70 protein-coding genes, 3 tRNA genes, 1 pseudogene and 1 riboswitch are annotated in these 81,193 nt (G+C 62.0%); of the genes and pseudogenes, 19 read left to right on the top strand and 55 right to left on the bottom strand.

The annotated features are described in order from the left end of the window. Positions 1-41: 41 nt before the first annotated feature. Entirely contained in the window at positions 42-986 is a 945-nt protein-coding gene (locus RBH19_RS12690) for a DegV family protein (protein WP_306729228.1), read from the bottom strand. Positions 987-1,186: 200 nt separating this feature from the next. Here RBH19_RS12690 and RBH19_RS12695 point away from each other — a divergent pair, with 200 nt between their 5' ends. Together RBH19_RS12695 and RBH19_RS12700 are read left to right on the top strand one after the other, a co-directional pair. Beyond that, complete coding sequence (locus RBH19_RS12695; protein ID WP_306729229.1) at positions 1,187-2,665, top strand: hypothetical protein; 1,479 nt, start codon at positions 1,187-1,189, stop codon at positions 2,663-2,665. 70 nt (positions 2,666-2,735) lie between these two features. Next, on the top strand, positions 2,736-2,957 hold the full coding sequence (locus RBH19_RS12700; protein WP_306729230.1) for a lipopolysaccharide assembly protein LapA domain-containing protein: 222 nt from the start codon (positions 2,736-2,738) through the stop codon (positions 2,955-2,957). A gap of 97 nt (positions 2,958-3,054) precedes the next feature. Here the strand turns inward: RBH19_RS12700 and RBH19_RS12705 are convergent, their stop codons facing one another. The 29 genes from RBH19_RS12705 to aceB form a co-directional block, all read right to left on the bottom strand. Then, entirely contained in the window at positions 3,055-5,838 is a 2,784-nt protein-coding gene (locus RBH19_RS12705; RefSeq protein ID WP_306729231.1) for a M16 family metallopeptidase, read from the bottom strand. Positions 5,839-6,035: 197 nt separating this feature from the next. Next, positions 6,036-7,529 carry a cobyric acid synthase gene (locus tag RBH19_RS12710; RefSeq protein WP_306729232.1) on the bottom strand — a complete coding sequence of 498 codons (1,494 nt, stop codon included), beginning with the start codon at positions 7,527-7,529 and terminating at the stop codon, positions 6,036-6,038. After that, on the bottom strand, positions 7,526-8,869 hold the full coding sequence (locus tag RBH19_RS12715) for a cobyrinic acid a,c-diamide synthase CobB (protein ID WP_445353984.1): 1,344 nt from the start codon (positions 8,867-8,869) through the stop codon (positions 7,526-7,528). Before RBH19_RS12715 ends, RBH19_RS12710 begins: the two co-directional genes overlap by 4 nt. Before the next feature lie 43 nt (positions 8,870-8,912). Next, complete coding sequence (locus RBH19_RS12720) at positions 8,913-9,680, bottom strand: ABC transporter ATP-binding protein (protein ID WP_306729233.1); 768 nt, start codon at positions 9,678-9,680, stop codon at positions 8,913-8,915. Beyond that, a complete protein-coding gene (locus tag RBH19_RS12725) occupies positions 9,680-10,663 on the bottom strand; it encodes a FecCD family ABC transporter permease (RefSeq protein ID WP_306729296.1) in 984 nt (327 codons plus the stop codon). Before RBH19_RS12725 ends, RBH19_RS12720 begins: the two co-directional genes overlap by 1 nt. Before the next feature lie 31 nt (positions 10,664-10,694). Then, complete coding sequence (locus tag RBH19_RS12730; protein WP_306729234.1) at positions 10,695-11,591, bottom strand: cobalamin-binding protein; 897 nt, start codon at positions 11,589-11,591, stop codon at positions 10,695-10,697. A gap of 76 nt (positions 11,592-11,667) precedes the next feature. Continuing rightward, positions 11,668-13,533 (bottom strand): TonB-dependent receptor plug domain-containing protein, encoded by a 1,866-nt coding sequence (locus RBH19_RS12735; RefSeq protein WP_306729235.1) that lies wholly within the window; start codon positions 13,531-13,533, stop codon positions 11,668-11,670. A gap of 183 nt (positions 13,534-13,716) precedes the next feature. Next, positions 13,717-13,966: riboswitch (cobalamin riboswitch) on the bottom strand. Between the two features lie 26 nt (positions 13,967-13,992). After that, on the bottom strand, positions 13,993-16,191 hold the full coding sequence (locus RBH19_RS12740; protein WP_306729236.1) for a sensor domain-containing protein: 2,199 nt from the start codon (positions 16,189-16,191) through the stop codon (positions 13,993-13,995). A 305-nt stretch (positions 16,192-16,496) separates the two neighbouring features. Next, positions 16,497-17,387: a MaoC/PaaZ C-terminal domain-containing protein gene (locus RBH19_RS12745; protein WP_306729237.1), complete on the bottom strand. Its 891-nt coding sequence runs from the start codon at positions 17,385-17,387 to the stop codon at positions 16,497-16,499. 109 nt (positions 17,388-17,496) lie between these two features. Further along, on the bottom strand, positions 17,497-18,354 hold the full coding sequence (locus RBH19_RS12750; protein ID WP_306729238.1) for a DUF6279 family lipoprotein: 858 nt from the start codon (positions 18,352-18,354) through the stop codon (positions 17,497-17,499). 67 nt (positions 18,355-18,421) lie between these two features. Beyond that, positions 18,422-19,618: a c-type cytochrome biogenesis protein CcmI gene (ccmI, locus tag RBH19_RS12755; protein ID WP_306729239.1), complete on the bottom strand. Its 1,197-nt coding sequence runs from the start codon at positions 19,616-19,618 to the stop codon at positions 18,422-18,424. Then, positions 19,615-20,058 carry a cytochrome c-type biogenesis protein gene (locus RBH19_RS12760; protein WP_306729240.1) on the bottom strand — a complete coding sequence of 148 codons (444 nt, stop codon included), beginning with the start codon at positions 20,056-20,058 and terminating at the stop codon, positions 19,615-19,617. The genes ccmI and RBH19_RS12760 overlap by 4 nt, the downstream gene beginning before the upstream one ends. After that, positions 20,055-20,594, bottom strand: coding sequence for a DsbE family thiol:disulfide interchange protein (locus tag RBH19_RS12765; RefSeq protein WP_306729241.1), 540 nt, complete (start codon positions 20,592-20,594; stop codon positions 20,055-20,057). The genes RBH19_RS12760 and RBH19_RS12765 overlap by 4 nt, the downstream gene beginning before the upstream one ends. After that, positions 20,594-22,558, bottom strand: a complete 1,965-nt coding sequence (locus RBH19_RS12770; RefSeq protein ID WP_306729242.1) for a heme lyase CcmF/NrfE family subunit — start codon at positions 22,556-22,558, stop codon at positions 20,594-20,596. The genes RBH19_RS12765 and RBH19_RS12770 overlap by 1 nt, the downstream gene beginning before the upstream one ends. Then, positions 22,558-23,040, bottom strand: coding sequence for a cytochrome c maturation protein CcmE (gene ccmE, locus RBH19_RS12775; protein ID WP_306729243.1), 483 nt, complete (start codon positions 23,038-23,040; stop codon positions 22,558-22,560). Before ccmE ends, RBH19_RS12770 begins: the two co-directional genes overlap by 1 nt. After that, entirely contained in the window at positions 23,037-23,198 is a 162-nt protein-coding gene (gene ccmD / locus RBH19_RS12780; RefSeq protein ID WP_306729244.1) for a heme exporter protein CcmD, read from the bottom strand. The genes ccmE and ccmD overlap by 4 nt, the downstream gene beginning before the upstream one ends. Continuing rightward, positions 23,191-23,979, bottom strand: coding sequence for a heme ABC transporter permease (locus RBH19_RS12785; protein WP_306729245.1), 789 nt, complete (start codon positions 23,977-23,979; stop codon positions 23,191-23,193). The genes ccmD and RBH19_RS12785 overlap by 8 nt, the downstream gene beginning before the upstream one ends. A gap of 117 nt (positions 23,980-24,096) precedes the next feature. Further along, the gene (ccmB, locus tag RBH19_RS12790; protein ID WP_306729246.1) at positions 24,097-24,762 is read right to left on the bottom strand and encodes a heme exporter protein CcmB; all 666 of its coding nucleotides are present in this window, start codon (positions 24,760-24,762) and stop codon (positions 24,097-24,099) included. Beyond that, positions 24,759-25,433, bottom strand: coding sequence for a cytochrome c biogenesis heme-transporting ATPase CcmA (ccmA, locus tag RBH19_RS12795; protein WP_306729247.1), 675 nt, complete (start codon positions 25,431-25,433; stop codon positions 24,759-24,761). Before ccmA ends, ccmB begins: the two co-directional genes overlap by 4 nt. Before the next feature lie 51 nt (positions 25,434-25,484). Further along, positions 25,485-25,572, bottom strand: a tRNA-Leu gene (locus RBH19_RS12800). 40 nt (positions 25,573-25,612) lie between these two features. Continuing rightward, positions 25,613-25,686, bottom strand: a tRNA-Cys gene (locus tag RBH19_RS12805). A 439-nt stretch (positions 25,687-26,125) separates the two neighbouring features. Further along, positions 26,126-26,201, bottom strand: a tRNA-Gly gene (locus RBH19_RS12810). 85 nt (positions 26,202-26,286) lie between these two features. After that, the gene (gene pgsA, locus RBH19_RS12815) at positions 26,287-26,874 is read right to left on the bottom strand and encodes a CDP-diacylglycerol--glycerol-3-phosphate 3-phosphatidyltransferase (protein WP_306729248.1); all 588 of its coding nucleotides are present in this window, start codon (positions 26,872-26,874) and stop codon (positions 26,287-26,289) included. 6 nt (positions 26,875-26,880) lie between these two features. Further along, complete coding sequence (gene uvrC, locus RBH19_RS12820) at positions 26,881-28,707, bottom strand: excinuclease ABC subunit UvrC (RefSeq protein ID WP_306729249.1); 1,827 nt, start codon at positions 28,705-28,707, stop codon at positions 26,881-26,883. Between the two features lie 85 nt (positions 28,708-28,792). Continuing rightward, positions 28,793-29,443 carry a uracil-DNA glycosylase gene (locus RBH19_RS12825; protein WP_306729250.1) on the bottom strand — a complete coding sequence of 217 codons (651 nt, stop codon included), beginning with the start codon at positions 29,441-29,443 and terminating at the stop codon, positions 28,793-28,795. Positions 29,444-29,445: 2 nt separating this feature from the next. Continuing rightward, on the bottom strand, positions 29,446-30,111 hold the full coding sequence (gene uvrY / locus RBH19_RS12830) for a UvrY/SirA/GacA family response regulator transcription factor (RefSeq protein WP_306729251.1): 666 nt from the start codon (positions 30,109-30,111) through the stop codon (positions 29,446-29,448). Positions 30,112-30,205: 94 nt separating this feature from the next. Next, a complete protein-coding gene (icd, locus tag RBH19_RS12835; RefSeq protein WP_306729252.1) occupies positions 30,206-31,534 on the bottom strand; it encodes an NADP-dependent isocitrate dehydrogenase in 1,329 nt (442 codons plus the stop codon). Between the two features lie 203 nt (positions 31,535-31,737). Beyond that, positions 31,738-33,045, bottom strand: coding sequence for an isocitrate lyase (gene aceA, locus RBH19_RS12840; protein ID WP_306729253.1), 1,308 nt, complete (start codon positions 33,043-33,045; stop codon positions 31,738-31,740). Between the two features lie 4 nt (positions 33,046-33,049). After that, complete coding sequence (aceB, locus tag RBH19_RS12845) at positions 33,050-34,660, bottom strand: malate synthase A (RefSeq protein WP_306729254.1); 1,611 nt, start codon at positions 34,658-34,660, stop codon at positions 33,050-33,052. Positions 34,661-34,774: 114 nt separating this feature from the next. Here aceB and RBH19_RS12850 point away from each other — a divergent pair, with 114 nt between their 5' ends. Both RBH19_RS12850 and rssA read left to right on the top strand, forming a co-directional pair. Then, positions 34,775-35,719, top strand: a complete 945-nt coding sequence (locus RBH19_RS12850) for a LysR family transcriptional regulator (RefSeq protein ID WP_306729255.1) — start codon at positions 34,775-34,777, stop codon at positions 35,717-35,719. Further along, on the top strand, positions 35,716-36,684 hold the full coding sequence (gene rssA, locus RBH19_RS12855; protein ID WP_306729256.1) for a patatin-like phospholipase RssA: 969 nt from the start codon (positions 35,716-35,718) through the stop codon (positions 36,682-36,684). The genes RBH19_RS12850 and rssA overlap by 4 nt, the downstream gene beginning before the upstream one ends. A gap of 48 nt (positions 36,685-36,732) precedes the next feature. On the opposite strand, the gene RBH19_RS12860 is transcribed toward rssA, so the two are convergent. Beyond that, on the bottom strand, positions 36,733-38,103 hold the full coding sequence (locus tag RBH19_RS12860) for a class II 3-deoxy-7-phosphoheptulonate synthase (RefSeq protein WP_306729257.1): 1,371 nt from the start codon (positions 38,101-38,103) through the stop codon (positions 36,733-36,735). A gap of 205 nt (positions 38,104-38,308) precedes the next feature. On the opposite strand from RBH19_RS12860, the gene amaB reads away from it, so the two are divergent. Together amaB and RBH19_RS12870 are read left to right on the top strand one after the other, a co-directional pair. Beyond that, positions 38,309-39,850 (top strand): L-piperidine-6-carboxylate dehydrogenase, encoded by a 1,542-nt coding sequence (gene amaB, locus RBH19_RS12865; protein ID WP_306729258.1) that lies wholly within the window; start codon positions 38,309-38,311, stop codon positions 39,848-39,850. Between the two features lie 281 nt (positions 39,851-40,131). After that, complete coding sequence (locus tag RBH19_RS12870; protein ID WP_306729259.1) at positions 40,132-41,355, top strand: ATP-grasp domain-containing protein; 1,224 nt, start codon at positions 40,132-40,134, stop codon at positions 41,353-41,355. 188 nt (positions 41,356-41,543) lie between these two features. Here RBH19_RS12870 and RBH19_RS12875 read toward each other — a convergent pair whose 3' ends face one another. After that, the gene (locus RBH19_RS12875) at positions 41,544-42,056 is read right to left on the bottom strand and encodes an asparaginase domain-containing protein (protein WP_306729260.1); all 513 of its coding nucleotides are present in this window, start codon (positions 42,054-42,056) and stop codon (positions 41,544-41,546) included. Positions 42,057-42,096: 40 nt separating this feature from the next. Continuing rightward, positions 42,097-44,337, bottom strand: coding sequence for a patatin-like phospholipase family protein (locus RBH19_RS12880; protein ID WP_306729261.1), 2,241 nt, complete (start codon positions 44,335-44,337; stop codon positions 42,097-42,099). Positions 44,338-44,440: 103 nt separating this feature from the next. On the opposite strand from RBH19_RS12880, the gene RBH19_RS12885 reads away from it, so the two are divergent. The 3 genes and pseudogenes from RBH19_RS12885 to RBH19_RS12895 all read left to right on the top strand — a co-directional run. Continuing rightward, complete coding sequence (locus RBH19_RS12885) at positions 44,441-45,847, top strand: NfeD family protein (RefSeq protein WP_306729262.1); 1,407 nt, start codon at positions 44,441-44,443, stop codon at positions 45,845-45,847. A gap of 36 nt (positions 45,848-45,883) precedes the next feature. Further along, the gene (locus tag RBH19_RS12890) at positions 45,884-46,645 is read left to right on the top strand and encodes a slipin family protein (protein WP_306729263.1); all 762 of its coding nucleotides are present in this window, start codon (positions 45,884-45,886) and stop codon (positions 46,643-46,645) included. Between the two features lie 481 nt (positions 46,646-47,126). After that, positions 47,127-47,366 (top strand): annotated as a pseudogene (locus RBH19_RS12895) (slipin family protein); the annotation flags it as partial. Between the two features lie 864 nt (positions 47,367-48,230). On the opposite strand, the gene RBH19_RS12900 reads toward RBH19_RS12895, so the two are convergent. The 13 genes from RBH19_RS12900 to RBH19_RS12955 form a co-directional block, all read right to left on the bottom strand. Continuing rightward, a complete protein-coding gene (locus RBH19_RS12900) occupies positions 48,231-49,043 on the bottom strand; it encodes an ankyrin repeat domain-containing protein (RefSeq protein ID WP_306729264.1) in 813 nt (270 codons plus the stop codon). A gap of 3 nt (positions 49,044-49,046) precedes the next feature. Beyond that, positions 49,047-49,676, bottom strand: coding sequence for a Tle-like phospholipase domain-containing protein (locus tag RBH19_RS13655; protein ID WP_374728977.1), 630 nt, complete (start codon positions 49,674-49,676; stop codon positions 49,047-49,049). Positions 49,677-50,428: 752 nt separating this feature from the next. After that, positions 50,429-50,728: a type II toxin-antitoxin system RelE/ParE family toxin gene (locus RBH19_RS12905; protein WP_306729265.1), complete on the bottom strand. Its 300-nt coding sequence runs from the start codon at positions 50,726-50,728 to the stop codon at positions 50,429-50,431. After that, the gene (locus RBH19_RS12910; protein WP_306729266.1) at positions 50,725-50,910 is read right to left on the bottom strand and encodes a hypothetical protein; all 186 of its coding nucleotides are present in this window, start codon (positions 50,908-50,910) and stop codon (positions 50,725-50,727) included. The genes RBH19_RS12905 and RBH19_RS12910 overlap by 4 nt, the downstream gene beginning before the upstream one ends. A 10-nt stretch (positions 50,911-50,920) precedes the next feature. Beyond that, the gene (gene xerC / locus RBH19_RS12915) at positions 50,921-51,997 is read right to left on the bottom strand and encodes a site-specific tyrosine recombinase XerC (RefSeq protein WP_306729267.1); all 1,077 of its coding nucleotides are present in this window, start codon (positions 51,995-51,997) and stop codon (positions 50,921-50,923) included. Beyond that, the gene (locus tag RBH19_RS12920; protein ID WP_306729268.1) at positions 51,997-53,013 is read right to left on the bottom strand and encodes a hypothetical protein; all 1,017 of its coding nucleotides are present in this window, start codon (positions 53,011-53,013) and stop codon (positions 51,997-51,999) included. The genes xerC and RBH19_RS12920 overlap by 1 nt, the downstream gene beginning before the upstream one ends. A gap of 191 nt (positions 53,014-53,204) precedes the next feature. Continuing rightward, positions 53,205-54,140 (bottom strand): DegV family protein, encoded by a 936-nt coding sequence (locus RBH19_RS12925; RefSeq protein ID WP_306729269.1) that lies wholly within the window; start codon positions 54,138-54,140, stop codon positions 53,205-53,207. Between the two features lie 133 nt (positions 54,141-54,273). Next, positions 54,274-58,134, bottom strand: coding sequence for an ATP-dependent RNA helicase HrpA (gene hrpA / locus RBH19_RS12930; RefSeq protein WP_306729270.1), 3,861 nt, complete (start codon positions 58,132-58,134; stop codon positions 54,274-54,276). Positions 58,135-58,152: 18 nt separating this feature from the next. Further along, positions 58,153-59,016, bottom strand: coding sequence for a mechanosensitive ion channel family protein (locus RBH19_RS12935; RefSeq protein WP_306729271.1), 864 nt, complete (start codon positions 59,014-59,016; stop codon positions 58,153-58,155). 29 nt (positions 59,017-59,045) lie between these two features. Continuing rightward, a complete protein-coding gene (locus tag RBH19_RS12940) occupies positions 59,046-59,876 on the bottom strand; it encodes a DUF432 domain-containing protein (protein ID WP_306729272.1) in 831 nt (276 codons plus the stop codon). Continuing rightward, positions 59,873-60,676 (bottom strand): nucleoside triphosphate pyrophosphohydrolase, encoded by an 804-nt coding sequence (mazG, locus tag RBH19_RS12945; protein ID WP_306729273.1) that lies wholly within the window; start codon positions 60,674-60,676, stop codon positions 59,873-59,875. The genes RBH19_RS12940 and mazG overlap by 4 nt, the downstream gene beginning before the upstream one ends. A 7-nt stretch (positions 60,677-60,683) precedes the next feature. Then, complete coding sequence (locus RBH19_RS12950; protein WP_306729274.1) at positions 60,684-61,316, bottom strand: CoA pyrophosphatase; 633 nt, start codon at positions 61,314-61,316, stop codon at positions 60,684-60,686. A 1-nt stretch (position 61,317) separates the two neighbouring features. Continuing rightward, positions 61,318-62,706: a class II fumarate hydratase gene (locus RBH19_RS12955; RefSeq protein ID WP_306729275.1), complete on the bottom strand. Its 1,389-nt coding sequence runs from the start codon at positions 62,704-62,706 to the stop codon at positions 61,318-61,320. Between the two features lie 218 nt (positions 62,707-62,924). Between RBH19_RS12955 and purB the strand changes: the two genes are divergently transcribed. From purB to hflD, 7 genes are all read left to right on the top strand, one after another. Further along, positions 62,925-64,292, top strand: a complete 1,368-nt coding sequence (gene purB, locus RBH19_RS12960) for an adenylosuccinate lyase (protein WP_306729276.1) — start codon at positions 62,925-62,927, stop codon at positions 64,290-64,292. Between the two features lie 22 nt (positions 64,293-64,314). Then, positions 64,315-65,472, top strand: a complete 1,158-nt coding sequence (locus tag RBH19_RS12965; RefSeq protein ID WP_306729277.1) for a cupin domain-containing protein — start codon at positions 64,315-64,317, stop codon at positions 65,470-65,472. After that, on the top strand, positions 65,462-65,911 hold the full coding sequence (locus tag RBH19_RS12970) for a GNAT family N-acetyltransferase (RefSeq protein WP_306729278.1): 450 nt from the start codon (positions 65,462-65,464) through the stop codon (positions 65,909-65,911). The genes RBH19_RS12965 and RBH19_RS12970 overlap by 11 nt, the downstream gene beginning before the upstream one ends. Further along, positions 65,908-66,393, top strand: a complete 486-nt coding sequence (locus RBH19_RS12975; protein WP_306729279.1) for a DUF7931 domain-containing protein — start codon at positions 65,908-65,910, stop codon at positions 66,391-66,393. Before RBH19_RS12970 ends, RBH19_RS12975 begins: the two co-directional genes overlap by 4 nt. A gap of 233 nt (positions 66,394-66,626) precedes the next feature. Further along, the gene (locus RBH19_RS12980) at positions 66,627-67,085 is read left to right on the top strand and encodes an NUDIX hydrolase (protein WP_306729280.1); all 459 of its coding nucleotides are present in this window, start codon (positions 66,627-66,629) and stop codon (positions 67,083-67,085) included. A 70-nt stretch (positions 67,086-67,155) separates the two neighbouring features. Next, entirely contained in the window at positions 67,156-68,301 is a 1,146-nt protein-coding gene (gene mnmA, locus RBH19_RS12985; RefSeq protein ID WP_306729281.1) for a tRNA 2-thiouridine(34) synthase MnmA, read from the top strand. A 192-nt stretch (positions 68,302-68,493) separates the two neighbouring features. Further along, a complete protein-coding gene (gene hflD / locus RBH19_RS12990) occupies positions 68,494-69,123 on the top strand; it encodes a high frequency lysogenization protein HflD (protein ID WP_306729282.1) in 630 nt (209 codons plus the stop codon). A 39-nt stretch (positions 69,124-69,162) separates the two neighbouring features. Here the strand turns inward: hflD and RBH19_RS12995 are convergent, their stop codons facing one another. Together RBH19_RS12995 and RBH19_RS13000 are read right to left on the bottom strand one after the other, a co-directional pair. Continuing rightward, positions 69,163-69,663 carry a GNAT family N-acetyltransferase gene (locus tag RBH19_RS12995; protein ID WP_306729283.1) on the bottom strand — a complete coding sequence of 167 codons (501 nt, stop codon included), beginning with the start codon at positions 69,661-69,663 and terminating at the stop codon, positions 69,163-69,165. Positions 69,664-69,725: 62 nt separating this feature from the next. Further along, on the bottom strand, positions 69,726-70,091 hold the full coding sequence (locus RBH19_RS13000; RefSeq protein WP_306729284.1) for a DUF1622 domain-containing protein: 366 nt from the start codon (positions 70,089-70,091) through the stop codon (positions 69,726-69,728). A gap of 105 nt (positions 70,092-70,196) precedes the next feature. Here RBH19_RS13000 and RBH19_RS13005 point away from each other — a divergent pair, with 105 nt between their 5' ends. After that, positions 70,197-71,012 (top strand): DUF2189 domain-containing protein, encoded by an 816-nt coding sequence (locus RBH19_RS13005; protein WP_306729285.1) that lies wholly within the window; start codon positions 70,197-70,199, stop codon positions 71,010-71,012. A gap of 62 nt (positions 71,013-71,074) precedes the next feature. Here RBH19_RS13005 and yghU read toward each other — a convergent pair whose 3' ends face one another. Next, positions 71,075-71,947 (bottom strand): glutathione-dependent disulfide-bond oxidoreductase, encoded by an 873-nt coding sequence (gene yghU, locus RBH19_RS13010; RefSeq protein ID WP_306729286.1) that lies wholly within the window; start codon positions 71,945-71,947, stop codon positions 71,075-71,077. A 706-nt stretch (positions 71,948-72,653) separates the two neighbouring features. On the opposite strand from yghU, the gene katG reads away from it, so the two are divergent. Then, complete coding sequence (gene katG / locus RBH19_RS13015) at positions 72,654-74,885, top strand: catalase/peroxidase HPI (RefSeq protein WP_306729287.1); 2,232 nt, start codon at positions 72,654-72,656, stop codon at positions 74,883-74,885. Positions 74,886-74,964: 79 nt separating this feature from the next. Here the strand turns inward: katG and RBH19_RS13020 are convergent, their stop codons facing one another. Together RBH19_RS13020 and rnk are read right to left on the bottom strand one after the other, a co-directional pair. Then, on the bottom strand, positions 74,965-75,240 hold the full coding sequence (locus RBH19_RS13020; protein ID WP_306729288.1) for a hypothetical protein: 276 nt from the start codon (positions 75,238-75,240) through the stop codon (positions 74,965-74,967). 146 nt (positions 75,241-75,386) lie between these two features. After that, the gene (gene rnk / locus RBH19_RS13025; RefSeq protein WP_306729289.1) at positions 75,387-75,800 is read right to left on the bottom strand and encodes a nucleoside diphosphate kinase regulator; all 414 of its coding nucleotides are present in this window, start codon (positions 75,798-75,800) and stop codon (positions 75,387-75,389) included. Positions 75,801-76,174: 374 nt separating this feature from the next. Between rnk and RBH19_RS13030 the strand changes: the two genes are divergently transcribed. Next, positions 76,175-77,002 (top strand): MipA/OmpV family protein, encoded by an 828-nt coding sequence (locus RBH19_RS13030; protein ID WP_306729290.1) that lies wholly within the window; start codon positions 76,175-76,177, stop codon positions 77,000-77,002. A gap of 89 nt (positions 77,003-77,091) precedes the next feature. On the opposite strand, the gene RBH19_RS13035 is transcribed toward RBH19_RS13030, so the two are convergent. The 4 genes from RBH19_RS13035 to RBH19_RS13050 all read right to left on the bottom strand — a co-directional run bounded on the left by RBH19_RS13035 (position 77,092) and on the right by RBH19_RS13050 (position 80,026). After that, positions 77,092-78,057, bottom strand: a complete 966-nt coding sequence (locus RBH19_RS13035) for a calcium/sodium antiporter (RefSeq protein ID WP_306729291.1) — start codon at positions 78,055-78,057, stop codon at positions 77,092-77,094. A gap of 95 nt (positions 78,058-78,152) precedes the next feature. Beyond that, positions 78,153-78,455: a type II toxin-antitoxin system RelE/ParE family toxin gene (locus RBH19_RS13040; RefSeq protein WP_306729292.1), complete on the bottom strand. Its 303-nt coding sequence runs from the start codon at positions 78,453-78,455 to the stop codon at positions 78,153-78,155. Further along, entirely contained in the window at positions 78,452-78,733 is a 282-nt protein-coding gene (locus tag RBH19_RS13045; protein ID WP_306729293.1) for a type II toxin-antitoxin system Phd/YefM family antitoxin, read from the bottom strand. Before RBH19_RS13045 ends, RBH19_RS13040 begins: the two co-directional genes overlap by 4 nt. 165 nt (positions 78,734-78,898) lie before the next feature. Continuing rightward, complete coding sequence (locus RBH19_RS13050; protein WP_306729294.1) at positions 78,899-80,026, bottom strand: PDDEXK family nuclease; 1,128 nt, start codon at positions 80,024-80,026, stop codon at positions 78,899-78,901. Positions 80,027-81,193 lie beyond the last annotated feature (1,167 nt).

The following is an 81,193-nucleotide window of genomic DNA, read 5'->3' on the forward strand; positions in this document are numbered from 1 at the left end:
TCGCGTATAGAGGAATTCCCAGCCTGCTGAAGCCCTGCACCCTATTCGTCCTCTTCCTTGCCGGAGATGAAGGCCAGTGAGAATGAGCCTGGCCCCAGGTTGATGGCGGCCGTCGTGCTCATGATGGACAGCATGATGTCCACGCCGTGTTCATCACAGAACAGCTTGAAGTCCTTGTACATGGGCGTGTCCTGGATGATGCGCGGGTTGCCGGCGTAGCTCATGCAGACAATGTTGGTCTGCAGGCCGTGAAGGATCTCCTCCTTGGCGATGTTCATCATCTTCTGCACCGCGTTGTTGAAGCCGGATACCTTGTCCACGGCCGCGGTTTCGTTCTTGTAGCCGCGCAGAATGGGCTTGACGTCCAGCAGCTGGCCTACATGGTAGGCAAGGAAGCCCACGCTGCGATCGCCCTTCTTTCTGGCCCGGTTTCTGACGTAGTAGAGATCATCGGGCACCAGGAAGGCCTTCACGTCCTGTGTCAGGCTCTCGATTCGCGGCCGGAGTTCGTCAAAGGGCAGTTTTTCCTCGTAGGCCAGTCGACAGGCTTCATGGACCAGGACCGCTTCTCCGGTGAACATCGTCTTGCTGTCCAGCACCCTCAGGGCAAAGCTGCCGCCTATGCCGGCCTTTTCCCGCCGCTCCTTGTAGTCGTTGAGAATCTGGTAGGACGCCTTGGTGGCATTGTCGTAGGTCGGGCTGCGCGCACTGGAAACGGTGATGACAAGTACCCGGTCGTACTTCAGTGCCAGGTTGTCGAGAAAGAGATCCGTGATTTCCTGGACGCTCAGGGGTGCGGTTTCGGCATCCAGATCCTTGTCTTTCAGATAGCGGCGATAGAATGCGAGCGTTTCCTGGGGGTCCCGAGTGTCCTTCAGTCGTTCACTGCCGATATTGAGACTGATGGGCATCATCTCCAGGCCGTGCTTTTCGATGAATTTCTGCGGCAGGTCGCAGGCCGAGTCAATGACAATGCCGATTTTCATGGGAGGCGTCTCCAGAAATGCATTATGTAATGTGGATGGTGGTCGCCAGGGTGGCTTCCCGCATGGATTTCCCGTTTTGGCGATCCGGGCAGCTTCCTGTTGCTTTCTTCAAAAAGTAGCATATTGGCGACGAATCTGGTCGACCCCGATGTCCTGCTGTAGCCTTGATGCGAACCCGAATGCCAAGGATGTTCCGCTCAATGTCCATGCCACGTCTCTGCTCGCGTCTGTCGCTGCTTTTGCTGACACCACTTCTTGTGGTGGGTGGTTGTGCATCCCTGCCCGACCGCCTGGCGCTTGAGGAGGTGGAGGCGCGAAATTGCCTGGCCGCGTTTCGGGCCAGTGATGCCCTGATTGCCGAGCAGGCACGCTTCGATCAGGGCGCCCACCGGGTTCCGGCATTCCCTTGGCTGCGAAGCAGCCGTTTTCTTGCTTCCTTCAGCAATGAGCTGGGTGACGACCGCGAGAAGTGGGGGCAGTGGCTGACACTGCTGGCTGAAGAAGACCGTCAGGCGCGTCGGCATGAAATGGCCAATGCCACCGCCCTGCCCCATGACAGTGGTCAGCTGGATGCCTTGATGGGCGATCTGGCGGCCTGTGGCGAAACCCTGAACGAGGTGGTGATGGCGCGCAGGGACCTGCAGTCCGAGCTGCGTCAGGCGGTTCAGGTGCCAGATGATTACCGGACCGCCTGGCGCTGGCTGGGGGTGTATCCTGTGACGAGATGGTTCGTTCTGATCGGCGTCAATCGCCTTCATGCGGATCAGGAGGCGGCACTCTCCAGTGAGCATGAGCCCGCCGAGGCTGCCGAATGGTCCAGCTATCTGGCAAAGGACGGAAGGCGTTCAACGGCCAATGCCGCGGTGAACGCGCCCTTCTCCACTGACATACTGCGTATTCCACGGCCTTCCGCCGCAGAGGTTGAGGCGCTTTTTGCGCGGCATGCCCCGATCTGGCGCATTGAGGAGGCGAGTGAGTCGGATCGCATCGGTCGGGTGCGGCTCGCTTCGGATCGACACGCGCAGGTGGATACGGAGGAACCGGTGGAGTATCGGTTTCTCAGCTACACCCGCTTCGGCGACGAGATTCTCCTGCAGCTGAATTACATGGTCTGGTTGCCCGAGCGGCCCCGGGAAGGCGTTTTTGATCTGCTCGGTGGCTACATGGATGGTGCCATATGGCGTGTGAACCTGGATCTCGAGGGTCGCGTTGTTGCGGCTGAATCGCTTCATAATTGCGGATGCTATTACATGGTGTTTCCCGGTGAAGGGGCAGTCGCCACCCGGCAGGCACGAGGTGGCGAGCCGATCTTCGTCGGTCCGGCCCTGCCGAATCTGCGTGATGGTGAGCGCATCCGCCTCAGCCGCGAAGCGGGCAGTCATTATCTGATTGGCGTGGATCGGGCATCGCCGCAAGCCGACGTCATCATGCCGATCCGTGAGGCCGGGGAGCTGCGCAGTCTCTCCTCCGAGGGGCGGAGCGAGAGTCTTTATGCCCGGCACGGGCTGGTGCCCGAAACGGAGCGGCGCGAGCGCTGGCTGCTGTGGACGATGGGTGTGCCCTCGCCCGGCGCCATGCGCCAGCCAGGGCGCCACGCGATCGCCTTTGCGGGTCGGCGGCATTTCGATGCGCCGCGTCTGCTGGAAGAAAGCCTTCGCCCGCGTTCCCGGGAGGATTGAAGGCAGAAAGTGTTTCACGCTCATTAGGTTTCGAGAAAAAGCATGTAACGCCATGAAAAGGAGATTAAATATGACGGGTGCTCAGAAAGGAAAAGCGGTCATTGCAGCGGTTCTCGTGGCGCTTGTTATCGTGTTCGTGATCCAGAACCGGGAAACCGTTGGTGTGGAATTCCTGATCTGGACCTGGACCGCCTCAAGGGCGGTGGTTCTGTTCACGGTCTTCCTGGTCGGCGTACTGGCCGGGTGGCTGGCCCGTGGTGCGGCGATCAAGCGAAAGCGAAGCGGGCTTTGAAGCTTCCGCCGCTTCAGGGACGGGGCAGAATGAAGCGTATGAATGAAAAAGGGCGGGCCATTGGCCCGCCCTCTCCTTCTCTCGATGCCCGGGTGCTTCAGTCACCCATGGATTCGCCATCGTCGAAATCACCCGCGATGACGATGGTGAGTCGCTCCGGCTTCAGGTGGCGCCGCGCCGCCTGATTCAGGGTATCCACGTCCAGCTCGCGGATGGCCTGATCGAGTGCGGCCTCCCGCAGCATGTCACGTCCCACGGCCAGGTTGTTGTTGATGGTGCCGGCCAGTTCACGGTCATTGCCGCGGGATACTTCGCGGTTCTGCAGCCAACCCCGGCGTCCGGCTTCCAGTTCCTCTTCAGTGAAGCCCTCCTCGATCACCTTGTGCAGTTCCTCCCGAAGGGCGGCCAGCAACCGTTCCCGGTTCTCCGGTGCGTAGAAAGCGAAGGTCAGGAACTGTCCGGCGTCTTCATGGGAGCTGACAGACAGGTTGGAGCCCACCCCGTAACTGATCCCTTCCTGGTTGCGAATGCGTTCAGCCAGGCGTGAGCTCAGGAAGCCACCGCCGATCAGGTGGTTGGCCATGGCAACGGCCGGATAATCGTCGTGCTCGTCACTCAGCATTACCCGGTGCGCAGCGCCGAGAACCGCGTTGGCCCGATCCGGAGTGCGGATGACAATGGTCTTCCCTTCCGGGTCATGCTTCTCCTCCGGGATGCGCCGGTAGGCAACGTCTGCTTCCCAGTCACCGAAGAGGGATTCCATCTGTGCCAGAACGGCATCCGGATCGAAGCTTCCGATCAGTACCAGGGAGGCATCCCCCGCACCGTAGAAACGGTTGTGGAATTGCTTCAGGGCGGCAAGGTCAAGCGCTTCCACCGCGGCCAGCTCCTCTTCCAGACTGGCCGCGTACTGGGGATGGTCACTGTCCCGTGAACCCATCGCCTGACCCAGTACATTGAAGGCGCGCTGCTGTGGCTGGGTCATGGCATCTCGCAAGGCATTAATGCGGCTACGACGAAGCTCCCGAAATTCGCTTTCATCGAAGGCGGGCTGTTTCAGGATCTCGGCACCAAGCCCAAGCACATCGGTCAGCTTGTCCTGCTGAGTGTCGATGCTGGTTACCGCCCGATTGACACCGCCACTGACCGACAGGCTGGACTGCAGTTCATCCAGGCGATCCGAAATGCCTTGACGGTCTCGTTCACGGGTGCCGCGCATCAGCATGGCCGCGGTCATGTTGCCGGCAACGCGTTGGCCCCGAAGGCTGTCTTCGTCACCCATGCGCAGCACCAGAGTGCCAACCACTCGGTCACCCCGCGTCTGCTTCGGCAGCATTGAAACGCGCATGCCGTTGGACAGCTCAGCATGGACCAGACGAGCATGAACGTTTTCCGGCGTTGCCTCAAAGGCCTCACCGGCCACCCGCCCTTCTTCCGAGAATTCGTGCGCCGCCAGCATGGCGTTCAGATCCTCTATCTCGGGAATCTCGCTGCGTTTGGGGGAGGAGTCGGGAATGAAGCGGCCAATGGTGCGATTGTCACGACGAAGGTATTTTTCGGCCACGGCTTCGACATCATCCTTCGTGGTCTTGCCGAGACGATCCCGGTGCAGAAACAGCAGGCGCCAGTCGCCACTGGCCGACCATTCCGTGAGGCTGATGCCAAGGCGCTCGGAATCGTTCAGGGTGCCGGTCTCGAGAGCGCGCAGCCTGGAGCTTCGGGCGCGGGTGGCCTCTTCCTGGTCAATGCCGTCACGGGCCAGGTCATCCAGGGTCTCCCGGAAGATGCGCTCCACTTCGTCCAGATCCTGGTCGCTGGGCACCTCGGCAAATGCCAGCAGAACACCGGGTTCGCGCAGGCTGAAGGCAAAAGCCCCCACACTGGTGGCCAACTCGCTTTCCACCAGTGCCTTGTGCAGGCGGCCGGAAGGCTGGTTGCCGATCACATGGGCCAGCAGATCCAGCGCGGCAAAATCCGGGTGTGCACCGGCAGGCACATGGTAGCTGGCCATCAGGTACTGGCTGTCACCGGAACGGCGAACGGTAACCGTGCGTTCCCCGTCCTGGGTCGGTTCGCGGGTGTAGGTATCCCAAATCCGGAGTTCCTCGGCCCGGTCAGGGGCGGGAATGCGGCCAAAGCTGTCCTCGATCAGCGCCAGGGCCTGTTCACGTTCGAAATTCCCGGATACCACCACCATGGCATTGTCCGGCTGGTAATAGCGACGATAGAAATCCCAAAGACGCTCGATGGGCACATTCTCGATATCCGAGCGGGCACCGATGGTACTGCGCCCATAGCCGTGCCATTCGTGGGCGGCGGCGAGAGTCCGCTGCATGAGGACCCGGAAGGGGTTGTTCTCGCCGATTTCGAATTCGTTGCGGACCACGCTCATTTCCGAGGCCAGGTCCTCGCCGTCAAAGGTCGCGTTGACCATGCGATCCGCTTCCATGGACAGGGCCCATTCCAGGTTTTCCCGGCTGGCCGGGAAGGTCTGGAAATAGTTGGTGCGATCGAACCAGGTCGTGCCGTTGGCGCGTCCGCCCTTCTCGGAAATCTCGTTGCGGATATCCGGGTGCTTCTCGGTGCCGTAGAACAGCATGTGTTCCAGCAGATGGGCCATGCCGGTCTCGCCATAGCCTTCGTGACGGGAACCGACGAAATAGGTGGTGTTGACCATGATGGAGCTGCGGCTCTGGTCCGGAACCAGCAACACCTGCATGCCGTTCGGCAGGCGATACTCCTCGATGCCCTCCACGGTGCGTACATGTTCCGCCGTGGTGTCGGTGCCGGGGCGCGGCTCGCCCATGGCGCAGGCCGTAATAAGGGCGGCCAAAAGCAGAAGGGCCGGTGCGGCCCAGCGGCCGAGTGAAGTCCTCGTCATGTGTTTCCCCCCGCGGGTGTGAGCTTGAAGTGCATTAGTGTATTAAACCACCAGAATGAGTCAAGCAGAAACTCGCCGTTGCCGGTGGAACCGCCGCCTCATCAACTCACCATGTCTGGTCCGGGTCCTTGCCGCCGCTCGCGGACTGGCCGGGCTGGAAGCAGTGCATCCCCTGTCGGTGCAACCGCGGATGGACTTCAGCTTGCCGAGCGGGTGCCTGCCCGCCGTCCAAGGGTGGCCTGAAGCCAGCCCGTATCCAGATGCTGTTCGACGGCATCGGCGAGCCGGTCGAGTTCCCCATGTCGGTGCTGCCCGTAGTCCACCGCTTCTCCCGGCGCGGACAGTCCCAGCCGGCCCAGCAGCGATTCACAGGCCTCGGCTTCATCGAACAGGCCGTGCAGGTAGCAGCCCATCACCTGCCCGTCGTCGCTGACGGCGCCGTCGTTCCGTGATGCCAGTTCGATGAGCGGATTTTCCAGGGCCGGTCCCTCGCTGACCCCGTTGTGAATCTCGTAGCCACTGATCCGGACACCCTTCGGCAGCAGTCGGCCCTGGCAGCGATGCAGCTGTTTGCCCACCACCAGGCGGGTGCGCATGTCGAGCCATCCCAGCCCCGGTGTATCCCCGGGCCTGCCTTCCACCCCGTCGGGATCCGACACGCTGTGTCCAAGCATCTGAAAACCGCCACAAATACCAAATACACGGCCGCCGTAGCGCAGATGCCGTTCCAGCACGGACACCCAGCCGGAGGCGCGCAGCCAGTCAAGATCGCTGCGGGTATGCTTGCTGCCCGGCAGGATGATCACATCGGCGCCGTCCATGGCATCGGGATCTCGCAGGAATTGCAGGTCCACCCGCGGGTGCAGGCGCAGGGGATCAAAGTCATTGTGATTGCTAATGCGCGGCAGGGCCGGCACGACCACCCGCAGGGCATTGGAGCCGGCAGGCTCGCCGCCAGGGCCGATGCTGTCCTCGGCGTCCAGCACCAGCTTCTGCAGGTACGGCAAGGTGCCCACTACCGGGCGGGCCGTTCGCTTCTCCAGCCAGTCCAGTCCGTCCTCAAGCAGGGCCATGTCACCTCGGAAACGGTTGATGACAAAGCCACGAACCCGTTTTCTTTCGCTGTCGGACAGCAGCTCCAGGGTACCCACCAGCTGGGCGAATACCCCGCCCCGGTCGATGTCCCCCACCAGCAGCACCGGGCAGTCCGCGGCCTCGGCGAAGCCCATGTTGGCGATGTCGCCCTCGCGCAGATTGATCTCCGCCGGGCTGCCCGCGCCTTCCACGATGATCACTTCGTGACGGGCCGACAGTGCTTCCCAGGCGGCCATTACCGTGGCCCGGGCTTCGGCCTTGAAGGCGTGGTAATCCAGCGCGTTCATGTTGCCGTGCACACGACCCCGCAGAATCACCTGCGCCCCCACATCGGTCTGGGGTTTGAGCAGGACGGGGTTCATGTCGCTGTGGGGTTCCAGGCCGCAGGCCAGTGCCTGCAGGGCAGTGGATCGGCCGATCTCGCCCCCGTCGACGGTCACGGCGCTGTTCAGGGCCATGTTCTGTGGCTTGAAGGGCGCCACTGATATGCCCTGACGAGCCAGCCAGCGGCACAAGGCGGCCACCACGGTGCTCTTGCCCGCGTCCGAGGTGGTGCCCTGCACCATCAGGGTTCTGGCGCCGGGCCTGGCGCTCATGAGCCGGCGGGAAGCAGGGACTGGCCGCCCGACTGGAAGAGTGTGGCGGTGGCTTCGGGGCAGGACGGGAAGTAGCTGTGAAAATAGCTGGCGGTGAGGCCCCGGTCGAGAAAGACGCCCTCCCCCGCGCTGTCGAAGCGTTGCCGCCGGGTGCGGGCGACGGGTCTGGCCGGACTGTCCAGGCGGGAATGATGGAAGGTATGCCCGCGCAGTGTGCCGCGGCGAGTCTCCAGTGACTGGATCCCGAGCCCGGTCAGGCGTTCGCTCATGTGGCAGGCCCCCGGCAGCAGGCCGGCCATGGCATGCGCCATCCCGCCCTGATCATGCAGTGTCTCCATGCAGGCCATCATGCCGCCGCACTCGGCGAGGATCGGCCGGTCACCGGCGTGGTGCTGGCGCAGGGAATCCTGGAAACGCCGGGCCTGGCTGAGCGTGCCGGCATGCAGTTCGGGGTAACCGCCGGGCAGCCACAGGGCGTCGGCGTGCTCGGGGACCGCCTCGTCCTTCTGTGGCGAGAAAAATTCCAGTTCGGCGCCCATGGCCTGCAGCAGGTCCACATTGGCCGGATAGATGAAGGCAAAGGCCCGGTCGCGGGCAATGGCGATGCGGCGGCCGGCCAGGTGCTTCGGGACGTCGGCCGGGGCTTCGGCGGACAAGGTGACCCGCGCCGGCAGGCGTTCCAGCCCCGCTTTTTGCAGGACCTCGGCGGCGGCGTCCAGCTGCGCGTCCAGCTGATCGATTTCCTCCGCCTGCAGGATGCCCAGGTGGCGGTCCGGGATCGACAGGGCCGCATCCTGTGGCACGGCACCCAGCAGCTCCAGGCCCTCGCCCAGGCTTTCGGCCAGCATGTCGGCGTGGATCTGACCGGCCACCCGATTGGCAATCAGCTGGCGGATCTCCAGGTCCTTGCGGTAGCGGGCCAGGCCCAGGGCCACCGCGCCGAAGGTCTGGGCCATGCCGAAGGCATCAATCACGGGGATCGCGGGAATGCCGGCGAGCACCGCCAGTTCCGCGCTGGAGGGCTCACCGTCAAACAGGCCCATGGCCCCCTCCAGCAGGATCAGATCGGCCTCCCTGGCCGCCTCCGCCAGGCGCCAGCGACATTCCGCCTCCCCGGTCATCCAGGGATGCAGCTGGTAGACCGGATGACCGGAGGCCCTTTCCAGCACCATGGGATCGAGAAAATCCGGGCCGAACTTGAACACCCGCACCCGTCGTCCGGCGTTGCGATGCAGACGCGCCAGGGCGGCGGTGATCAGGGACTTGCCCTGGCCGGAGCCCGGCGCGGTGATCATGGCCGCCGCGACCGAGGCAGTGATCCGCTGGTTGGCTTTTGGCATGGTCCCCTTCCCTTTTCTCAGGCCGCGCTTCTCAACTCCGGCCTCAATCGACGGGCACAAAGACCGGGCGGCCATCCAGCTGCGTTACCCGGAGCGGCTGGCGATAGAGCCGTTCGAGCACATCGGGCAGCAGCATCTCCTCCGCCGGCCCCCAGCAGCACTGGCCATCGGGCATCATCAGCAGCAGGCGATCACACCAGCGGGCCGCCAGATTGATGTCGTGCAGGCACATGAACACGCCCCGGCCCTCGCGTGCCTGCTCGCGCATCAGGCGCATGATGGCCACCTGATGGTGCAGGTCCAGATGATTGGTCGGCTCGTCGGCCAGCCAGATGGCCGGAGACTGGCTCAGGGCCGTGGCGATCGCCAGGCGCTGCCGTTCACCGCCGGACAGGGTACTGACCAGACGCTGTTCCATGCCAGCCAGCTCCAGGCGATGCAGCGCCTCGCCGGCAATCCGCACATCCTCGGCGGTGTCCAGGTCCCAGGGCGAGAGATGGGGGTGGCGGCCGATCAGGGCGGTTTCCAGCACCGTGGCCGGAAAGCTGTCCTGATGATCCTGGAAGACAACGGCCAGGCGCTGGGCCACGGTCTTGCGCGGCAGCTGCCGGATGGGCTGCCCGTCCAGCGTCACCTCGCCCCGGCGCGGGGCTCGCAGACCGGCCAGGGTGTGCAGCAGCGTCGTCTTGCCGGCCCCGTTGGGCCCCAGCACGCCCCACACCTCCCCGCTCTCGATGGCGAATTCAAGCACGCCGCCATCCGCCCGGCCGGGGATGTCGATCAACAGATGCTGGCAGGCCAGGCGACTCATCAGCGGCTGCGATACAGCAGGTAGAGGAAGGTGGGCACGCCCAGCATGGCGGTGATCACGCCGACCGGAAGCTGTTCCGGCGCAATAAGAGTCCGCGCCAGGGTGTCGGCCAGTACCAGCAGGATGCCGCCCCCCAGGGCGGAGGCCGGCAGGATCAGCCGCTGGTCATTGCCCAGCACCAGGCGCAGCATGTGTGGCACGATCAGGCCGATGAAGCCGATGGTGCCAGCGGTGGTCACGGCCAACGCGGTCAGCAGGCTGGCAACGGCGTAGATTGTCCAGGTGAGTGGGCGCACGTTCACCCCCAGCGCTGCTGCCTGCATGGGTCCACGGGCCAGCACATTGAGGCTGCGGCCAAAGGGAACCATGAGGACACAGGCCACAATGACTGCAGTTAGCGCCGTCCAGGGTGCCCGGGCATAGGCCAGATCCCCCATCAGCCAGTACAACATGCCGGGCAGCCGTTCGGTGGGGCTGACGGCCAGCAGGAAGGCAATCAGGGCGCCCCAGCCGGCGGCCACCACCACGCCGGTCAGCAGCAGTCGGGTGGGCGTCCAGCTGCCGGTGCCATGGGCCAGGCCGAATACCACCACCACCGAAAGCATGGCCCCGGCAAAGGCCGAGCCGGACACCAGGGTCAGGCCAAGACCCGACAGCATGGCCAGCAAGGCGCCCACCGCGGCCCCGCCGGACAGGCCCAGCACATAGGGATCGGCCAGGGGGTTGCGCAGCAGCACCTGCATCAGGGCCCCGGCAATGCCCAGCAGGCCACCGGTGGCCAGGGCCGCCAGGGCCCGCGGCAGGCGCAGTTCCAGCACCAGGGTGCGATGCAGGCTGTCACCATCGCCGATCAGCACGGCCCAGAGCTCACCCGGCGCAATGCGCACGCTGCCAATGGCCACGGCCAGCAGCAGGGACAATCCGGCCGCCACGATCAGCAGCAGCAAGGGTGGCAGAATGCGTGCCAGATCACCGCGATGCATGGCAGCGGCCTCGCGCAGGGATGGGTTGGCGTCAGCGACGCTCACGGGCCTGCTCCAGTTTCTCGCACAGGCGTCGCATGCCGTCCACCATACGCGGTGTCGCCCGCTGAATCGACGAGGGCGGGATGAACAGCAAGTTGTCCTGTCGCACCGCCCGCAGGTCGCGGTAGCCACGCCAGGGTTCCAGCCAGCTCGGGTCGTCCTCCCCCATGCCGGCGGTCACGATCACTTCCGGGTCCCGGGCGAGGACCGACTCGCGATCCACCCGGGGCGTCAGGCGCGGCAGCTCGCCAAAGACATTCTTTCCCCCGCAGACCGCCGCCGCCTGGCTGATGAGGTGCTCATCGTTGACGGTCATCAGGGGGTCGTCCCAGATCTGGTAGAAGTAGCTGACGGTATCGGCCTCGCCATGACGTTGCCGCAAGGCCTCAATCTCGGCGAGAAATTCCGCGGCCACCTGTCGGGCCACGGTCTGGGTGCCGGCCAGTTGGCCGTAGCGCTCCAGGGTGTGGGCGATATCCTCGAAATCCCGCTCCTCACCCCAGTACACCGTCAGGCCCAGGGACTCCAGCCGTTCGACCTGCTCGCTGGGATTGCCGCTGATCCAGGCCAGCACCAGGTCCGGCCTCAGGGCCAGCAGGCGCTCCACATCCACCCGATTGTGGCTGCCAATGCGCCGGATCTCCCTGGCCGCTTCCGGGTAATCGCTGTAGCTGCTGGTGCCAACGATTTTCGATCCCGCGCCCGCCGCGAAGAGCAGTTCGGTGATGCCCGGAGAGAGGGAGACAATGCGCTCGGCCGGAGCATCGAGACAGACCAGGCGCTTGAGATCGTCCTGGACACAGAGCGCGGGGCTTTCCACGGACAGGCCGCGGGCCGGCAGCAGGCAAAGCAAGGCCGTTGCCGCAATGAGGAACACTCTGGTCATCGAATCAAGCCCTCCCAGGCCACGACAGGGTGCCTCCATGTCCGGAGGCACCCTGCTGCCTGTCATCCCGACGAAATCAGCGTCCGTAGGTCAGACTCAAATGAACGCTGCGGCCAGGTTGTTGGTAGTCGAAATCATTGAAACTGTCGCGCGCGGTGACGTAATCCCGGTCGAGGACATTGTCCAGCACCAGGCGGGCCGTCCAGGCATCGGCAAAGTGCCAGGCCGTGCGCAGATTGAGCAGGCCGAAGCCGGCCAGCCGGTCCTCTTCCTCGGCATCGTCAAAGCGGTGACCCTGGGCCACCAGGGTCGCCCCCAGGGACCAGTCTCCCAGGTTGCGGTCGACTTCCAGGCGTCCGCTGTCGCGGGCCCGCCGGCGAAGACGATTGCCGCTGTCCCGGTCAATGGCCTCTGAACGGGTAAGGGCACCGTAGAAGGTCCACTCCCCCACCTGCAGACCGCTGCCGAGTTCGAGCCCTGTAATGCGTGCCCGGGCCACATTCTGCGGCAGGAAGGCGCCGCCCGAGAAGATGGTCTCGATCAGGTTCTCCACCTGGGTCTGGTACAGGGCCGCGTCCCAGAAGTACCGATCACGGTGGGCGGACAGCCCCAGTTCCAGGGAGCGGGAATTTTCCGGCTCCAGATCCGGGTTGCCGAAGCCCGGGAAGTACAGCTCATTGAAGGTCGGCGCGCGGAAGCCTTCGCCCACGGAAAAACGCAGGCGCTGCCCGTTCTCGAAGCGATAGCTGGTCGCCAGGCTGCCGGTGGTCACGGTGCCATAGGACTGGTTGTCGTCCTGGCGAATGCCCACTTCCACGACGGCCGGATCCAGGTCCACCGTGCTTTGCAGGAAGGCGCCCACATTGCTGCGACTCTTTTCGTCGTAGTCGGTGGTGCCATCGATCTGATCGTACAGATAATCCAGGCCGATCACGTACTCGACACTGTCCGCCTGCACGATGTTCTGCCAGCGCGCGGACTGCCGGCGGCTGTCGAAGCGGCTGCCACCGAAGTCATCGAAGTTGTCGGCGGCATCCCGGCTTTCGCCGAGACTCAGGACGCTTTCCCAGGTCTCGCCCAGCGGCAGGGAAAGACGGGCGCCACTGGCCTGATGAACGAAGTCGGTGACGCCGCCGATGAACTCGGTGCGTCCCTCGGAGCGCAGACTGTGGACCGCCACCTGGTTGCCGTTATCAAAGTCGTGCTGAATGCGTGCCAGGCCGGAGGTATTGTGAAAGCCCTTCTTCTCGCCCCCCGGGCGCAGGGCGATCCCGTCGGTGTGGAAATGGCTGGCTCCCACCGTGTAGTGGGTGTTGCCGTGGCTGCCCGAGAGGCCGCCACCGTACTGGTGGGTGCCGAAGGAGCCACCGGAGACCTGCGCCCAGGGCCCACTGTCGGCCCGATCCGGGTCGGTAAAGACTTCGATCACACCACCGATGGCATCAGCACCATAGACCGTACTGCGCGGTCCGCGAACGATTTCGGCGCGGTCGATCATCTGTGGCGGCAGGAACTGCCAGGTGGCGCCACCCGTGGTGATGCTACCCATGCGAATCCCGTCCACCAGCAGAATGGACTGAACGTTGCTGGTACCGCGCAGGAAGACACTGGTGACCTTGCCGAAGGGGCCGTTGCTGACCACGTCGACGCCGGGCCGGCCTCGCAGGAGCTCGCTGAACTCCCGGGGCTGCTGGCGCTCAATGGTATCCCTGTCGACGACGGTGACCGAGGACAGGCTGTCGTCCAGGCGACGTTCGGTGCGGGTGGCCGTCACCACCACCGGGTTCAGGGGCAGGCTGTCGTCCAGCTCAGAGGTACCCAGGGCAATGCTGCTGTCACCGGCGTTGGCGCCGCTGTCGATGGCCTCTTCGGCCACTGCGTTTGTGGAAAAGGCAAGTGTCGCCGCCATGGTCATGGCGCCGATGAGATTGAATTCCTTCATGATTTCCCTCATTTGCCGTGCCCACCGCACGGTTTCATGCGAACGTGATGCACGCCGGAGGGAGATCGGGCGGAGAGATGGCTGGGCGAGAAGTCATCCGACCGGCCCGGCGCTGCCCTCCGCAGCGTGCGGCCAGGGATGTCATCACGCCGGTCGCTGCAGTGGGCAGCGACCAATGGGCGCAAGCATCCCGCGCGTCCAGGCCGGTCTACGGGCTCACGAGTGGAGTCTGTTGCTCCGCGGGTGGCCGCCTTCCCATGCCCGAAGGCACAGTGGCGTGTGGTCATCCGCTACCGGCTTGATGCCGGTCACTCATTCACCGTTGCGGGGGCAGCGTCGGAATGGGGCCATCCGCGAGGACGACCCGGCACCGACTTCCCGTTTAATCCCTTTCTCGGAAAGAGTCAGGGACACCTGGTGCGAGGCGGCAAAACTATCAGCAAGGGAGGGTTTCGTCAATCAGGGAAAGCCGTCGAGTGTGCCCAGGGCGCTGGACGACACCGGTCGGCTGAAATAAAAACCCTGTGCCTCCTCACAGCCCAGCTGAGACACGATGTGCAATTGCTCCTCGGTCTCGATGCCTTCGGCCACCACACGCAGATTCAGGTTGCGGGCCAGGTCGATCACGGATCGCACGATGGATTTGGCGTTGCCACTGTCATCGGCCAGGTCGGCAATGAAGGCCTGGTCGATCTTGAGGGTATCGATGGGCAGGTGACGCAGGTAATTGAGGGAAGAATAGCCGCTACCGAAGTCATCGATAGCGATCTGGACGCCCGGCAAGGCCTGCTTGATGGTCTTGAGAACTTCCGTGGCCTGGTGGATATTCTCCATCAGCATGGATTCAGTGATCTCCAGCTCCAGCGCAATGCCCGAGTCGCCATAGCCACTCTGGATGGTTCTTACCAGGGTCTCGATATGCTGCACTTCGTACAGATCCCGTGTCGACAGATTGACGGCCATGCGCAGGTCGGGTGACCTTGCCACTACACCGGCCATTTCCCGGGCGCATTGTTGCAGCACCCAGTGGCCGATGCGGCAGATCAGGTCTGACCGCTCCGCCAGGGGCAGGAACTCGCCGGGGCTGAGAACACCGCGCTCCGGATGCTGCCATCGCACCAGTGCTTCCAGGCCACAGATACGACCGGATTTCAGATCGATACGTGGCTGATAGTCCAGAAACAATTGATCCGCAGCGATAGCCTGCCCCAGCTCATAACGCAGATTCAGCGTTTCCCGTGCCCTTTCTGTCATGACCGGATCGAAGAAGGCAAAACGATTCTTTCCGGCGTGTTTTGCGGCATACATGGCCAGATCGGCATTGGGCAGCAGTTTTTCGGCATCCGTGTCATCATCCGGGTACAGGCAGATGCCGATACTGGGATGCGTGATGATGCTTTCCTCCTGAATGATGGCGGGTGCACTCACGGCGTGCAGAGCCCTTTCGGCCAGGGCAGCAGCGTCAGCGGCATCGTCGATCTGCATCAGGAGAACGAATTCGTCGCCACCCAGTCGCGCCACCGTATCCCCGGAACGCAGAATGCTCCTGAGCCGTTGGGCAACCTGGCACAGCAGCTGGTCCCCGGCGCTATGGCTCAGGGTGTCATTGACGAGCTTGAAATCGTCCAGATCCAGCAACATGACGGCCATCCTGCGGCCGAGTCGATCGCATTGCCGGGCCGATTGCGTGATCCGGTCCTGCAGCAACTGGCGATTGGGCAGATCGGTGAGCGGGTCATGATAGGCCAGATATCTGAGCTGTTCCGCCAGCCCCGCGGCTTCCTGGGCATTGGCAATGAGCTGACCCAGCAGGCGCAGATTGTCCCGCTGATCCTCGTTCCAGTATCGCTTGCTCCAGATGGCATCCAGCCCGAACAGGCCGGTCGGTTCTCCATTGCGAATCACGGGGACGATCACCAGGGACTTGATTCGCTGCCGTTTGTATTCCTCGCGTTCATGGGCAACGGAATCCGGCAATTCCTCCACGTCGGGAATGTGCGCCACTTCATGATTCAGGATACGCCGGATCAACCACGGAAAGGCATCAAAGGGAACATCCTGGAGGTTGTCGATCTCGGGGGCCACACCGTCGGCATACCATTCGTGGGTATTGCTGAAGGTCTCATTCTCGAGGTCAATCGAGAACAGATAGGTGCGCCCCGAATCGAAGAAATGGCCGATATCCCGAAGCAGGCCATTGATGACCTCGTCAACCTGATTCGGGTCGATGTTCACCAGGCGGGTCGAAATATCCAGAAGCAGCCGATCGAAGGCGATACGTTGCTGGATGTTCTGCTCCAGCTTCATTCGCTCGCTGATTTCGCGAACCGCGGCCACGAACAGCTTCTGCCCATCATGCACGATGGGCGTCAGGTTGATTTCGATTGGAAACTCTTGGCCGTCACGGCGTCGATGCCATGCCGTAAACACCCGGTTTCGCTCGCCACTGTCGACCAGAGTTTCCAGCAGCTGGCTCAGCTCCTCAGGGCTTCGGTAGGGGTTGAGCTCGGAGACACTCATGCCGCGAAGCTCATCGTGGCTGTAGCCGGTGTAACTCGTGGCGGCGGGGTTGGCCTCGATGATGTGCCCCTGCTCGTCATGGACATAGACGGCGTCCGGCACCCCCTCCAACAGACGGCGATAGAAATCGTCACTCATGTCCGGACCCCGGATCGTCCTGGCCGGATGTGGACGCCTTCCAGCCCCTGGCCATGTACTTTACCGGCATTCTGCTCCCCTTCTGTCCTGAAACCGGTTATCGCATGCCGCGGGGCTGGTCGGTAACCCGCTTCCAGCGCCAGACGATTTCCCCTGTCGCCTGGCTTTCCAGAGCGTAGTGTCCAGGACGCCCTGAAGCAATGTGGAGAGGTCCGAGCACTGGTCACGGCCCATCGGATTCTCGACGTTGGCCCGGGTTAACGGCGGATGCACAGGCCGTCCAGGTTCGCCGCACCCACTGCACATCAAAACGACTGTAATTGCCCCCACAAGGCGGGACGCCGGCGTTTGCGATCACGATCCACCTGGAACCAGTCACCATCGGGGCTGACATGCAGGCAGGTGGAACCGGGCCAGAACAGTGGGGCCGTGAACCAGGCCTCCAGTTGCCTGCCCGAGAAATCGCCACCCTGGGGGCGCAGTCGCTCGATCTCGCCCAGGGCTCGTGCCAGGGTCCACATGCCGTGCACGATCGGGCATTGGAAACCGAACAGGCGGGCCGACATGCTGCTCAGGTGAATCGGGTTCCAGTCGCCGGATACGCGGGCATAGCTGCGGCCCAGACCCGCGGGGCAGTCGATATCCAGTTCCAGGGCACCTTCCGGGGTCTCCGGTGTGTCCGGAGGCAGGCGGGCCATCTCGTCGCTGCCGGCGTCCACGCCACGGAACAGCAGGAGGCTCTCCCCTTCCCAGATAGCGATGCCGTCACTGTCCTGCCATTCCGTTTGCATGTAGAAGACCTGCCCACGCACATGCCCCGGCCCCGGGCGCAGGGTGGCAGAGAGGTTCATGCGCTCCTCCACGGGTCCCATGGGCCGGTGCCAGCGAACGGTCTGGCCCAGGTGGACCACGCCGAGGCTGCGCCCGGGCAGGCCGGGGGTGGAGAGCAGTTGCAGATGAAGCGGCATGGCCGCAATTTGCGGATAAAGCGCCGGAAAGTGCCCGGATGAAGGCAGCTGGCAGATACGCCGATAGGCTTCGACACGTTCCCGCTGGATTTCCACCGGCGCGTGGCAATGCAGCGGGTAGGCATCCGCTTCCAGCGCCCCGCCACGTGCCGGCATCAGTTCATTGCCCAGCAGACGCGCATAGGCCCTTGTCAGCGAGGCCGGTTGGCCCCGTTGTTCCCTGATCATTCCCTTCCCCAATTCAGTGATCCAGAAGCGCTTGTCTCATGATCCACGGATCATGGTCGATGGGTTCATCATACCAGTCGGTGAACCGGGAGGAAGGGGTTGATCACGGTCAATTGTTACGAAGCTGTTCGAGGTTGCGGGCGTAGCCGGTCAGCCGTTCAGCCAGCTTGTCACGCTGGCCCTGGTTCAGCGTCGGCAGCAGGTCGGCAAGGCAGGCAAGCGTTACCTGCTGACGTTCCTGTCTGGCCTGGCTGAGGGGTTCCGGCTGATCCCGGTAATGCAGCCACCAGCCCTCCAGGTAGTCATGGATCCGGTCCGCTGAATACCCGTCAGCGATCATTGCCAGCAGACGATTCTGGCGATCGATTTCCCATTCCAGCTGGGCGGCGGCCGTATCCGGCATGGCGTCCGCGCAGCGGGTTATCCGCGCTTTCTGCCCGGCAGTCAGGGAACCAAGGAGCGATTCAGCCCTTTCCAGGAAGCGCTCCCGGCGCTGTTCTTCCCAATCATCATGTGCACGCCGTGCCAGTTCTTCCCGGCTTTCCTTACGTCGCTTCTCGAAACGCTGTTCCAGTTGGGCCTGCTGGCCCCGATCCAGGTCGGCCAGCACATCGGACACCAGGGGGAGGAGATCCCGCGTCATGTCGCCAAGCAGGGTTTCGGTCGTGGCAAGGTGCCCGGCAATGGTTTCCCGCTCATGGTGACCGGACTCGAGGTCGCTGATGGCGGATTCCAGCAATGCCTGGATCTGGGGTACCCGGACTTCCCGGTGGAACTCCCGATAGGTCGCCAGTTCGTCACGAATCTGTCGTCGTTGCTGGCGATCCAGGTCGAGGTAATTGGCCGCCCAGCGGGCACCGAACCAGTCGGCGCGCTCGTAGACGAATTCGGCCCGGCTGCAGGCAAGAAGAAACAGGAAAATCAACAGCGTGGCGAATACGGGCCGAAGTTGACGAGACAGGCGCATGAACTTCCCTCCCCTGATCGGAGCCAATTGGCTTCTCGGGATGCGACCGTCTCCGGCCTGCCGGAGTTCAGAGGACTTCGTCGATCACGATGATGGCCGCGTCTTCCGAATGGGCTTCCACCCGAATGATCTCACGGCCCAGCAGGTCACCGTCGCGTGGCGTCGCCTCACCCGAACGGGAAACCCGGGCGATGATCTCGATCTGCTCATGGCCGCTGATCCGGTACCCATCCAGCATGGCGTTCTCGTCACCCAGGCGGAATTCCCCGGGCAGCGCCGAGATCGGCAGGCGTATGCCGGCCAGGGGTGGGCCGGCTGCCTCGTCGGCGGCGCGGGCAATGATGAAGACCACATCGTCCGGTGTCAGAGTCGCGGCCAGATCGTCACTGACCGACACCCGAACCATGACATGGGCAGAGGATTCCGCTTCCGTTCCGGGCCTGTCACCCAATGCGCGACGGGCCGCACTCAGGCGTTCCTCCACGATTTCTCGAAAGCCCGGGGGCGGGTCCTGTTCCAGCAGGCGTTGCCAATGATCACGGGCGCTCGCGTAATCGCGTTCCTCAAAAGCGATCAGGCCGCTGTACCAGAGGCCCTTTGGCTGAGCAGGCTCCAGCTCCAGAACCCGGCGAAATAGCGGAGCGGCTTCAGTCAGCATGCGGCCGGGGTCAGCCAGTGATACGGCTTCGGCGTAGTTGGCCAGGGCCCGGGCGTTATCGTCGCCGGCCAGATCGAGGGCCTGACGGTAGGCCTCGACAGCGGCTTCGTACTCCCCCAGCGCAAGCCGGGTTCGACCCAGCATCATCCAGCCTTCCAGGTCATCCGGGTGGCTTTGCAGACGCTGCTCCAGCTGATGAATCGCCTGCTCCATGTCCATGTCATCCATGCTCATGGGCTCACGCTCGATCGCCTCCCATTCGCCGACCTGGAGATAAATCGCCGCGGTAAGCAGCGGAATGACAATGGCAAGGACGATGGCGGAAACCGGTGTTCCAGTGGTCCTGGCCGGGCCGGACTCAACCTGTGCCTGACTGTTGCTGGCTTCACTTTCGATTTCCCGCCGCGACAGCTCGTAGGTCCGGTTGTCGATCTGCCCGTCTTCGAGTTCCTGTTCCAGCTCTTCCAGCTGTCGCTGGCGGGTCAGGGCAACCGCATCGACACCGGCCTGATCCACCGTTCCGCCCCGACGACGAATCAGGGGAGTGGCCACGAACAGCAGCGCGGCCACAACAAGCAGTGCACTGATTACGACAAAAGCGGTCATTCTCCATCCTCCAGCCGGGCTTCTTCTTCTGCTTCCAGGCGGGCGCGGCGGCGCAGGGTCACCACCAGCACGATGCCGCCAATGAAAAGCAGAACCAGCGGACCAAACCAGAGTGGCAAGGTATCGGCGCGCATGGGCGGGCGATAAAGTACGAAGTCACCGTAACGATCGGTCATATACTGCTTGATTTCCCGGTCACTGGCTCCGTCCAGCAGCATCTCGCGCACCCGGCCCCTGAGATCGCGGGCCAGCTCCGCGTTGGATTCGGCGATGTTCTCATTCTGGCAGACGAGGCAGCGCAGTTCCGACACCAGGCGCTGATAGCGGGCTTCCAGTGCCGGGTCTTCCAGAGACTGGTCGCCACTCACCGCCGGCAGGCCGGCGCTGAATACCGCCAGCAATGCCGCAAGCAGGACTGCGCACAGCGATGGCTTGATCATGGCGTCTTCGCCTCCTCCTGCAGTCCGCGAATCAGCGGCAGCAGGCGTCTGTCGATGTCGTCGTGGGTAATGGGCCCGATGTGCTTGTGCCGAATCCGGCCCTGGTGGTCGAGCACGAAGGTTTCCGGGGCACCATACACGCCCCAGTCAATGGAGACCTGTCCGTCCGAGTCAAAACCGCTGACCTCAAAGGGGTTGCCCACCCGGCTGAGCCAGCGGATGGCCGCTTCCCGGTCGTCACGCAGATTGAGACCCACGATGCGAACACCCTCCTCTTGCGCCAGGCGCATGAGTTCCTCGTGCTCCTCGTGACAGCCGGGGCACCAGGTGCCCCAGACATTGAAGAGCGTGACCTCGCCGACCAGATCCATGTCGGTGACCAGGCGTTCGGGCTCGTGCAGGGCGGGCAGCGTGAACTCAGGCGCTTCCCGGCCTAGCAGTGGCGACGGCACCTCGCCCGGATTCAGGGAAAGGCCACGCCAGAAAAACAGCACCAGCACAGACAGGACCAGCAGGGGAATGGCATAACGCCACATCAGCCTTCCACCTCCCCTTCATTCCGGCGACGACGCGGGCCGGATGCCAGGCGGTAGCGTCGATCGGCCACGGAAATCAGGCCGCCCATGGACATGACCAGGGCACCAAGCCAGATATAGCGCACCATCGGCTTGTACTGGACGCGGACACTCCAGTAGTCGTTGCCCAGATAGTCGCCCATGGCAATGTAGAGATCCCGCCGCAGGCGGGGATGCAGCGCCACCTGGGCCAGGGGATCCGGGCGGGCCCGATAAATGCGTTTTTCCGGGAACATCCGGGTCACTTCCCGGCCATTGCGGGTGACCGTGAAGCGAGCCTGGATGCTGTCCCAGTTCGGGCCTTCCAGATCGCGAATGCCGTCGAACTCGAAGCGATAGCCGGCCACCTCGTAACTGTCACCCGGCTGCATGCGCATGTCCCGTTCCACGGAGAAGGTGGAGACGGAGGCCACACCCAGGGTCATCAGGCCGACGCCGGCATGGGCGATGAGCATGCCCCAGATGGAAGCCGGCATGCCGCTCACGCCTTTCCAGCCCTTCTTGCGGAAGCGTGATACGGGTTCCACGAAGACCGAGAAAACCACCCACAGACCCAACACCATGGCCAGCAGAACCATGACACCCGTCGGCCCGCCCAGCAGCAGAGTTCCGGTGACACCGAGGACCACGGCGGCCGCCATTACCGGCCACATGCGATTGCCCAGTTCCCGGGCATCCGAACGCTTCCAGCGCGCGTAGGGGCCGAAGCCGAGGAAGAACAGCAGCGGCAGCATCAGGGGCACGAACACGGCATTGAAGTACGGCGGCCCCACGGAAATCTTGCCCAGACCCAGTGCGTCCAGGAACAGGGGGTAGAGCGTACCCAGCAGCACGGCGGCGGTGGCCACCACCAGCAGCAGGTTGTTCAGCAGCAGGAAGGTCTCGCGAGAGACCAGCCGGAAGCCGCCACCTGGCGGCATGTGCGGGGCACGCCAGGCGTACAGGGCCAGCGACCCGCCCACGGTCAGCGCCAGGAAGATCAGGATATAGACACCGCGTGTCGGGTCAGTGGCAAAGGCGTGGACGGAGACCAGCACGCCCGAGCGAACCAGGAAGGCCCCCAGCAGTGCCAGGGCAAAGGCCGAGATGGCCAGCAGCACCGTCCAGTTGCGGAAAGCGCCTCGTTTTTCGGTGACGGCCAGGGAGTGAATCAGGCCCGTTGCCACCAGCCACGGCATGAAGGAAGCGTTCTCCACCGGATCCCAGAACCACCAGCCGCCCCAGCCGAGCTCGTAATAGGCCCACCAGCTGCCCAATGCGATGCCGAGGGTCAGGCAGACCCAGGCCACCACGGCCCAGGGCCGGGTCCAGCGCGCCCAGGTGGTATTGGATTCCAGGCCGATCAGGGACGACACGGCAAAGGCAAAGGGAATGGCCAGTCCCAGATAGCCCAGATACAGCATGGGCGGGTGCAGGATCATGGCCGGATCCTGCAGGATGGGATTCAGGTCGCGACCCTGTTCCGGAATCGGAAACAGCCGCTCGAAGGGATTGGACGTCAGCAGGGTAAACAGGATGAAACCGGCACTGATGACGCCGAGAATGCCGATGGCCCGGCTGGTAAAGACCCGTGGCAGGTTGCGGCTGAACCAGACGGCCGCCACCGTCCACACCGCCATGAGCGTACACCACAGCAGCAGGCTGCCCTCATGAGCGCCCCAGACCGCGGTCAGGCGATAGATCAGTGGCAGATCCGTGTTGGAGTTGTTGGCCACATAGGCAATGGAAAAGTCATTGACCACGAAGGCCGTGGTCAGGGCCACATACGCCACGAAGGCGAACACCAGCTGCCCCAGTGCCATGCTGGGCAATGCCTGCATCCAGTCCAGCCGCTGGCGGGTCGCCCCGGCGATACCGAACCATGCCTGCGCCAGGCTGATCAGCAGAGCAAGGATCAGCGCGATCTGTCCGATTTCAGCAAGCATCAGTAATCGCCACCCTGGTATTCACCACCCTGCTCCCGTTCACGTTGACGGCGCTGCCATTCGGCTTCCCGCAGTGACTCCTTCACTTCCGGGGCCATGTAGTTTTCGTCGTGCTTGGCCAGGATCTGATCGGCAACGAAGACGCCCTGTTCATCGAAGCGGCCATGGGCAATGATGCCCTGCCCCTCGCGGAAGAGATTGGGCAGAATGCCGTCGTAGGCGATGGTGACGTACTCGAGCTCGTCGGTGACCTGGAACACCACGCCCAGTTCGCCCACTTCCCGTTGCACGGAACCGTCAACCACCAGGCCGCCGACGCGAATGCGGCGATCATCCAGCACAATGTCGCCGGAAGCGATCTGGGAGGGGCTGTAATAGAAGAGAATATTGTCCTGGAACGCCTTGAGACCCAGGGCCACGGCAAGGCTGCAGCCCGCAACGGCACCGAGAACCATGAGCATGCGTTTGCGACGAGGTGTCATCGCGAACCTCCTGCTGCGTGATAGCGACGTACATGCTGGAGCATCTGGCGGTGGCGGCGCCGGATCAGCAGGGCGGCCAGGGTCATGATGAAGGCCGTGAGCCCGAAGGAGCTCCAGACCCAGAGGGCGAAGCCATCCATGTACAGAAATTCAGACATCTATTTTACCTCCCTGGACTGCACGAGACGAGGGGCCGCCGGAAACCAGGTCGGCGACCCACGACGCCCGTTTTTCCCGCAGCAGCAATTCCGAACGCAGCTGCAGCAGAAGAAGCCAGAAGAAATACAGCTTGAAACCCACCGCCATGATCAACAGCGGAATCAGCATGGCGGTATCAATGGAGGGTGCGCCGAATTTGGCAATGGTGGCGGGCTGATGCAGGCTGTGCCACCAGTCCACCGAGAAATGAATGATGGGCACATTGATCACCCCCACCACGGCCAGAAGACCACTGGCTCGATCACCGCTGCGCTGATCCTGGAAGGCCCGGTTCAGGGCAATGAAGCCCAGGTACAGGAACAGCAGGATGAGCTGGGAAGTCAGGCGCGGATCCCAGGTCCACCAGGTACCCCACATGGGCTGTCCCCAGAGAGAGCCGGTGGCCAGTGACAGGAAGGTAAAAGCCGCTCCCAGGGGCGCCGCGGCCACCGCTACGGCAAAGGCCACCTTCATGCGCCAGATCAGACCCACGGCGCAGGCCACGGCCATCATGGTATAGACGAACAGGGACAGCCAGGCCGAGGGCACATGCACATAGATGATGCGAAAGCCGTCACCCTGCTCGTAATCCGGCGGCGCGAATGCCAGCCCCCACACCGTCGCCACGGCCAGAGCCGCCAGACCGAGGCCGCCCAGCCACGGTGCCATTGCCCCGGCAATGCGAAACACATGCGGTGGCGATCCCAGCTTGTGAAACCAGCGCCAGTTCTGTTTAGCCACGCTTCATTTTCTCCAACTTCAGCATTCATCCATCGAGGTCAGGGCCAGCGCACACAGAGCGTGACACAGACCCCGGCCGGCCGGTTTGATCCAGGTCACAAAGCGACTGCCCCTTATCTATTCAAGGCTGATGCGCAAGGCCGCGGCAATGGCGGCGGGCCCCAGGCTGATGGCCAGCAGCATCAGGCTGGCCAGTGCCCACAGGCCGGTGACGGCATCACCGTCCACGGCCTGAATCACCGAACGGCTTCCAAAGATCAGCACCGGGATCGTCAGCGGCAGCACCAGCAGGGCCAGCAGCGTACCGCCACCACGCAGGCTGACGGTCAATGCGGCTCCCAGAGCAGACAAGACAGTGAATACCGGGGTTCCCAGGAAAAGCACCAGCAGCAGCACCGGTACTGCCTCCCAGGGCAGATTCATCATCAGTGACAGCAAGGGGGCAAGCAGAATCAGGGGAATGGCGGTGACCAGCCAGTGGCCCAGCAGGCGGGCCAGGACGTTCAGACTCAGTGGCTCCGGGCTCAGGGCGGCCAGTTCCAGGCCACCGCCATGATAATCATCCCGAAACAGCCGCTCGGCGCCCAGCAGAGAGGCCAGTAGTGCCGCCACCCAGATCACGCCCGGCCCCACTGCCAGTAACAATTCCGGCCGGGGTTCCAGGCCCAGAACAAAGAGCATGCCCACCAGGATGAAGAACATCAGGGGGGTGGCCAGGTCCGCCCCGCGGCGCACGGCCAGGAGAAGCTCCCGTTTAAGGGTGGCGACGAAAACCCCGTTCATTGCGTCCCCTCCCGGCCGATGCGCAGTTCGCGGATCGGCCCGGCGGACTCCGGCAGGGCCTGATGGCTGCTGACCAGCGCTGCCCCGCCCTGCCGGCAATGGTCGGCCAGCAGCCGGGCCACCAGCGTCTGCCCCTCCGCATCCAGGCTGGTCAGCGGTTCATCGAGACACCACAGGCGGGCTTCGGACAACAGCAGGCGGGCCAGCCCGGCGCGGCGTACCTGACCGGCCGAAAGGCTGTGACAGGGCTGGGCCTGGCGATCCCCCAGACCGACCAGGGCCAGGGCTTCTTCGATGCGGCGCCCGGACGGTCGCCCGCACAGGGGCAGCCAGGCCGCCAGGTTCTCATGGGGTGTCAGTTCCGGGCGCAGGCCGGGTTGATGTCCGCACCAGGCGGCATCGGCGAGAAAATCCGCCCGGGCCTCGCGGATATCGCGCCCGCACCAGCTAATCTGCCCGGCCTCCGGATGGGACAGGCCCAGGAGTATGCGCATGAGGGTCGTCTTGCCGGCCCCGTTGGGGCCGCGCAACCAGACCAGTTCGCCGGCATCGACATGACAGGAGAAGCCATTCAACAGCAGGGTTTCGCCACGCCAGATCTCGAGATCGCTGGCGGAAAGCCGGAAGGCTGTCTGGGAGGCATTCTGAGGCTGGGCCGTGATTTCGGACATCCGCCTGAGTCTTGTCGGGTGGGGAACTGTCGGCTGACCAGGGCGGGAAAATGGTGCCCGGAGCCGGACTCGAACCGGCACGGCCCAAAGGGCCAGCAGATTTTAAGTCTGCTGCGTCTACCAGTTTCGCCACCCGGGCGTGGTGCCTACTCAGTCAGCCTGTCCGTAGGCGGAAAAACTGGAGGCTCGGGCCGGAATCGAACCGACGTCCACGGCTTTGCAGGCCGCTGCATAACCACTCTGCCACCGAGCCATAATCGGGTGCCGTTCAGGGCGCGAACTTTAGCACAGATTCGAGAAAATGGGGAACCCGTCTACTCCCCCCCAAAAACCCTCAGCTCCCCCGGCCCTCGTTGTCGTAATCGTAGTCGTAATCGTAATCGGCCTTTCCGCCTTTCTTCGAAAAAACCCGATTACGACTACGACTACGACTACGACTACGAGAAAACCCGGCGCCGGGACATTTTTCGGGTTTTTCCTCGTGACTCGATTGGGAAAAGCTCGACAACGACAACGACACAAATGCGTCTGGAACGTATTTGAACTCGCGCTCTGCGCGAGGCCCCGACCAACGGGAGGGGTAAGTCTCACGGATGAGACGCATAACGCCAACGATGGTCGCTGCCGGATTCGTGCGTTGGAGGGCGGGCACAAAAAAGCCCCGATGCCGACGCATCGGGGCTTTCCTGATCTGGAGCGGGAAACCGGATTCGAACCGGCGACCCCAACCTTGGCAAGGTTGTGCTCTACCAGCTGAGCTATTCCCGCCGAAAGAGGCGCCTATTTTATGGCCCCAGAAAAAACTGTCAAGGGGTCCGGGGCAAATTGTCGAAGACGATAGCGGATTAAAGCCTCAGACACCGGACTGGCTGTCGTCGTCCACCATTTCTTCACGCATGGTGGGCCAGGCCGCCTTGAGGTAACTGAACATGGACCAGAGCGTGAGAACCGTCGAAACGTACAGCAGCAGCAGGCCAAGTGAATAAACCGGGATCCAGCCAATGTCATAGCGCCACAGCAAAAGGAAGATGGCAATCATCTGGGCGGTTGTCTTCACCTTGCCCATCCAGCTGACGGCGATGCTGGAGCGCGATCCCAGTTCCGACATCCATTCCCGCAGGGCCGAAATGGCGATCTCACGCCCAATGATGACCACGGCCGGAATCGCCATCAGGGCACTGCCATCGTAATAGACGAGCAGCACCAGGGCAGCCACAACCATGAGCTTGTCGGCCACCGGATCGAGGAAAGCCCCGAAATTGGAAAACTGCCCCAGCTTGCGTGCCAGATAGCCGTCGAGCCAGTCGGTGATGGCCGCCAGTGCAAAGATGATGGCACTGGCCGGCGCTGCCCATTTGAAGGGCAGGAAAAAGAACAGCATGAATACCGGAATCATGGCGATGCGGAAAAGAGTCAGGCTGTTCGGGATGTTCAGTGGCATCGCTGCTTACTCCAGGCGGAATTCATCATAGATACGCTGGGCCAGGGCCCGGCTGATGCCTTTGACGGCGGCCAGATCCTCCACCCCGGCCTGGCGAATGCCCTGCAAGCCACCAAAGGCCTTGAGCAATGACTGGCGACGCTTGGGCCCCAGTCCAGCGATGCCCTCGAGCGGCGACTGGCGACGGCTCTTGGCCCGGCGATGGCGATGGCCGGCGATGGCAAAGCGGTGTGCTTCGTCCCGGATACGCTGAATCAGGTGCAGGGCCGGAGAATCAGCCGGGAGTATAAGCGGAGCCTTGCGACCCGACAAGAATAGCTGCTCCTGCCCGGCCCGACGATCCCGTCCCTTGGCCACCCCCAGCAGGGTGACCCCTTCCACCTGCAGTTCCTGGAAGATCGCTTCGGCACGGGAAAGCTGGCCACGTCCCCCGTCCACGATGAGCAGATCCGGCAACTTGCCCTCGCCTTTCTGCAATCGGGTGTAGCGCCGTTCCAGCGCTTCGCCCATGGCGGCGTAATCATCGCCGGCCGTTTCACTGCGAATGTTGAAGCGTCGATAATCATTGCTGGCCGGTACACCATTCTGAAAGACCACGCAGCTGGCCACGGTGGATTCGCCGCTGGTGTGACTGATGTCAAAGCATTCCATGCGTGCGGGTGGCTCATCCATTCCCAGTGCCTCCGCCAGGGCGTCCAGGGCCTCCCGGGCATGGCGGTCGGTGGCCATGCGGCTGGCAATGGCCTGGCCGGCATTCTCCGCGGCCATGGTCAGCCAGCGCGCCCGGTCACCGCGAACCCGGTGGCGCAGCACCACCTTTCGCCCGGCCTGTTCCCGCAGGGTGGCCTCCAGCATGTCGCCGTCCGGCACTTCCACCGCCGTGATGATTTCACGGGGAGGGTCCCGGTCCAGGTAGTACTGGGGCAGAAAGGCCGCCAGCACATCCCGTTCATCCTGCTCCAGGGAAACCCGCGGGAAGAAGGTCTTGCTGCCCAGATTGCGCCCGCCCCGGATATAGATGATCGCAATACAGAACAGATCACCCTGGTGGGCGGCGGCCAGCACATCGAAGTCACCGTCGTCACCACTGACATACTGTCTGGCCTGGGCCTGACGCAGTCTTGCCACCTGGTCCCTCAGCTCGGCGGCCTTCTCGAAATCCAGCGCTCCCGAGGCCGCCTCCATGCGATCAATCAGGCGCTGAATCACCTGATCGTTGCGCCCTTCCAGGAACAGGCTGGCGTTCTCCACGTCGCGGCCGTATTCCTCCGGCGTGATATAGGCAACGCAGGGTGCGGTGCAGCGATTGATCTGGTACTGAAGGCAGGGCCGCGTGCGATTGCAGAAGAAACTGTCACTGCAGGGGCGCAGGCGGAACAGCTTCTGCAGCTCGTTGATGGTGGCCCGCACGGCGGTGGTGCTGGGGTAAGGCCCGAAGAAGCGCCCCTTCTCCTTGCGCTGGCCGCGATAGAAGCTCAGACGAGGATATTCGTGACCGCTGATGTGGATATAGGGATAACTCTTGTCATCCCGCATCAGCACGTTATAGCGCGGCCGATGGGCCTTGATCAGGTTGTTCTCGAGAATGAGTGCTTCGGTTTCGGTGTGGGTGACCGTCACTTCCACCCGATCCACCTGTTGCATCAGTGCCCGGGTCTTGGGGCTGTCGCTGTGCGTGCGGAAATAGCTGGCTACGCGGCGCTTGAGATTGCGGGCCTTGCCCACGTACAGAATGGTGCCGTCCCCGGCCAGCATGCGATAGACACCGGGGCCGTTGCTGAGGCTTTGCAGGAAGGCCTTGTGGTCGAAACTCGCGCCCGTGGCCTGGTTCATGAGTGGCTTACCGTTTCCTTGCTGTCATTCGTGAGGAATCTTACCGCAGCCGGGCCTCACGGTCTTCCGCATGAAAGTCCGTGATTCAATCTTGTCCCAGTTCAACCGCTCGGCCGACCACCTGCCGGAACATGTCCGTAGTCAGCCGGCCCGTCTGGGTGTTGTAGCGGGAGCAATGATAGGAATCCACCAGAATCAGGCCGTCTTCAAGGGCGTGTTCCGCCGCATGGCCAAAGGGGTGGGCGCTGAGCTTGCAACCCAGTATCCGCAAGACAGAGTCATGGGCGATCTTGCCGAGGGCCAGCAGCACGCCGGGGCGCGGCAGGTTCTCGATCTCATGGCGAAGATAGGGGGCGCAGCGCTTGACCTCGTCCCCCGTGGGCTTGTTCTCCGGAGGCAGGCACTTGACCGCGTTGGTGATACGGCAACCCTTCAGACGCAGACCGTCGTCCACCGACTCCGCAACCGGCTGGTTGGCGAGCCCGAATTCATGCAGGGTTCGGTAAAGAAGAATACCGGCATAATCACCGGTGAAGGGGCGGCCGGTGGCATTGGCACCGTGCATGCCAGGCGCCAGACCGACGATCAGCAGATGGCTGCGTGCCGGGCCGAAAGGCGCCACGGGTGCGGCGTGGTAATCCGGGTAGTCCCTGCGAACCGCAGTCAGGTGCCGGCGCAGCCTCGGGCAGGCGCGGCAATCCGGCCGGAAGGGCCGGCTGTCACGGGAAGCCGCCATGTTCAGCCGTTGTCGTTGGCCGAGAGCGGGCTGTCATCCAGCAGCCCGTGGCGAATGGCAAAGCGTGCCAGACCCACATCGTTTTCCACTTCCAGCTTCTGGAACAGCCGGTGACGATAGGTACTGACGGTCTTGGGGCTGAGAAACAGCTTGTCGGAAATGGCCTGGACACTGTGACCCTGGATGATCATCAGCATGACCTGAAGTTCGCGCTGGGAGAGTTGATCCAGCGGCGTGCCCTTGCCGCCGGAAAGCAGGCTGTCCGCCAGCTTTCTGGCCACCTCGGCCGACAGGTAACGTTCGCCGGCATGGACGCGCTTGACCGCGGTGATGATCTCGTCGCCGGAGCAGTCCTTGGTGAGATAGCCCTGTGCCCCGGCTTCAAGCAGGCGGGAGGGGTAAGGGTCCGTCGCATGAACGGAGACCACGATCACCTTGACGTCGGGGGCGGCCGTGGCGATCTTGCGGGTCGCCTCCATCCCGCCAATGCCGGGCATGTTGACGTCCATGAGGATGACATCCGGCTGTTCCTTGCGGGCCAGTTCCACGGCTTCCTCGCCGGATGAGGCTTCGGCCAGCACTTCGATGCCGGCTGCCTCGTCAAGAATATGCCGGATGCCCGTCCGCACCAGAGCGTGGTCATCGACCAGCAGCACTCGGATTGCCATTATTCCCCCTGTTTTCAGTATCCGCTTGCGTCGTTCGGCAATCCCTGCCACTCGGATATGACGCCCTCCCTGCGTCAATCGGCGTGATCGCGGGTCACATATTATCGATAACCGCCTGACCAAAGCCAGAGCAGCCGACCAGCGTGGCACCCGGAATCAGGTCCTGCATGCTTTCTTCCACGTTCCGGCGGCTGGCCAGCTCGCGCTTGGGTCGGCGTATGGCCTCGCGCAGCCGGGCCAGATCATAGGTCATGGTCTTGCTGGCAATGGTCGCCCGCATGCCGTCGAGGATCCTGTCGGCGGCTTCCGTCCAGCCCATGTAGCGCAACATCATTTCGGCCGAAAGAATGATCGAGCCCGGATTCACCCGGTCCTTGCCGGCAAAACCCGGTGCGGTGCCGTGGGTGGCCTCAAACACGGCCAGCCCGTCACCGATATTGCCCCCGGGGGCGATGCCGATGCCCCCGACCTGTGCCGCCAGGGCATCGGAGATGTAGTCCCCGTTCAGGTTCAGGGTGGCGATCACGTCATAGTCTTCCGGGCGCAGCAGAATCTGCTGCAGGAAGTTGTCCGCGATCACGTCCTTGACCACGATTTTTTCGCCATTGCGCGGGTTGGTGAATTCACACCAGGGGCCGCCGTCGATGGGCCTGGCGCCGAATTCTTCCATGGCCACCTTGTAACCCCAGTCGCAGAAGGCACCTTCGGTGTACTTCATGATGTTGCCCTTGTGAACCAGCGTCACCGACACCCGGTCGTGCTCAATGGCGTAGTTCAGGGCCTTGCGCACCAGGCGCTGAGAACCCTCTCGCGACACCGGCTTGATGCCGATGCCGGAACTGGAAGGAAAGCGGATATTGGTCACGTGCATTTCCCGTGTCAGGAAATCGATCACGCGCCGCACCTCATCACTGCCGGCCGGCCATTCGATACCCGCGTAGATGTCTTCGGTGTTCTCGCGGAACACCACCATGTCGGTGAGCTCGGAGGTGCGAATCGGGGTCGAAACCGGTGGGAAATACTGGATGGGCCGGACACAGGCATAGAGATCCATGAACTGGCGAATAGCCACGTTCAGGGAACGGATGCCGCCTCCGGTGGGCGTGCCCAGGGGGCCCTTGATGGAAACCACGAAATCCTTCATGGCGTGCAGGGTGTCGTCCGGCAGATTCTGTTCTTCGCCGTACTTTTCCAGCGCCTTTTCCCCCGCGTAGATTTCCATCCAGTGAATCCGGCGCTTGTCGCCGTAGGCCTTCTTCACCGCAGCATCCACCACCGTCTTCATCACGGGCGTGACATCAATGCCAATGCCGTCCCCTTCGATGAAGGGAATGATGGGATTGTCCGGGACGTCGATGCTGGAATCGGTATTGACGTGAATCGGCTGGCCGCCGGCGGGTACGTCGATCTTGTCGTATTTCATGGGGCTCCTCACGCTTGAGGTGACGCCGGGCGCGGGAGATACCGGGGCGCTCGGTCAGCGAGGTTCCAACATGGCGATATTACCACAAGGCCGCCAATACCGGGCCCCGAGGGGCATTGACGGCCGCAACAGGGAAACCGCGTCACCCTTCCCCCTTCGACCGGGATGACGCGGTTCCCGCACCTGGCTCAGCGCGCTTGCCGTCAGGAAGCCGCCTTGCGGCCGCCCTTGCCGTCGAACTGTTCGGCCTCGGTCGAGCCCTGCAGGGCAGTCAGCGACGACTGGCCGCCGCTGATGACCTGACTCAGGGCATCGAAATAGCCGGTACCCACCTCGCGCTGATGACGGGTGGCCGTGTAGCCATCCGCCTCCGCCGCGAACTCGGCCTCCTGCAGTTCCACATAGGCGGACATTTGGCGTTCGCGATAGCCCTTGGCCAGCTGGAACATGCTGTGGCTCAGGGCATGGAAGCCGGCCAGGGTGATGAACTGGAACTTGTAGCCCATCGCCGCCAGCTCTTTTTGAAAGCGGGCAATGGTTACATCGTCCAGATGCTTGCGCCAGTTGAAGGACGGCGAGCAGTTGTAGGCCAGCATCTTGCCGGGGTATTCCCGGTGAATGGCCTCGGCGAAGCGCCGGGCTTCGTCCAGATCCGGGTGGGCCGTTTCGCACCACAGAAGATCGGCATAAGGGGCATAGGCCAGGCCGCGGGCAATGGCCTGATCCAGTCCGGCGCGAACCTCATGGAAGCCTTCCAGGGTACGTTCGCCGGTACAGAAGGGTTTGTCGCGTTCATCCAGGTCGGATGTCAGCAGGCCAGCGGCGTTGGCGTCCGTGCGCGCCACAATCAGGGTGGGCACGTCCATGGTATCGGCGGCGAGACGGGCGGCCACCAGTTTCTGCACGGCCTCCTGTGTCGGGACCAGCACCTTGCCGCCCATGTGGCCGCATTTCTTGGCGGACGCCAACTGATCTTCAAAGTGCACACCGGCCGCCCCGGCCTCGATCATGTGCTTCATCAATTCATAGGCGTTGAGTACGCCACCGAAGCCGGCTTCCGCGTCGGCCACAATCGGGGCGTAGACTTCCTGATCGTTCACGCCTTCCATGGCATTGATCTGATCCAGCCGCCCGAGGGCACTGTTGATGCGTCGTACCAGGTTGGGCACGCTGTCCACCGGGTAAAGTGACTGATCCGGGTACATCTGCCCCGCTGTATTGGCGTCGGCCGCCACCTGCCAGCCGGAGCAGTAAATGGCCTTGAGCCCTGCCTTGACCTGCTGCATGGCCTGATTGCCGGTCTGGGCGCCGAGCGCGTTGACGAAATCTTCCTCCTTGAGCAGTTTCCAGAGGCGTTCCGCGCCGCGTCTTGCCAGGGTGTGCTCGATACTGACGGTGCCCCGCAGGCGCACCACATCTGCACCGCTGTAGTCCCGGCTGACGCCCTGCCAGCGCGGGTTCTCCTTCCAGTCTCGTTCCAGGCTGACGGCATCTCGGTTTTCAAGACTCATGGCATTACCCTCTTGCGATCACGCGTTCATAGGCTTTCAGGGTGAGAAAGTCGGCAAAGTCTTCATCGAGGCACAGCTCGGTGAACAGTGCCGTGGCTTCCTCAAGGCATCCGGCCGGTAGACCGGACCGCTCCGCCTCACGGCGAAGATCGGGGCCGATTTCGTCCAGCACCGTGCGGACGAAATCGGCGGTGATGCGCTCTCCGTCGGTGGTGGTGGCGCCGTGGTGAATCCACTGCCACAACTGGGCGCGGGCAATCTCGGCGGTGGCCGCGTCTTCCATCAGATGGTTGATGGGCACGCAGCCCCGCCCGGCCAGCCAGGCCGCGATGTACTGGACGCCCACCGCGATGTTGTCGCGCAGCCCTTCTTCCGTGATGCGCCCTTCCGGGTGCTCCAGCAGCCGGGCTTGATCCACCTGCAGGTCCGGCAAAAGACGATCAAGCTGATTCGGCCCATCCAGGGCACGATCAAAGATCGCCATGGCGGTTTCGATCAGGCCGGGATGGGCGACCCAGGTGCCGTCATGCCCATCGGCGGCTTCCCGTTCCTTGTCGGCACGCACCTTGTCCAGGGCGGCCGCATGGCGATCCGGGTCGCCGCGTACCGGAATCTGGGCAGCCATGCCGCCCATGGCCAATGCGCCGCGCCGGTGGCAGGTATCGATCAGCAGTCGGGAATAGCTGCGCAGGAAAGGCTGGGTCATGCCGATACTGTGGCGATCCGGCAGAACTCGCTGCGGATCGGCATGAAAGACCTTGGCGTAACTGAAGATGTAGTCCCAGCGGCCACAGTTGAGCGCGACAATATGATGTCGCATGGCATGCAGGATCTCGTGCATCTGAAAGACCGCCGGCAGGGTTTCGATCAGCACGGTGGCCTTGATGGTGCCATTGGCAAAGCCGAAGCGCTCTTCCGCAAATCGAAAGACATCGGCCCACATGCGGGCCTCGTCGTGATGCTCCAGTTTGGGCAGGTAATAATACGGCCCACGGCCCTGCTCATGCAGGGCGTGGGCGTTGTGGAAGAAATGCAGGGCAAAATCCAGCAATGCGCCGGGTATCGCCCGGCCATCCAGGGTAATGTGTGCTTCGGGGAGGTGCAGCCCGCGCACGCGGACAATCAGCAACGCTGGATCATCCTTCAGGCGGTAGGTCTTGCCGCTGTCGTCACTGAAGTCAATCTGACCACGGGTCGCGTCCAGGATGTTGCGCTGTCCCTGGATGAGGTTTTCCCAGGTCGGTGTACTGGCATCCTCGAAATCCGCCATGAACACCCGAGCCCCCGAATTGAGGCCATTGATGATCATTTTCCGGTCCACCGGGCCGGTGATCTCCACCCGCCGATCCCGCAGGGCCGGCGGAATCGGCGCCACCCGCCAGTCCCCTTCTCGAATCGACCGGGTGTCGGGCAGGAAATCCGGGCGCTCGCCCCGGTCGAAACGACGCTGACGCTCCTGGCGCCTGGCCAGCAAGGATTCAATGCGCGGGCCAAAGCGGTCGACCAGCGCTTCCAGAAAGGCCAGGGATTCTTCCGACAGGATGTGCTCACAGCCCCGGGGCGCTGAACGCATCAGTTTCAGTCTTGCTTCGCTTGTCGCGGCGGCTTCGGACATGGTGCAGGCCTCTTTCGGAACGACTTGCCAGCGACATTAAAACGGTTGTTTAATATCGAACAATGCAATTTCCATAATTTGAAATATCAGTAAATCTGATAATGGAGGCAGCTCGTGGCCCGCAGCGGACGTCAGAATCGTCTCACCCAGCTTCGCGGTTTCTGTGTAACGGCACAGACCGGCAGCATCAGCGCCGCGGCGGAACGCCTGGACTTGAGCCAGCCGTCGGTTTCCATGCAGATCCAGGCCCTGGAGCGGGATTTTGGCGTGATGCTGTTCGAACGCCGTGGCCCGCGCATCAAGCTGACCCCGGAAGGCGAGAATCTGCTGGAGATCGCCCTGCCCATCGTGGAGGGCATGGACACCCTGCCCGAGACCTTTGCCGCCCGCTGCGGCAACCCGGCCCACGGGGATCTGGACATCGCCGCAGGCGAATCCACCCTGCTCTACCTGCTGCCGCCCTTTGTCGAGCAATTTGCCCGCGAGTACCCGGCGGTTCAGTTCCGCCTCCACAACGTGACCGGCCGGGACGGCCTGAGCATGCTGCGCGCCGACGAGGCGGATTTCGCGGTGGGATCCATGATCGATGTTCCCGATGACATCAGCTACCGACCTGTATTTCGCTACCAGCCCATGCTGATCACGGCGCCTGAGCACCCTTTGGCCCGGCAGTCGGAAGTCACCCTGGAAGACATCAGCCGGCACGGCCTGATTCTCCCGCCACGGCATTTGAGTACCTGGCGCATGGTCAAGTCGGTCTTCGATCAGCACGAGCTGGAATATCAGGTACGGCTGGAGGCCGGTGGTTGGGAAGTGATCAAGAAATACGTTGAAATGAATCTCGGCATCTCCATCGTCACCAACATCTGCCTGGATGGCAGCGAGAAACTGCATGCGCGCCCCATGGGCGACTATTTCCGGGATCGCAGCTATGGTGTGGTAACGCGACGGGGGAAGTTTCTCTCCCCGCAGGCCAAGGCATTCATCCGCCTGATGGACGATGACTTCTTCCATGGCAGCACCCGTGCGGAACGTGTCACACAGGAGCCGACAAGGTGAATAGAGACGTCAGGATTGGACTGGCACTGGGAAGCGGTTCGGCCCGCGGCTGGGCCCACATCGGGGTTCTGAGAGCGCTTGAGGAGCTGGGAATCCAGGTCGACGTGGTGGCCGGCAGCAGCATCGGTGCCCTGGTGGGCGCCGCTTATCGTACCGGAAGCCTGGACGAGCTGGAGGAATGGGTCACGGCTCTGGATCGGATGGATATCTTTCGTCTGCTGGATGCCCGGCTTCGAGGCGGCGGTTTCATGCGCGGCGACAAGCTCATGCGCGCCATCGAGCGGCGGGTGGGGGATCATCAGATCGAGTCACTGGACAAGGCTTTCGGTGCCGTGGCCACGGACCTCAACTCGGGACGGGAGATATGGTTGCGCAAGGGATCGATTCTGGAGGCGGTGCGCGCCTCCATTGCCCTGCCCGGCCTGTTCTCACCGGTTCAGCGTGGTGAGCGCTGGCTGCTGGATGGCGGCCTCGTCAATCCGGTTCCTGTCTCCCTGTGCCGGGCCATGGGTGCGGATGTGATCATTGCGGTGAATCTGAACGGCGACATCGTCGGGCGAAATTTCGACAACCGCCCTCAAGCGACAGGTGACAAGGTGTCCGAAACGCAGACCGAGGATGGTGATGATTCCGAAGACCGTCATCATGAAGCGCATTTGTTCAAGCGCCTGGCGAGCACCCTGCGCAGTGGCCTCAGCGTGCGTCTGGATCAGCTCATTGCGTCCGCCACGCGACGGGGTGACGATGGCGGGCCCGGCCTGTTCGACGTCATGGCCGGGTCCATCAATGTGGTTCAGGATCGCATCACCCGCAGCCGCATGGCGGGTGATCCGCCGGATGTGCTGATTGCCCCGCGATTGGCCCATATCCGGCTGATGGAATTCGACCGGGCCGAGGAAGCCATACGCGGTGGCCGGAAGGCGGTCGAGCGGGTTCGGGAAGAACTGGAAGTACTCCGGCCATAGGCGCGGTCGGGCGATGGCCGGTCTTGCCTTCCCCGCCTCGCGGCAGGCTCAGGCGACCCGGTGATCGCTCTCCCGCAGCCGGTATCCGGCCACGCGCATGGCGAGCTCCAGCGCCTGATCGTAGTTGAGGCGCGGATCCACCTGGGAGCGGTAGGCCTTTTCCAGATCCTGCTCGGTCAGGCCGCTGGCGCCACCGAGGCATTCGGTGACATTCTCCCCGGTCAGCTCGATGTGGACACCACCCAGGTGGCTGTCATTGGCCTCGTGCAGGTGGAAGGCCTGCTCCAGTTCCGAGAACACATTCTCCACCCGCCGGGTCTTGATGCCGGATTGAGTAGTTTCGGTGTTGCCGTGCATGGGGTCGCAGGTCCACAGAACGCTGCGGCCCGTGCTCTGGACGGCCTCGATCATGGGCGGCAGCAGCTCCTTGATGCGGCTGGCACCCAGGCGGTGGATCAGCGTCAGCCTGCCCGCCTCATTGTCCGGGTTCAACACCCGCACCAGCTCCTTCAGGGTCTCCGGCGACATGCCCGGCCCGACCTTCACGGCAATGGGATTGGCGATGCCGCGAAAATACTCGATGTGCGCCCCGTCCAGCTCCGCCGTGCGCATGCCGATCCAGGGGAAATGGGTCGACATGTTGTACCAGCGCCCGTTGGCCCGTACCCGATGGGTCTGAGCCTGCTCATAATGCAGCTGCAGGGCCTCGTGGCTGGTGAAGAAATCCACCCGGCCGCTGCCGGATACCCGGCCGCCGGCAATGGTTTCCATGAATTGCAGGGAATCGAGTACCGAATCGACGATGCGCCGGTATTCCTGCTTCATGGCCGAGCTGCGGACGAAATCCAGATCCCAGTTTTCCGGGTGATGCAGGTCGGCAAAACCGCCGTCCACCAGGGCGCGGATGTGGTTCAGGGTCAGCGCGGCGCGCTCGTAGCCCCGCAGCATCAGCTCCGGATCCGGCTCGCGGTCTTCCGCCGTGAACGGGGAACGGTTGATGAGATCGCCCCGGTAGCTCGGCAGCGTCACGCCGTCGCGGGTTTCGGTGTCGGCTGAACGGGGTTTGGCGTACTGCCCGGCGATGCGGCCCACACGGGTAATCCGCTTGCGCATGCCGGTCACCAGCACCAGGCTCATCTGGAGCAGGATCTTGAGCTTGTTGGCAATGTTTTCGGCAGTGCAGTCGTCGAAGCTCTCGGCGCAATCGCCACCTTGCAGGAGGAAGCGCTCCCCCCGGGACGCCTCGGCCAGCTGCTGCTTGAGCGCTTCAATCTCGCCGTGGGTCACCAGCTGGGGCAGGCGGTTGAGGCGGGCCACCACCGAGTCCACCTGTTCGGGGTCACGATAGAGGGGCTGCTGGCCCGCTGCCTTGCGCTGCCAGCTTTCCGGGCTCCAGTCATTGTTCTTTTGATGGTTCATGATTTGAAGTCTACACGGATTGTCAGGGGCGGAAAACTGGCGAAATGAGCGCATTCTTGGCACAATGTGCGCCATCCCGTCGGACACATCGGGAACCGGGGGTGTTCCCGACTCTGATGAATTTTCTCCGCCATCGCGCATTCGTCTGCCGGGCACCGAACAGGTGCCGGGTGGCTGACATTTTCCAATACTCCGGGAGGACTGCATGAGCAAGCTTGATCCCAAATCCATTCTGGCGGCCTTCGGCCTTGAGGCCGAGAACGCCGGCACCTATGCCGCCAAGTCGGGCTGGCTGGAAGACAAGAACGCCCGTTTCCTCGAGTCCTACAACCCGGCCACCGGCGAACTGCTCGGCAAGGTGCGTGTGACCACGGAAGCCGAGTACGAGACCGTGATCACCGAAGCCAAGGAACTGTTCCTGGAATGGCGCAAGATTCCCGCCCCCCAGCGCGGCGAAGCCGTTCGCCTGATGGGTGAAGCCCTGCGTGCCCGCAAGGACGAGCTGGGCAGCCTGGTCTCCCTGGAAATGGGCAAGATCAAGCAGGAAGGTGACGGTGAAGTCCAGGAAATGATCGACATTGCCGATTTCGCCGTCGGCCAGTCGCGCATGCTCTACGGCATGACCACCCACTCCGAGCGCCCGGATCACCGCCTCTTCGAGCAGTGGCATCCCCTGGGCCTGGTGGGCGTGATCACCGCCTTCAACTTCCCGGTGGCGGTGTGGTCCTGGAACACCTTCATCTCCGCGGTCTGCGGCAACACCAATGTCTGGAAGGGTTCCCCCAAGACGCCACTGATTTCCGTGGCCGTGCAGAAGCTCTGCAATGAAGTGCTGGAAAAGAACGGCTTCCCGGCCATCTTCACCCTGTTCACCGACGACACCAACGAACTGGCCAAGCGTTTCGTGGAAGACGAGCGGGTCAACCTGCTTTCCTTCACCGGTTCCAGTGAAGTCGCCAAGAAGGTGGCCCCCACCGTGGCCAGCCGCCTGGGACGCTATTTGATCGAGGCCGGTGGCAACAACGCCATCATCGTGGACGAAACCGCCAATCTCGACATGGCCATTCCCGCCATCGCCTTCGGCGCCGTGGGTACTGCCGGCCAGCGTTGCACCTCCACCCGCCGCGTCATCGCCCACGAGAGCATCGTGGACGAGCTGACCGAGAAGCTGGTGGGCGCCTACAAGACCGTGCGCATCGGCAACCCACTGGCTGCCGACACCCTGATGGGCCCGCTGGCCGATGAGACGGCCGTGAAGAACTATGAAGCGGCCATCGAGACCATCAAGGGCGAGAAGGATGCCGAGATTCTGTGTGGCGGCAAGCGCATCGACGGTGACGGTCATTTCGTTGAGCCCACCATCGTCAAGGCGCGCAATGACATGGCCATCGTGCAGGCCGAAACCTTTGCGCCGATTCTCTACATCATGTCCTACAAGACCCTGGACGAGGCCATCGAGATGCAGAACGGCGTGCCCCAGGGCCTGTCGTCCGCCATCTTCACCGACAAGCTTCAGAATGCCGAGCGCTACCTCTCCTGCGAAGGTAGTGACTGCGGTATCTCCAACGTCAATATCGGCACCTCCGGCGCCGAAATCGGCGGCGCCTTCGGTGGCGAGAAAGACACCGGCGGCGGCCGGGAATCCGGCTCTGACGCCTGGAAGCAGTACATGCGCCGTCAGACCAACACGGTCAACTACGGCACCGAACTGCCGCTGGCCCAGGGCATCAAGTTCGACCTGGGTTGATTCACATCGATCCTTGATTGTCCCGATAAAGGCCCGCCTCGGCGGGCCTTTTTTACACCCCCAGAACCTTCAGTTACCCCGGCCCGCGTAATCGTACGTCGTAGTCGTAATCGGCATTTACCAGGCTTTCCTCAAAAAAAACCGGACACACTCACGACGGCAAACACCCCCCCTTCCCGCCACACCAGCATGCCGAGCCGCGGTTCGCACTCCTCCGCCAAGGGGTGTAAGGTAAATCAACCACCCGCGCGCAATCATGGAAGCCATGGGAGGTTCATCCGATGAAGAAGAATCCCGATAAAGGCTATATCGCATTGCTGGGCTGGAGCCTCAACGCCATTGAGGCACTGGATGACTTTGATCGCCGATATGTCGTCGTCGCCCCGCCCTGGGCGGAGGAATACTGCCAAAAACACGAAATCCCCTATATTCCCTGGGATTTCGAACGCCTCAATGACCGCTCCATGGAGATCGCCCAGACCCTGAAGAAAGAAGGGGTGGACGTGGCCATTCCCCTGTTCGAGGAAACCGTGGAATGGGCCGGCGCCATCAACTCCGTGCTGATGGACAATCCCCGCCTGTACGGCCAGGCGATTCTCATGCGCGACAAGGCCCTGATGAAGCGCCGCGCCCAGCTGGGGGGCATCCGCGTGGGTATTTTCGAGGAAGCCCATGACCGGGATGATGTGGTGCGCTTCCTCAAGCGCGTCAACCAGACGCTGCTCAAGCTGGATGGCGACCCGAATGACCCCATCCATCTCAAGGCCTTCGACAAGGCCGGTTGCCTGGGGCACCGGGTCATCCGCACACCGGATGAAGTGGACCTGATCCCGGAAGAGGAATTTCCGGTGCTCATGGAGAGCCACCTGGACGGCTGGGAGTTCGCCGTGGAGGCCTGGGTCTACAACGGCAAGATCAAGTTCCTGAACATCTCGGAGTACGTGACGCTGGGCTATTCGGTGTTCGTGCCCGCCACGCTCGAACTGGAAAGCTGGCGCGAGGGTATCACCCGCGAGATCGAAAAGCTCATCAAGACCTTTGACATCCAGTTCGGCTTCATTCACCCGGAGTATTTCGTCACCAGTGACGGCACCATGTACTTCGGCGAAGTGGCCTACCGCCCGCCGGGCTTCAAGGTCTTCGAGCTGCTGGAGCGGGCCTACGGCTTCAATGCCTATCAGGCCCTGGTGCTGTGCTTCGACCCCAAATCCACGGAAGAGGAAATCGACAACTTCTTCCCCCGGGAAGTGGTGGACGCCAAGGGCCATGCCGGCTGCTTCGGCGTCTATCCCCGCCGCCGCGTGGTGAGCAAGCTGGAGATACCGGAGGAAACCGAAAACCACCCCTATTACGAGTGGCATGACCTGAACGAGCCCCTGGCCAATACCGTAACCAAACGCACGGCGTTCGGTACTCACTGGGGTCTGGTGTATTTCTTCGGTGACGACCCGCACAAACTAAGGGATCTGCTGAAGGCGCAGGAAGAGCTGGACTACTACGTCTGATAATCGTTGTCGTTGTCGTTGTCGTTGTCGTTGTCGTAATCGGAATTTGAAAGGGGCAACGAGCTACGAGCGGCGAGCAAAAGAAGGAAAACCGGGCAGTGCCGGTTTTTCGGTGTTTGCTCCTAGCTCGTCACTCGTGGCTTGTGAAAAACCGATTACGATTACGACAACGAGCGGCCTTTGGCCGGTTAAAGGCCCTCGAAGCGATTCGTTTCCCGGTTCTTGCGTACCTGCCCTGCCGGGAATACCTGACCGTTCATGAACACCCAGGTGCCGGGCGGCAGGGCCTGCACGGCGGCGAATGCCGCGCCGATATTGAAGATGGCGTCCGTGGAGCGGAAACGGGCCGGGCTCAGGGAGCCGGTCAGGACCACGACCTTGCCGCAGGTATCACCGATGGCCGCTGCCGTGTCGCTCATGGTGTCGGTGCCGTGGGTAATGAGAATGTGACGTTCGCTTGAGGAATGCACGGCCTCACGGATGCGCTCCCGGTCCTGGTCGCTCATCTCCAGGCTGTCCTTCTGCATCAACGGCTCGATCACCCAGGGCAGGCCCACCAAGGCTTCTTCCAGCACGGTGCCGATGACCGGATCGCCCACCTCGAATTCACTGCGGGCATCGAAATAGATCTTGTCGATGGTGCCGCCGGTAGTAATGATACGTACACAATCGGGGGACGGGTTCGGCCGGTTTTCGCTCACGACAACCTCGCTGGATCACAGATTGGGAAAGGCGGCGATTCTACCATGTTGCCGATGCAGGTCTTGGCCGGTGGATGGGCAGGCCCAGGGTCAGGAAGACGCCCCGGTCGCCGTCTTCTCTCAATGTCAAACCGAACACCGCCGGGCCCAGGGGCGTATCGGCTCCCAGAAAGGCTTTCCCGCCGTGAACCAGCTTGTCACTGCTGAAACCCTCGCCATGCTGCCAGGCGCCGCCGGAGGCCAGGCCGATGCCGGCATAGAGCGCTCCCCCGCGTCCGGCCACATCCGCCGAGCCCAACTGACGAAACCACAGGCCGCGCAGGGCCGCAACGCGCTCACCACGAAGCTCTCCCCGACGATACCCGCTGATCGAGAACGGGCCGCCAAGCTCAAGGTGTTGCTGGAACGGTAACGGTGCATTGAATTCACCCCACTCCATGCCGAGCAGCAGGCGGTTCTGATTGACGGCCCAGTACTGGGCATACTCGGCCGTGGCCAGACGGTAGCTCTGATCGGCACCCCAGCCCGTCCTCGTACCTTCCAGATTGGCACTGAGTAGCTGCCCTTCCTGGGGCCATTCCGCGTCGTCCAGGCGATCGAAATTCAAGGCTACCCGCCAGCCACCCAGATCCCGTTCAAGGCCACCCTCGCTGCCGTCACCAATTCGGGATTCGGAACTGATCCGGCTGCGCCAGGCACCCAGGCGGAGTTCGCCATGCGGGCCGAGGGCAGACCCAAGATCAATCCCCGCACGCGTTCTCCGGCGACTGAACTCCGCCCGTCCCTCCCCTTCGTCATACACCGCAAAGGTCTCCGCCTCATGAAAAGCGGGAAGCGCCAGGAACAGGCGTCCACCGGGTGACAGCGGCTGGTAGAACTCGGTCCGAAGCCCCCGCTGCCGGCCAATCTGAGCTTCATTGCGCCATTCGGCACCCAGGCGGTTGATGCTGGGGCGTGTATGCCCCATTCGCAGGTTGTACTGGGCACTGCCGTCGAACTCATCGAATACTTCCAGACCCAGGCGAACATGGTGCAGGCCCCTGTCCCGTTCCCGAATGTTCAGCTCGAGCGTGATCCCGTTCTCGGACTCCACCGTGCGAAAATCCACCGCCGCAATCTCTCCCATGCGCTGCAGCCGCCCTAGGTCTGACTGCAGTCGATCAAGCGCAAGTTCCTCCCCCTCCCGGGTTTCCATCAGGGCCAGAACACGGTTTTCGGACAGGCGCTGGAGACCGCTGATGCGGATCGCCTCGAGGGTGCCAATCTCATTGCTGGGTCGCCGCTGTCGTTCCAGAAAGCGCTCGAATGTGGCTTCATCCCGGCTGAGTGTTTCCAGCTGGGAACGCGCCTGCCGGGCTGCTCGTTCACCGTGCGCCGCGGCCTCACGGCTGCGCTCGAACTGCTGTCCACCGATGCCCTCAAGCTCGGGCTCGATGAGCACATCCTGCGGTTCCAGCAGCCCCATGGATTCCCTGGCATTGCGGTGGGTAATCAAGCTGGTGACCTGTCCGGAAAGGGCAAAAATGTCACCAAGCTGCTCCCGCTCCAGCAGTTTGGCGCCCACGTTCACCGCGATGATCACATCCGCACCCATGTCCAGGGCCACGCTCACGGGGAGGTTTTCCGCCAGGCCGCCATCGGCAAGCAGGCGCCCGTCCAGCTCGACAGGGGAAAAAACGCCCGGTACCGCCATGCTGGCACGGATGGCGTGTGACAGCCGCCCCTTGTCCAGGATCACCTTGTCGCCGCTCTCCAGATCCGTGGCAACGGCCCGGAATGGAATGGGCAGGCGGTCGAAATCGTCGATCTCGGCCGTTCGCGACGTCGCCTGTTCCAGTATGAATGCCAGATTCCGCCCCTCGATCAGGGCCTGGGGCAACGTCAGCCGCCCCTCGCTGACCCCGATCTCCAGATCGAAAAGAAAGCGTGCATCATCCTGCTTGGCGCGATAGGCAAGCCGGCGGCGTGGCAAGCGGTCGGAGAGGGCCACCTCCCAGTCCATTGTGTCCAGCCATTCGGCAATTTCGTCCGGTGACCAGCCACCGGCGTAGAGCCCCCCGATGATGGCGCCGCCGCTGGTTCCCACGATCATATCCACGGGAATATTCAGCTCTTCCATTACCCTGAGCACACCCACGTGGGCCGCACCCCGAGCCCCGCCACCGCTCAGAACCAGGGCCACACGGCCCTCGAATTCGGTTTCTGCCTGATCCTGCGCATGACTCTGCGAGCCAAGCGGCAGTATGATCAGGCACATCAGCATCCAGAAACGTCCGGGCATCAGGCGTCCTCTCCTGACAGGGGGTTTGTGTTGATGCTCGCCATTATGCTTTTATGGCGATTGAGAACAAAGGTACAGCCAACTTCTGCCGATCGGGGGCACCATGAAACGCCAAGGAATCAGCGCCGCCCTGCTCTTCATTGTCACAGGAACCCTGCTCCTGGCCACGGCCTGGCTGGGTGCGGAAGAATCAGGTGATCCGGTTCCGGAGCAGGAACGTGGCGGCCACGGGGTGATCCTCCAGGTGCAGGGGGCCATCGGCCCGGCCACACTGGATTACGTCCGGCGCGGCATTGCCGACGCCGAAGAGGCGGGCAGAAAACTGGTGATCCTGCAGATGGATACCCCGGGCGGTCTCGTGGACACCACCCGGGAAATCAACAAGGCCATTCTTGCCGCTGAGATCCCGGTGGCCACTTTCGTCTACCCGTCCGGCTCCCGCGCGGCCAGCGCCGGCACCTTCATCATGTATGCCAGCCATGTTGCCGCCATGGCACCCGCCACCTCGCTGGGTGCAGCCACCCCGGTCCAGATTGGCGGCGCACCCGGCGAACCCGCCGACGAGGACGAAGAAGACCGGGAACGGTCGCAGCCGCGGGGAGATGCCGAGCGCAAGGCCCTGAATGATGCCGTCAGTTACATTCGCAGCCTTGCCGAGCGGCGGGATCGAAATGCCGACTGGGCTGAAAAGGCCGTGCGTGAAGCCGCTACCCTGAATTCCCGCGAGGCACTGGAACAGAACGTGATCGACGTGGTCGCCAATGACTTCGAGGATCTCCTGACACAGATTCACGGCATGGAAGTGGATGTCGCTTCCGGGAAGATCCGCATTAACACGGAGGGCATGTCCCTGGAACGGCAGGATCCGGACTGGCGCACAGAGCTGCTCAGTGTCCTGACCAACCCGACGGTGGCCTACCTGCTGATGCTGATTGGCATCTATGGCCTCATTTTCGAGGGTTACAACCCGGGGGCGATTGTGCCCGGCGTGGTCGGCGCCATCTGTCTGCTCCTTGCGCTGTTCGCATTCCAGATTCTGCCCGTCAACTACGCCGGATTCGCACTCATCGCGCTGGGCCTGATTCTCATCATCAGCGAAGCCTTCGTGCCCAGTTTCGGCATACTGGGTATCGGTGGGCTCATCGCCTTCGTCATAGGGTCGATCATACTCATGGATACTGACGTGCCCGGCTTTGGCATTCCCCTTCCGCTGATCGCCACGGTGAGCATTATCGGCGGCCTGCTGACCTTCTCCATCATTGGCTTTGCCCTGCGGGCCCGACGATCGCCGGTTGTCTCCGGCCACGAGGAAATGATTGGCCTGGTGGCCACGGCGCGGGAGGACTTCGAGGAAAGTGGCCAGGTCTGGGTTCGCAGCGAATTGTGGCGGGCACGATCCACAAAGCCGGTCCGTAAGGGTGATAAACTGCGCGTCACCGACCTCAACGGCCTGGTGCTGGAAGTGCAGCCGCTGGACGAAGAACAGGAAACTGTCGAATCAACCCGGTAATGATTTCATTCCCGTGAATCCAACAGGGAGCAGATAATGTCCACATACATTCTTTTCGGCGTGATCGGGATCATCATCCTGCTGCTCGTCAGCATGTTCAAGATCCTGAACGAATACGAACGCGGCGTGATCTTCATGCTCGGCCGCTTCTACAAGGTCAAGGGCCCCGGCCTGATCATCGTGATCCCGCTCATCCAGGAAATGGTCAAGGTCGACCTGCGCACCATCGTGCTGGATGTGCCCAGTCAGGATGTCATTTCCCAGGACAACGTCTCGGTCAAGGTCAATGCGGTGATCTACTTCCGCATCATCGATCCGGAAAAAGCCGTCATCCAGGTCGCCAATGTCTTCGACGCCACCAGCCAGCTCGCCCAGACCACTCTGCGCTCCGTCCTCGGCAAGCACGACCTGGACGAAATGCTCGCCGAGCGTGACAAGCTGAACGCGGATATCCAGAGCATCCTGGATAGCCAGACCGACGCTTGGGGCATCAAGGTCACCAACGTGGAGATCAAGCATGTGGATCTCGACGAAAGCATGATCCGCGCCATCGCCAAGCAGGCCGAAGCCGAGCGTAACCGGCGCGCCAAGGTCATCCACGCCAAGGGTGAGCAGCAGGCCGCCGAAAACCTGGTGGAAGCCGCCAACATGCTGGTCACCAACCCCCAGGCCATGCAGCTGCGCTATTTGCAGACCCTGGGCGACGTCGCCGGCGAGAAGAGCTCCACCATCGTCTTCCCCCTGCCCATGGACCTGCTCAAGCCCCTCATGGCCAGGCTGGAAGGTGACAAGAAGTAACGCGCCGCCATATCCTGCAAATGCAAAAAAAGCCGCGCTTGGGCGCGGCTTTTTTTTGATTGTTCATCCCTTGGGCCTCAGCATCTTAGCTAGTCGGGTGTTGGCCAAGCAATTCGCGCGGGCTTTCTACAAGGGCCTCGGCTTTGCCCGGCAGTTGTTTCCTGAGCCTGGTTAGGCCTGCCCCTCTAAGCATCCAATTCACATACCTGCTGCCGACCAAGGCGAACCTCGCCTGTCTGGCTCTCGCGGATCGACCCAGCTCCTGCCCCATTTCAGCTGAATGACGCCAAACTTATTGGCCGACCCCCACTGAAGAAGCGACTAGCCGATGGGGACATTCCATCGGACACAAAAGCAGCCCAGAAAAGTAATGGATGTCCTTGTTCTTTCCTTTTTTCAAGGGCCTGGGGTTTGCCCGGCAATTGTTTCCTGAGCCCGGTTAGGCCTGGCCGACTCGGACCGTTGAATCCAACCCCCTATTGCCGAAGCGGAACGTACCCGTCGCGCCAAGGTGATTCACGCCCAGGGTGAGCAACAGGCCGCCGAAAAGCTGGTGGAAGCCGCCGACATGCTGGTAGCCAACCCACAGGCCATGCAGCTGCGCTATCTGCAGACCCTGGGGGACGTGGCCGGCGAAAAGAGCTCCACCATCGTCTTCCCGCTGCCCATGGATCTGATCGAGCCTTTAATGAGCAAGCTCAAGGGCGGCAAGGACAAGTAAGCCCGAGAAACTCCCAAAAAAAAGCCGCGCTCATGCGCGGCTTTTTTATGGCGCTCACTAACCCAATCGGATTGACGAGAAAAGCGCCCTACTCTATAGCACTGGGAGCGCCTGTTCTCGCTCCCCGTTCTCGTCCAGCGCTATATCGCTGAAACACCCGAAAAATCCGATCACACGGCCATTCAGCAGCGGATTCGGGAGGTTATGGGGAAAGACCGGGCTCAACGGGCTGAAGAAACACCCCGCTTGCTGGATTTCGCCGGGGATGAGCGCCGGGATGGGCCGGATGGTCTCCCCTTCTGTCTGGACGACTACATCGAGCTTGTTGACTGGAGCGGGCGGATTGTCCGTGAAGGCAAGCGCGGAGCCATACCGGAGGACCTGCCACCCATTCTGGACCGCCTGGAGGTCGACGGCCGTACCTGGATGCGCGCCATCCGCCGGGGGGCAGAGACTACAGTTCCATCACGCGGTAGGGCGGGCTTCAGCCATCCGGGTAGCGGCCGAACAATTCGGAAGAGCCTTTTTCAAGGGCCTGGGCTTTGCCCGGCAGTTGTTTCCTGAGCCCGGTTAGGGCAAATCCTCAAAACCCCAGATTCACACACCTGCCGCCAACCAAGGCGAGCCTCCCCTGCCTGGCTTTCGAGGATCGACCCCGTTGCCCCCCAATTTCAGCTGAATGAGGCCAAACTTATCGTCCGATCCCCACCGAACAAGCGATTAGCCGATGGGAACATTCCGGCGGACGCAAAAAGCACCCCAGAAAAGTAATGGATGTCTCTGTTCTTGCTGTTCTTTCTTGCTGTTCTGTGTTCTGTGAATGCCTGTCGCTTTCTTTCCTTCCTGTTCCTTCCTGCCTTCATTCTACTGGCATTCAGACTCAGGCATAGACACCCCTCTATCACATAACCATACAATAACCTCCTTGTACGCCTTTTCAGTGCTACTTCCAGCCTTAAACGCACCTTGATAGCTGGCGACTAAATCAGCCAGCGTATCACCTCTATCGCTCTCAATTCGGAAATCTGCGCCGCTTTCGAGAAGGAAGAGCACAATGTCAAATTGCGCCAGGTCTGCTGCTTCCATAACAGGAGTAATTCCACCGCCAATTCTTCTATCGCCGAGCTTCCACCCGCGCTTCTGCGCGTCGATGTTTGCTCCTGACTCCAATAAGATTTCTATCGCTCGCCTGTTGGTCAAAGCACGAAAAATGGGCGTAATCCCTTCTTCCCCGGCCACTAAATTGGGGTCGCCACCAAACTCCAAAGCTGTCTTCAGGATGTCAGAATCCTCTGCCCGTGCTGCCCAATGCATTACGGAGCCACCATCGTCGAACACGACATTTGGATTGGCGCCATGTTCCAACAACCTACGAAACCCAGCCGCATTCTGCATCGCCCAAAACAGAGGCGTTGCGCCCCGGCGACCCTGATAATTTACATCAATGCTTTTCTCAACAAGCCCATCAATACGGTCAATGCTCCCCCTCCCGGCCGCTCTTGCTAATGCCCGAACCCGCCTATCTGGAAACATCTCCCTAGCGGACATATGCGCAACAGGTTTTGAATCTACCTCGCTTCCCATGGCGTTCTCACCAGAAATAGAGTTTGATCCCAGCACCACTGCAATAGTCAAAGAAACTGCAGTGAAAGCCATCACATAGATGAATGTTCTCATGAGTCAGCATCCCATCGCTCTACAAACGCCCCGCATCCCATGAAGCCCAGCGGGTCCCAAAGATCTTTGAGTGCCTGGCACGCTAGCCGGTGTTAATGCATTACCGGCTCTCAATGCATCCGTCGAGCTGTAATAATGCGTAACGCTACCTCTTTCGCTAGAGAAATCACCCAACGTATTATCATGCAAGCCTGCAGCATTGAACACACGAGCGCTCGCGTCCGTGTGAATGGCAGCAGCGGCGGCCAAACCGCCACCTAGAGAATGGCCTGTAAATCGAATGTTTCCACCATAATCCCTATGCAGCTGCCGTGCAGTTAAAATAGCAGACTCGTACTGACTACTTGCTAAGCCAAATGCCTGCCTGAAATTGGCTATCCAGTCCCGAATACTAAAAAATCTGGTTCCTCTAAAAGCGAGAACCGCACTCCCTTCTTCGTTGACAAATAGAGCGGCTCTCAGGCCTGTGTCATTTTCATATCTTCTGGCTAACTCGTACCCGTCAGCGCCTGTGCAACTGGAATCGGCTACGCACCTTGAAAGACGAGCATCTGTGACGGCTTCGCTTGATACGCTGGCCACGGTTCCGCTCTGAGCCGCCTGCCCAACCGCAAAAGCAAACGCCGCACTCACCGCCCCATTTGTGAAAACCAGCGCACCTGACGCCCGTCATAGCGAGAGCAGTGATTTTTCCCTGATGCTTCCTCTACTTAGCCGCCGTTTTTCCCGACGCGAATGCCGGGGCCGAAAAATTTTCCTAGAGGCGGTTTTTCAGCCCGAGGCACGGTTTTCTTCTGAGGTTCAGTGTAGCGGTAAAGCGTGACGCTGGCACCCCAGGGCGGGTGGCCGGGCCGCTCAAGGCGGGAGCGTAAGCCGGCCTCTGGCCGGGTGGGGATCAAACCAAAGAGCGGCGAAGCCGCACCTTACGGCGGACGCAGCGAAGCGGAGTTCGCCGCGCGGCCAGGTGAACATAGTGCGGATTATGCGGCGAAGCGGACAGGCGGGCGGCGGCGCCGGGCGAGCAGCCCGAGTGCCGCCGGCCGACTGCGCATAATCCCCCGCATTATGTTTGGCTGGCCGCCAAAGCCCCCTTGAGGGGGATGGGGGGTGTGGCCCGGCACAGTCTCGCCCCGCGAGTCTGTGCCGGGCCTTAACCAATCAAACGCCCGCGAGCGAAGCTGGCGGGCACCGACTCTTTCCAGGGCGGTCAACGAAGTCGATGCATGGGCGGCGGGCACGAGGGGAGCCCGGCGCGGCGCTTGCGGGCGGCCGGCGCCGCGGAAGACGCGGAGCGGCTGAAGCGCTGCGCCGGGCGCACTGTGCAAGCGCCGTGACGGGCGGGTCGGAGGGTCGAGGGCGGCTAAGAGGAAAAAACCGTCGGTCGGCTACAGCTCGTCCAGACGCCGGGGCAGCAATCGGCGGGTATCGCGCACGGTGAGGATGTCGATGCGGTCGTCGGCGATCAGGTAGATGATCCGATACGGCGATTCGATGAGTTCTCGGATGTCCTCGCGCTGGTAGCGTTCAACCACGCGTCCCAGGCGGGGATGCTCAAGCAATGGCTCGACACGGCGGGTGATGCGCTCGACGACGCGCTCGGCATTGAGGGGGTGATCTTCTCGGGCGATATAGCCGTGGATCTGGCGCAGACGGGCCCGCGCCCGGGCGGTCCAGACAAGCCTCACTTGTCCAGTCCAAACTCGCGCAGTACCTCGGCGTGGTCGGTCACGCGACCGGCCGCGCTGTCGGCCAGACCGGCCTCGATGTCGAGGATGGTCTCGACAGTCTCGGCCAGATCCTCCCAGCCCGCCGTTTCCGGCAACCGGTCGATCAGCTCGTGGGCCTGTTGTTTAAATGTCGTCGCCATGATTGCCATTCTAGCGCTCCTCTTCGTTGTCTTCCATCGCTTCGCGGTCCAGGGCGTCTAAGACATCCTGGGCGGTGGGTTCGTCGTCCGAGGCCTCACCCCGGGCGGTCTTGAGCCGGTCGGCGACGCCTTCCGGCAGGGTTGCCGGGTGGGTGGCGCTGTGGATCTGTTTCAGTTTGTGAATGGCCACATGGGTGTAGATCTCGGTCGTGGACAGGTGGGCGTGACCCAGGATCTGCTGGATGTAGCGCAGATCCGCCCCGTTCTCCAGCATCAGCGTGGCCATGGTGTGGCGAAAGAGATGACAGCGGCCTTCCTTCTCCACACCGGCCTGGCCAATGTACTTTTTCACGGCTCTGGAGACCCGGTGCGGGTCCAGCGGGCGGCCCGTCTCGTCCACAAACACCGGGCCGGTCTCGGTGGCCGGCACGGCGCGGCCGTCGTCGAGGTATTTGTCGATCCAGGCGAGCGCCCGCTCGCCGATGGGCACGAAACGGTCCTTGCGGCCCTTGCCCTGGCGGATGGCCAGAATCCCGGCGGCGTGGTTGATGTCGGCCAGCTCCAGGTTCAGAAGCTCGGCCCGGCGGATGCCGGTGGAATACAGCACTTCAAGCATCGCTCTGTCACGCAGCCCGGCCGGGGTGCCGACATCCGGCTGGCTCATGATCTTTTCGGCCTCCTCGGCGGTGAGCGTGTGTTTGGGCAGGCGCTTTTCCCGCTTGGGCAATTCCAGCTCAGAGGCCGGGTCGTAGAGGATCAGGTTCTCGCGCATCAGGAACTTGAACCAGGTGCGAATCGCCGTGAGGCGATTGCACTGGCTCTGGACGGATAACGGTTTTCCGTTGCGGCCAAGGGCGTGATACAGGTGGCGCTGATAGCGTTGCAGCACCGGGCGGGTGATCTCGTGGATTCTTTCAATGCCCCGTTCCCGGCACCAGTCCAGAAACCAGATCAAGGAGGCGCGCTTGTACTGCACGCTCTGGCGGGCGTAGTGACGGGCCGTCAGATGCTCGATGTAGGCGTGCACATAGGCCTGAAGCGAGCGCGGGTCCGAAGGCGGGGCCGGGTTGCGGTCCACATACGGCATCAGGCGCTCCGCGTGGCCCGGGCGGTGGGTTGTGGTTTTTCATCCTTAGCAGCTAAAGCGGCTAAAGAAGAAGTACGGTATGACGCGCTCGTTTTTTTGCTCCCGGGATATGCGTTTTCAGGCTCCGAGACAATGGAATCGCCGGAGGCCTTGCCGTTGCTGGGCTTGGCCGGATTTTCAGCACTCCGTTCCTGCCCCGAAAGCAGCCCGGAAGTACCCCGGAAGCAGGCCGGAAGCGTGTCTTCCAGGTCCGAAAGGTTCGCCGTCGCAGCCAGTTTTTCGGGATCAATCAGCCCCGGCAGCCGGCGGCCGTCGTCGGCGATCTCGCCATCAAAGAGCAGTTCATAGACAAACCGCCGGCCGTTGCGGCCGTGGTGGAGGGCCAGGTACTCGTACTCGACCAGCCGGTCCAGGTGCAGGGCCACCTGGCTGTTGGACAGGCCCGAGGCTTCCCGGATATCGCGCCGGGTAAAGCGCACCTCGGCCCGCTCCAGCTTTTCCGCCTGCATTTTCTCGTCCACCCAGGCACAGATCACGCCCAAGACCTGTCGCGTCTGCGGCGGCAGTTCATCGAGACTGCGGCCCAGCACTTCATGGGCCAGGCGGTTGGCCAGGGCGATGTCAGAAGGTTCGACTTCCACATACTCGACCGCCCGGCCCCGGTGCTCGACGGTTTTGATGGACCGCTGATGCTGGTGCAGCAGGGCAATGGCATCGATCAGGGTCAGGTATTTTTGGTGGTCTCGTCGGGTTCTTGTTCGCTCGTCCAAAAAACTCAAATGCTCGGCGTAAGGATTGACCACGGCCAAGGGTTTTAGCAGACGCTGGGCGTTGCGGTGGAGCGTTCTCACTGCTTCGGCCGTCTGCCCGGCCAAGAGGCCATCGAGGGTGCGGGCCTGTCGCTGCCGGGCCTGGATTCGGCGGGTCTGGTCGCGGCTCTCGTCCACGGTCAGCACCAGGCAGCGATTTAACAGCTCTTCGTCGATGTCGATGGCCGTGGTGGTCAGCATCAACATCACCGGGCCCTCGACCACAGCCAATGCCGGAAACCTTTTTTACCCTAGCCAAGGAAAATGAAAATCGCAAGCCTGGCTATGGTCGGTTGCTCCCAGGTGAGGAAGCGCCGGGCCGAAGCGACCACGGTTAAGTAGCTGACGGGCCGAAGGAAAAAGGGAACCGGGTGAGCGTGAGTGACACGCCAGGCAGATCATTCCTTCTTGATATAAGCCAGTGAGAAGGAGCCCGGGCCGACGTTGATGCCGGCGGTGGTGCTCATGACGGCGAGCATGGTTTCGATGCCGTGTTTTTTGGTCAAGCGGGCCAGTTCCATGTACTTGGGGTGTTTCTTGATGACTTCCGGGTTGCCGGCATAGCTCATGCAGATGGTGTTGGTCTTGAGCTCGTCGTTGCGGATTTTCTCCATGGTGTCGTCGAGGAGCACGGAGACGGCGCTGTCGAAGCCCTGGATCTTCTTGATGGCTTCACTCTCGCCCCGGTTCATCTGGATGATGGGTTTCATGTCCAAGGCGGAGCCCAGCTTGAAGCTGAGCCAGCTGACGCTGCGATCACCCTTGGTGCGGGCCCGGTGGTAGACGTAGTGGAGGTCTTCGGGGATGAGGTAGCCGTAGACGTTCTCACTGAGGGCCTCGATCTCGGGCCGCAGTTTCTCCAGCGGAAGATTTTCCTTGCGGATCATCTTGAGGGTTTCGTGAATGAGAACGGCCTGGCCGGTGAACAGGGTCTTGCTGTCCAGCACCCGCATGGCGAAGGGGCGGTCGATGCCGTTCTTTTCCCGTACGCCCTTGTATTCATTCATCACGCCATAGGAGGCCTGAGTGGCGTTCTCGAAGGTCAGGCTGCGGGATTTCGACAGGGTGATCACCAGCACCCGGTCGTACTCGAGTACGAGCTTGTCCAGAAAGAGCTTCTTGATCTCGTCCGGACTCGGTGGTTCGGTCTCGGCTTCGGTTTCCTTGTTGGCCAGGTAGCGCTGGTAGAAGCGCATGGTGGCCTGGGGGTCCCGCTCGTCCACGAAGAGCTCGTCACCGAAATGCAGGCGAATGGGCAGGATGCTCAGGCCGTATTTGTCGATGTAGCTTCTCGGCAAATCGCAGGCGGAGTCGATGACCACACCGATTTTCATCCCTTTCTCCTTTCTTCGCGGCCTGGGGCCGGCAGCCGTGGCAATGGAATTCGCAAGCAATTCGTACCAGCTTAATCCCAGCCGCCTGAAATTTCATCCTCCGGGACGATCAGACCAATCGACAATTGGCCCATCAGTAATTGGCCCAGGCGCGATCCAGGCGCTGGGCCGAGACCGGGATATCGGTACCGAGCTCCTGGGCGAACAGGGACACGCGGTATTCCTCCACCATCCAGCGGTAATGCAGCAGCGGTGAGTCCGGGTCGTGTCGGCATTGGTCCGCCGCTTCGGGGAATCGCTGGCGCAGGCGTTCCTGGTGCGGACGAATCGCCGCGGAGAGCTTCTGATCCCTGGGGTTGCCCTGCTCCAGGCGATCCAGGCGTTTTTCCACCGCCTGGAGATAGCGGGGATAGGCGCTCAGGCGCTGGCGGGCGATGCCGTCGAGAAAACCCGGGAAGATCAGATAGTCCAGCTGCTCGCCGATTTCCCGGGCGGCCTTGAGCAGTACCGGATTCATGCGGCCCGAGAGGCGGCGCCGGATATCGTCATGCTGTTTCATGACCGTCTCCAGCCAGTCGCGCCAGCGCTCGCCGGTGGGGATGATGTCGGCGGAATGCTGGCGACAGAGGGCCTCGAACCCGGCCTCGTCACGCGGCTGCTCTTCCCCGTCCAGCACGGCCTCATCCAGCGTCAGCCGCAGCAGGGCCTCTTCCAGTGTCTTGCGGTCACCCAGCTTGCGAAAGCGAAGGGCAATGCGATCGAGCCCCTTGAGCTTGCGCACGGCATCCGCCTGCTGCTTGAGGCGCAAGGCCACGAGACGCCGGATGCCGCCATGGCTCAGGGCATCGGCGCTGGGCCGGTCATCATGCAGCACCAGTTCCACCTCGCTGCCGGTATCACGCAGCGCGGGCCAGGCGGTCACGGTGACGCCGTGGCGCTCCACCGCTACTTCATTGGGAATGCGGCCGAAATCCCAGTGGCGCGTCTTTCGCCGCGGCCATTCATCGGATTCGGCACTGGCAAGGGATTCACTGGCCCGGTGGCCATGGCGTGCCTGCAGCGCGGACAGGTCGCTGCCTTCATCGACGGCCCTGCCCTGCCCGTCCACCAGGCGAACCACCACATGCAGGTAATCGGGTACCTGCTCGTCGCGCCAGGCGTCCTGCGGGATTTCGGTGCCGCTCATGCGCTGCAGCTGTCGCCCCAGGGCGAGCTTCATCGGCTCGCCGGGCTGCATGGCATCCAGGGCCGCGCCGGCGAAATCCGGGGCCGGCACGAACTGACGCCTCAGCGCCTTGGGCAGGGAACGGATCAGAGCCGTGGCCCGTTCCGTGCGCCAGCCGGGAATCATCCAGTCCAGATCCGCCTGGCTGATCTGGTTGATCAGAGCCAGGGGCAGCTCCAGGGTGGCCCCGTCACGCTCCCCGCCCGGCTCGAAATGGTAGTCCACCGCCACGGGGATGCCCTGGATTTTCACATGGTCTGGGAAACTCGCTTCCAGGCTTTCCACTTCCCGCGCCATGACATCGTCCTGGCGCATGCGCAGGGCCTTGTCCCCGGCCCCGCCCTGTTTCTTCAGCCAGGCACGCAGGCCGGGCCAGTCATGAATATCGGCCGGCACTGCCCGGTCATAGAAGGCGGCCAGTTCCTCTTCTTCCCGCAGCAGATCCCGTCGGCGGCGCTTGGCTTCCAGCTCCCGCACTTCCTCGATCAGCCGCTGGTTATGGGACAGAAAGGCGGGCGTCTCGGGCAATCGAGCCGCCACCAGGCCCTCGCGGAGAAAGACTTCCCGTGCTTCCTGCGGGCGCACGCGGCCGAAGTTGATGCGCCGCTTCGCCACCAGGTCCAGACCAAACAGGCTCACCCGCTCGTAGGCGGCCACCCGGCCCTTGCCGGCCTGCCAGTGGGGTTCGAAATACTCGCGCTTGACGATGTGACCGGCCGCCTGCTCGATCCATTGCGGCTCCACCCCGGCCACCGTGCGGGCGAAGGTGCGGGAGGTCTGCACCAGTTCGGCCGCCATGAGCCACTTGGGCGATTTCTGGAACAGGCCGGAGCCCGGGAACACCCAGAACTGCTGGCCGCGCGGCCCTTCATAGGCGTGACCCTCGCCCTTGCGACCCACCTGGGTCAGCAATCCGGACAGCAGCGCCCGGTGAATTTCCGGGTACTCCGCCGCCTGCTCACTGCCCTTCAGCCCCATGTCACGGAGCGCGAGACGCAGCTGGCGCAGCAGATCGCCCCACTCTTCCATGCGCATGGGGGCGAGAAACTGCCGGCGCGCCCATTTGCGGCGCTGATTGCGGGATAGACCAGCGGTTTCTCGCCGGTAGCGCTGCCAGAGATTGAACAGGGCCAGAAAGTCCGATCGGGGGTCGCTGTCCACGGCATGGCATTCATCCGCCGCCTGCCGCGCCGTGGATGGGCGCTCGCGCGGATCCTGGATGCTCAATGCCGCCACGATCACGAGCACTTCGGCCAGGGAACCCAGGCGACCGGCTTCCAGCAGCATCCGGCCCTGGCGCGGATCCACCGGCAGGCGCGCCATGCGGCGCCCGTCCTCGGTCAACTGGCGCCGCTCATCCAGGGCCCTGAGTTCTTCCAGCAGGCGAAACCCGTCGCGAATGAGGCCTTCCTCGGGGGGATCGACAAAGGGAAAGTCATCCGGGTCACCAAGCTTGAGCAGGCGCATCTGCAGTATCACGCTGGCCAGATTGCTGCGCTGGATTTCCGGCTCGGTGAAGGCCGGCCGGGATTCGAAATCCTCCTCCGAATACAGGCGAATGCAGATGCCGGGGCCCAGGCGGCCACAGCGCCCGGAACGCTGATTGGCACTGGCCTGCGACACGCCCTCGATGGGCAGGCGCTGAACCTTGCTGCGGTAACTGTAACGGCTGAGCCGAACCAGGCCGCTGTCGATGACGTAGCGAATGCCGGGCACGGTGAGGGACGTCTCGGCCACATTGGTGGCCAGGATGACCCGGCGGCTGCGCCCGTCCGGGTGAAAGACCCTGTCCTGGTCCTTCGAGGACAGGCGCCCGTACAGGGGCAGAATCTCGCTGTTACGCAGGGACTGCTTGCCCAGGTAGTCGGCGGCATCGCGGATCTCCCGCTCCCCCGGCAGGAAGACCAATACATCTCCCGGCCCTTCACGCCAGAGCTCGGTGAGGCCGCGGGCAATGCCCTGGGACAGGGTAAGGTCCTCTTCATCCGCCTCCGGGTCGCCCAGGGGACGGTAACGCAACTCCACCGGCCAGGTTCGTCCGGACACTTCGATGACCGGGGCATCCGCAAAATGCTTCGAGAAGCGTTCGGTGTCCAGCGTGGCGGAGGTAATGATGATCTTGAGCTCCGGCCGCCGCGTCATCAGGCGGCGCAGATAGCCGAGCAGGAAATCGATGTTGAGGCTGCGTTCATGGGCCTCGTCGATGATGAGGGTGTCGTAGGCGAGCAGATCCCGGTCGGACTGGGATTCGGCCAGCAGCATGCCGTCGGTGAGCAGCTTGACCCGGGTGCTGTCGCTGACCCGGTCGGCGAAACGCACCCGATAGCCCACCAGCTGGCCCAGCTCGGTGCCGGTTTCCTCGGCAATGCGGGCCGCCGTGCTGCGGGCGGCCACCCGGCGCGGCTGGGTATGGCCGATGGTGCCGCGAATGCCCAGGCCCAGCTCCATGCAGATCTTGGGCAGCTGGGTGGTCTTGCCGGAGCCGGTCTCCCCCGCCACGATTACCACCTGGTGGCTTTCGATGGCCTCGCGGATGTCATCACGGCGCTCGCTGACCGGCAGCTCTTCCGGGTAGTCCAGGCGAACGGGCTGGGCCGCCCGGGAACGAGCCCGGGCCATCGACTGTTCCAGCTGTTTTTCCAGCCGGGCCAGCTCCGCCGCACGGTCACGGGCGCGCTTGAGGCGCCCCAGGCGCTTCTGCAAGCGCCGGGCGTCCCGCAGCATGCACTCGTCCAGGCGGCTTTCAATCGCTTGAATCAGCTCTCTCATACGGGATCAGGCATGTCCTCAGGAACCGCCCTCGCCTTCGGCAGGAGGCCGATCGCTGTCACCACCGACAAGACGAATGGGAAAGGGATCGGTGACGGAACCCGTATAGAGTGTCCGGTGGGGGAAGGGAATCTCGATGCCCGCTTCATCAAAGGCGTTCCTCACCTTCTCGGGGATGTTGTTGCGCAGCTCGAGAAAGTTCTCGCGCGTTGCCCAGACATTGAACTGCAGGTCGAGCGAGGAATCGCCGAAACCCAGGAACAATACATTGGGCTTGGGTTCGGTCAGACACAAATTATATTCGTCCGCCACATTGAGCAGGACTTCACGCACCCGGGCCAGGTCTTCCTTGTAGGCCACCCCCACCTTCAATTCCAGGCGACGGATGGAAAAGCGGGTGAGGTTGACGATTTCGGATTTGATCAGGGTTTCATTGGGTACGCGGACATACAGGTTGTCGAAGGTGCGCAGTTTGACCGACAGGAGATCGATGGACAGCACTTCCCCCAGGGTTTCGCCGACCCGGATGACATCACCGATGCGAAATGGTTTTTCCCCGATCAGAAAGAGACCGCTGATGAGATTGGAAGCGGAGGTCTGTGAAGCAAAACCCAGGGCTACGGAAAGAATGCCGGCCGCACCCAGAATCACCGTCAGGCTGAAGCCCAGCTGATGCAGGGCCGACATCAGGGTCAGAATGACAATGCCGTAGAAGACCACACGCCGCAGCAGGGCCGTCTGCTGGGGCTCCAGATACGGTTCACTCAGCCGTCGCGTGATCACCGAACCGATCTTGGCCATGATCAGGCCCAGGATCATGAGTACCCCGGCACGCAGTACCTGAAGGCCCTTCTCGGACAGCAGAAATTCAGTGGCTTCCATGATTGCTCCGCAATTGGCTCAGGGGGTCGTCAGGCAAACAGGCTTTCCAGGGCCCGCAGCAGGCCGTGCTTTGGCGGTTCCTGCCGGGCCTCGCTGATACGCGTGACCTCCAGGCCGGCCGGCAGCTGCATCTCTTCCAGCTTGAGCGCCCCCTGTTTACCGTCCGCGCTGCGCTCCATGACCATCGGCTGTGTCCACAACTGGTTTTGCCTGCTGGCATACAGGGGCAGCAGTGGCACCGGCACGCTGAGCCGCTCGATGAGCAGCGCGTCCTCGGCCTTGTTGCGCACGGTCACCGGCGACACCACCCGATGGGGGCGCTGAATGACTTCATCCAGGCGCAGACGGGCCAGTGAACGGGAGGCATAGCACAACTCGCCTTCCCGGGTATTGGGCCCGAACCAGGAGTCCGAGGGCCGGTAACTGGGGATTTCCGTCAGGGTGGCGGTTTCCTCGGCATTCATCACCTGCACCCAGATCGAGGTGCTGACGTAAATCACCGTTTCCTCGCCACCCGGGACATACAGGGGAATGTCCGGCCGAACCACCACCGGGCGGTCCGCCAGCCTCGGTTTGAGATACAGGCCGCGACTGCTGTCGCTGAAGGCATAGCGGGCCACGGTATGGCCCTCTTCATCAAGCTCGTCCAGGGGACCGTGTTCCAGGGTGGTGGAAAGCGGGTCTTCGCCTTCCCGCCAGGCCAGGCGCCACTCCTGCCGCCAGCGACGGGCCTGCAGCTGCAGCGGGCCGATGCGCCATTGCATTCCCGTCTGCCCTTCGTCCAGGTCATAACGCCCCCACCAGGGGCGCGCCGGGGCTTCGGTGGCTTCCAGTACTTCGCTCAGTTCCTCGGCACTCATGCGTCCTGCTTCCCCTGCTGCTTGGCTTCGTCCCAGAGCGCGTCCATTTCATCCAGGTCCGCGCTCTCGGTGCTGCGACCCTGCTCGTTCAGCCGCCGCTCCACGTGCCGGAAGCGCTCTTCAAAGCGGGCATTGCAGCCCCGCAGCGCCTTCTCCGGGTCCACCTTGAGATACCGGGCGAGGTTGGTCACGGCGAACAGCAGATCGCCGATTTCTTCTTCGAGTCGGCGCCTGTCACCGCCGGCGGCCATCTCCGCTTCGATCTCGCCCACTTCCTCGTGAATCTTGTCCACGACGCCACGGGTATCCGGCCAGTCAAAACCCACCCGGCTTGCCCGCTTGCCCAGCTTGGCCGCCCGCTTGAGCGCCGGCAGGGCCAGGGGCACGTCGTCCAGCGCGGAATGGTCACCCTTCTGTGCCCGTTCACGGGCCTTCATGGCTTCCCAGTCCGCCGTCTGTTCCTCTTCAGAAGCATAGCTGGCGTCGCCGAATACATGAGGGTGACGCCGCCACAGCTTGTCGGCAATGGCATTCGCCACGGCATCGAAGTCGAAATCACCCTGCTCTTCGGCCATGCGCGAATGAAACACCACCTGCAGCAACAGATCACCCAGTTCATCACGCAAGGCCCCCATGTCGCCACGGCGAATGGCGTCATCCACCTCGTAGGCTTCCTCGATGGTGTAGGGGGCAATGGTGGAAAAGTCCTGGGCCTGATCCCAGGGGCAGCCGCCCGGGCCACGCAGGCGCGCCATGATATGCCGGAGTCGATCAATGGGAGATTCAGCGGAATCGCTCATGGGCTCCTCAAGGTCTCAGCACCTGGCTCAGGCCCACCAGCATGGCCGCGGTGGCGCCCCAGATGCGATAGCCCTGCCAGTCAATCTGATAATAGGCCAGATCATGGCCTCGAACCGACATGCGCACGATCTCGTGATTGGCCGGATCCATCAGAAAAGACAGCGGGGCCTCAAACACTTCGGCCACCTCGGACGGATCCGGGCGGGCCTGATAATCCGGCCGCAGCAGCCCCACGACGGGCGCCACCGCAAAGCCGGTGATGGTGAGGTATGGCGGCAGGTAGCCGCTGACCGTCACCGCCTCGGCACCCACGCCCACTTCCTCTTCCATTTCGCGCAGGGCCGTGGCCACGGCGTCTCTGTCGTGGGCTTCGAAACTGCCACCGGGAAAAGAAATCTGCCCGGGGTGATCGGGCAGATCATCCGTGCGGACGGTGAGCATCACCGTCAGGGCATCGACATGATCCACCACCGGCACCAGTACGGCGGCCGATTTGGGCTGCTCCACCCGGGCCAGCGACGGCGGCACATCACCGTGCACGCCCAGCCTGGCCTCACGGACAAGATCCGCCGGCAGGCGGCTGCCCGCCAGCGAACTCAGCAATCGCTGCCGCAAGCCCGGGTCGGAGACGGTGGCCATATCAGCCCTTGATGCCGCCCTTGGTGAGCTCCACCGCGTCCAGCAGACGCTCCAGCTCACTCTCCGGCAGGTCGGTTTCATCCCGGGCCACGTCGCGGATCGGGCGGCCTTCGGCGTAGGCCTTCTTGGCAACGGCCGCGCCCTTCTCGTAACCGATCACCGGGTTCATGGCGGTGACCAGGATGGGGTTCTTTTCCAGGGCGTCCTTGAGGTTGTCCTCATTGACCTTGAAGCCGGCGATGGCGCTGTCGGCCAGCTGGGTGCTGCCGTTGGCCAGCAGCTCGATGCTCTGCAGCAGGTTGTAGCCGATCACCGGCAGCATCACATTGAGCTCGAAGTTGCCGGACTGGCCGCCCACGGTAATGGTGGTGTCATTGCCCATGACCTGAGCCGACAGCATGCACACTGCTTCGGGGATCACCGGGTTGATCTTGCCCGGCATGATGCTGGAACCGGGCTGCAGGGCCGGCAGGGTGATCTCGCTCAGGCCGGCCAGCGGGCCGCTGTTCATCCATCGCAGATCGTTGGCGATCTTCATCAGGGAAACGGCCACGGTCTTGAGCTGGCCGGACAATTCCACGGCCGTGTCCTGGGTGGCGATCACCTCGAACTTGTCATCGGCGGAGAAGAACTCCAGGCCGCTGCGCTCGGACAGATGCCGGGCGAAGCTGTCGGCGAAGTCCTCATGGGCATTGATGCCGGTACCCACGGCGGTGCCGCCCTGGGCCAGGCCATAGAGGCGCGGCAGGGTGGCTTCCACCCGCTGGCAGCCACGGCGGATCTGGGTGGCCCAGGCGCCCATGGTCTGGTCGAAGCGCACCGGCATGGCGTCCATCAGATGAGTGCGGCCGGTCTTGGCGATGCCGGCCAGTTCGCCGGCGCGGCGCTCGGTGGTGCCGGCCAGGTGACGCAGGGCCGGCAGAAGGCGCTCGTTGACTTCCAGTGCGGCGCTGACATGAATCGCGGTGGGGATCACATCGTTGCTGCTCTGCCCCATGTTGACATCGTCATTGGGGTGCACCTTCTCGCCCAGCTTGTCGGTGGCCAGGCGGGCAATCACCTCATTGGCGTTCATGTTGGAGCTGGTGCCGGAACCGGTCTGGAACACATCCACCGGGAAGTGGGCGTCGTGGCGGCCTTCGGCCACCTGCTCGGCGGCAAACTGGATGGCGTCGGCGCGGGCATCGTCGAGCAGGCCCAGCTCCCGGTTGGCGGCGGCGGCCGACCACTTGATCAGGCCCAGGGCGCGGATGAAGGCGCGCGGCATGTGCAGACCACTGATGGGGAAGTTCTGCACCGCCCGCTGGGTCTGGGCACCCCAGAGCGCCTCTTCGGGCACCTTGAGTTCACCCATGCTGTCCTTCTCGATCCGGAAACCCTTGTCCGACATGATCCTCGCTCCTCAGATTCGTGTTGATGGCGTGTGACCGGCAGGCCTGGTCTGCAAGCCCGGCACCCGGCTGGAAACCGCGAAGCGGCCCCGATCGTGTAAAATGCGCAGTTTATCATTTTCGCCTGCCACGGGGCCGATTCCCTGGTCGGGCCGGGCGTCCTGATCGCCTGACAGTATTCCGAACGCCGACCCACTCAACTGATATAGGGAACATGATGAGCGAACACGCGCTGACCGCCCTCTCTCCCCTCGATGGCCGTTACGCCTCCAAGACCGAAGCCCTGCGCCCCCTGTGCAGCGAAGCGGGCCTGATCCGCTATCGTGCGCTGGTGGAATTGCGCTGGCTCGCGGCCCTGGCCGATGAAGCCGGCATCGCCGAACTGCCCCCGCTCAGCAGTACGGCCAAAGCCTGGTTGGAAACCCTGATCCAGGGTTTCGGCAGTGGTGACGCGGCGCGTGTGAAGGAGATCGAGAGAACCACCAATCACGACGTGAAGGCGGTGGAATACTATCTCAAGGAATGCGTTAAGGATAACCGGGAACTTAATGAAAAGGCGGAGTTTTTTCACTTCGCCTGCACCAGCGAGGACATCAACAACCTGAGCTACGCCCTGATGCTCGCGGACACCCGCGACCAGGTGCTGCTGCCCGAGCTGGATGCCCTGATCGGGAAGCTGCGGGACATGGCCCATGCCTTTGCCGACATCCCCATGCTCTCCCGCACCCATGGCCAGCCCGCCTCGCCCACCACCCTGGGCAAGGAACTGGCCAATGTGGTTCACCGCCTGCGCCGCCAGCGCCAGCGCATCGCCGATGTGAAGATCCTGGGCAAGATCAACGGCGCGGTGGGCAACTACAACGCACACATGGCCGCCTACCCGGAGGTGGACTGGCCAAAACTGGCCGAAAAGTTCGTCACCTCCCTGGGTATCGACTGGAACCCCTACACCATCCAGATCGAACCCCATGACTACATGGCCGAGCTGTTCGATGCCGCGGCCGGCATCAACACCATCCTGATCGATCTGGCGCGGGATATCTGGGGCTACATTGCCTTCGGTTACTTCAAGCAGCGCACCGTGGCCGGTGAGGTGGGCTCCTCCACCATGCCCCACAAGGTCAATCCCATCGATTTCGAAAACGCCGAGGGCAATCTGGGCATCGCCAATGCCCTCTTCCGCCACCTGGCCGACAAACTGCCCATCTCGCGCTGGCAGCGGGATCTGACCGACTCCACCGTGCTGCGCAATGTGGGCACCGCCTTCGGCTACACCCAGATCGCCCTGGCCGCCCTGGACAAGGGCCTGGGTAAGCTGGAAGCCAACCCCGAGCGCCTGGCCGAGGATCTGGACGCCAACTGGGAAGTGCTGGCCGAGCCCATCCAGACGGTCATGCGTCGTTACGGCATCGAATCACCCTATGAAAAGCTCAAGGAGCTGACCCGCGGCAAGCGCATCGATCAGGCCGGCATGATCGCCTTCATCGACGGTCTGGATCTGCCGGAAGAGGCCAGGGAGCGACTCAAGTCCATGACACCGGCCAGCTACATCGGCAACGCCGCCGAGCAGGCCCGGGCCATCTAGGGCCAGACCAGGGGTTTTCCGAATGCGCTTCAAGCTCAACCTGAACGGCCTGGCGCCGGCCGCCTTCCTGGCCCGCTACTGGCAGAAAAAGCCGGCCCTGTTCCGCCAGGCGATCAGCGATTTCGAATCGCCCCTGAGCCCGGATGAACTGGCCGGCCTGGCCTGCGAAGAGGGGGTGGAAAGCCGCCTGGTCACGGGCGGGGTGGATGGCCCGTGGAAAATGCGTGAAGGGCCCTTCAGCGAGGCCGATTTCGCCGCCCTGCCCGACCGTGACTGGACCCTGCTGGTGCAGGACGTGGACAAGCACCTGCCGGACCTGGCCGGGCTGCTGGACAGCTTCGATTTCCTGCCCCGCTGGCGCATGGATGATCTGATGATCAGCTACGCCGCGGAAGGCGGCTCGGTGGGCCCGCATGTGGACGCCTACGATGTCTTCCTGCTCCAGGCTCGCGGTCAGCGTCGCTGGGCCATCGACGAGAATGCCGCCGACGACAGCCGCCGCGAGGACAGCGACCTGGACGTGCTGCGCCACTTCAAGGCCACCCAGGAATGGGTGCTGCGCCCGGGCGACATCCTCTACCTGCCGCCCGGTGTGCCCCACTTCGGCATCGCCGGCCCGGACTGCATGACCTTCTCCGTGGGCCTGCGTGCACCGGATACCCCCGGCATGATTTCCGATTTTTCCGAGTTCGTGACACAGCAATTGCCTGAAGGCAGTCGCTACGCTGATCCGGATCTGAATGCCGAGGAAGGCGGTCCCCGCCTTCACCCGAAGGCCATCGATCGAGTGCGCAAGCTACTCAGTGGTCTGCTGGAGGCCGACAACCAGCAACTCGCGGACTGGTTTGGCCGCTTCGTGACCGAGCCCAAGCCCTGGCTGCGCTTCGAAGACGATGATCGCCCAGCGGATGGCGGTGAACTCGCGGCCCGGCTTCAGTCCGGTGAGTGGCCGTTGCTGCGCTCGGATGTCCTTGCCATCTGGCGTGAAGGGCCGGATGGCCGCCCCCACGTCTTCGTTGATGGCGACATGGAAGTATGGCCCGACGACTGCAAGGCCCTGCTGGACGTTCTGCTGGCTCGCGAGGAAACACCGGGCAAGCTTGCACTCAACGAGAATGGTCGTAAGCTGATGGCTGACTGGCTGTCCCGTGGACGACTGGAGTGGGTCAATGACAATTGATAAGGCTTTCCGTGTGCGTAAGGCCAAATGGCCGGAGGATCTGGCCGCCCTGCGTTCCATCCGCGAACCGGTGTTCGTGGAAGAACAGAAGGTGCCGCTGGAACTGGAATGGGATGACGACGATCCGGTCTGCATTCATGTGATTGCCGAAGATGCCGATGGCCGCCCCATCGGCACCGGCCGTCTGGCGGCGGACGGCAAGATCGGTCGCATGGCCGTGCACCAGGAATGGCGTGGCAAGGGCGTCGGGGGTGCCATTCTGCAGGCCCTGCTCGATGAAGCCCGCTACCAGAATATTCCGGAATGCTATCTCCACGGCCAGACCGCCGCCCTGGATTTCTATGGCCGCTACGGTTTTGAGGCGGAGGGCGAGGAATTCGACGAAGCCGACATTCCCCATCGCATGATGCGGCTGCGCTTTCCCGGAGGCGACTCATGAACGATCAGCCGGGTGGCCCGCTGGAAACCCGCGACGACAGCCGCCAGGCCGCCCGGCATCTGGCAGAACTGGTGCGACGTGAACTGCGAATCTTCACCCGCGACATGGACCCGGCCGTGCTGGATCAGGTCGAGTTCCTGGAAGCCGCCCGCCAGTTCGCCATCCGCAGTCAGCACACGCGGATTCGCGTCCTTGTTCAGGACGCCACCCGAGCCGTCAAGGAAGGCCACGGCCTGACCCGTCTGGCTGCCCGCCTCAGCTCCCACGTCAGCCTGCACCGCCCTCATGACGATGACGTCAGCCACGCCGACACCTTCATCGTCGCCGATGATCAGGGTTATCTCTACCGCCCCCTCGCCGACCGCCTGGAAGGCCGCTGGCACGCCTACGACCCTGCCGAAGCCCGACGCCTGGCCCGGCGCTTTGATGAAATGTGGGAACGCAGCAAACCCGAACCCGAATTCCGCCGCCTGGGCGTTTGAGGGATGAATTATTAAATGCGCCGCGAAATGGACGCAAAATGAACGCGAAATAATTGATGGTTGAAGGTGATGGTCTGCAGTAACCGCTACAGAAGCTGGTAACTCTGACTTATTCAGCTTATTCGTCGTCACTACCATCTGGATTCATTGTTAGATAACTTTCTTTCGAATATTTTGCGTCCATTTAGCGTGCATCTCGCGGCGCCTTTATCTTGTCTCAATAGGATCTGATCATGACCTGGAAGCCGAATGTGACGGTGTCGGCGGTGGTTGAGGAGAATGGCCGCTTTCTTCTGGTGGAAGAAGAGATTCGCGGGCGCCTGCAGTTGAACAACCCGGCGGGGCATCTGGAGGAAGGTGAGAGCCTGGTGGATGCCGTGATCCGTGAGGTGTATGAGGAAACGGCACGGGATTTCGACCCCGAGTGCATCAGCGGCCTCTACCTGTGGCGCAATTCCGGCTCGGACAAGACCTTTCTGCGAGTCAACTTCTTCGGTCATGCCCGCAACTTCAACCCCGCCCAGCCCCTGGACACCGGCATTGTGCGCAGCCTCTGGCTGACCCGCGATGAAATCGCTGCTGAAATGGATCGCCTGCGCAGCCCCATGGTGCTCCGCTGCGTGGACGACTATCTCAACGGCCGCCGCTACCCCCTCGATGTCCTGACCCACATGCCCGAGGGCTGGGACTAAACTCTCGTTGTCGTTGTCGTTGTCGTTGTCGTTGTGCGCCATCCCCCCACCCCGGGTTACAATTTCCCCCATGAACAGCAAAACCCGCCAAACCGTGGTCGTCGGGCTCTCCGGCGGCGTTGATTCCTCTGTCTCGGCCCATCTGCTGGTCGAGCAGGGCTATGACGTGCGCGGCCTGTTCATGGACAACTGGGACGCCGACGCCGAGGGGGACGAGGGCTACTGCACCACGGCGGAGGATTTCCAGGACGCCCGCCGGGTGGCCGAGGAGCTGGAAATCCCCATCCAGCGGGTGAGTTTTGCCAAGGAATATCGTGACCGGGTCTTCAGCTACTTCCTGGAAGAATACTCGGCCGGGCGCACGCCCAACCCGGACGTGCTCTGCAACACCGAGATCAAGTTCAAGGCCTTTCTGGACTACGCCCTGCGTCTGGGCGCGGACTGGATTGCCACCGGCCATTACGCCCGCTGTCACCGGGACGAACAGGGCGCCCACCTGCTCAAGGGCGTGGATCGCAACAAGGATCAGACCTACTTCCTGCACGGCATTCGCCGCGAAGCCCTGGCCAAGGCCCTGTTTCCGGTGGGTGAGCTGCAGAAGAACCGGGTGCGGGAGATTGCCGTGGAAGCCGGCCTGCACAATTACGCCAAGCGTGACAGCACCGGCATCTGTTTCATCGGCGAGCGCGCCTTCCGCCAGTTCCTGGCCAATTATCTGCCGGCCAGTAACGGCCCCATCGTGACACCTGAGGGCCAGCAGATCGGCGAGCACCATGGGGCCCTGTATTACACCATCGGCCAGCGCCAGGGCCTGGGCATCGGCGGCGTGCCGGGCTACCCGGACGCTCCCTGGTACGTGGCCGACAAGAACGTGCAGGACAATGTACTGATTGCCGTGCAGGGCCACGACCACCCCCTGCTCCAGCACGTGGGCCTGATCGCCACCGGCCTGCACTGGCTACGGGAACCCCCGGCCCTGCCCTGGCGCTGCCAGGCCAAGACCCGCTATCGCCAGGCCGACCAGGACTGCGAAATCCACGACCTCGGCAATGGCCGCGTGGAAGTCCGCTTCGACACCCCCCTGCGCGCCGTCACCCCGGGGCAGTACGTGGTCTTCTACAACGGCGACGAATGCCTCGGCGGCGGTGTCATCGACCAGGCCCTGCGCCGAGAGCAGAAAGAACAGATTGAATTGGCCACAGATGAACACAGATAAACACAGATTCAATCCCGGCCTGCTGGTAGCGCTGTTGCCCGAACAGGAATTTTGGCACCAAGCAAATCAAGGTGGCATTCAACAACATCTGTGTCCATCCGTGTTCATCTGTGGCTAAAATGTCTTTCTAGTATTTCGCGTCCATCTTGCGTCCATTTCGCGGCGCTTTCCTGATTTCCCATGGAGCAAGCAATGAACAAGTTGACCGGCCGGGTGGTGGCGTTGGCTGCCCTGTTTCAGGCCGTCAAGGGCGTGGATGACATCGCCCACAAGGGCAAGACGGATGACTGGCGGCTGGAGACGGCCGTGAACAGCGTACTGACCCGCGACGCGGACAGTGCGGCCGACATCTTCGGCGGTGTAAGCCAGCTGCGTGACGGCCTGATCCTCTTTCGCCGCCTGCTCACCGAGCAGGTGCCGAACAATGAGATGATCCTGACTCGCTACGCGGTCGCCGTGCTCCACCTGGCCAAGAAACTGCGCGGGCGCCCGGAACTGATGGAGGAGCTGTCCAGCGGCATCGGGGCGGCCCAGCGCTCGGTGGATCATTTTGGCCTTCTACACGAAAACGTCTTCGCCGGCCTGGCCGACACCTGGTCACGCTCCGCCGGCCAGATTCACCCCCGCATCATGGTCAGCGGGGAGGATAGCTACCTTCAGGATCAGAAGAACGTGAACAAGGTGCGGACCCTGCTGCTGGCGGGTATTCGCGCCGCGGTGCTGTGGTATCAGGAAGGGGGCAGCCGCTGGAACCTGGTTTTCCGTCGTGGCGCCCTGTCCGAGGAAGCGCTGCGCCTGGTCAATGAGACACCCGGCGGCTGATGGCCGCCATGGGGTGGATCGGGCATGAAGCCCTGGCCGTCAGGCCAGGGCCTTCTCGAAGCGATAATCATCCATGATGAATCCCCCGCCAATATCCTGAACCACCGGCCCGGTATTGACGAAGCCCGTGGCCTCGTACCAGGCAATGGACCCGGTGTTGTTGACGTTCACCGTCAGCCAGAGCCGTTCAAGGCCGAGCTCACGGGCCCGCTGTTCGGCCAGGGCAAGCAATTGCCGCCCGACGCCACTGCCGCGCTCGGAGCGCCGCACATAGATCTTGCTGATCTTCAATGAGCGCTCGCTCGCTTCCGGGATCACTGCCAGGTAGCCGCTGGACCCGCTCTCCGAAACCGCCAGGTAATACTCCTGCCCTTGCGCGATCTGTTCGGCAATGGCTGCCTCGCTCTGAAACCGTTCCAGCATGTAGGCCACTTGTTCCTGCCCAATGATGGGCTCGTAATGTTCCCGCCAGATTCGCCTGGCGAGACGGGCCGTATCGGCAATCTGTTCCGGTGTATTCACCGCAAGGATGTCATGCATGTTGGAGTCCCATTCGGCAGAAACGGCGGCTATCACCGAGTGAAGGCCCCGGCGACCAGCCCTTACTGTGACTTTCTCTCCTCGTGGTTCTGCCACGGCCAGCGGCCGCTCAGTTCCACTTCAAGCGTAAAGCTCAGGAAGGTTCGAATCAGTACGATCGCCGCCAACACCCCGATGGACTCGAAGGTCAGCTCCACGGCAACGGTGTGAATGATGTCGGCGGCAATCAGGAATTCAAGGCCCAGCAGAATACCCCGCCCCAGGCGCTGGCGAAGGGCGTGGAACACGGCCTCGCTGGGTTGCCGCTTGAACAGCCCGTAGCCGGCACGCACCAGGCCCAGCAGGGCAATGAGACTGATGATGCCTACGCCCACGGCCTCGAGTGCGGCCGCACACCAGGCGGCAAAGGGTTGGATCATTTCCGACATGGCCCCTCTCCCTGACTAAAGGATGACCAGGCAGCGGATCAATGGCTGCAGCCTGCCGCCCGGGTGCTATATTGATCATTATCAATATACACGGAGGAATCGGCCATGGTGGAAAGCACGAGCGCACGGCTGGATCTGGGTGGCGATCACCCGGTGAATATACACGCAGTGACCCTGAGCCACCCCTGGCTGTGGCTGGCCGCGGGCTGGAAAGATCTGCGCCAGGCCTCCGGGCCCAGTGTCGCCTATGGCGCCATCTGGGTGCTTATCAGCCTGGTGCTCGTGGGTGGTCTGTGGCTGGCCGGCCAGGGTTCCTGGCTGCTGCCCCTGTTTGCTGGTTTCATGCTCATGGGGCCGATCGTTGCCGTGGGTCTCTATGACATGAGCCAGCGCCTGGCCCGGGGCGAAACGCCGGATCTGCGCGCCGCTCTCCTGGCCTGGCGGGCGAATGCCACCCAGATCTTTCTCATGGGCCTGATGCTGATGATCTTCCTGCTGGCCTGGATCCGCTTTGCCACCCTGCTCTTCGCTCTTTTCTTTGGCACCAGCATCCCCACCGTCGAGGCGGGCCAGGTCTATTCCGAGCTGCTGCTCTCGGCACCCGGCCTGGGCATGATCGTTGTCGGCAGCCTGATTGGCATGGTCCTGGCCTTCGCCGCCTTCGCGCTTAGCGTGGTGTCCATTCCCCGCTTGATCGATGAGCCGGAAACCAGTGTGCTGGAAGCGGCCATCATCAGCCTTTCCGTGGTGCAGAAAAATCTCGCGCCCATGCTCCTCTGGGGCGTGATCCTGAGCGGGGTGACCTTTCTTGGCCTGGCGCTGGGCATCATTGGCCTGGCCGTGACCCTGCCCCTGCTAGGCCATGCCAGCTGGCATGCCTACCGGGATCTGGTATCGGAGGGGGAGCGACGCGCCGGCTAGGGTCGGGGTTCACCTTCGGCGGCTCAACCGTTTCATCTGCCCCATACAAACCGTGGGAGACGCTAACCCGTCTGTGCCAGTTTATCCTGGGTACGATGCTCAAAATCACTGGCATCATGGCGCTCATGTAGCTGCTCGTGGGGCTCGCCCCAGGTGCGATTGACCATTCGCCCGCGCTTAACCGCCGGACGCTCGTCAATGACCCTGGCCCAGCGGATCACGTTCTCGTATTCATGCACCGCCAGGAACTCGGCGGCATCGTACAGGCGCCCCAGCACCAGCTGCCCGTACCAGGGCCAGATGGCCATGTCCGCAATGGTGTATTCCGAACCAGCAATCCACTCGCGCTCCGCCAATTCCCGGTTCAGGACATCGAGCTGGCGCTTGGTTTCCATGGTGTAGCGGTTGATGGGGTACTCGTAGTACTCCGGCGCATAGTTGTAGAAGTGCCCGAAACCGCCACCCACCAGCGGTGCGCTGCCCATCTGCCAGAACAGCCAGTTGAAGGTTTCCGTTCGGGCCGGCTGAGAAGACGGCAAGAAGGCAGCAAACTTCTCCGCCAGATAAAGCAGGATCGCGCCCGACTCGAACACTCGCCGTTCGGGTTTCACGCTGTGATCCACCATGGCCGGAATCTTGGAGTTCGGGTTGATGGCGACGAAGTCGCTGCCGAACTGATCACCCTCGAGAATGTTGATCAGATGGGCATCGTATTCCGCGTCGGTGAACCCCCGTGCCAGCAGTTCCTCGAACAGGATGGTGACCTTGACCCCATTGGGGGTGGCCAGGGAGTAAAGCTGAAACGGGTGGCGCCCCACCGGCAGTGACTGCTCATGCCGGGGGCCGGCCACGGGCCGGTTGATGCCGGCGAACCTGCCCCCCTGGCTGCTCTCCTCGGTCCAGACTCTGGGGGGCGTATAGCCTGTCTCACTCACGGTGGCGCTCCTTGTGTTAGCCAGTTAATCAGGGACTCCGGGCAAGGGGCATGAAGCCTTTGACCTCCATCCCAGCTTAAACGGGCAAGTGGTTCAGCTTCAAAGCCCGCTCCCGTGAATACGCGTCATTCGCCCCTTGAAGCTGCCCGCCCTCCCCCACACATCCTCTGACAGCAGACCGCGCAATATGCCGCGGGCTCGCCGCCTGCTCCGGCATTCGCCGCGAATCCAAGAATCTTCGGATAATCAGAACAGGAGCGGCGCTCTGGCCATTTGCCAGTACAGCCAGTTGCGCTTCTCCGCCCGGCCCTGATGACCACCCGGATCGCATTCCGCCCCTGAAAAGGCCCGTTCCAGCCGCTCCTAGTAAAACACGGTCATATTGACGCCATTGGGCGTTGCCAGGGAGTAAAGCTGAACTGGATGCTCGCCCAGCGGCCAGATCGAGACTGGCAAAACATCTGCCGTCACCATCCTCTCCTCACCCCCACACACGGACTGGTTCATCGGCCTGTCAATCCCGTTCGCTCATTGACCGTCCTCGTTGTTCCTTGAGAGTAAATGGCTGCTCTCTGGCACGCTGCAGGCACGTGAATTACAGAAAATGCCAATCAGTGGAATAGCAATATTAAATTGGAACAGAAATTCTTCTAGCCCTACCCTATCCCCCGTTACCATTCGACACGATTTGCTAGGGAGATTAGCAATGAAGAAATTGACCCTGCCCCTGGCGGCTGCGACGGCAGCATTGCTGTCCTCGCTGGCCCTCACGGGCCCCGCCATTTCCGAGCAGCAACCCCGCGCCGCCGATTACTGGTGGCCCAACAAGCTTGACCTCAGCCCCCTGCGCAATCACGACCCACGCTCCAATCCTTACGGTGAAGACTTCGATTACGCGGAAGCCTTCAGCGAGCTGGACCTGGAAGCCGTCAAACGCGACATCGAAGCGGTCATGACCGACTCCCAGGACTGGTGGCCGGCCGACTGGGGTCATTATGGCCCACTGTTCATCCGCATGGCCTGGCACAGTGCCGGCACCTATCGCATCTTCGACGGCCGCGGTGGCGCCGGCGGCGGTCAGCAACGTTTCGAGCCCCTCAACAGCTGGCCGGACAACGTCAACCTGGACAAGGCCGAGCGCCTGCTCTGGCCGGTCAAGCAAAAGTACGGCCGCAGCCTCTCCTGGGCCGATCTCATGATCCTTACCGGCAACGTGGCCCTGGAATCCATGGGTTTTGAAACCTATGGCTTCGCCGGTGGCCGTGACGATGACTGGGAGCCCGACCTGGTTTACTGGGGCCCCGAGTCCGTCTGGCTGGGTGATGAACGCCACGGCGAGGGCATCAACGAAGGCGGCGAACTGGACCGCCCCCTGGCCGCCTCCCAGATGGGCCTGATCTACGTGAACCCCGAGGGCCCTGGCGGCAAGCCCGATCCCCTCGCTGCTGCCGAACAGATCCGGACCACCTTCGGCCGCATGGGCATGAACGATGAGGAAACCGTTGCCCTGATCGCCGGTGGTCACACCTTCGGCAAGGCCCACGGCGCCGTGTCCCAGGACTGTGTCGGTGCCGAACCCACCGACGCCCCGCTCGAGCAGCAGGGTCTGGGCTGGCAGAACGAGTGCGGCAGCGGCAAGGGCGCCGACACCTTCACCAGCGGCCTGGAAGGCGCCTGGTCCGCCAACCCCACCCGCTGGACCCATCAGTTCCTCCAGAACCTGTTCGCCTTTGAATGGGAGCAGACCGAAAGCCCGGCCGGCGGCATCCAGTGGGTACCCAAGGACGGCCAGGCCGCCAACCTGGTGCCAGATGCCCACGAAGAAGGCGTGCGTCACGCGCCGATCATGTTCACCACCGACCTGTCGCTGAAAAAGGATCCGGCCTACCGGGAAATCTCCGAGCGTTTCCTGGAAAACCCCGACGAGTTCGAAGAAGCCTTCGCCCGCGCCTGGTTCAAGCTGACCCATCGCGACATGGGTCCACGCTCCCGGTATCTGGGCTCAAAAGTGCCGGACGAAGCCATGATCTGGCAGGATCCGGTCCCCGAGGCCGACTACCGTCAGATCAATGACCGCGACGTACGCCGTCTCAAAGCGGAAATCCTTGACTCCGGCCTGACCGTGCCCGAGCTGGTTCGCATCGCCTGGGCTTCGGCGGCCACCTTCCGCAGCAGCGACATGCGCGGAGGAGCGAACGGTGCCCGCATCCGCCTGGAGCCACAGCGGAACTGGGAGGTCAACAATCCCGAGGAACTGGCCCGGGTGCTGGAAACCCTGGAAGGCATCCAGCAGGACTTCAACGACAGCCAGCGCCGAAACAAGCGTGTCTCCATGGCTGACCTGATCGTCCTCGGCGGTGCCGCCGCCATCGAGCAGGCTGCCAGTGAGGCCGGTCATGACGTCAGCGTGCCCTTCACGCCGGGCCGCACCGACGCCAGCCAGGAACAGACCGACGTGGAATCCTTCGCGGTACTCGAGCCCAAGGCGGACGGCTTCCGCAACTACTACAGCGACGACAGCCGCCTGTCGCCTACCCAGGCCCTTGTCAGTCGCGCCGACCTGCTTGACCTGACAGTGCCGGAAATGACCGTCCTGGTCGGCGGCATGCGTGCCTTGGGCGCCAATACCGGCGGTGTCGAGCACGGCCTGTTCGTGGAAAACCCCGGCAAGCTGACCAACCATTACTTCGTTAACCTGCTGGACATGTCCACCCAATGGGAGCAGTCCTCGGACAACCCCGGCCTCTACCTCGGACGTGATCGCGCCAATGGAGAGGTCAAGTGGACCGCCACCCCGGTGGACCTGATCTTCGGTTCACACACCGAGCTCCGTGCCGTCGCCGAGGCCTACGCCTCCAACGACGCCGACGAGCTCTTCGTCCAGGACTTCATTGACGCCTGGACCAAGGTGATGAACCTGGATCGCTTCGATATCTGAATCAGCGAAAAAGCGGGTCACAAAAAAACGGCGGCGTCATCCGACGCCGCCGTTCTCTTTTCCAGTACCACGACATCGCTCAGTCGATCCCGAAACGCCGCTCATTCTCCTGCCAGGCCCAAAGCCCCACCAGCACCCCAAACACCGGCACGGCTACCAACAGCATAAATAGCACAAACCCCAGCGAAGGCAGCTGTCGGGTACTCAGGGCAAGCAGCAATAGCCCCGCCACCGCAACGGGCAAGGCCCAGCCCAGGATCCCCCGGTAAAGCACATACCGCCACCGCCCCATCCGACGCACCCGTTGCCAGTACAAGCGGCGGTTCTCGAACGCCCTCATCTCAGTCGCCGACACGCGCCATCCACGCGGCTTGCACGGTTTCGATACCCTCACCGCCCGGGTCTTCGATCGAATCCATCCGCATGCCCCTCCTGTCTGCCAACTGACCATTCAGACGCCGTTTATACCCGGCCTGCGCGCCAGTGCGGCAGGACACGTGCCTAGCGGTGGTAATCTCCGGCCCGTTCCGGCTGGAAAACAATCTCCTCGATGCACACCCGCAGCACACCACCGCCCGGCTTCGGCCACTCGATCTCATCCCCTTCGGAAAGACCGAGAAGCGCGCTTCCCACGGGGGCCAGAATCGAAATCTTCTTGCCACTGGAATCCATGTCCTTCGGGTACACCAGTGTCAGGTTGAACTCCTCCGCCGAAGACTGAACCTTGAACCGGACGGTGGAATTCATGGAAACCACCGTCGGGGGAACGTCCCTGGGCTCCACAATCTCCGCTCGGCCCAGTTCGGCTTCAAGCTCCGCCTTGCCGGGAAACGCACCTTCCGGGAGGGAATCCAGCAATGCCTCGAGGCGGTCCGCATCCAGGCTTGAAATCACGATATTCGGTCTGCTGTTCATTAGGGATTCTCTGATCGATTCCTTGGACGTGGCATTGCCCTGCCACATTGGTCAATGCCAAACAGTCTGTTCCGTCGCCAATCATTGGCACGGGGTCCAGTGTACGCCAAGGTACAGGTAAAACGAACCAGCCACGGCGGATCCCCCGGCCTCATTCAACTGCGGATTGTCGAGCGATACCCCCGGTTTATGGCGATACACCGCCACCTCTTCAGATTGGCGCTTTCAGTTTTACGGCGGGTCGCGTAAATGTTCGTAACTTCAAGCACTTATGGGCCCAAGAAATTGCCGGAATTCCGCTGAAAAAAAGCTTTGCTTACGCTCCGCGATACTGCTAGATTCAGCACATTCTAAAGTACGCCTGAGGAAGTAGTATGAAAAGGATTACAGGTTTACTGTTGGCGGTGCTCTTGCCTGGCCTTTTCTTGCAACCAGCACTGGCCCAGGATCAAAAAACCGCCTTGGTGCCCTTGCCCTCGGTTGACGACTTCACGAGAGGCAAGGATGGCTGGGGCTTCGGGCTGGGCCTGGGTGTTGAATACGAATCGGCCTACGAAGGGTCGGATGAATTTGGCTTCGAAATCGATCCGGCTGGTGCGGTTCAATGGCGTAGAGGTCATGATATTTTCTTCTGGGCCGGTGAGGCGCTGGGCTGGCGAGGCCTTCGGTCCGATATCTGGCTGTTCGAGGCCGCCATTGGCTTTGATGAGGGTCGCAAGGAAAGTGACTCCGATGACGGTCGATTGGATGGCCTCGGCGATACGGATGAGGGCATTGAAGTCGTTCTGCAAGCGCGCCGTGCTTTCAACGCCGATTGGCGATATTGGCTTGATGGCCGGGTTGTAAGCGGTGAGAACGGAAATCTTGGCCTTTTCGGCATGGGGCGCCGCTTCGGCGAGAAGAAGGACGGAAGCGGTTCTGAAATTGGTATCGTTGCGGTTTTTCACGATAGCGAGCGTGCCAATAGGGATTTTGGCATAAACCCATCACAGTCTGCTGCATCGGGACTGAATGAGGCCAATTTAAGTGGCGGATTCCGCTCGATTGGGATCAATTACAATTATCGTACTTACATCAACGAGAACTGGCAGGTTTTCGGCGAGGCGCTCTACGAGCATTACGGCAGCGACATTCAGGATAGTCCAATCGCCCGCAACAACTATGAGGCTGAAGTAGGCATCGGATTCATTTACGTATTCTAGACCGTGTAGCTGATACCGCAATTCGCTGGCTTTGGCGCGCGACGGTGGAAAAGTCGGATCGCATTGGTGGTTTTTTAGAGCACTCCATGTCACCCACTGAAGATCGTAAAACTTAACCAGACGTAAACGCAGTAACTGACAAACAGAATCGCGCCCTCCACACGGCTTAACCGGCGCCCCGTATACAGGAATACCAACAAAAGCAAAGATGTGCCAAGCATGACCCATTGATCGAACTGCAGGATTCTCTCGGAAACCGGAAGTGGCTGGAGCAAAGCGGAGATCCCTAGAATGCCCAGCAAGTTGAAGATATTGCTACCGAGGATGTTCCCCACAGCGACATCCGCGTGGCGCCGGATCGCCGCTATCACCGAAATGGAAAGTTCCGGAAGCGACGTTCCCACCGCCACCAATGTCAAGCCGATAACAGCCTCGGAAATACCAAAGTGCTCAGCAACCCCCACGGCGCCCGTCAGCAGCACTCGTGACCCACCAATTAACAGCAGCAACCCAAGAACCACGGCCACAACGATCCACAACACGGTCTTGGGCACTGCGGAAAGCTCATTCGCTTCAGCTTTGTAAACATCCGCTGCAGGTGCAGCATGGAAACGCTCGCTCCAGTAGGCCCACGCCAGATACATCATTAAAGCAACCAGAAAAATCGCTGCGTCCGCCCTCCCCAGGGCACTTCCTCCAACGAGAACCAGTAACAATATGCTTGCCGCTACTCCCGTGACGGCATCCCTGCGCAATGCCAGCGGTTTGACTGCCAGCGGCGTGATTAGCGCACATATTCCCAGAATCAGCAGGATATTGCTGATATTGCTACCCACAACATTACCGATCGCGATGTCTGGTCGCCCTTCAATGGCAGCATTTACTGATACCACCAATTCCGGGGCCGACGTACCAAAACCTACGATAACGAGACCACTCAGCAACGGCGATACACCAAGGCGCTTTGCCGCTGCCAGCGAGCCACGAATCAGTGCCTCACCCCCTGCAGTCAGCAGGGCGATGCCCAGAAGAAGAAACAGCACGTTCTGTGTCATTTAACTCCCTGGAAGGCCTGTGGCGCCAACGCCCGGCTCACACGCCGGTTAGGAGCCGCGGAGCGGCGGAAAACCGGTCGCCGTGCGGCCGTTGCTCATGTTTCGTCATCACCGAGCTCGGACATCCGCAATAACTGGCTACTACGACGCACAGTCAGAATATCAACCTGATCTTTGGTGCTGTAAATAACCCGATACGCTCCAATTATCAGCTCCCTGATGCGTGGCGAGCCCACCTCAGGAACCATTCGCCCACTTTTAGGAAAGTCGGCTAACCGCTCTACCGTGGCAAATAAATCTTCCACCCACCGTACCGCAGCATCTGGGTTATCTTCTGCGATATACCGCGCTGTATCCTCAACACGCTCCAGCGCAAGGGGGGACCAAACAATCTTCATGGGGCCAGTCTGCTCAGAACCCGTGTTTTCGCATCTTCATGCGCAATACCTTCCCCGGAGGCTATCTGTTCTTCCGCCTTATACACTTCTTCCAGGATCTCAAGACGCTCTTGCATCCTCTCGTACTCGTGAACATCCACCAATACGGCAACGCCCCGGCCTCTCTGCGTCAGCACCATAGGACGACGGGTTTCATGGATCTGCTTTACAAACGTGGCTACGCCTGCCCGGAATTCGGACAGAGGACGGATATCTTCATCGACACGAACTCTAGACATGGGAATCACTCCTGTACGCTCTCGTGTACATCCAAGTGTACAGCCTCTCATGGATGCAGGCAAGGTACCTGAGGGAAGAAACATAACGCTTAGCGTAACCGGCCGGCTTTGGAGCGCCAGCGGAAAAGCCGGTCCGTGTTGACGCTTTTGTTAGGGCCATTGTCTCTAGGCCTCCCGACTCACATATTTCCGTGCCACATCTAGTAGTTCCGGGAGAATGGCAGCGAGATTTACCGCCATCTCTTCATCCATAGAGATTTCAAGGGTATGCTTACCTTTCTCGACGAATTTGGCCTTCTGCATTAGCTCTTGCCGCAACGCAGTACTTATTTCAGTGTTTTCAATGAATCCAAGATAGGCTTGAAAGAGTGGCTTTGCCGGCCCTTGCTCTGACGCAGGATAGCCGTAGAACAGGCTCAACAACGAGCCGGAGGCCAACGGGAAGCGGATGCTGAAGCCTTTCGTCCCCCAGACAATCTCGTACCCAGCTTTGACCGCAGAATCAAACAGTTCAACAAAGAAATCGCGTATCCTGCCGGAACATTCAGCGAGAAACTCTTCACGTGTTGTTTTTTTAGAAGATCTAGAAGTGCTGGATTTTTGCTGCCTGGCAAATTCCGTCTGCCCAATTACCCGGGGGACAAGAGCTCGAACCGCTTGTCCTTCATATTGACGAATTTCAATGCCCAGTACCTCCACAAGGGGCATATGCTCGTTAAGGAACTCAATAATTCGTCGCAGCTCGGTCGGGATGCTATCAGCAACAAAGAGAAGGCGTACCTCACCATTTCGCAAGTGGCGCTCGACAGCTGTCCAGTATGCCTCTGTATCGGGCTCAACAACTTCTTCGTCGCCATCGCTCAAAAACTCACGAAGTTTAAGTTCAAGAGCCTCAAGACCTCCGCTTGCTTCCGCGGCCAATGCTCGAATTCTATCCTCAGGCCAATAGACCTTCGCATTGGCTGCGTAGTCCAACATCTGACCTACAACTTCACGCCGTATACGGGTATCTGAACTTCGCTTCACCTCAACAAACGTTGGTCTTCCATTCTGATCCAACAACAAATGATCAATTGCCCACCTATCAGAACCGCCTTGCCGGTCTGGAATGCCAACCTCTCTTTCAATGAGGAGCCACCGAGGCGGATTATCAGGGTCAATTTGTTCACCCACCAAGATCTCCGGATGGCATTCCACCAAATGTTGTAGCAAATCTTCTGACTCATATTGCCTATGAGGAACCCGTTCGAGCCCTCCTTCAGCATTGATTAGAAATATGGTGTCACTTCGCATTGCTTGAATCCTCAGGCCCTAACGTTCATGCGTAACCGGCCGACTTTGGAGCGCTAGCGGAAAAGCCGGTCCGCGTTCATGGATTTGTTGGGTTTCATCGTGTCTCACGAAGCCGCCTTACCTCTGGGCTATGGTCTGATATCACGCGATTTATGGCCTGGTCTGTTCGCTTTCCGATATACGGCTGTCCAGCTGCGACAAGAATTGGCATCACTCGGCGCAGATCCCCTGAACGACCTCGGCTAGTTACCGACAATTGCCAAAGCTGCGGCGGATCATCTTCTAGTGAGTATTCTTGCAATGAGTACGCTGAAAGAAATAGATACCTAAAGTATGTCGTTTCACTGTCTTGCACCGGCCTGTAGCCAGCGACCTGGTAATCTGGTGTGAATATTGGTGCCTGACGAATGCGCGTCTCATCTCTTGGATCGCCGAGCCCCCAAAAAGCGATCACTACAGCATCAGCTGCTTCTATATCATTAACAATGTGTAGACCTGCTTCTTCAAATGCGGACTTGAGATACCCATGATATTCTTGAAATTCCAGCGACGAGCGCGAAATCCCGTCGACGCCGGAATGTATATAGTAGTAGCGAACATCCTCGTGAGGGACTGCCAACCCACTGACATGGGTGTTATACCTAACGCCACAACCAGAAATTACCACAAGGAAAACGCATACCATCAAATTACGCATCACGCCATGGCACCACATCTCTAACCCTCCTAGCGCCTGATCCGACGCCCTAATTGAACCTCGGACTCCCAGGGAACCATCACCGACATATAGATTATCAGTCTTAACATGATTTTCAGACTTCATAATCGCCTATGCGCTGGATCTTGATCACTCTGAGCATCTATCCGCCATAGTGATTCCGGGAGCAACCGGCGAGCTTCAGAAAGAAAACCGGACCTGTATTCCTTGCTAGAAAATCTGAACGTGACCGCGTGCCCATCACGCCTCCAATCTTTCTCCTTTGTTCCACCCCATGGAATTCGGTTGTTTCCGGTTCTTTGACTGTACTGCGAGAGAGCCCGCAAACAATTCACAACTGCCAGATCATCTGATTTTATGGTAATGCTGAACTTGTAAGTGGCATGGCTACTCATGACTGCCCCTATGAAACCCAACGCTGGACATAACCGGCGCCTGCGAAGCAGGCG

It is taken from the genome of Natronospira bacteriovora (assembly GCF_030848495.1).
Taxonomy (GTDB): domain Bacteria; phylum Pseudomonadota; class Gammaproteobacteria; order Natronospirales; family Natronospiraceae; genus Natronospira; species Natronospira bacteriovora.

Excerpts from the sequence above, each read along its gene's own strand:
- RBH19_RS12690 (WP_306729228.1), bottom strand. The coding sequence starts at position 986 with ATGAAAATCGGCATTGTCATTGACTCGGCCTGCGACCTGCCGCAGAAA.
- RBH19_RS12695 (WP_306729229.1), top strand. The coding sequence starts at position 1,187 with ATGTCCATGCCACGTCTCTGCTCGCGTCTGTCGCTGCTTTTGCTGACA.
- RBH19_RS12700 (WP_306729230.1), top strand. The coding sequence starts at position 2,736 with ATGACGGGTGCTCAGAAAGGAAAAGCGGTCATTGCAGCGGTTCTCGTG.
- RBH19_RS12705 (WP_306729231.1), bottom strand. The coding sequence starts at position 5,838 with ATGACGAGGACTTCACTCGGCCGCTGGGCCGCACCGGCCCTTCTGCTT.
- RBH19_RS12710 (WP_306729232.1), bottom strand. The coding sequence starts at position 7,529 with ATGAGCGCCAGGCCCGGCGCCAGAACCCTGATGGTGCAGGGCACCACC.
- RBH19_RS12715 (WP_445353984.1), bottom strand. The coding sequence starts at position 8,869 with ATGCCAAAAGCCAACCAGCGGATCACTGCCTCGGTCGCGGCGGCCATG.
- RBH19_RS12720 (WP_306729233.1), bottom strand. The coding sequence starts at position 9,680 with ATGAGTCGCCTGGCCTGCCAGCATCTGTTGATCGACATCCCCGGCCGG.
- RBH19_RS12725 (WP_306729296.1), bottom strand. The coding sequence starts at position 10,663 with ATGCATCGCGGTGATCTGGCACGCATTCTGCCACCCTTGCTGCTGCTG.
- RBH19_RS12730 (WP_306729234.1), bottom strand. The coding sequence starts at position 11,591 with ATGACCAGAGTGTTCCTCATTGCGGCAACGGCCTTGCTTTGCCTGCTG.
- RBH19_RS12735 (WP_306729235.1), bottom strand. The coding sequence starts at position 13,533 with ATGAAGGAATTCAATCTCATCGGCGCCATGACCATGGCGGCGACACTT.
- RBH19_RS12740 (WP_306729236.1), bottom strand. The coding sequence starts at position 16,191 with ATGAGTGACGATTTCTATCGCCGTCTGTTGGAGGGGGTGCCGGACGCC.
- RBH19_RS12745 (WP_306729237.1), bottom strand. The coding sequence starts at position 17,387 with ATGATCAGGGAACAACGGGGCCAACCGGCCTCGCTGACAAGGGCCTAT.
- RBH19_RS12750 (WP_306729238.1), bottom strand. The coding sequence starts at position 18,354 with ATGCGCCTGTCTCGTCAACTTCGGCCCGTATTCGCCACGCTGTTGATT.
- ccmI (WP_306729239.1), bottom strand. The coding sequence starts at position 19,618 with ATGACCGCTTTTGTCGTAATCAGTGCACTGCTTGTTGTGGCCGCGCTG.
- RBH19_RS12760 (WP_306729240.1), bottom strand. The coding sequence starts at position 20,058 with ATGATCAAGCCATCGCTGTGCGCAGTCCTGCTTGCGGCATTGCTGGCG.
- RBH19_RS12765 (WP_306729241.1), bottom strand. The coding sequence starts at position 20,594 with ATGTGGCGTTATGCCATTCCCCTGCTGGTCCTGTCTGTGCTGGTGCTG.
- RBH19_RS12770 (WP_306729242.1), bottom strand. The coding sequence starts at position 22,558 with ATGCTTGCTGAAATCGGACAGATCGCGCTGATCCTTGCTCTGCTGATC.
- ccmE (WP_306729243.1), bottom strand. The coding sequence starts at position 23,040 with ATGACACCTCGTCGCAAACGCATGCTCATGGTTCTCGGTGCCGTTGCG.
- ccmD (WP_306729244.1), bottom strand. The coding sequence starts at position 23,198 with ATGTCTGAATTTCTGTACATGGATGGCTTCGCCCTCTGGGTCTGGAGC.
- ccmB (WP_306729246.1), bottom strand. The coding sequence starts at position 24,762 with ATGAACGGGGTTTTCGTCGCCACCCTTAAACGGGAGCTTCTCCTGGCC.
- ccmA (WP_306729247.1), bottom strand. The coding sequence starts at position 25,433 with ATGTCCGAAATCACGGCCCAGCCTCAGAATGCCTCCCAGACAGCCTTC.
- pgsA (WP_306729248.1), bottom strand. The coding sequence starts at position 26,874 with ATGCCACTGAACATCCCGAACAGCCTGACTCTTTTCCGCATCGCCATG.
- uvrC (WP_306729249.1), bottom strand. The coding sequence starts at position 28,707 with ATGAACCAGGCCACGGGCGCGAGTTTCGACCACAAGGCCTTCCTGCAA.
- RBH19_RS12825 (WP_306729250.1), bottom strand. The coding sequence starts at position 29,443 with ATGGCGGCTTCCCGTGACAGCCGGCCCTTCCGGCCGGATTGCCGCGCC.
- uvrY (WP_306729251.1), bottom strand. The coding sequence starts at position 30,111 with ATGGCAATCCGAGTGCTGCTGGTCGATGACCACGCTCTGGTGCGGACG.
- icd (WP_306729252.1), bottom strand. The coding sequence starts at position 31,534 with ATGAAATACGACAAGATCGACGTACCCGCCGGCGGCCAGCCGATTCAC.
- aceA (WP_306729253.1), bottom strand. The coding sequence starts at position 33,045 with ATGAGTCTTGAAAACCGAGATGCCGTCAGCCTGGAACGAGACTGGAAG.
- aceB (WP_306729254.1), bottom strand. The coding sequence starts at position 34,660 with ATGTCCGAAGCCGCCGCGACAAGCGAAGCAAGACTGAAACTGATGCGT.
- RBH19_RS12860 (WP_306729257.1), bottom strand. The coding sequence starts at position 38,103 with ATGAACCATCAAAAGAACAATGACTGGAGCCCGGAAAGCTGGCAGCGC.
- amaB (WP_306729258.1), top strand. The coding sequence starts at position 38,309 with ATGAGCAAGCTTGATCCCAAATCCATTCTGGCGGCCTTCGGCCTTGAG.
- RBH19_RS12870 (WP_306729259.1), top strand. The coding sequence starts at position 40,132 with ATGAAGAAGAATCCCGATAAAGGCTATATCGCATTGCTGGGCTGGAGC.
- RBH19_RS12880 (WP_306729261.1), bottom strand. The coding sequence starts at position 44,337 with ATGCCCGGACGTTTCTGGATGCTGATGTGCCTGATCATACTGCCGCTT.
- RBH19_RS12885 (WP_306729262.1), top strand. The coding sequence starts at position 44,441 with ATGAAACGCCAAGGAATCAGCGCCGCCCTGCTCTTCATTGTCACAGGA.
- RBH19_RS12890 (WP_306729263.1), top strand. The coding sequence starts at position 45,884 with ATGTCCACATACATTCTTTTCGGCGTGATCGGGATCATCATCCTGCTG.
- RBH19_RS12900 (WP_306729264.1), bottom strand. The coding sequence starts at position 49,043 with ATGAGAACATTCATCTATGTGATGGCTTTCACTGCAGTTTCTTTGACT.
- RBH19_RS12910 (WP_306729266.1), bottom strand. The coding sequence starts at position 50,910 with ATGGCGACGACATTTAAACAACAGGCCCACGAGCTGATCGACCGGTTG.
- xerC (WP_306729267.1), bottom strand. The coding sequence starts at position 51,997 with ATGCCGTATGTGGACCGCAACCCGGCCCCGCCTTCGGACCCGCGCTCG.
- RBH19_RS12920 (WP_306729268.1), bottom strand. The coding sequence starts at position 53,013 with ATGTTGATGCTGACCACCACGGCCATCGACATCGACGAAGAGCTGTTA.
- RBH19_RS12925 (WP_306729269.1), bottom strand. The coding sequence starts at position 54,140 with ATGAAAATCGGTGTGGTCATCGACTCCGCCTGCGATTTGCCGAGAAGC.
- hrpA (WP_306729270.1), bottom strand. The coding sequence starts at position 58,134 with ATGAGAGAGCTGATTCAAGCGATTGAAAGCCGCCTGGACGAGTGCATG.
- RBH19_RS12935 (WP_306729271.1), bottom strand. The coding sequence starts at position 59,016 with ATGGAAGCCACTGAATTTCTGCTGTCCGAGAAGGGCCTTCAGGTACTG.
- RBH19_RS12940 (WP_306729272.1), bottom strand. The coding sequence starts at position 59,876 with ATGAGTGCCGAGGAACTGAGCGAAGTACTGGAAGCCACCGAAGCCCCG.
- mazG (WP_306729273.1), bottom strand. The coding sequence starts at position 60,676 with ATGAGCGATTCCGCTGAATCTCCCATTGATCGACTCCGGCATATCATG.
- RBH19_RS12950 (WP_306729274.1), bottom strand. The coding sequence starts at position 61,316 with ATGGCCACCGTCTCCGACCCGGGCTTGCGGCAGCGATTGCTGAGTTCG.
- RBH19_RS12955 (WP_306729275.1), bottom strand. The coding sequence starts at position 62,706 with ATGTCGGACAAGGGTTTCCGGATCGAGAAGGACAGCATGGGTGAACTC.
- purB (WP_306729276.1), top strand. The coding sequence starts at position 62,925 with ATGAGCGAACACGCGCTGACCGCCCTCTCTCCCCTCGATGGCCGTTAC.
- RBH19_RS12965 (WP_306729277.1), top strand. The coding sequence starts at position 64,315 with ATGCGCTTCAAGCTCAACCTGAACGGCCTGGCGCCGGCCGCCTTCCTG.
- RBH19_RS12970 (WP_306729278.1), top strand. The coding sequence starts at position 65,462 with ATGACAATTGATAAGGCTTTCCGTGTGCGTAAGGCCAAATGGCCGGAG.
- RBH19_RS12975 (WP_306729279.1), top strand. The coding sequence starts at position 65,908 with ATGAACGATCAGCCGGGTGGCCCGCTGGAAACCCGCGACGACAGCCGC.
- RBH19_RS12980 (WP_306729280.1), top strand. The coding sequence starts at position 66,627 with ATGACCTGGAAGCCGAATGTGACGGTGTCGGCGGTGGTTGAGGAGAAT.
- mnmA (WP_306729281.1), top strand. The coding sequence starts at position 67,156 with ATGAACAGCAAAACCCGCCAAACCGTGGTCGTCGGGCTCTCCGGCGGC.
- hflD (WP_306729282.1), top strand. The coding sequence starts at position 68,494 with ATGAACAAGTTGACCGGCCGGGTGGTGGCGTTGGCTGCCCTGTTTCAG.
- RBH19_RS12995 (WP_306729283.1), bottom strand. The coding sequence starts at position 69,663 with ATGCATGACATCCTTGCGGTGAATACACCGGAACAGATTGCCGATACG.
- RBH19_RS13000 (WP_306729284.1), bottom strand. The coding sequence starts at position 70,091 with ATGTCGGAAATGATCCAACCCTTTGCCGCCTGGTGTGCGGCCGCACTC.
- RBH19_RS13005 (WP_306729285.1), top strand. The coding sequence starts at position 70,197 with ATGGTGGAAAGCACGAGCGCACGGCTGGATCTGGGTGGCGATCACCCG.
- katG (WP_306729287.1), top strand. The coding sequence starts at position 72,654 with ATGAAGAAATTGACCCTGCCCCTGGCGGCTGCGACGGCAGCATTGCTG.
- rnk (WP_306729289.1), bottom strand. The coding sequence starts at position 75,800 with ATGAACAGCAGACCGAATATCGTGATTTCAAGCCTGGATGCGGACCGC.
- RBH19_RS13030 (WP_306729290.1), top strand. The coding sequence starts at position 76,175 with ATGAAAAGGATTACAGGTTTACTGTTGGCGGTGCTCTTGCCTGGCCTT.
- RBH19_RS13035 (WP_306729291.1), bottom strand. The coding sequence starts at position 78,057 with ATGACACAGAACGTGCTGTTTCTTCTTCTGGGCATCGCCCTGCTGACT.
- RBH19_RS13040 (WP_306729292.1), bottom strand. The coding sequence starts at position 78,455 with ATGAAGATTGTTTGGTCCCCCCTTGCGCTGGAGCGTGTTGAGGATACA.
- RBH19_RS13045 (WP_306729293.1), bottom strand. The coding sequence starts at position 78,733 with ATGTCTAGAGTTCGTGTCGATGAAGATATCCGTCCTCTGTCCGAATTC.
- RBH19_RS13050 (WP_306729294.1), bottom strand. The coding sequence starts at position 80,026 with ATGCGAAGTGACACCATATTTCTAATCAATGCTGAAGGAGGGCTCGAA.